This is a genomic window from Prosthecobacter sp., assembly GCF_044222345.1.
GTDB lineage: Bacteria > Verrucomicrobiota > Verrucomicrobiia > Verrucomicrobiales > Verrucomicrobiaceae > Prosthecobacter.
This window is the reverse complement of record NZ_JBGANL010000022.1, coordinates 1-102,346: the sequence shown is the minus strand read 5'-3', so window position 1 is coordinate 102,346 and position 102,346 is coordinate 1. Positions and strand designations below refer to the sequence as shown.

The following is a 102,346-nucleotide window of genomic DNA, read 5'->3' as shown; positions in this document are numbered from 1 at the left end:
GAAGCCATCTTCCATGACGACGCCGACCGCCGCTTCTTCCTCCACACCCTCTCCCAGGCCTGCGAGATGACCGGCTGGCGCGTCCACGCCTGGGTGCTCATGGGCAATCACTACCACCTCTTCCTCCAGACCCCGGAGCCCAACCTCGTCGCCGGTATGTCGTGGCTGCAAAACACCCTCACCCGCCGCTACAACGTCCGCCACAGCAAATGGGGCCGCCTCTTTGGCGACCGCTACAAAGCCGTCATCGTCGAAGGCACGGATCCCTATCACTATCAGACTCTCCTCGACTACATCCACCTCAACCCCGTCCGCGCCAAACTCATCCGCCCCGCATCCGGCAAAAGCGTGCTCGACTATCGCTGGAGCAGCCTCGCCGGCGGCTACGCCCTCCCGCCCAAAGAACGCCCCAAGTGGCTCGCTGCCGCCAGCGGACTCCGCGCCTTCAATCTCGAAGACAACGCCGCCGGCCGCCGCCAGATGATCAAGCGCCTCGACCGCCGCGCCCTCACCGAAGAACTCGCCACCTGCGGCGTCCCCCCGCTCCCCGAGGAAGCCGACGCCCGCAGCAGCCACCTCCGCCGCGGCTGGTTCTGGGGCACCCAGGCCTTTGGCGACGCCATGCGCAAGCTCGCCGACGCCGCCATCACAAACCGCGCCCCCAAATCCCGCAGCTACCGCAGCAATCCCCACGTCACCTCCCACAGCCAGCAGCAGGCCGAAGCCTGGCTCAGGCAAGGCCTGAAAGCAGCCAGCCTCAAGCCCGCCGAAGTCACCCGCCTCACAGGCTCCGATCCCCGCAAGCTCCTCCTCGCCGACCTCCTCTGGCGCCACCACCGTCACCCAGGAATGGCTCGCCGAAAGCTCGCCATGAAAATCCGCCGCCAACGTCAGCCAGCAGCTCCGCCGCCTCGACCGCAAAAAAGTCCGCGCCCAAGCCCCCAAGGAACTCCTCCACTTCCTCGATCACGCCGAATCCCCCGCCCAATGACAGCCCTGCGGTTTGTCAATTATTTGCAGACTGACCCCATTCATCCGGCAAAAAAAACATCACCTTGATGTCATTGTCGAATGACACAGCATTGTTCCTCCTCAAGCAGTTCCCCCAACCAGTCGCGTGCCATGCCCCGATTCGCTCGCCTGATTCTCCACTGGCTAGGCCTTGCTGACCACCCAGAACCCTGGAGTGGCCCCACGGGCGACTATTTCATTTCGGACAAGGATGCCACCTGCGCTTATTTGAAGACCCGGTTTCCTCCCAAAGCCGTCGAGATTCTGAGCAAGGCTTTGGGCTTCACGATAGTTGCAACCATCAAGAAACGCAGTTTCATGATTTCACAAAACTACGTTGAGGAGTCCCTTGGAAACAGAATTGTGAGGCGGGGAGGGACTTCATCACTTCGGTCGGCCACTCTGCCGTCTGGCAGCGCAAGCAGCGGGCCACCATCATCCGGGAACAACTCAGATCGCGGCTATTGGATAGCCTTGGACGACCCACTCAGAGGCTATCGGGAGTATTTCCGCCGTATCACACCCGATGACTTCGCATCTTTGACGTCTCATTTGCCGCTGGATCATGACGGTTTTCCGGTTGTCACCCTTCCAGATGAGGACACACTCCGCACAGCGCGCAGTGTCCCACGATCGTTATGATCATCTACCACATCGGCTCTTCCAGCTGGCCGCTCATCCCGCGTAAAACGGGGGTCCTCGAACCGGTCACATGGGCTGCCCATGTTCCTGTTCAAACCCGCGCCACCGCCAGGCCCCAAAATGGGGTCAGGATGCAAATTCTTGACAAAAATTCCCCACGGCTTTCACAACCCGCGCACCCCCACCAGCAGCCAGCCACACCCCAGCAAACCACATACCAGCCGCCCCGCATTCCCCTCCCATTTCAAGTTCACATCCGCCTCAGCCCCCCCCTTCACCCAGCATCTCCTCAGCCCTTTTTCCTTTTTTGCGCCTTTTTGCGGCCATCCCTCCGTATCCCCGCTTTTTCATCCCCCTTAAAAAAACCCTTGCATCCTCGCCCCGCATCCCACACACTTCACGCCGTTCCAGATTCTCTCAATCTGGTGAACACTTGGTGTTGTTCCCGGCAGGATTGCCGAAGTTTCCCCGGCCCTCGCGCTGATGAAACGCGACTCCGCACTCGCTGCGTAGCCGTCATTCCTGCAGAGTCTCACCGCGGCAAGGCCGCTCCCCCCCTCCTACATTCCCCCAAACCACACCGCACGGAAGGCCGCCGTCATCGTCATGGCCGCACCCGTTCGCTGCATTCCCACAGACATCGCTCTTCACTATGGCAGGCCACAATAAATGGTCCAAAATCAAGCGCGGCAAAGCCATCACGGACGCCAAGCGCGGCAATGCCTTCAGCAAGCTGTCGAAGGAAATCACCCTCGCCGCCAAGCACGGCGGTGGCAACATTGACATGAATGCACGCCTGCGCAGCGCCGTCCTCGCCGCACGCGCCGCCAACATGCCCAATGACAACATCGACCGCGCCATCAAAAAAGGCACCGGCGAACTCGGCGGCGCGCAGATCGAAGAAATCCTCTACGAAGCCTACGCCCCCGGCGGCGTCGCCATGATGATCGAAATCGTCACCGACAACCGCAACCGCAGCGCCAACGACATCCGCGTCCTCCTCGGCAAAAACCAAGGCACCTTCGCAGACTCCGGCAGCGTCGCCTACATGTTCGCACGCCGCGGCGAGATCCGGCTCGACAAAACCGCCGCCACCGAAGACCAGATCATGGAGATCGCCCTCGATGCCGGCGCCGAAGACATCCAGGAAGACGGCGACGAATGGATCGTCTACACCGCCACAGATCAGCTCTTCCAGGTCAACTCCGCCCTCCGCGAAAAAGGCCTCACCTCCACCTCGCAGAAGCTCATCTATCAGCCGCAGACCACCGTCACCATCAGCGATGTGGACACCGCGAAATCCCTGATCCGTCTCTACGACATCCTCGACGACTACGACGACGCGCAGCACATCCACGCCAATTTTGAAATCGACGACGCCATTGCCGATCAGCTCGATTAATCCCCTCCCCTTTCCTGTTTATGTCTGACGAATCCACCGCCGAGCTCGAAGCTCCTAAAACCAAGCGCAAAGCCCCGGCCAAAAAAGCAGCCGTCAAAAAAGTCGCCGCCAAAGCCAAGGCCGAGCCCGCAGTGGAACTCGCCACCGCCGCAGAAGAAGCCGCGCCACCCGCTGCAAAGAAAGCCTCCAAAGCGAAAGCCAAGGCCAAAGCCGCACCCGCCGCCGAGCCCGTGGTCGAAGCAGCCGCCCCCGTCGTCATCGCAGAACAGGAAGCCCCCGCCGCAGCCAAGCCCAAGGCCAAAGCCCCTGCACGCAAGACCGCCAAGAAAAAGGCCGCCGCCGCCGAAGCTCCCGAGCTCAATCTGGACATCCCCGCAGTCGCAGCCCCAGCGCCCGCCCCCGTCGAAGCCGCACCCGCCGCCATCGTCCAGGAAGCAGCCCCCGCTCCTGCACAGGCCCCGCAAGCCACTGCCCCAGCCCCTGCTGCACCCGCCGCCAATCCCGAAAGCGCCGAAGACTCCGAAGGCGATGACGAAGCCGAAGGCGGCGCCAACTCCGGCACCGAGCCCAATGGCCTCCCCCGCTACACCGTCATCGGCGAAAACGGCCAGCCGCGCCCCATGACCGCCAAAGAGCGCCGCAAAGCCAAGTTCGAACGCTGGAAGCAGCGCCGTGCCGAGCGCGATGCCCAGCGCCGCGCCGGCGTCCCCTACACCCCCAATCCCAACGCCAATCGCGACGGCGGCAACAATCGCGACCGCGACAACGGCGGCAACCGCGACCGCGACAACAATCGTGATCGCGATCGCGACAGCGCCCCCCAGGGCGGCCGCAACTACGAGCCCGAGCCCGAAAAACCCCTCGGCCCCCCGGAGCCCGCCAATGGCATTCTCGAAATGTCCCCCAAAGGCTACGGCTTCCTCCGCCGCCGCGAGCTCTCCTTCGCCCAGAATCCCCAGGACGCCTTCATCGCCCCCGAGTTCGTCCGCAAATACGGCCTCCGCGAAGGCATGCAGATCGTCGGCGTCCAGTGCAAAGGCGCACGCGGCCCCCAGATCACCGAAGTCACCGAGGTCAATGGCCGCAATCCCCTCGCCATGCGGGATCTCCCCCTCTTCGAAGAACTCAAGGCCGTCAATCCCAACAAGCGCTACCAGCTTGAGACCACCAAGGACCGCCTCACCACCCGCGTCATCGACATGATGACCCCCGTCGGCCGTGGCCAGCGCGGCCTCATCGTCGCCGCACCCCGCGCCGGCAAGACCACCATCCTCCAGCACATCGCAGAGGCCGTCGTCACCAATCATCCCGGCACCCACCTCATGATCCTCCTCGTGGACGAGCGCCCCGAAGAAGTCACCGAGTTCAAGCGCATCCTCCCCCAGGCCGAAATCTACGCCAGCAACAACGACCAGGACGTCAAGAGCCACACCCGCATCTGCACCTTCGCCATCGAGCGCGCCAAGCGCCTCGTCGAATGCGGAGAGCACGTCTTCATGCTCATGGACTCCCTCACCCGCATGGCCCGCGCCTTCAACAACACCGCCAAATCCGGTGCCGTCATGAGCGGTGGCGTCGGCGTCGGCGCCCTCGAAATCCCCCGCCGTCTCTTCGCCGCCGCGCGCAATACCCGCACCGCCGGCTCCCTCACCATCCTCGGCACCGCCTTGGTGGAAACCGGCACCCGCATGGACGACCTCATCTTCCAGGAGTTCAAAGGCACCGGCAACATGGAGCTCGTCCTCGATCGCAAGATCGCCGAGCAGTTCACCTATCCTGCCGTCAACATCTTCAAATCCGGCACCCGCCGCGAAGAGCTCCTCCTGCAGACCTTCCAGCTCGACAAAATCCACATGCTCCGCCGCGGCCTCGCCGGCCACAAGCCCGTCGAAGCCATCCAGCGCGTCATCTCGCTGCTGGAGCGGTATCCGAGCAACGCCCAGATGCTCGTCGATCTCCCCAGCAAGAGCTAAGCAGCCCACCCCGGCCACCGCTTCATCAAAGCCATCCCCTTCCACCGCCCGCCGGAGGAAGGGGATTTTTATAGCCATTCGCAAAACTCCTTTCCGTTTAGCAGGCTGTTTCTTGATCGATGATCATGGGCTTCCTTCTTCGCTCTCCTGCGTCGAGCTACGCAGGACACGTCGACGGCGGCTGGATGAGGACAGCCAGCCGCCTACCAGCGCCGAGCATGCGAGCGCCCAGCGCGAGGTAGGGCGGCTTGTCCTCAAGCCGCCGCCGAGCGTCTCCATGCGCCGCTTCCCGGAAATCAGTTTTGGAAAACGCTATATTTCCCGCCACCCAGCATGCAGTCCCTCCGCACAGAGAGCGCCGAAATCCTGTCGGCTCCGGACCGCACGTCCCTGAAGCTTCCGCACTCCCCACTTCCCCACACCACGCCCCCATCTCCCCCAGCCCCCAAGGGGCGGCCTATCGCAGCCTAGGGCAAAGCAGCCTGTCCTCCGAAGCTCGCAGAGCGAAGGAGGAAGCCTCATCGAGCGCCGCCCTAGGTACCCGCCCGCCCATCCGGGAAAGCAAACCCAAGCCCCCGCCACACCGCGCCGGGCACCAGCAGCGTCTGCACCGCATCCCGCCACGCCTCAGCGTCGCAAACCCCAGCCCACTCCATCACTCCATCACTCCATCACTCCATCACTCCATCACTCCATCACTCCATCACTCCATCACTCCCCATTCGTCATTCGTCATTCGTCATTCGTCATTCGTCATTCGTCATTCCTCCGTTGCCCCCACCCCACCCACAGCGTATCCCCTCCCATGCCAGCGCCCGCCCGTGACCTCAAAGTCGACGCCGTGCTCCCGCCCACCCCGCCGGAGATCAATCCCATCGCCGCAAAGCTCGCCGCCAGCAAAGACCCCGCCGGCAACGCCGCCGCCCGCATCCTCTCCAAATACCTCGACGAGCTCCTCCGCGTCCCCGGCACCAACATCCGCTTCGGACTCGATCCCATCCTCGCCCTCATCCCCGGCGTCGGCGATACCGTCGCCTCCGGCGCAGGCGTCATCATCCTGCTCGATGCCCTCCGCTCCGGCATCACCATCCCCGTCTTCCTCCGCATGGCCCTCAACATGGGCATCAATTTCCTCATCGGCCTCATCCCCGGCGCCGGAGCCCTCGCCTCCGTCTTCTTCAAATCCAACACCCGCAATTTGAAGCTCCTCCTCGCCTGGCAGGCCGGTCACAAAGACAAAGTCCAGCGCAGCACCCTCCGCTACTACGCCGGCATCCTCATGCTCATCCTCATGGTCCTCGGCTTCATCATCACCGCCTGGGCCGTTTACACCTGGCTCTTCTACTCCCTCATCCAGACCCTCCTCCACACCCTCGGCTTCAACTAATCCCTCCCCCCTTGGGCTTTGTTAGCGAAGGAGGCTCCGCCTCATCTTCCTAGTCCTCCTCCTCAAACTCATCCCGCCCTTCGTAGCATCAGCGAAGAACGGGCCAGATCCTCCCGCTCCGCAAGTGCCTACCGCCTCCGGCAGGAGTGGGATCATCCTGATCCCATCCGCCCCGCCACGCCCACACCTCTTCCAAACCAGCCACCAAGCGTCCCCCAACTCCGCCACGAAAACCACCGCCAACTTCCCCTCCGCCCCATGCCCCGCCCCGCCCTCCACACCCTCGCCCCTGACTTCACCGCCCCCGTCATCGGCGGCACTTACAAGTCTGAAACCACCCTCACCCTCAGCTCACTTCGCGGCCAAAAAATCGTCCTCTACTTCTACCCCAAAGACGACACCCCCGGCTGCACCACCCAGGCCTGCGCCCTCCGCGACTCCTGGTCCCAGATCACAAAAAAAGCCCACCTCTTCGGCATCAGCACCGACCCCATCAAGCGCCACGCCAAGTTCATCGAAAAATACACCCTCCCCTTCCCCCTCATCGCCGACGAAGACCACCACATCGTCAATCTCTACGGCGTCTGGGTCGAAAAATCCCTCTACGGCAAAAAGTACCTCGGCACCGAGCGCACCACCTTCATCATCAGCGTGGATGGGAGCATCACGACCATCTTGGAGAAGGTGAAGCCTGCTGAGCACCTCTCCCAAGTCCTTGCCGCTCTTGCCTTATAGCCTTCAGTTTTTCGCCATCGCCCCCCCGGTGAGGCTGGCTATAATTATGTGGCCGACTGCCTCGCCAATGCGAAGGTTTTGACTTCACCCCCCGGTGAGGCTGGCTATAATCGACAGGAGAAAGGCGGCGGACTCCGCCGCGTTTTGACTTCACCCCCCGGTGAGGCTGGCTATAATGTGAAACCTGCGGACCTGTGGATTTCTTTGGTTTTGACTTCACCCCCCGGTGAGGCTGGCTATAATCACGAAGTTTGCGCGGCTGTTTGAGGGTGTGTTTTGACTTCACCCCCCGGTGAGGCTGGCTATAATTGTGCCGCTGACGATCACCAGCGCTTTCAAGTTTTGACTTCACCCCCCGGTGAGGCTGGCTATAATCCGCCGCGCGGTGGGAATCTCGTGTTTAAGGTTTTGACTTCACCCCCCGGTGAGGCTGGCTATAATACGCCAACCCTTCACCGGAAAGACCCCGCGGTTTTGACTTCACCCCCCGGTGAGGCTGGCTATAATGAGATGGCCCTGCTGGAAGATCTTGCCTATGTTTTGACTTCACCCCCCGGTGAGGCTGGCTATAATGACGCAGCCCTGATGCCCACAAGAAGATGCGGTTTTGACTTCACCCCGGTGAGGCTGGCTATAATGCGCAGGTGTCTGAACCTGCTGCGGTGGTTTTGACTTCACCCCCCGGTGAGGCTGGCTATAATTCAGCGTCTTCCACCGGTGGCGGTTGACTTCACCGTGAGTTGGCTGCAGGTAATGGACGAAGGCCTGGCCAAGCAGTTCATCCGGTTTTGACTTCACCCCTCTGGTGAGGCTGGCTATAATACGAGAGAGGAAATAAATATATTGGGTCTGGCTTCGACTCTCCACCCCTGTGAGGTTGGCTATAATTCAGTCCTCCTCCGGGGCCTCCTGGCCCTCCAAGCTGACCCCCACCCCTGGCAGAGGCTGGCTATAATCATCAGTGCCTGATCCTCGCCACTGCATGTTTTGACTTCACTCCCCTCAAGAGGCTGGCTATAACATCACTCCAGCCTGGCTGAGAAACTGCGGGTTTTGACTTCTACCCCCCGGGTGAGGCTGCTGACACCTTGGCTCCTCTGGGGCTTCCTGCCCTCCAGTTTTGACTTCACCCCCCGGTGAGGCTGGCTATAATCATCGCCGCGCTCGATCCTCGCCACGACATGTTTTGACTTCACCCCCCGGTGAGGCTGGCTATAATATCATCCAGCGTCTGGAGAGAAATCCGTGGCTTTGACTTCACCCCTGGTGAGGGCGACATAATAGGCCAAGGCCAATACTGATCTGCGCGATGTTTTGACTTCACCCCCCGGTGAGGCTGGCTATAATGAGGAATCGTGCACCGATTATTTGCACAGCTTGATCACCCCCTGGGTGAGGCTGGCTATAATTCTGTCCATGAAGGCAGAGGCTGAATGCTTTGACTTCACCCCCGGGTGAGGCTATTATAATCAGTCTGGCGGAAGGCAGAGGCCGAATACAAGTTTTGGACTTCACCCCTGGCAGGCTGGCTATAATGCCGTGCCGGGAGTTGCAATGCCTGAGCTGAAGTGCTTTATCACCCCGGTGAGGTTAGCGAGAATTGGTGCGTAAATTGGAGTCCATCAATGAGCGGTTTTGACTTCACCCCTGGCAGGCTGGCTATGCAATTTGGGGAGAATGAGAACGCATTTCCAAAGGTTTTGACTTCACCCCCCGGTGAGGCTGGCTATACTCCGGCGCCGCCGTGAGCTGGGCGCAGATTGAGTTTTGACTTCACCCCCGGTGAGGCTGGCTATAATGGACAACTCAGGATCAGCAGTAAGGTTTTCGTTTTGACTTCTACCCCGTGAGGCTGGCTATACTCCTCTGTCCGCGCAGATGGACTGAACGACAGTTTTGACTTCACCCCCGGTGAGGCTGGCTATAATACTGGCGCTGCTGAGCAGTCTGAGCGTAAGTTTGACTTCACCCCGGTGAGGCTGGCTATAATGCTGACGCTGTAGAGTATGAGCGCCTCCGGTTTTGACTTCACCCTCTGCAGAGGTTGGCTATATTAGGATCAATGGGTCCCTCTCGGTTCGTTAATAATCCGCCCTGTATTTCATTTAAATTGATCAGAACCGCATTTCTCACCGGGGTAGCGTCTTATCCGGATCACACCCATCGGACCTCTGCCTGGCACGTCCGATGGGTGCTTCTTTTTCCTCCAGCCACGCCACGGCTAAGTAAACTCGGCCCGCCTCATTCCCAGAACTCGATCTGCTTGGGAATATCAGGATCAACCGCCCGCTTTCCCTGCCGGTAGTTCTTGCCCATCACCGTCACGCTCTTCTTCCACTGTTCATCCGTCATGAACATCAGGCGCACGTTCCCCGCCTCCGGCACAAAAGCCTGAACCTTCGCCATGTGCTTTTCCAGATGTTCATGGCTCACACACGGCCGCGCATACACGGAAAACTGAATCATGAGGTAGCCCTCATCCAGCAGGTTGTTGCGAAACCGCGTCGCCTCCTTGCGCTCACGCTCCGTGAGCACCGGCAGGTCAAACATGACAAGAATCCATCCCATTCTGAAAGGGCTTTGTTTCATTCAGTTCTTCCCAAGTGATGCAGGCACTCTTGCCTGCAATTCTGTGGGGCTGCTCCCGCGGACGTGGCAGCGCAAAACGTTTCGTCACGTCAGCTCCGGCACCCAGAACGCCTCCGCGTCCATCGCCGCATAGCTCCGCGTCAGGCTCGATGCACTCGCATCGATCGCGTCCATCAGTTTCAGCGAATAGCGTTCGTGCTGCACGCGGCGCTCTCGCAGTTCCGTCCCCACCTTCTTGCTCCACAGCCGCATCGTCGGCTCCGGCTCCGTCATGAACTCCGCAAGCAGGCAGTCCACCAGCGGCCTGAACGCCTCCATCAGGTCATACACCAGCGGATCACTCTGGTACCGCGTCGTATGGTGCACCCCCAGGCTCGGTGTCAGCCCATGCACGATCAGCGATCTATGGCACAGCGCCGCCAGCACCGTGTAGCCATAGTTCAGCATCTGGTTCGGAGCCGTGTTCTCCTTCCGGTCCCGGCTCGTCGCACTCCAGCCGATGCTCGGAAAATAAAGCTGCCAGTAGCGCTTCGCACAGTTCCCCTCATCGATGTCCCTCTGCTCCATCGCCCGCTCCAGATGCGCGCTGCGGATGTCCCACCGGTCCAGCACCTTCGTCTGGTTCACCGTCTTGCCCCGCAGCATCCGCGTCCACAGCTTCTCATTCAGCCGCCGTGGCCGCGCACACTGGTTCATGAATGCCTTCGCATCAATCACCCGCGCCAGCGGCGCCGTCACCCCGCAGGGCTGGTAGCTCTCATTGCAGTGCAGGATGATCCCGTCCCCCTCCACCACGCTCGAAATAAAATTCGAGCTCATCATCACCCCTCGCGCCGCGATCACCACCGCCCGCAGATCCTCCAGCGGCATCCGCCTCGGCTGCACATCATCCGCCCCCTTGCAGGTGATGAATCCGCGTTCCTTGCCCAGCATGGCTCCATGCTGGAAGACGTGCAGGATGTGATAGCTCATATCTTTTCGTTCTTAATTCACCCGGCACAACCCTGCGGACATCCAAGTATCCACTTTGCCAACAACCCGGGTGTTGTTAGCAAGAGTCAACTCGATCATGGATTTGTTAGTCCTAATGCTTCTTAAAATCATACGGCAAGGCGGCAGATCTTTTTCAGCCGCCACCCTTCGGTTTTGGTCTTTTTCATTTCTGATGACCCTGTTGTAATCTGCAGCAGAAATATTTTTTACGGTTTCAACAAGACAGCCAGATTGGAAAAAGCCACGGATAGAGCAGCCACTTTCTTTTAGTCGATGCATTTCTCGGGTGATGGATGCATGCGCGTATATGGGCTGAACTTTGGCCACCCCCGCAGGATCACGATAAATAATCTGCCCTTGATGATTATCTCCGCCTCTTCGCCAAGCTCCAGAGCCATCTTTGGACATCTCGTGGTATTCAGAAGGCAAGCCGCTCAGCACAGTGACCTGCGCAACACGCGGCCCCGGGCTTCCATCTTTTTTAGCCTTGCGGTATTCCACGCAAAATTGTTTCCACATCCCTTCAGACGGGTTATTCTGAACAAACTTGTTTAAATCGGCGCGAATCACTTTGTCTCGAACGTCTGCTATCTGCTTGCGCAGATAGTCCAAGCTAAATTCCTTCTTATTCTGTGCCACAGGCTGCATAGCTAGACCTTCGAGCGACGTTCGCTGGACAATAACTCGTGCTTCTTTTTCGTCCCCTCTCCATCGGGAAGCATAAGTCGTATCGGCTAGGACGGCTTTCTGATAGGCAATGGTTTTTGGCGTGACCCGTTCGATTTCGCGCAAAAAGAAGCCGCGTGGATCTTTCTCGACAGGTACGGGAAAGCGAAAAAAACTTTGTTTCTTCTCGTCACGCATCCAGTCAGGAAGGAATGAGATGACCATGGCATCCAATGCATGGTGACGGTGGTCGCCTCGATTTTTCTTTTCGGCTTCCTCTTCATTTTCTGCTGTAGGATTGAGAATGCTGTTGAGCTTGAACTTGCGCCGGATGCGTCCGGTAAGGCCGCCGGAAACAACAGTGACCCGCTTGTCTCCATCCCCGTCATTGCTGTTCTTCCAGCCGAAACGCAGATCAACAATCTTTTTGGCCAGCCGAGAAACCCAGGCTGTCTCCACGAGCGCGGTGTAACGCTCCACCAACTGGGGTGCATCCTCGCGCAGGAGTAGTTGAACCTTCTTGTTGCGCAGCTTGGTGGCATGCTCATTCACACGGTTCACATAGGCGTCCCATCTCTCCGTTTTATGCAACCATTCAAAGGGTATCTTGTCGCCTTTGCCGCCGTACATGGAATTGCATTCCCGATGCGCCAGAACGTAGTTCAGCATCGAGTCAGGGCCGTTTCTGCTGCGTGGCACGATGTGATCCACCTCGCACGAGTCAAACTCACCCGTGGAAATCCTCTGCCCGCAGTAGAGGCAGTCAAACCCCTGGGAAGTCCACAGCTCATACATCATGGGAGCCGACTTGGTGTCGATCTCCAGCTCGCGCGTACGCTCCTTGGCCTCCGCACGTACCTTCTCACGGTCCTTCTGAAACTTGGCCAGATCACGCTTCGCCTGCTCTCCCATGAAGTCTGTGCGTACAAACTCCAAAGCTATGGAATCTGGCTCACCATGCTTTTCCCGAAGGTCCACCAAACGAGAGTCAAACACAGAGAGCCGGTGCCTCACGATGGGGTCGGTATTGGCACCGATGAGTTCACGGATGGCTTTGTCGGCATCCACCTGACCGTCTGCATCCGCATGCTTTGCAGTCAGAGAATCCATGCGCTGTTCTGGCAGGTAGATGCCCTCCCAAGTGTCATTGGTGCGAACCAGATCACGCAGAAATTTCAACTGGCTGAGCAGCACGTAGGGCCGCGGGCACGAGAATTTTTGCCTTCTGCCATTCACCATCTGCACAGGATCTACGGCGAAGACTTCCATTCCAATTGCATCCAGCAACGCCGGATCACTCTGCTCCAGGCGGGATAGGAAAACGCTAGGTTGCTGCCCACCCAGAATCAGCGCGCGGATGAGCTTCAACGCAGGGCGGCTGAAACGACTGCGGCCTTCGAGCTTGGGTGGCTTGACCAGTTCATGGCCAGGCAAAGGGCGAAGCCCAAGCCTCTTGATCGTCTTTTCCGAACCCCAATTCTCTGCGGTCACCGCGTAGCATTTCGTCACCTTTTCTGCCCATTTTTTTGCATGCGATTTGACCACCTTCACCTTGGCCCGGGCCCATTCATAAACGATGCGCAATTCGTCCACTGTAAGCGGGCGCTGGCCTCCGCCATCACCAGCAACGCGGATGTTTTTGAGCTTCATCAAAAAAGTCACTTCCGTAGGCAGTAGCGAGTCCGGATACGGAGCACCGGTCTTTGCATCCAAACGCGCCCCAACCTTGCAGACCTGCATGCCGTCCAGCAAGGCGCAGTCATTGACGATGCGGTTGTCAAAGCGGGGCGTCTTCTGCCCTGTGGCCCCCAGCCAGTCGTCATCACTGCCTGGATGAATGTTGGCCTTCTTCCGAAATGACAGGTACTGCTTAAAGTCCTTCAATGCCTCCGCCGATGCTTGGCCAGCCGGCCCGTGGACAAAGAACTCACCGATGTCCGCCGCATGCACCGTGAAATGCTTGTCTGGACGTGGTGACTCGCGCCGCACCACCCAGCCCGCTTTTTTCCAAAGCTTAAAAGCTGCGGCAAGACCAGGCAACTGGGCAGCGGCCTTACGTGCCAGTTCAGCCACTTCCTTTTCTACATCTTCGCGGGCAAAGCGCACATTGCGCGTGCTGTCTGCAGAGCAGTCCACACGATCCCGAAAGACCTCCGGCGGTCCCGGCTCCCAAAGCTTCTGCTTTTGCGCGTCATAGTAGCAGGGATAGTGATACCGCTCGTCTGGAACCTCTTTTTTGAAGCAATCCCAGGCTTCAATGGCCTCGCGGTAATGCGGGTCCTTCTTTGCAAGCTCCCGCTCCTGTTTGGCGAGTTCACTTTCCAGTTCCTCTTCGGTAAGCTCATTCTTGCCAATATCCCGCGCCGCCCATGGCACACGTCCATACCCCCGCTTCTGAATCGCGGAATGCAGCGCCTTGTAGATCTGCCACTGTTCCAGTCTCTCACCGCGCAGCAGCTTGATCCGCAGAAGGCAGGATGTGTAACAGGTCTTATCCCCTTTCTGGGGAAACTCTCGCTCAAGCTTTTCGTCACCACCGTGGCGGAGTTTCCATTTACCCTTGCGTCGTTCCCATTCGTCTTCCGGAATCCAATTTCCGGCCTCATCCACCTTTCCCACACGCCGTCCCACCAGTGGCTCTAGGCCTGCGCCCTTCCACACCTCATCCAGCCACGCCTCCCGCGCCTTGTGCGCCTGCCGTGTCCGCATCATCCGCCGACGGCTCGCCGCCTCTTTCGTCGAGGCAAATTCCGCCGGAATCAGCAGCGAAGCCACATGCTCAAACCGCTTCTCATCCACATTCCAAACCGCCTCCCCAATGCTCCCCTTCCCCAAATCAAATGCCCAGATCGTGCTCATAAGAACCCACAGGCTAACCAAAAAATCCCCAACAACAAGTAAGTAAACGCCCCATCCATGCCATTTCCTCCACACCTCAGCATCTCCCCAGCCTACACATCTGATTGTCTGATCGTCTCCCCCTCTGCTTCTCCAATCTCCGGCCATTCCCTTGCTCCATCATTCCTTTGCCAAAAAACAGCGCCCCATTTTCCCATCCCAGTCCTTCGTAGCTCGCAGAGCGAAGAACGGATTGCGGCCATCCCTCCCTCTGAAAGCAACGAAATCTTCACAATAACCCGCTCCCCCACGCGCCCCACCCCGGCTTCCCTCCCACAAACGCCCGCCACGGTCACAAATCCGTCACCCACCTCATCCCCTCTTTCCCTCTCTTTCCTTTTTTTCGGCTACCCCTCCGCCCTCTCCATTCCCTCCTTTTTTTGCCCCTCTTGTCGTCTTTTTGCGGCCACCTCTCCCCTCCCCATCCGCCCCATGAACTCCATCCTCCATTCAAGCGCCCGCGCCGCCGGAGTCATGGACACCGACATCCAGGCCGCCCTCAGCACCGCCGCTGCAGGCGGCATCTCCCCCGTCCTCGCCCTCGTTGAAAGCGGCGCTGCCGACGAACGCCTCCTCTCACGTCACCTCGCCGACACCCTCGGCTGGCCCTGGCTCGAAACCCCGCGCCCCGAACCCGCCGACGCCCCCGAACTCAAGCGCCTCATCCCCGCACGCTTCGCCGTCCGCCACCAGCTCCTCCCCCTCGGCTTCGGCCACGGTCGCACCACCACCACGTCCCACCATAACGTAGCAGATTCTCCCACACCTCAAAAACGCACCCTCAAACTCGCCTGCCACGACCCCTGCGACCTCCTCGCACGCCAGGCCGTCGCCCGCCAGTCAGAGCTCCCCGTCGAGTGGTGCCTCACCCCCCGCACCGAACTCCTCAGCTCCATCCAGCAGCTCTACGGCGTCGGTGCAGACACCTTTGACGCCCTCATCGCCGCAGGCGGCGGCAGCACCGACGACCACCACCTCCGCGACGAAGCCAACGTCATCGACAGCGACGAAGACCAGGACGCCTCCGTCGTCAAATTCGTCAACCAGATCATCCGCGAAGCCCTCGCCCAAAAAGCCACCGACATCCATGTCGAGCCCCAGCCCGACTCCCTCCGCATCCGCTACCGCATCGACGGCTTCCTCCACGAAATCCCCGTCCCCGAAAACATCAAATCCCTCCAGGCCTCCGTCATCGCCCGCATCAAGGTGATGAGCAAACTCGACATCGCCGAAAAGCGCCTCCCCCAGGACGGCCGCATCAATCTCAAAGCCGACGGCCAGTCCATCGACGTCCGCGTCGCCTGCATCCCCAGCGTCGAAGGCGAATCCATCAGCCTCCGCCTCCTCGGCCAGGAACGCTTCACCCTCGACCGCCTCGGCCTCAGCACCGAGCACCGCGAAAAGATCGAGCTCCTCCTCGCAAAGCCCAACGGCATCGTCCTCGTCACCGGCCCCACCGGCTCCGGCAAATCCACCACCCTCTACACCTTCCTCACCCAGCTCAACAGCGTCCACCGCCGCATCGTCACCATCGAAGACCCCGTCGAAAACAAGCTCCCCGGCATCGTTCAAATACCCGTCAAAAACGAAATCGGCCTCACCTTCGCCTCCGGCCTGCGCAGCATTTTGCGGGGTGACCCCAATGTCGTCATGGTTGGCGAAATCCGCGACCTCGAAACCGCCGAGATCGCCGTCCGCGCCTCCCTCACCGGCCACCTCGTCTTTTCCACCCTCCACACCAACGACGCCGTCGCCGGCATCACCCGTCTCATCGAAATGGGCGTCAAGCCCTTCCTCGTCGGCACCGCCGTCCGCGCCTTCATCGCCCAGCGCCTCGTCCGCTGCTTGTGTGCCTCCTGCAAAGAACCCGCCAACTACACCCGCGACGAACTCACCAAACTCGGCTTCCCCGAAATCAAAAAAAGCAATTCGCTCTACCGCGCCACCCCCGGCGGCTGTCAGCAGTGTCGCAGCACCGGCTATTCAGGTCGAGTCGCCTTGTATGAGATCGCCCTCATGACCCCCGCCATGCAGGCCCTCGTCTCCCAGCGCGCCTCCGAGTCCGACCTTCAAACCCAGGCCCGCAAAGACGGCTTCGTCCCCATGCGCGACTACGGCCTGCAAAAAGCCCTCGAAGGCATCACCACCCTCGAAGAGGTCGCCCGCGTCACCAGCGAAGAACTCGAATGATCTTCGCCTTTCAAGCCCTCGCCGCCGACGGCTCCGTCAAATCCGGCTCCATCGAAGCCATGGATCGCGGCGATGCCCTCCGCCAATTATCCCGGCGCGGATTGCAGGCCCGCTCCATCCAGTCCCAAACCGCCGAAATTGCGAAATCCGACACAACAAAGAGCGATTCCGTCCTCTCCCTTTCCAAGACCGACGTCATCCGTTTCACCGAAGACATGGGCGACCTCCTCGCCTCCGGCCTGCAGGTCGAGCAAGCCCTGCAAGCCATGGAAAACCGCAGCGCCTCCAAACTCGGCACCCTCGCCACGCGCGTCCGTGCCCTCGTACGCGACGGCGTGCCACTCTCTGCCGCATTGCGCCAGGCCTCGCCCGCCTTCGACGAACTCTACTGCAACATGATCGCCGCCGGTGAAAACAGCGGCGCGCTCGATGACATCATGGACCGCCAGGCCCGCCACCTTCGCCTCATGGAGTCCGTCCACGCCAAGGTCGTCGGTGCGCTCATTTACCCAGCCTTTCTCATCAGTGCCGGCGGAGCGCTCGCATTGGTCATGGTCACCTACCTTTTGCCAAAACTCGCCTCATTGCTCACCGGCTCCGGCAAAGAGCCGCCCTTCATGATCAAGGTCAGCCTCAGCCTCTCCGACGTGCTGCGCAATTACTGGTGGCTGCTCGCCCTTGCACTGGGTTGCATCATCATGCTGCTCTTTGCCCTGCGCAAAACGCCCGGCTTCCAGTCCGGCTGGCATCGCTTCATGATCCGCATGCCCGGCATCCGCGACATCACCCGCGCGCGCTTTGAGCTGCAGTTTTTTGAAACCCTCGGCAGCTTATTGCGCGGCGGTGTGCCCTTGCTGCATGCCCTGGAACTCGTGCGCCGTGCCGTCACCAACCTGCACCTCAAGCATTCCCTCACTCAAGCGGAAGCATTGGTGCAAGAAGGCGCATCTTTGAGTCATGCGATGAAAAAAACGCAGGCCCTCGACTCCCAGGCCATCGACGTCATTCGCATCGGCGAAGACACCGGCCACCTCGCCGAAGTGCTGGGCAAGGCAGCCACGCGCATGGACACGCAGCTCACACGCACCATCGAGCGCGTCACCGCCCTCATCCAGCCCTGCCTCCTCCTCATCATGGCCGCCCTCGTCGGGACCCTTGTTTACACCATGGTGAACATCGTCTTCTCCACCCTCGGCCAGCTTCGTCATTAACTCATAGGTACGACAGACACTCCTGTCTGTCGGTCAGCGCCCCCCATTCCCCCAGACCTGCCCCAACCCACTCCCCATTCTCCACCCCAACCCGCCTCATGAAACACCTCCGCACCTCTTCCAAAAATGGCTTCACCCTGCTCGAAATGATGGTCGTTTTGCTCATCATTGCACTCATTCTCGGCACCGTGGCCTTCATGGTGCAGGGCGTCCAGGGCGATGCCGAGCACGTCACCGCGGGAGCCAAGGTCAAGTCCCTGGAAACCGTCCTGACCTCCTACAAGATGAGCAATCTCACCTACCCCACTCAAGAGCAAGGACTCGACGCCCTCGTCACCCGCCCCACCGCCGAGCCCAAGCCCAAGCGCTGGACCCAACTCCTCAAGCCCGACGGCATCACCGACCCCTGGGGGCGCAAGATGGTGTATCGCAACCCCGGCAAGCACAACGATCGCGGTTATGACGTGCTCTCCCTTGGTGCGGACGGCTTGGAGAACACTGAGGACGATGTGGGCAACTGGTAGCACCATGAAGCACCGCACTGCAGCCGCCTTCACCCTGCTGGAGATGATCGTGGTGCTCGCCATCGCGTCTCTGGTCATCGGCTTGGGTGCAGGCGCGGTGCAGAATCTCACGCAGGAGCATGAACTGTTGAAGGTGGCTCATGACGCCGAACGCACCTTGATGCAGGCCATGACACGCACGCTCACCACCGTGCAACCTCAGCGGGTGGACTTGAGCACCCTGAGCCAGAAGGCGAAGCTCACCGTGCGGCATGCGGGCAGCGGGGTGTTTGTTTCCACCAGAGATCAGCATTTGATGCTGCGTCCAGGCGGTCTTTGTGAACCGTTGACACTGCGCTGGCAAAACGGTGCAAACTGGGTCAGTGCGACACTGGACCCGCTGACCGCCGGGTTTCAGGAACTGGAGGAAAGCCTGTGAAGACACGGCGTGGGTTCACCCTGCTGGAAACGCTGCTGGCGCTGATGGTGTTCAGCATGGCCGTGGTGGCGCTGGTGGAGGCGGTGCATCAACTGGGCGAGCACACCCTGCTGCGCCGCCATGAGGCGGCGGTGCAGGAACGCATGCGGTCGCTGCTGGTGGAACACACGCGCATGCCAGATCTTATTGAAGAAGTGAAGCTGCAGGAGGGTGATGTGACCTACACCGTGACGCACGCGCCGCTGGAGCTGAAGAATCGCGATGGTCAGCTGGTAGAGGGATTGTTTGAAGTGCGCGTGACCGCGGCGTGGAAGGAAGGAAAAACACCGCAGCAGGCCAGCGCTGAAACCTGGGCGTATCCGCCGCTTTTCCGCTGATGAAAGTTCTGCGCCAGACATCCCGAGCCAAGGCATTCACCCTGCTGGAGGTGATCATCGTGCTGGCGATCACCGCGCTGGTGCTGGGCGCGGTTTACTCGCTGGCGCAGGGCACGCTGCTGCTGGCGGATGATGTACGCCGGGCGGAGCGGCGTGACGCGCGCATGCAGGCTTTTACCACGTTTTGCGAGCATCTGCTGGCCGAACTGCCCGCCACGGCGCTGCTGAATGTGAGCACCACGGAGGAGCATGGGCAATACCTGACGCGGCTGGAGCTGGAGCATGTGCGCTCCCCCTTTGATGAGACACCGGACTGCAAAGTAGCTTTGTTCACGCAGGGGAAACCCGGGGGTGGGGTGCGGCTGATGCTGAGCAGCCAGTCTGCGGAACGGGAGATCAGCGTGGTGCTGTTTGATGAACTGACGCAGTGTGAATGGAGCGTGCTGCAGCCTGCGACGCAGCAGTGGGCACCGTTTTGGACGGAGAAGAGTCCCGGCGTGAAGCCGAAGCTGATGAAGCTCGTGATGGCGCAGGCGGGTGGCGAAGCCGCTGAGCAGGTGTTTTGGATCGTGCCGGTGGAGGCGGTGACGCAGACGCCGCGCTGAGGGTGCCACGTGGCGACAAGCCCAAGGAAGACTACACGCTGGAGGAGTACCGCATGGCGAGTGAAAAGAGCCTCGTCGCCATACGCATGAAGCAGAAGATCCGTGGGATGGCGCCCGCGCCGACGGAGGAGGAGATCTCCCGGCAGATGGAGAAGAACAACGTGACACCGGAACGGCAGGTGAAGCTGCATACGCTCTTCATTTTGAAAAAAGCCGGGGCCCCGGAGGAGGCGCAGCAGCACAGGCTGGCCGATGAGCTGCATGCCAAACTCAAGGAGCGGCTGCTGAGCAAGCCGGCCGCGGAGAAGTGGAAGCAGTCGGCGGATTTTTACGATGCGTGGCTGAACAATGTGCGGGAGAAGATCAAGGTGCAGATCCTGCGGGCGGCCTGCGGTCGGGCATTAGAGGGGATGCTGTGGCGGGACGTGGGCGCAGGGGGGTCTTTTGGAAAGGGGGAGCGCGCTGAGGTGGCAGACTGCGATGGGAAGAATGATTTCAGGGACGTGCACAGCGCGTCCCCACCTTCCAGAGCAGCGAGCTGCAAACATGCTTTGGCAGAAAGGGCTTGCGGGGCACCTACTATTTGGTTATTTAGCCAAATAACCAACTTAACCATGCCTGCAAGCAAGACAGTCTCCAGCAAACGAGCGGCCGTGATCAAGGCGCTGGCGCACCCTTCCCGGCTGCTGATCGCCGAGGCGCTGATGGATGGGGAGATGTGCGTGTGCGACCTGAAGGACCTGGTGGGCGCGGACATGTCCACGGTCTCCAAGCACCTGAGCATGATGCGCCAGGCCGGGGTGCTGGTGTCTGACAAGCGCGGGCTGAACATTTATTATCGGCTGGCCTGCGACTGCCTGGGAGACTTCCTGCGCTGCCTGGACCAGCTGGCACCGAAGAAGGCCACCACCAAACCCTGCTGCTAACTGCTTTTTCCTACCATGAACATCACCGAATTTATATCTCACCTGAATGCGCATGCGGAGAAGCCGCTGCTGTTTGTACTGCCGGATGGCGGCATGATCCCCGTGCACTATCACGTCACGGAAGTGGGCCATGTGATGAAGAACTTCATCGACTGCGGGGGCATGCGGCGCACGCTGGAAACCTGCCTGCTGCAAACGTGGGTGCATGATGATGTGGAGCACCGCCTGCTCTGCGGGAAGCTGGCGTCAATCTTTGACCGTGCGGACGATGTGCTGCCGCACCACAACCTGCCGGTGGAGATTGAATATGAGGACGGTGTGGTGGCGCAGTTTCCAGTGGAGGGCGCGGAGGTGATCGACGGTGCGCTGGCGTTTCATCTGGGGCTGAAGCACACGGACTGCCTGGCACGTGGCATCTGCCTGCCGGGTGAGTGTGCGCCTGCGCCGAAAGTCGAGGCGGCCGCCTCCTGCTGCACGCCGGGCTCCAAATGCTGCTGAAACCTCCCATGAAGAGACAACGCCTGGCTGAATTCCTGGGGACTTTCACGCTCGTCTTTGCGGGCACGGGGGCCATCGTGATCAATGCCGCAAGCCACGGAGCCATCGGGCATGCGGGCATCGCCCTCACCTTCGGGCTGGTGGTCATGGCGATGATTCATACCTTTGGCGATGTAAGCGGAGCGCATTTCAACCCCGCCGTGACGCTGGCGTTTGCGGTGGCACGGCGCTTTGCGTGGCGGGATGTGCCGGGATACATCGGTGCGCAGACCGGCGGTGCGCTGGCTGCCAGTATTCTGCTGAACGGCCTCTATCCGCACAATGCCACGCTGGGGGCCACTCTGCCCGCGGGTTCGGAGACGCAGAGCTTTGTGCTGGAGCTGGTGCTCACGGCGATTTTGATGCTGACGATTTTGAGCGTGTCCACGGGTGCGAAGGAAAAGGGCATCACTGCGGGCATCACGATCGGCGGAGTCGTGGCTATGGAGGCGATGTTTGCGGGACCTGCCTGCGGCGCCTCAATGAATCCTGCGCGCTCGCTCGCGCCTGCGCTGATCTCCGATCATACGGAGCATCTGTGGCTTTATCTCGTGGCGCCAGTGCTCGGCGCACTGCTTGCCGTGCCGCTGTGCAGTCACCTGCAAGCCAGTGGCTGCTGCGATGGCCAGTGCGGGCCTGATGCCAAATGACTTTGTCCGCTTTTCAAAACTCCTTTTTACTCCCATGAAACAACCCACCATTCTCATTCTCTGCACGGGCAACTCCTGCCGGTCCCACCTTGCTGAAGGCATCCTGCGCCGGGCGCTGGGCGAGGGCTACACGGTGGCGAGCGCGGGGTCGAAGCCCGCGGGCTATGTGCACCCTCTTGGCATCAAGGCGATGGAGGAGATCGGTATCGACATCTCGGGGCATCATTCGAAGCATCTCAATGAATTTCTCAACCAGGACATCGAAACGGTGATCACGGTGTGCGGGAATGCGGACCAGGCCTGTCCGATGTTTCCGGGTCAGGTGAACCGGCACCACTGGGGTTTTGATGATCCGGCGCACGCGACGGGCACCGAAGAGGAGCAGATGGAGGTCTTCCGCCGGGTGCGCGATGAGATCCGTGCGGTGTTTGAATCCTATGCTTCGGGCCGGCAGAATCAGGCGGCGCTGGCGAAGACGGTGCCTGCACTGGCCGCGCAGGCGTACAGCGACGGGCATCAGGATGAGAACAAGAAGAAGTGATACGAGGCGGGTGAGAAGGGATGCGCGCCATGGATGGCTTTCGACTTTGCGGATGATGCAGCGATGACGAGCAGGAGGCCTGCGGAAGGCCTGATGTGTTTTGCGCTTGGCCTCCAGTGTATTCTGGCATGGTTTGTATGCACTGACCCGATGCGCGTCGCGCGGGAGAATGTCGTGCGCCTTGTGGTGAGGATAGGATGAATGTCCTGCGTGCAGAGATGCGACACTTTTTGTCAATTATTTGCACCCTGCTCCCCCCCTTTTAAGGGCTGGGTGGGGTTTGCGGAAGGATGGCCGCAAAGAGGCGCAACAGATGACAAACAGGTGGAGAAGAAGGCGGTGGCCAGGCCTCGGTCTGGCTTGAATTTTTTGTCTATTATTTGCACCCTGACCCCATTTTGGGGAGCGCGGCGGGTGGCGGGTTTGAACAGGAACATGGGTTACACTCTGACCGGGAACATGGGTTACACGCCCACACACTATTTTGAGGGATAAGCACTGACAGGAGGCGAGCGGAGCGACGAGTTGCGTGGCTGTGAACACCCGAAAAACCGGTCAGCTGCGGCCCTTGAGTCAGGATGGAGAATGGCCGCAAAGAGGCGCAACAGATGACAAACAGGTGGAAAAGGAGTCGGTGGACTGGCCTCGGTCTGGCTTAATTATTTTTGTCAAGTATTTGCACCTGACCCCATTTTGGGACTGGGCGGTGGCGCGGGTTTGAACTGGAACATGGGTTACACTCTGACCGGGAACATGGGTTACACTGCCTGCTCCGCATTTTGAGGTTGTTTCCATGCAGATAGCGAGCGCAGCGAGATGGCTGGCTGGGAACAACCTCAAAATGCGGTCGCCCCCTCCTCTCTTTATTCGTGCTGAGATGCGCTTTTCACCTCTTTGGCCACGATCTTCCGGCTCCCGCGCCTCTTCTTGAACGCGGTCGGCCGTATACGGCCATGGGGACATTCTCCGCCGATCTCGCCGAGCACCAGATTGGCGAAGCGCACTCCCACCACTTTTTCATCGTCGCGCGGCTCAAAGACCACGCCTTGTCCGGCGAAGGCGTCCCCCACATGCCAGGCGCGCCCCTGCCACGACACGCTCCCGGTCTCGCTCACCGGATGGGTTTCCACCAGCGGCCCATACAGATCCACCGCGATGCGGTCATCGAGCCTCACCGCGCTTGTGCGATACACATCAGCCGGTGTCCGCTGCCCGATGGCCTCATGCGGTCGCTCTTGGTTGAACTCATGCCGCCAGCGTCCAAAGCGCCGCTGCTGCGCCTCCCGGTTCGTGCTCGAGGGTTCGCAGCACTCGGCTTTGAGCGTGCAGTGCATGCGCTCATGGCTGCCGTTTTGCTGCGGGCTCGCCGGCTTGATGAACTCCACATCGATGCCCAGGCTGATCCACCACACGCTGAGCTTGCTGAGCCCTCCCGGGCCGATGCTGCCGAAGGGAGAGCCGTTGTCCATGCGGATGATCTCCGGCAGCCCGTGGGTGCGAAAGAAGTGGGTGCAGGCCATGCGTGTCCACCTCTGCGTGGCCTGCGGCAATGCCTGCAGTCCGATGAGGTAGCGGCTGTGCAGGTCGGTCACTGTCAGCGGGTCGCAGCGCTCTTGGTCCTGCGTGCAGAACCAGCCTTTGAAGTCGGTGGCCCAGACATGATTGGGACGCTCTGCCTGGGTGAGTTCGCCGCGTTTGACCTCAAAGGCTCCGGGCCGCCTGCGCCGTGACTCGATGAGGCCGTTGCGCTTCAAAATCTCTCCCAGCGTGCTCACTGCGGGTGGCAGCTCGATGGCGTGCTTGCGCTCCAGCACCGCACGCAGCTTCTTCGGCCCCCAGGTCGGATGCAGCCGCCGCTCAGAGACCACCAGTCGCTCCAGGGACTCCTCGGTGCGCTGCGGCAGGGTGTGTGGCGCACGGCTCGCGTCCACCAGCGCCCTGGCTCCGCCCTGCGCAAAGCGCACCAGCCACTTGTGCCCGCATTTGCGGCTGACACCGAACTGCTCGCACAGCTCGCTGGTGGTGAACCTGCCGCTGTTGGCGAGGGTGACAAACTTCAACCGCTGTTCCGGTGTGGGGGTGGTGTTCCATGGCATAGACCACCCGCAAAGTGTAACCTATGTCCCCGGTCAATCTGTCACCCATGTTCCCGGTTCATACCGGGTGACAAACTTCAACCGCTGTTCCGGTGTGGGGGTGGTGTTCCATGGCATAGACCACCCGCAAAGTGTAACCTATGTCCCCGGTCAATCTGTTACCCATGTTCCCGGTTCATACCGCGGGATGCAGGTTACTGGGGCTTCGGAGGGGCGAAGCGGGGGCGGGCGGGCGCGGGCTCTGTCCGGGGTGGGGGCGAAAACTGGCGGGAGGTGAGGACGGCGGAGGCCGGGGGTGCGGCGGGTCTGGCGCCGGGCAGCGGGATCGAGGGGATGACGAGGGGTGGCCTGGCGGTCGCGGCGGTGGGTTTTGCGGCGGCGAGGCGGGTGGTTTCGGTGGCGGCTAGCTGGCCGAGGTATTTGGAATCGTAGGTGAGGACGGCGGCTTCGGCTCCGAGGACGACTTCGGCCAGGCATTCATTGCGTGCGCTGGAGAGGTGGACGGACTTGAGACGCATGCCGCCGGGCGCGGGCTGGTCTTTGCGCAGGGGGGTGCGCTCGTTGGTTTTGGTGTTGACGATGACGACGGTGGGATTGTCCGCGGCACCGTAGTGGGCACCGATGGCGAGGTCCCGTGCGAAGGAGTCCTGGGCGGCGATGGGGGCGACCGTTTTCAGGGTGAAGGGATTTTTTCCCCAGCCGGCTTCATAACGTGATGCGGGGTATGCCTGCGGCGGCGTGAACACGGCGGGCTCTTCTGCGTGACTCACTCCGAGGAGTGTCAGCAGAAAGAGGAGGTGGAGTCCGTGTCTGGGCGGCATTGTGGCAAAAGTGGCAGATAAAGCTGCATGAGAGCCTTCCAGGATACGACTGGAATGTGACATGTTTGTTCCAGAGCGGATTTTGACAGGTCCCGGCGGGTCTGTGATGGAGGCACGACGCTCTTATGAACCGCCCCGCCCTTCTGCTGATTGTTGCCTTGATGCTGACCGTGTGCCCGATCTTTGCGGTGGAGGATGTGAATCAGGAGGTGAAAAAGAACACCCTGGTGGAGGTGGGGCAGATGGCTCCGGATTTCACCTGCAAAACAACTGACAGCCGGACGATCACACTTTCCGCCCTCAAGGGCAAAGCAGTGGTGCTTTATTTTTTCTCCACCAGCGTGGGAGCCTGCATCACAGAGATGCAATATTTGGAAAAGGAAATTTTTCAGAAGCTGCTCAACCGGCATGATTTCCAATTGATCGCCATTGGACGCGGACACAGCCGTGAGGAACTCGTGAGGATCGGAGGTGAAAACAAGATCACGTTTTCCCTGGTGCCGGATCCAAAGCAGGAGGTTTACCAGCGTTACTTCAGCAAGTTTGTGCCGCAGACCGTTGTGGTTCGCAAGGATGGAGGCATCGCCTATCTTGCCAGCGGGAGTCGTGAATCCGCAGGCATCGCAGATCTGCAGGCCGCGTTGCAAGTTGTACTGCGGTAAAGCCGCGCGGAGTGAGCCGGCGAGGATGGGAGAGTCACCAAAGTGACAATATCTTAACATCAAAGTTCTGACCTGGCTCGGCGTGCTTGATAAAAACAAGCAGAGTACAGCCTCATTCCGAGAGTGGTACCACGCCTCAACACTTTGTTCACATCTCCCCAACTGAACGACAGCCATACTTGCCGCCTCGCGGGCGTGCATGTGCCTGTGCCAGCTTCCGCCAGGGCGTGTCCAAATCGTAACCCTCAACCGTTGGAAACAGTCTGCCAGGATGGCTACTGCTCGACCGCCGGTGACAGGAAATGAGGCCTCTACTCACGGAGAAATCATTCACTCAAACCGACACCCCAAACACACCATGCAGATCAAAAACAAACACATCCTCACCATGCTTGTCGTGGCCGGGATTTCAGTGGCAGCCTTCCCAGCGAAAGCCGCCACCATCACAGCCGGGGACGTCCTCCTCGGTTTCCGTGCCACCGGTGGCACGGGGGCAAGCTCGAACCTGATCGTCAATCTCGGTCAGGCCGACACGATTTATCGTGATGCCACCTCCAACATCACCTCCATTGCTGATCTCGGCTCTTTGCTGACGAGCACTTATGGCAGTGGCTGGGAAACTCGCTCCGATTTGTTCTGGGGTGCGGTCGCAAACGCGAATTCCGCCTCTGGAGACCCGGCGATTGATGGTGATCCAGGTGCCACCGACTATTTCACGAAGAAGCAGACGACGTTGAATCCCGGGGTGCAAAGCTCCACGGCATCGAACATCAACTCGTCCACCTCTCGTGTGGCCATCGCCAACAACATCCAGGGGCTGAACACCACCTTCGCTGCTGCCACCGGCACAGACAGCATCGTGATCCCCTCCACTGGCGGCACCACATGGTCCTCCAGCATCGCCGCCTCCAACTTCGGTGTGGGCAGCAGCATTGAAGCCAGCAGCGTCGACGGCATTGATGCCACCGGCCTGGACCTTTACCGCATTCTGGACAGCAATGCGGACGCAAACCCGAGCCAGACCGTGGGCGTCCCCCACTGGGAAGGCACCTTCACGATCAGCAGCGCTGGTGTCGTGAGTTTCGCCACCACATCGGCAGTGCCTGAGCCAAGCCGTGCGGTGCTCGCCGCCTTCGGACTGGGTGGTCTGCTCCTCCGCCGCCGTCGTCGCAGCCAGAAGGCTTAAGACTTCATCCAGTTTTTAAAATACTCCTTGTTCAGATTTTTCATCTCAAATTGCCAATGAAACCATTCTTCAAAATCGCCATGGGCGTCATCGCCCTCTCATTCGTCCAGCAGGCATCTGCGGATGCCACCATCCGACTCACCGGCTCCACAGCGTTCCGCGCGGGTGTTCACAAAGGCATCATTGCCCTTTTTGGCGGTGCGGCCAATGTCAAGATCGCCACAGGCATGACTTCGTCCAACGGCTTCAACACCGCAGCCACTCAGTCGGGCTACGAAGGTGCTGACTACACCACCATTCAGGGGACAACCTTCAGCGGCATCAGCGGCACCGTCACCATTCAGTGCTCCTGGTCAGGCTCCGCCACGGGTATTGCGGATCTGGATGCCAACACCAACATTGCCTTCATCCCGGCCGCGACTGCTGCCGGCGCCAGTGGCACGGGTTACACCTCCGCCGCCAACACCACCGGCAGCGTGAACAGCGCCACAGAGAACGCCACGGCCACGATCGCGTTTTCGGACGTGTTTGTTGACTCGACCCCCACTCCTTTGGCGGACCTCACGGACCATGTCGTTGCCGTGATTCCGTTCTGCTGGGTTGCCAACAAAGGCACTACAGGCATCACCAGCATCACGCAGCAGCAGGCACGTGCGATCCTCACGAAAAACCAGCCCAAGAGCTTGTTCACGGGTGTCTCCACAGACACCGATCTCGTGCTTGCGGTGGGTCGTGACAACGGTTCCGGCACCCGCATTACCTGCCTGGCGGAAACGAAGTATGGTGCAAGCACCCCCGTGCAGCAGTACAAAATCACCACGGCTACCGGCGTGAACACCATCGCCCAGCTCTGGCCGGTCGGTGATGGCATCGGTTCCACCTCGGGTGGCAACGGTGGCTATGCTTCCGGCAGCAGCATCAGAACGATCATGGCGGCGACCTCCAACACCAGCTCGCTGCAGCTCAAAAATGCTGCTGGCACCAATGTCGGAGCCGCCACCCGCAACGTGACCCTGATGTCCTCCCTGGGCATCTCGGATGCCAATACCTCCGTCACCAACGGCGCAACCCGCCTCGCTTACGAAGGTGTCCTCTATGATGGCACCAACCCTGATCTCATCTACCGTGGTGCCTATACTCTGTGGGGTTACCTGCACCTCTACACCAAACCCACAGTCACTGCAGATGAGCAGGCCCTCGTTGACGGCCTGACCACTCAGTTGGACGACCCAGCAGTTCTCGGCAGCGCCGGCCTGCGTTACTCCCAGATGTTTGTCTCCCGCACGAGCGACGGTGCTCTTGTCGGCCCCTGATGTCATTGTCAGCGTTCATGCAATGCTGATCCAAGCCAAGACTTCGCTGGTGCTGACGAATGCCGTCAGCACCAGTTTTTGTTTAATCCCATCCCACCTTCTTTTCCATGAGCTTCATGCAACACCTGCGTCAGCAGCCTCTCCTTGCCGGATCCCTGGCGCTGAATCTCGCATTCGGCCTGACGGCGGTCCTTGGCTGGCTGAGTCCGGCCCCCAATCCGCCAAAGCTGTCCGCCAGTCTGGCAGCTGCCCCAGCTTCAAAAGAAAAGAAAACTCCAACGAAGACTGCCACCACTGCCAAATCTCCGGCATTTCAGTGGAGCCAGCTTGAGGCTCCTGATTTCGCGACCTTTGTGAAGAATCTTCGAACCATCGGCTGCCCGGAGGTGACGATCAGGGATATTCTGGCTGGTGAAGTGAATGAGATCTACGAACTCAAACTCCAGGCATTGATGCAGCAGTCCAGCACGGCTGGCGGTCATTCTTCCAGGAGCCATGCAGGAACGGCGGAGCAGGCCGCACGAAATCAATTGAATGAAGAAAAGACCCGGCTTTTGACAAGTCTGCTGAGCCCAGTGCCGGCGGGTGATGCAGCCGCAACGCACACCGGGCCGCAGGCAGCGCCGATCAGTGCCAGCACCAGTGCCAGCAATTCTATGCCGCCCTCCAATCGTGCGACGATGACTCCCGCCGCCTTTCTGGTGGGCAACAATCCACAACCGTCCGGCAACAGCGATGAGCTATCCACCACGGCAACAGACCCTCAGCTTGATTCCGGCACGCGCCAGATAGTGGAACAAATGAGAACCCGCTTCGCCAGCTCTCTGCAGAGTGCGGAGCCGCTGGATCCAACCAGCGCCGAGTATTACGAGCTCTGGGACAAAAGAAGGAGAGAGAGTGACGATCGTTTTTCATCCATGTTTGGAGGTGATGCATTCATCAAGGCCCAGTTCGATGCGAACCGGGCTGCCGCAACTTCCGCCGCCAAATAATTCGTCTCATGCCTGAGACAAGGGACAGAGGCATATTTGATGACGAAATTGTCACCTAATATCATCGTTTGCGCCGTCTTGACCTCATTTGGAGCAAACGATGTGACGCATTCGTAACAGCGGCAAGCTTGAGCGAGGGCTTGGTCTAACGAAAAGGGAGGCGTCTTGAATACTGCGTCAATGCCGCCTCCAATCTTTCAATTGAGCTTCAAACTTAGCACCGCATGCCGGAAGGTTCGCGGGGTCTCGCGCGGGATTTGTGCGCTGGTTTGCGGAGCGGGTTTGAGCTGCCTTGAGGGCCCCAGCGAAGCGGCGACAACGACGGAAGCGGCTGCGGCGCAGGTGCCGCCGACGGCGCTGTCACAGATCGGAAACCTGTATGTGCGGGAGTATCGCGTGCGGGGGAATCATCTGCTGAAGGCGATCGAGATCGAGGAGGCGGTGTATCCGTTCATGGGTCCGGGCCGCGGGGAGCAGGACATCGAGGGGGCGCGTGTGGCGCTGGAGAAAATCTACAAGGCGAAGGGCTACCAGAGCGTGGCGGTGCAGGTGCCGCAGCAGACGGGTGCGCGTGGTGTGATCTACCTGGAAGTGGTAGAAACTCCTGTGGGCCGCCTGCGGGTGAAAGGCGCGCGGTATTTCCTGCCGAGCAAGATCAAGGAGATGGCCCCCTCCATGAAGGAGGGCACGGTGCCGAACTTCAACGAGATCAGCAAGGACATCGTGGCGCTGAACCGCTGGCGTGACCGCAAGATCACGCCGGAGCTGCGCGCAGGCGTGGTGCCGGGGACGGTGGACATCGACCTGAATGTGGAGGACAAGCTGCCTGCGCACGGGAGCTGGGAGATCAACAACCAGCACAATGCGAACACGGTGCCGCTGCGGCTGAGCGGATCGCTGAGCTACAGCAACCTGTGGCAGATGGGCCACACGCTGGGGGCGAGCTTTCAAATCGCGCCGGAACGGATGACGGACAGCGCGGTGTATTCGGCGTTTTACCAAGCACCAATCCACAGCGTGGAAGGGCTGAGCACGATGCTGACGGGGACGATCCAGGACAGCAACATCGCGGCACTGGGCGGGACGACGGTGATCGGGAAAGGGCAGATCGTGGGCTTCCGACTGATGAAGACGCTGCCGGCGAAGACGGGCTATTTTCACTCCATCAGCTTTGGGATCGACTACAAAAACTTTGTGCAGGATGTGAACGCGGGCGGTGCGCTGGTTTCCTCCCCCATCGCGTATTACCCCTTCAACCTGGCCTACAGCGGGAGCCGGGTGACGGACAACACGTTCACGGAATTTAACGCGGCGCTGACGTGGCATGTCATGGGCATGGGGGGATCGCAGGCGCAGTTTGCGGCGCGGCGCTTTGCGGCGACGGACAGCTTTTTCTACCTCCGGGGAGATCTTTCCCACACGCATGACATTGCGCAGGGCTTCCAGATTTACACACGGGTGCAGGGGCAGGCGACGCCGGATGCGCTGATCAACACGGAGCAGACTTCGGGCGGTGGGTACAACACGGCGCGTGGTTACCTGATCGCGACGCGGCTGGGGGACTCGGGGATCTTTGGCTCGCTGGAGTTTCGCAGTCCGAACTTCATCGGCTCCGCGAAGGAGCGTGAGAACCAGTGGCGGGTGTACGCCTTCCTGGAAGGCGGCAAGCTGTACACCAACAAGACGCTGCCTGCGGAGAAGCGCAGCTATGACCTGGCCAGCGCGGGCTTTGGCACGCGTGTCCGCTATTTGAACCACATCACCGGATCGGTGGATCTGGCGATGCCGCTGGTCTCGCAGCCGAACGCTCTGGCGCATGACCTGTTCCTGCTCTTCCGCCTGGGAATGGATTTCTAGGCCGACCCCATTTTTTCACTCTCTCAATGCACAGCCCCTCCACACGCTTCATGTCCCGCACACCACGCTTCCTGAACTCCCTGCTGCTTGCCCTGGCGCTTTCGACTTCCTTTGCCTCCGCCGCTGAAAACTGGTGGGATGCGAAGTGGCCCACGCGCAAAAAGATCGCCATCGACACGACGGGCAAGGGCGTGGCGATCGCAGAACCCATCGGCACGACAGCGGTGCTGGTGCGGCTGCACGAGGGTGTGTTCAGCTTCATGTCCGCGAAGGAGGACGGGAGCGATCTGCGCTTTGTGTCCGAGGATGGCAAGACGGTGCTGAAGCACCATGTGGAAAAGTGGGACTCGCTGCTGAACGAAGCGTACGTGTGGGTGCAGTTGCCGGACCTGAAGCCTGCGAGCGCGACGAGCATCTGGCTCTACTACGGCAACACGGAGGCGGGTGCGCCAGAGTCGGCGAAGGAAACGTATGATGCGAACACGACGCTGGTGTACCACTTTGCGGATGCTTCGAAGGCGGGCACGGATTCTTCGGCCACGGGTGCGAATGCGGAAGGTGCGCCAGCACCGGCAGCGGGATCGCTTGTGGGCAGCGGGCTGCGGGTGTTTGGGCAGACGGCGATCAAGGCCCCTGCCCCGCCGCTGGGCGAATGGGCTCCGGGCGCGGCGCTGACGGTGTCTGCGTGGGTCAAGCCGAGCGCGCTGCAGCCGAATGCGGTGATCCTGAGCCGCCGTGATGGAGCGAACGCTTTCATCCTGGGTCTGGACAATGGCATTCCGTTTGTGGAGCTGAACAAGCAGCGCAGCAGCGTGGGGGCACCCATTGCCGCAGGTGCATGGCACCACGTGGCAGCGGTGGCGGATGCGGGAAGCATCACGGTGTATGTGGATGGGAAATCGTACGGTGCGCTGACGGCGGCGATGCCGCTGATCAAGGGCCCGGTGGAGATCGACAAGGACACATCTCCTGCGGCGACCAGCTTTGCGGGCTACGCGGGTGAGATTGATGAGCTGCAGATTTCGAAGACGGCGCGGCCTGCGGGCTTCATCCGCTTTGCGGCGGTGAACCAGGGACCGACGGCGGATGCGGCGAAGCTGGTCACGGTGGGTGAGGACGAGGCCTCCGACCATGAGGAGGAGGGCGAGATCATGAAGCATCTTTCGCTGATCACGGACATCTCGAAGGATCTGACGTTTGACGGCTGGGTGGTGATCTTTCTCTGCACGGTGCTGGCGATCATGGGCTGGATCATCGCAGCGGGAAAAGTGATGTACCTGAACACGATCGAGAAGGCTTCGGCGGAGTTCATGAAGCGCTGGGAGAAGATCTCGAATGACCTGACCGCGATCGACACGGAGGATGATGAGAGCATTCAAAACATCGGCGGGAGCGTGAGCGGCAAGATGCAGAAGCTGATGAAGAAGTCGCCGCTGTATCAGCTCTACCACCTGGGATCGCAGGAGATCAGCCACCGCATGAAGTCCTTCCGCCAGGTGACCTTCAACACCCAGGAGAAGAAGGAGGCGAAGGGCATCGCAATGGGCCTGAGCGGGCGCTCGATCCAGGCGATCAAGGCGACACTGCACGGCGGCATGGTGCGCGAGGTGCAGAAGCTCAATGGCAAGCTGGTGTTTCTGACGATCGGCATCGCGGGCGGTCCTTACCTGGGGCTGCTGGGAACGGTGATCGGGGTGATGATCACGTTCGCGGTGATCGCGAAATCCGGCGAGGTGGAGGTGAACTCCATTGCACCGGGTATCGCGGGCGCGCTGCTGGCGACGGTGGCGGGCCTGGCGGTGGCGATTCCGGCGCTGTTTATCTACAGCTACCTGAGCAGCCGGATCAAGGATGTGGTCTCGAACATGGAGACCTTCATCGACGAGTTCGTCACGAAGATGGCGGAACACTACAAGGAGTAACTGCACACTCTCATGGACGCCGACAACAAATCTTACGACGACATCAACGTCACGCCCATGGTGGACCTCTACCTGGTGCTGCTGCTGATCTTCATCATCATGACAACCGCCGGGGTGCAGGGGGTGAAGGTGAACCTGCCGCGCGGCGGGCCTTCCACATCCAAGCCGATCGAAGGGCCGAAGATGCAGGCGGTGACGGTGGACAACCAGGGGAACATCAAGCTGAACGCGCAGGCGGTGACGATTGACGAGCTTTCCAGCAAGCTGGAGACGATCAAGGCGGCGATGCCCGAGGCGCCCATCGTGATACGCGGGGACAGCGGCACGCAGTACCAGACGATCATGGATGTGCTGACGGCGGTGGGCCGGGCTGGATTCACGAACATCGGACTGGCGACGCAGGCGAAGAAGTAAGCAGATTTTTTCTACCACACCATGGCATCCAATCACATCGACGACGACGAGCCCGGATTTTTCCGGCGGCATCTCGTGCTGCTGATTCTCGGCGGGCTGGGGCTCGCAGGCGGCGGCTACCTGTACATGAACCACACGCCTTCGAAGGCATCGCCGAAGAAGAAGATGGAGATGATTTCGATCTCCATGCCGCCTCCTCCGCCACCACCGCCGCCGCCTCCTCCCAAGAAGGAAGAGCCGCCGCCGGAGGAGAAGGAAGAGAAGATGATCGAGCAGGCGCCGGAAGAGGTCGTGGACAAGCCGGTGGACAAACCGATGGACAAGCCCGCGGATGAGCCGCTGGGCACAGCCATCGGCGGGGGCAACGGCAGCGGGCTGGGCCTTGGCGGTGGTGGCGGCGGCGGCGGTGGAATGATCGGCGGCGGCGGCCGGGGCGGCAGCAAGTGGGGCTCCTATGCCGGGCAGGTGCAGAACCGCCTGGCGGATGCGCTGCGCAACAACGCTGCGACGAAGCGCGCGGGATTTACCAACGTGATCAAAATCTGGGCTGACAACACCGGGCGCATCGTGCGGGTGAAGCTCACGGGCAGCACCGGCGACAGCAAGGTGGACGCCGCGATCGAGAACGAAGTTTTCAACGGACTGGTGCTCAACGAGCCACCGCCGGACGACATGCCGATGCCCATCAACCTGCGACTCACCGCACGCAAAGCGAACTGAAGCCCCCTTCCCTATTTTCTCCCTGCTCCATGCTCACTCCAAAACAAGTCTGGCGAAGAACGTACGCCTGTTTCACCGCCTCCCTCCTCGCAGCCCTGCAGCCGTCTTTGATGTTTGCGGCGGAACCCGCACTGCCAGAGCCTCTGCCGCTGCTGGCTGAGAATGCCGCGCCTGCGCCCGCTGCTGCAACGGCGACTTCCACAAGCACTCCAGCGCCGATCCCGACCGACCCCGCCAATGCGGCGCCGGTGCTGCCGGACCCGAATGCTGCGGCACCGCAGCCGATCCTGAACACGCCGTCGCAGAATGTGACGCTGAACCTGATCAACCGGCTGGTGCAAAAGGGCATCCTCACGCATGGTGAGGCGACTGACCTGATCAAGGGTGCGGAAGAGGATGCGGCCTTTGCGAAGGCGCAGGCACAAGCCCTGGCCGAAACGCAGGCGGCGGTGGCGGCGCAAACGGCAATGCCGCCGGTGCAGCCTGACGCCGAGGAGGTGAGGGTGACGTACATCCCTGAAACGGTGAAGGCGCAGATCCGTGAGCAATTGCGCACGGAGGTGTTTGAGCAGGCGCGTGCGCAGCACTGGGCGGCGCCGGGCTCGGTGCCGGAGTGGACGCAGCGGATCAAGCTGTTTGGCGATGTGCGAATGCTGTACCAAGGATTCAACTTTCCCAACGGCAACGACAACACCACGGGGGCGTTTCCGAACTTCAACGCGATCAACAGCGGACAGCCGTTTAATTTCGGAGTTGATAACCTGGGCCTGATCCCGCCGCAGCTCAATGTGGACAAGAGCCGCGACACGTACCTGATGCGGATGCGTCTGGGCTTTGACATTGATCTGCAGGACGGCTTCACGGCGGGCATCCGGTTTGCGACGGGCAGCACGAACACGCCGGTGTCCACGAACCAGGCGCTGGCAGCGGCGGGGCCAGGCGGACAGGGCGGGAACTTTTCGAAGTATCAGCTGTGGCTGGACCGCGCCTTCATCAAGTATGAATCCTCACTGACGGAGAACACGGATGTGGCGCTGTTTCTGGGGCGGTTTGACAACCTGTTCATGACCTCGAGTGAAATCATGTGGGATGAAGACGTGGCGCTGGATGGCGCGGCCTTCAAACTCAAGAGCACGTGGAGCCCCGACTTCAAGACGTGGCTGAGCGGCGGTGCGTTTGCCGTGTTCAACAGCGCGCTGAACTTCCCCGACAACAGCACGACGAAGGGACAGAGCTATGACAAGTATCTCTTCGCCGCGCAGTTCGGCGTGGAGTTCAAAGTCACAGATGACATCGAGGGGAAAATGAGCCTGGCGTATTACGACTGGGAAAACATCGAAGGACGTTTCTCCAGCCCGTTTGTGCCGGCGTCTGTGAACGACGCGGGCGACACGGACAACAGCCGCCCGCTGTTTGCGCAGAAAGGAAACACGTACCGGAAGATCCGCAACATCACTCCGACGGCAGGAGCCTCCCCGGGAGGAAACCTGAATGGCACGGTGGCGCAGTTTCAATACTTTGGACTGGCGACGAAGTTCCGGCAGATCGCCTGGGCGGGACGCCTGGACTTCAACCACCTGAGGCCGCTGCAAGTGTCCCTGCTGGGAGAGTTTGTGAAAAACGTGGGCCTGGACACTGCCGCGATGCGGAATCTGAACCGCCCCGACCCTGTGGTGAACAACCGCAGCGGCGGCACCGGCAACTGGGAGGGTGGAGACACCGCATGGTACATGGGGGTGAACTTCGGCAAGCCGACCACGCTGTTCAACGAACGCGGCGACTGGGCATTCGGGGTGGGCTACCGCTACGTGGAATCTGACGCGGTGGTGGACGGGTTCACGGATTCGAACTTCGGCGGCGGCGGCACCAACATGAAGGGGTACACGCTGAGCGCGGCGCTGGCGCTGTCCAAGCAGACCGCACTGCACCTTTCCTACATGGCCGCCGCGCAGATCGCGGGGCCGACGCTCCGCTCAGACGTGATCATGTTTGACCTTACCGCCCGATTCTAAACTTATGAAGCAACGCATTGCATCCCTGATCTTTTTTGCCGGCCTCATGACCGGCGCGACTCATGCCGCCGAGGAGGCGGACCCTGCCGTGGCCGTGCTGAAGCGCATGCGCGACCAGCTGCGCAACGTGATGATCCAGCAGCAGAAAACGGAGGCTGAGCGCGCGACGCTGCAGGCTGCGAACCTGGAGCTGGAGGAGAAGGTGAAGAAGCAGGAGGCGGAGTTCAAGAAGCTGGCCAAGGACAGCAACGCGCAGAAGGACGCGGATGCCAAAGCCATCGCGGAACTGAAGGCGAAGGTGATGGAGGAAGAGCGCGAAAAGGCGCGGCTGCAGGAGGCGCTGGCGAGCTGGAAAGCGGGGCACGAGAAGCTGAAGCAGGCGGCGATGAAAGTGGATGCGCAGCGTGCAGAGCTGGCGGCGCGGGTGATCCTCCAGGACCGCAAGGTGGCGGACTACCAGCGCAAGAACGACGAGCTGTTCAAGGTGGGCAGCGAGATCCTTTCGAAGTATGAGGGCTTTGGACTGGGCACGGCGATCGCGGCGCGGGAGCCTTTCACAGGCAACATGCGGGTGAAGCTGGAGACGCTGGTGCAGGACTACGGCGACAAGCTGGCGGACAGCAAGATCAAGCCGGATGAGGCACCGAAGGGCGCGGGAAAAAGCGACCCCGCGAAGGCATCAACTCCTGCGGGACGCTAGGCCATGAGCGAAAAACTGCCCAGAGGACTCGCGAACACGGACGCCGGAGCGCGGAATTTATTCCGCAGCTCGCCGCCGCACCACGAACTCCACTCATCAACGACTGCCCTCTCACTTTCCGAAACCCGACTGTCTGCGAAGCCTCATGCGCCGTTTCAGCCGGGGGATGCCCGCGACCTGCTGCGGAATGAATTCCGCGCTCCAAAAGCATCGCTGCGTGCAAGCTTGTGGTCCTGCGTGCTGCTTTGCTGCGGCTGGTGCAGTCTTGTGATGGCGGAGAGCGACCCGGTGGTGGGGAGCATCGGAGAGATCGAGGTGCATCAGAGCGAGGTGCTGGCCTCCTTTGGCACACTGGGCAGTGTGGAAAAAGAAGCGCTGGCGCGTGACCCGGCGACGCTGAACAAGCTGGTGCACTCCCTGCTGGTGCAGCGGGTGATCCTGCAGGAGGCCCTGGCCAAAAAGTGGGACGAGGAGGCGGCGACGCAGGCGCTGATCAAGAGCACGCGTGAGGCGGCGATCACAGACAGTTATTTGAAAGCGGTGAACCGGCCGCCGGAAAGCTACCCCAGCGAGACCGAGCTGAAGGCGGCGTATGAAAACGGACGTGCGGCGCTGACGGTGCCGCGCTCGTTCCGGCTGGCGCAGATTTTCGTGGCGGAAGAAGCGGGTGCGGAGAAGAAGCTGAAGGCGGTGCAGCAGCGGCTGAAGGAAAGCCCGGCGAGCTTTGCGCAGGTGGCGCGGGAGGTGAGCGAGGAGAAAGAGAGCGCCGCACGCGATGGAGAGATCGGCTGGCTCAGGGAGCAGCAGATCCAGCCGGAGATCCTGGCGCAGCTGCCGAAGCTCAAGGTGAACGCGATTTCCGCCCCGGTGCGGCTGAAGGACGGCTGGCATATTCTCAAGGTGCTGGACGTGCGGGAGCCGTTCACGCCGATCTTTGACCAGGTGCGCGCGCAACTGGCGCAGCGGATGCGGGCCGAGAAGAGCAGCGCCAACATCCAGGCTTATGTGTCGGAAGTGTTGCAGAAACACCCTGTGGCCATCAACGGGGTCGCGCTGTCAAAGCTGATGCAAAACACGCCTGCCACTGATGCGGGCGTGAAACCTTGAATGCCTCCCCTATGAAGCTTTTTTCCTTTCGTTTTTCGAAGCCTCACCGCTTCTCCCACGCGCATGTGCTGCTGGTGCATGTGCTGGTGGTCCTGACAGGTCTGGCCCCTTCACCGCTGATCGCGGACATGCTGAGCACGAACATCGGGGTCGCCACGGGCGGCGGCAGCGGCGGGACACCGGCTGCGACAGTGCCGGGAGCGGCGAATGCGATCGACACGGCGGCAGCCACGGCGCAGGCCCACGCGCATGCGCAGGACATGCTGACGCGCAACTCGATGGCGCTGGAAGCGGTGAACGCGATGCAGGAGGCCGCGCGTGCCGCCGCAGCGGGAGCGACGAATGCAGGAGCGAACCCCAACTTCCCCGGTCAGACTCTGCCGGATGTGCCGAACGGCCTGGGCGTGGGCGGACTGGACATCAACGGTGCGCCGACCGGAGCGAATGCGCCGACGCAATCGCTGCAAAACGCGCACACGATTGTGACGATCCAGCAGACGCAGCAGCAGGCGCTGCTAAACTGGAACACGTTCAACGTGGGCAGCGACACGACGGTGAAGTTTGACCAAAGCGCCGGCGGGGCGGATGCGGGGACGTGGATCGCCTTCAACAAGGTGACGGATCCGTCCGGCAATCCGACGCAGATCCTGGGCTCCATCGAGGCGCAGGGGCAGGTGTACATCATCAATCAAAACGGGATCATCTTCGGCGGAGCGAGCGAGGTGAACACGCATGCGCTGGTGGCTTCGGCCCTGCCGCTGAATGACAACCTGGTGACGCGCGGGCTGCTGAACAATCCGGATTCGCAGTTCCTCTTTTCCGCCAATGCACAGCCTTCAGGCAGCAAGGGCCCGACCCCGGCCTACACACCCCCTGCACTGCCCAACACCCCCGGGAACCGCATTGGCAACGTCACCGTGCAGGCGGGAGCGCAAATCACCGCGCCCACCTCGTCTGCGAATGTGGGCGGGCGTGTGGCATTGATCGGGCCGAATGTGACGAACAATGGGACCATCAGCACGCCAGACGGCCAGACGATTCTGGCGGCCGGCATGCAGGTGGGATTTGACGCGCACAGTTCAGATGATCCGTCACTGCGCGGGCTGGATGTGTACGTGGGAGATGTCGGCAGCTATGGAGGCACGGCGACAAACGAGGGGCTGATCGAAGCGCCGCGCGGGAGTGTGGTGGTGACGGGGAAAAGTGTGAACCAGAACGGCTTCATCGACAGCAGCACGTCGGTGGCATTGAACGGACGCATTGATCTGCTGGCGAACTACAACGCGGTGGCCAACACGAACTACAATCCGACGAACAAAACCTTCGGGCCGGTTTTTGTGTATCCCTCAGGCACATCCACCGGGATTGTGAAGGCGGGTGCAGGCTCCGTCATGCAGATCCTGCCAGAATGGTCCAGCAGCACCAAGGTGGTCGGCACGGAGCTGGCGCTGAAATCCCAGATCAACATGCAGGGCCTAGGGGTATACCTGGGTCAGAATTCCGTCCTGCTGGCCCCCAACGCGAACGTGGCAATCAGCGCGGGGATCTGGGATCTGGACATGCGGACCGGGACCACCAATCTGGATTTTGTTCATGCGGGCGGCCAGGTTTATCTGGATGAGGGAGCGGTGATTGACGTGGCAGGCTCCACGGCAGTCTCCTCGTCGCTCTCTCAATACATCGTGTCGATCGTGCTGCGAGGCAGTGAACTGGCGGATGCTGCGTTGCAGCGCAACAGCAACCTGCGCGGCGCCACGATCACAGTGGACTTGCGCAAGCAGGGTGTGCGCAGTGACGGCACGACCTGGGTGGGAACCCCGCTGGCAAACCTCACCGGGTATCTGGCAGTCATCGAACGCACAGCGGGACAGCTCACCACCGCAGGCGGCAATGTCACCCTGACCGCAGGTGACTCGGTGGTCATGCAAAGTGGTTCTGTGGTGAATGTCTCCAGCGGCTATGAGGACTTTGGCGGCGGCACTGTGGCAACCACACAACTGGCGGTTGATGGCAACCTGGTCGACATCGCCAACGCTGATCCAAACATCGCCTATGACGGCATCTACACGGGAAGCACCTCCGTCATTGACACGCGCTGGGGCACTTCCGAAACCACGACTGGCATCTTCGCAACCAACAGCCACTACGAGTCAGCTTACAGCAATGGTGGCAAAGGGGGCAGCCTGGAGCTTGCGGCAGGGTCCATGGCTCTGGATGGAAGGCTGACAGGGCACACCATCATTGGTCCCCAACAGCTGGAAATAGCGCCACAGCAAAGCAGTCTGGCGATCAAAATTCAGGCCCAGCAACTGAGCCGAAACCCGCAGAAACTGCCGCTGTATTCTCCGACCCCACCGGACGTGGAGTTCAGTTACGCGAGTGGAACGCAGGCCGCCGTGGGCGCTTTTCCAAGCAGTGGCGGCATCGCAGCGCTGCCTCAGGCGCGTCGTGACCATGTGCTGCTCTCACCCGAGCTGCTAACCACGCAGGGATTTGGCTCACTGCTGGTGAACAACAGCGACGGTGACATCCTGGTGCCAGCCGGAGTGTCTCTTGAGGCCCCGGCAACGGGCGCCATCATTTTTTATGGCGCCAACATCAACATCCAAGGCCGCCTGTCAGCGCCTGGCGGCCAGATCAATCTCACCGCTTACAACATTTCCCCCTATGAAACAGCCCGGCTGACGGCCTTGGGTTCAAGTGCTGTGCATCCAACAGCGAATGCGTCACGCGGCAAGGTCACCGTGGGGGCGTCGGCGGTGCTGAGCACCGCGGGTTTGGTGATCAATGACCGCCGGGATGCACTGGCACCACTTTCAGTTCCTCATTGGATTTCCAGCAAGCAAGGTTATGTCAGCACAAGCCGGGGCGGCAGCATCCGCATTCAAAGCTACACGGCGGATCTCGCAGCCGGCGGCGTGCTGGATGTCTCTGGCGGCCTGATCGCCAGCAACAGCATCGCTTACGGGAATGCTGGTTCGATTTCGATTCAGGCAGGCAATGATCCCTTGATAGGCTCGCTGCTCGGCGGTCAACTCATGCTGGGAGCCACGTTGAAAGGTTTCTCAGGAGCCAACGGAGGCTCGCTTGCCCTGCAGGCAGCGCTCATTCAAGTGGGAGGAACAGCAGGGTATGCGAACACCCTGGTGCTCCAGCCGGAATTCTTCAGCTCAGGCGGTTTTAGCCAGTTTAAAATCACGGGACTGGGAGCAGACATCAGCACAGCGCCTGCGGTCGGGCAGTCGTTTGCACCTGCCGTGCTCATTGCCCCTGGCACAATCATCCGTCCGGTGGTGAGCAGCCTTCAGGCCGCGATTCATCAGTCCGGAGGGTCGAGCGCCATCACCACGTCCATCGTGGTGAATCCCGAGGGCTACCGACAAACAGCCACGCTCGATTTCGAAGCCCCCGGCCTGAAGGACTTCGTCACCGCCTTGCTCAATATCCGTGGCGACATCGTGATGGGAGCTGGAGCGCTGATTGAAACCGATGCGCTCGGCAGTGTCACGCTGCATGGACAAACCGTGGAAATGAACGGAAGCATCGTTACCCCAGGAGGCCTGGTCACAATCAAGGGAGCCAGTCGTTTCCCAGAAAACAACAATCCAACGGTCGCCTTTACCACGGTACATCTGGGTGCAACGAGCCGGGTGAGCACCGCCGGAAAAACCGTGCTGCTGGAGGACCCCTTTGGCCGGCGCGTGGGCTCGGTCTATGCTGGTGGCACCATCAAAGTCGAAGGCAACATCATTGCTGATGCCGGAGCCGTGCTGGATGTCTCCGGCACGAGCAGCGTGCTGGATCTGCTGCCGCAGGAGGCGGGGAAAGACCTGGCACCGCTGAGCGCCGTCTCGCAGATGGTGCTGGGAGCCGTGCCTGTCGCAGTGCGCGTCGACAGCAACGGCGGTCTCATTCAACTCACAGGCAATGATTTTCTTTATACGCAGGCCACGCTGACCGGCCAGGCGGGTGGTGCCAAGGCGCAGGGCGGGACCCTCGTAGTGGCGTCTGACCGGTTTGTGGAGCCAGACGCCAGCAATGATGACAAGGACATCAACCTTCTGGTGGCCCAGGACATGGCGTCATTCACCCAGCCGGTGTTTACACCTGGTCAGAGTGTGGTGGGCCAGCCGCTGGGAGCAGGCCTCCGAGGCATGGGCTACTTCGGGGCCAATGCATTCCAGCAAGGCGGCTTCGATTCGTTAACGCTGGCTGGAAATGTGGAGTTCCGTGGAGCGGTGGATGTGACGGCAAGAGGCCAGCTGAAGGTGGCGGACGGGGGTGTGCTGGCCGCAGACGCCCTGGTGCGCCTCACCGCACCTTATATTGCCCTGGGCAAAGCCTTGCAGCAGCCGACGCGTGATGAAGAACTGATCAATCCGTTCAACGTTATCAATCCAGGCTCCGGTTTCATTCCCAGCGTGTTCAGCCCGACCTTTGGCACTGGCAAACTCGAGGTGACGGCTGATTTGATCGAAACCGGATTCCTTTCATTGAGCAAGATCGGCGAGGCCAGTCTGACGGCACGGCAGGAACTGCGTGGCAGCGGCTACCTGGACATTGCGGGCCATCTGACCATCACTGCGGGGCAGATCTATCCGGTGACCGCCTCCACCTTCACCATTACAGCCTACGATTATGCGGGTGGAAGTGGTTCCATTACTATTGCGGCCTCTGGTGAGACGCCGGATTTCCCGCTGTCTGGCGGCGGCAGATTGAACATCTACGCATCCACCATTACGCAGGGCGGCACCCTGCGTGCTCCGTTTGGCAGCATTCAGCTGGGCTGGGATGGCACAGGCACGGCCCCCAAGGGGCTGGTGACGAATTTGAACGTGCCCGTGACGCAGCAGCTCACCTTGAAGACTGGCAGCACGACCTCCGTGTCAGCGATCGACCCGGCAACGGGTGCTGGAGTCATCATTCCCTATGGCATCGTCAAAGACGGCACGAACTGGATTGATCCCACCGGCCAGGACATCACCAGCATAGGCGTGCCAGACAAAACCATCCGGATTTCTGCGACCCGCGTGACGACAGAAGCGGGATCTGAAGTGGACATCCGCGGTGGGGGGATGTTGTATGGCTACCGCTGGGTGCAGGGCAATGGGGGCACGACGGACATTCTCGATTCAGAGGGCAAGTTTGCGATCATGCCCGGCTATCGTTCCTCCTTTGCGCCGTACGCCCCTTTTGCCACGACGGGATTAAACGCGGCCAACCTAGGCGGCGACAGCGGCTATACAAACAGCAGCCTGAATGTGGGAGATCAGATCTATCTCAAAGGCAGTTCCATGATCGCTGCAGGGACTTACACCCTGCTGCCAGCACGCTATGCGCTGCTGCCCGGAGCTTTCCTGATCACGCCGAGCTCAGGAACACCGGCCGATTCCCTGGTGAAACCAGACGGCGCGGTGCTGGCGAACGGATACCGTTTCAACAGTTTGAATCCGGCGGTGACAGGGGACATTTACCAACCGTTTGAGGTCACTCCGCAGAGCGTGGTCAGGCTGCGTTCCGAGTACACGGATTACTCGGCGCAGAGTTTCATCTCCGCCTCCCAGGCGGGCTTGAGCCTGCCTGTTTCACGCGGCCCCTTGGACGCAGGCAATGTGCTGATCGGCGCGACGCAGAACATGCAACTGACAGGCAATCTGACCGCCGCCGGAATGCTAACGGGACGTGGCGGCCGCGTGGACATCAGCAGCCCGTTGGAGATTGTGATTGCGGCACCAGGAGCACCTGCGCAGCCCAGCAAGCTGGTGCTGAACTCCGAACTCCTGAGCGGCTGGAATGCGGAGAGCCTGCTCATCGGTGGTGAACGGACTTATGGCTCGGGCAGCACCACAGTCGCCGTGCGCACGAATTTGCTGACGCTGGATGCCGGGGTGTCATTGAGCGGCACGGAAATTATCCTGGTGGCAAACCAGACGGTGACACTGGCTGCGGGCGCCATGATCACGCAGACAGGCACCCAGACTGCTGCTGACACACTGCTGATCGCCGGCAACGGCGCCTTGGTACGCGTCAGCGGCGTGGTCTCCGCGCAGACATCACGCACGGGGGTGACCACCTCAGCCCTGCCGCAGCTGAACGTGGCCGCCGGGGTGCTGATCAATGGCGCCAGCATCACCCTGGACTCCAGCAACACCATTTCCCTGGACAGCATCACCAGCCTGACCGGCACGGCCATCAATCTGAACAGCGGCCGGATCTCGATGCTGCTGAACGATCCCGGCACTTTGCAGACCAGCGGCAGTCTGGTGCTCGGCGGCGCCACCCTTGCCGGACTGCAAAACACCACCGCGCTGTCACTTCTTAGCTACACCTCCATCGACCTCTACGGAACAGGCACGTTCACCAACACGGGAACACTGGCGCTGCATGCCGGTGAAATTCGCGGTTTTAACAATGGCGGCGGCACGGTCAACTTAACGGCGCAGTCGATCCTGCTCGATAACAGCTCCAACGTTGCGGCGGGAACACCGGGAACGTCGTCCGGCACTCTGAACATCACAGCGGCCAGGATCACCATCGGACAAAACGCCTTGGTGGTGAATCAATTTTCCGACGTGGTGCTGAATGCCTCCAATGGCATTTTGATGCAGGGGGCAGGCTCGTTCCGGGTCCAGGGAAACCTGACTGCCATCACGCCCTTCTTCACCGCCGCCAGCAATGCCACGCAGGTGTTTGCCTCGACGGGAGTGCTGACTTTGACGCGCCCAGCAGGTGTGCAACCGCTTCCTGGCACCCCAGGCCTGGGATCCAAGATTTCCTTTGAAGGCAGCACACTCACAGCAGACACCGACATCCTGCTCCCCAGCGGTGTGATTTCAATGCGTGCGCTCACGGGTGATTTGCTGATTGGCGGAAGGCTGGATGCGGGCGGTGTGGCGAGGACCTTTTTTGATGTGGTGCGCTACACGGATGCCGGGCAGGTCATACTGACCGCGGATCTGGGCAACATCACCCTTTCTGCGAGCAGCGTCGTCACCGTGGCCGCCAACGCAGGTGGTGGCAACGCCGGCACGTTCAGCGTCAGCGCCCCCACCGTGGGTGCGTCTTCAGGTCTTCTGACCATGAACGGAACACTGCTGGGTCAGGCGGGTGCAGGCGGGACAACGGCCTCGGCCGAGATTGATGTAGGCCGTCTTGCCTCGTTCGACACGCTCAATCAAAAACTCAACGGGGGGATGTTCACGAACGAACGAAACCTGCGCATCCGCAGCGGCGATGTGGTGATTGATGCGGTGTCTGTTGCTGAGGCGGTCAACGCGCATCATTTCCTGCTGAGCGTGGACCAGGGTTCCATCACGGTCAACGGCACCATCAACGCCTCCGGGAAGACCGGTGGGCGCATTGATTTGATCGCGAATGGCAACGTGACTTTGAATTCGGGAGCCGTGCTGAGCGTGCAGGGGACGGATTTTGACAGTGCCGGCAAGGGCGGAGAGATCAATCTTGAGTCCGGCACACAGCGCAATGGGGTCGTGGGCACAGGCATCGTGAGCATTCTCGCGGGATCCACGCTCAATCTCAGCGTCACCAACAAGGACAAGATGGTGGTGGGCGGCGTAACCAGCACGGTGGCGGGTTCGAGTGCGGCTCAGGGCAAATTCAGCGGCACTCTGCATCTGCGGGCACCGCAGACGACAGCCATTAACAACTACATTCAAATCAATCCGATCAACGGCACGATCATTGATCCTTCGAGCATTTTGATCGAGGGATACAAGCTCTATGATTTCAACCAGGCCAATGTGGTCATTCAGGGCGGAGCGGCAGGGCTGACGAATCTAGCGGGAGTAACGATCAAGACGGACGCCTCAAGCGGCACAAGCATGAAGGGGGATGCAACGGCCTTCATGAACAACTACACCGCCATGTTTAACAATCTGGTGGGCGGCAACGCAGGAATCATGGCCCTGGAGTCCCTGGGCGCGGGAGTGGTGGTGATCGCGCCCGGCATCGAGATAAGCAATCGTGGCGGCAATATCACGCTCGGCGTGGCAAACGTGGGCAGCGGCCAAGGCTCGGCGGCGGTCTATGACTGGAATCTTGCCGGCTTCCGTTTTGGGCCCAAACAGGCGCCGGGGGTTTTGACCATGCGCGCGAGCGGCAATCTGGAATTCTACAACGCCCTGAGTGATGGCTTCACTGTCGCCACCAGTGGCACGCGCATCGTTGAGCGCATGTGGCTGGCCACATTGACAGACCTCAACACTGCGCTTCCGGTGAATGTCCAGTCCTGGTCCTACCGTCTGGCAGCGGGTGCGGACTTCACCGCTGTGAACTTCCGTGATGTGGCCCCGCTGGCCGCTTTGGGCGCCAGCACGGGTTCATTGCTGCTGGGTAAAAACGCCGGCCAGGCCATTCCTACGAGTTCGGGGGCCAACAGTTCGCCCGGCGCCAATGCACTGACGCGGCTGGCCATCAATCCGAGCAACAACACCGCCACCACGGGCAACCCGACTGCCTCCAACCGCTTTCAAGTCATCCGCACGGGCACTGGAAACATCGAAATCGCTGCTGGCAGGGATGTGCAGTTGCTCAATCAGTTTGCCACCATTTATTCTGCCGGCGTGACGGTGCCCAGCGTCACCACCGTTTTCAGCCCGAATGATTTTGTCGCGCCGACTGTGTATTTTTCAGATGTCAGCGAGGCTCCGACTCAGAACGCGCTGGGAGCATTCCAGCAGTTTTATCCGGCACAGTACAGCATGGCAGGCGGCAATGTCAGCGTGATGGCAGGCGCAGACATTGTGCACCTCACCAAAGACTCAGGCGGCAACCTCATCCAGGACTCGCAACGCGAGCTGCCCAACAACTGGCTTATGCGGCGGGGCTATGTGGATGCGTCCGGCAAATACGGCGTGACGGAGGTCGCCGATGTGGGTTATGTGCAGTTCATCTACGACGAGGCTTCGTCCACCACGTGGTGGGTTGACTTCAGCAATTTCTTTGACGGCATCGCGGCCCTGGGCGGCGGCAATGTGACGCTGAATGCGGGTCGTGACGTGCAGAATGTCAGTGCACATGCGCCGACCAATGCGCGGGCAGCCAGAGGCACGCCGAGTGCGGCGAACCTTCAGGAGCTCGGCGGTGGTGATGTGACCGTCACAGCGGGGCGCAACATCGACGGCGGCATTTATTATGTGGAGCGCGGCTCGGGCACGCTTGAGGCGGGCGGGGCGATCACCACGAACGCGACGCGCTCGCCGTCGCTCGGCAGGCTGACGTCGGCCAATACCGTGCTGCCAGAATCCACCTGGCTCCCCACCACTTTGTTTGTTGGCAAGAGCAGTTTTGAGGCAAGCGCGCGCGGGGATGTGCTGCTGGGCCCAGTGGCCAACACCTTTTTGCTGCCGCAAGGGGTCAACAACAAGCACTGGTACAAGACTTACTTCTCCACGTATGCGGCTGACAGCGGTGTTTCGGCAACCTCCCTGGGGGGTAACGTCACGATCAGGGAGGCAACCACGCTGCCGACTCAAACCTCCCCCAGCAGCATTCTGAGCTTGTGGATGCGCAACGAGCTGCTGCTCTCTTCGAGCTCAGCAGCGAATTATCAGCCCTGGCTGCGGCTGGCGGAGACCAATGTGGATCCGTTTAGCACGCTCACCACTCTGATGCCCGGCACTCTGCGTGCCACGGCTTACTCGGGAGACATCAATCTGACCGGCCGCATGAACTTGTCCCCCTCCGCAACCGGCACGGTTGAAATCCTTGCCGCAGGGTCCATCAATGGGCTGACGCCGACGGGTGTCTCCTCTTCGATCATCGTTGGCAAGCAGACCACCGTCTGGGGCTCCGCCTCAATCAATGTTTCAGACGCGAATCCGGCCTCGATTCCTGGTGTGCTGACCCCATACGCCTACTACCAGACCTACTACAATCCGCTCAATCCCGAAACCAATGCGGCGGCCCGTGTGACCAGCTCCACATTCTTGAGATCGCTAGATGCGGTGTTTGCAGAATCGGGTTCAACCAGCGGCAACTACGCATCGTCCCAGGTCAAGCAAACGCTCCACGCCCCGAACCTGCTGCATGCGAATGATGCCAGTCCGGTGCGCTTTTACGCGGCCAAGGGTGACGTCTCGGGTCTGACTTTGTACTCGCCCAAATTTGCGACCATTCTGGCTCAAACAGACATCACAGACATTGCCTTCTATATTCAAAATTCGCGAGCAGGTGACGTCACAACCGTTTCAAGCGGAAGGGATGTGATTGCCTACAACGCCAACTCCGCCTTGCGTTCACAGGCTGTCAAAACGGGCAACCTCACGGCCAACAACGAAGTTCCTCTGTCGGGTGACATCCAGATCAGCGGGCCGGGGACGCTGCAGGTGCTGGCGGGGCGGAATCTGAATCTGGGGACAGGGTCCAACAATTCAGACGGCACGGGCGTGGGGATCACGAGCATCGGCAACGGGCGCAATCCGTATCTGCCGTTTGCGGGGGCGGATGTGATCGTGGGCGCAGGCATGGGCGGGGCTGCGGTGGGCATCGGCGGAGGGATGCCGGACTTTGGCGCGTTCATCACGTATATTTCCACGACGGCGGCAGGGTCGCGGTATCTCGCGGAGCTGGCGGAGATCCTGGGGCTGCCCACGGTGAATCTGAATGACCCGCTGCTGACGGCGGACGAGCAGAAGCAGCTGGCGATGGCGGTCTTCTACCTGGCGCTGCGTGATGCGGGGCGTGACCACAATGACCCGAACAGTCCGAATGCGGGGACTTACAGCGAAGGGTATGCGGCGATCGCGAAGCTGTTCCCGACGACGAACAGCGGCAGCATCCAGACACAGGCGCGTGACATCCGGACGAAGAGCGGCGGGGACATCAGCATTCTGGCACCGCAAGGCGGCCTGCAACTGGCCGCCACGACGATCGGCAGCACGCTGGCGCCGCCGGGGATCATCACGGAAGGGGGCGGGAGCATCAACATCTTTGCTGACAAGAGCGTGGACATCGGGATCTCGCGTATTTTCACGCTGAAGGGCGGGGACATCACGATCTGGTCTTCCACGGGGGACATCGCGGCGGGGACGTCGTCGAAGACGGTGCAGTCTGCGCCGCCGACGCGGGTGCTGATTGACCCGCAGAGCGCGAATGTGGCGACGGACCTGGCGGGCCTGGCGACGGGTGGTGGCATCGGGGTGCTGGCGACGGTGGTGGGGGTGCGTCCGGGGAACGTGGACCTGATCGCGCCGATCGGTGCGGTGGACGCGGGTGATGCGGGGATCCGTGCGACGGGGAATCTGAACATCGCGGCGACGGTGGTGCTGAACTCGGCGAACATTTCAGTGGGCGGGACGAGCGCGGGCACGCCTGCGGCGCCTTCGGTGGCGGCACCGAGCCTGGGCGGGCTGGCGGCGGCGTCTTCGAGCGCGGCGGCGGCGACTTCGGCGACGAACAGCCAGGCACCGGCGCAGGACAAGAAGGAGCAGGCGCTGGGACAGGAGCAGCCTTCGTTCATCACGGTGCAGGTGATCGGCTATGGCGGCGGTGATGGCGATGATGAACGCAAACGCAGCAGTGACCAGCCCGGTGAGTGATGCCCCTGCCCCGCCCCGCCGCGGAGCCCCTGGGGCTCCCATTTGACTCTGATTCGTAATGACCCCGCATAATCCTCAAGACCATGGCTTTCCAATTTGACTCCCATTCGCAGAAGCAGATCCCTGACCAGATGCCGCCGCAGGAGCGGATCGGGAAGTTTTCGCTGCTGGTGATCGGGGCGTTTGTGCTGCTGATCGTGTGCTTGTTTGCGTGGCACCCGATGGCGACGGCGGTGCGCGGAGTGCTGGCGCGGCGGAATGCGAAGGAGGCGCAGGAGGCGACGGCGGCAAAGGACTGGGTGAAGGCGCACCAGGCGGTGACGCTGGCACGCCAGCGCGCGCCGGAGGATGAGGAGGTGATGCTGGCGATGGTGGCGTTTCTGAAGGCGACGGGCTCCGACCCCGGCCGACTGGCGCAGCAGCTGCAAAGGCTGAAGCTGAAGCGGCCGCTGACGGCGGAAGAGGAGCTGACGCTGGGGCGCGCGCTGATCAGCAGCGGGAAGACGAAGGATGCGCGTGAGGTTTATGAAAAACTGCCGCTGAAGCAGAGCACGGAGCACACGGGGCTGGAGCTGCTTTCGAGCATTCTGAGCGCGGAGGGGCACACGAAGGAGGCGGCGGAGATCGAGCAACGTGCGGTGGTGATGAGCAAGGCTGAGGCGACGCCTGAGATGCAGATGAAGGCGGCGGTGTCTGACCTGGGCAGCCACTATGTGGAGGTGCAAAACCAGGCGGTGAAGAGGCTGTGGCAGATGGCGGAGCTGAGCACGCAGACAGGCATGGACGCGATCCTGCAACTGGCGGGGAGCCGGGGGCTGACGCTGCCGCAGGCGAACCGCCTGCTGGAAATGGAGGAGAAGCACCCGCTGCAGGCGATGGGGGCACGGCTGATGGTGGTGTCTGCGCTGATGCGGCTGCAGCCGGAAAAACGTGCAGCGCTGGCGGAGACGGAGGTGCGGCGCTTCACGAAGACCAAGAACGGCAGGCTGGAAGACATGGCGTACTGGCTGATGCGGGAGAAGTTTAATGAGCAGGTGCTGAAGCTGGTGCCGAGGGAGCTGGCGGCGCAGTCGCGTGAGCTGTACCCGATCCTGGTGCAGACGCTGTCCCAGGCGGAGCGCTGGGAGGAGCTGCAGGACGTGCTGAAGATGCCGAGGCCGCCGGTGCCAGCGACGCTGGTGGATCTGGCGATGGCGGAGGTGCTGAGCCATGTGCAGCCTGACATGCGTGAGTCCCGCCGCATTTTGCAGGGTACGGTGGTCAATGCGGCGCAGGCGGGGGATGTGACGACGCTGCAGGTGGCGGCGGCGCTGGCGGAGAAGCTGAATTTTGCGGATGTGTCCTGCCAGGCCTACCGCGCGGCCGGGATGAAGTCTGCGGAGAACAATGCGAGCGAGGCGGCGCTGCAAAACCTGCAAAAGAGCGTGGAGCTGGCGCTGCGGGCGAAGGATGAGGAGACACTGCTGGATGTGTCCCGCCGACTGCATGTCATGAGCCCGAGCAGCGCGGTGTTTGCAGACCGGTTTGTGTATCTGCGGCTGGTGCTGGGGGTGGAGATGGAGATGGTGGATGTGAAGGCGCTGATGACGGCGAATGAGGGGAAGACGGCGGGGAGTGGGACGCTGGACCGGATCCCGCCGGAGCTGCTGCTGGCGCTGTCTGCGTACCGCATGGGAGATCGTGAGGAGATGGCGAAGCACCTGGCCTCCCTGCCCCGCAGCGAGAGCCTGCCCCCTGGCCCGCGTGCGGTGGCTGCGGGGCTGCTGTCTCTGGTGGGGAGGGCGGACCGTGCGTTTGTGATGGCGGAGAAGATCCCGGGGGCGCTGCTGCTGGAGGAGGAGAAGGTGTTTCTGATGCGGGCGCTGTGAGTTTGGCTGAGGCCTGTCCCAGATGCGGCAGATGAAGCCGCAGCCCCGGGCTTCGCCGCGTCAGCAAACGGTGAACGTTGTCCGGGAGGGGCGGAGAACGTTTTGAAATGGTGCGTTCAAACGGGTGAAAAAATTGGGGGCGGATGTATTTTCCCGATCCCGGATGATGACTTTTTTCCACCCTGATTTTTCCACCCAGTCCATGGCGTGCGCGGAACCGGGAACTTTGAACACTCAACTTCCAACTCCCGCCCCCTGACCATGCCGCGAGTGATCATGCACATGGACATGGATGCGTTTTTCGCGTCGGTGGAGCAGCGGGACAACCCGGAGTACCGGGGGAAGCCGGTGATCGTGGGATCGCCGCCGGATCAGCGCGGGGTGGTGTGCGCGGCGAGCTATGAGGCGCGGAAGTTCAAGGTGCGCTCGGCCATGCCCTCCCGGACGGCGGGGCGGCTGTGCCCACAGGGGATCTTTGTGCGGCCGCGCATGGAGGCGTATCGGGCGGAGTCGACGCGGATCATGCGGATTTTGCAGGAGTTCACACCGCTGATCGAGCAGGTGTCTGTGGATGAGGCGTACCTGGATGTGAGCGCGCATGCGAACCCGGATTTGGAGGTGGATGCGGCCATTGAAGCGGCGCGGCCGATGGGGGCGGAGATCAAGCGGCGCATCCGCGAAGAGTGCGGGCTGACGGCGAGTGTGGGGATCAGCGCGAACAAGTTTCTGGCGAAGCTGGCGAGTGATTTCCAAAAGCCGGACGGGCTGACGGTGATCTTGGACCGGGACAAGATCGCGTTTTTACGACCGCTGCCGGTGAGCGCGATCCATGGGGTGGGGCCGGTGACGGCGCAGGGGCTGGAGGCGCTGGGGCTGCGGACGATCGGGGATCTGCAGGATTCGGCGCAGTCGCTGGAGGGCGTGGCGGGATCGTTTGCGGCGAAGCTGCGGCAGCGGGCGCTGGGGAATGATGAGCGTGAGCTGGACCTGAGCGAGGAACGCAAGAGCATCAGCGCGGAGAACACGTTTCTCAATGACACGGACGCGCGGCCGGTGCTGCGTGCGGCGCTGAAGGAGATGGCGCTGGATGTGGCGGGGACTCTGGGCCGCCACGGGGTGGGCGCGATGACGGTGCAGGTGAAGGTGCGCTACAGCGACTTCACGACGCTGACGCGGCAGATCCGGCTGGAGGAGCCGGTGACGACGGAGCGTGAGATCTACCGCATGGCGTGCTACCTGCTGGCCCGGGACCGGCTGGTGACGGGGCCGCTGCGGCTGATCGGGATCGGCGTTTCGACGCTGGTGGCGCCGGAGCAGAGGCGGCAGTTGAGGCTGGGGATTTGAGGTGGGGGCGAGTGGCGAAGCTTTCGGAGAGCCTGTTGTTTGGAGGTCCTGGGCATGTTCGGTTTTGCCGCAGTGGGGCGGAGAGGCAGAGGGGGCAGAGTTTTATTTTTATCTCCGCCACCTCTGCTCCTTTGCTTCTCTGCGGCTCAATCGAACGTCTCCGTGCTTCCATTTGGGGAATGATGGAGGGGTGACGCAGTGGGGAACTGCTCCAGAGACTATTCGTTCGAACAGCATTCTACACCGAACTGGTTCTTGCATCTTGGACCGCACTGGCTATCAGCATCAGTCCCTGACTCAAACAGGGCTTCGGGAATCTCCCGAAGACACCTCATGTCAGAACACAAGAACTCAAACAGTTGGACCCTGGCCCTTGTCGCCTTGGGTGTGGTATTCGGGGACATCGGTACGAGTCCGCTCTATGCGCTGCGGGAGTGCCTGACCCATGCGGGTTACCAGCCAGGCCGTGATGGGGTGGACATGATCTACGGTCCGATCTCGCTGATGTTTTGGTCGCTCACGCTGATGGTTTCGGTCAAATACCTCGGGCTGCTCAGCCAGGCGACGGCGCAGGGAGAGGGCGGGATGTTTGCGCTGCTGTCCCTGCTGCGCTCGAAAAAGGAGGCCCTGAGCCCGAAGGCCAGTGCCTTTGTGGTGCTGGTGGTGCTGTTTGGCGCGGCGCTGCTGTATGGAGATGGCATGATCACGCCGGCCATCTCGGTGCTCTCCGCGGTGGAAGGCATGAAGCAGATCAGCGCCACCCTGCCCCAGCACGTCATTGTTTACATCTCCGTGGCGATCATCTTTGGCCTGTTCATGGTGCAGAAGCACGGCACGGCACGCATTGGTGTGGCGTTTGGGCCGATCATGATCCTGTGGTTCGCGGCACTGGCCTCGCTGGGATTCTACCGTTACATCGAGCATCCGGAGGTGATCGTGGCGCTGTCTCCGCACTGGGGCATTTATTACCTCATGCATCATGGGTACCATGGCATCGTCATCATGGGCATGGTGCTGCTGGCGGTGACGGGGTGTGAGGCGCTGTATGCGGACATCGGCCACTTCGGCTCAAAGCCGCTGAAGCGGGCGTGGTTCATTCTGGTCTATCCTGCGCTCATTTTGAACTACCTCGGCCAGGGTGCGCTGGTGATCAGTAATCCGACGGCGCTGGAGCATCCCTTCTTCAAACTGGTACCGCAGCCCCTGCTGGTGCCCATGATCGTGCTCGCCACGGCGGCCACCATCATCGCCTCGCAGGCCATGATCACGGGCGTTTACTCGCTCACGCAGCAGGCGGTGCAGCTCGGCTATTTGCCGCGGTTGAAGATCATCCACACCAATCCGGATGTGCGCGGGCAGATCTACATGCCGCAGGTGAACTTCCTCCTGATGGTGGCGTGCATCGCGCTGGTGATCGGCTTTGAGACCTCCAGCAACCTGGCGTCCGCGTACGGTCTGTCGGTGTCGATGGAGATGTTTCTCACCAGCATCCTGTTCTTCTTTGTGGCCCGCCTCATCTGGGGCTGGGCGTTCTGGAAGGCCTTTCTCCCCGTGCTGGTGTTCACCATCATCGAGCTGGGCTACGTCTCCGGCAGCCTGATCAAATTCATGCAGGGCGCATGGTTCCCGCTGGCCGTGGCGGCCTGCATCTGGGTCATCATGAAAACGTGGACGGACGGCCGCGCCATCCTGTATCAGGCCATGCAGCGTGGGCGCCTGCCGGTGGTGCATCTGGTGGATGAACTCAAAAAAGACCGCGTCATCCGGGTGCCGGGCACGGCGGTCTTCATGTCCGCCAGCGCGGACGGCCTGCCGCTGGCGCTGCTGCACCATCTGAAGCACAACAAGGCGCTGCACAAGCAGGTGGTGCTGCTGAGTGTGAAGTTTGCGGACGCCCCCTATGTCAGCAAAGAGTCGCGCCACGAGATCAGCGAGTACTATGAGGAGTTTTACCGCGTGGTCCTGCGCTACGGCTTCTCCGAGCCGCCGGATGTGTTCAATGACCTCTGCGCGGCGATGAGCGAGAAGACCAAGGTGAAGCGCAACGGCATCACCTTCTACCAGAGCCGCGAAGTGCTGCTGACGAACGGACCCGGCAAGATGGCGGCGTGGCGGAAAAAGCTCTTCGTGACGCTGTCGCGCATGTCGCGCCCCGCCACCGGCTACTTTGATCTGCCGCCACGGCAGGTCATTGAGCTGGGGATTCAGCTGGAAGTGTAGAGCGGAGGAGGTTCCCCTTTTTCGACAATCATCCGTCGCGCATGCCCGTGGAATGATGGTTGAGGTTCCAAAAGCTCAGACACGCGAGGGCAGGCATTGAGTCTCATCCGTTGGAGTGATACACGTTTCTCCATGCCTCTACCCCGCCCCTTCATCGCCGCGCTCTGCCTGCTGGCAGGCGCCACCGCCTTTGCCCAGACGCCGGTTCCCACTCAAGCGAATGTGCCCTACGGGAAGCACGAGAAGCAGGTGCTCGATTTCTACCAGGCGAAAGCGGAGCAACCTGCGCCGGTGCTTTTCTTCGTCCATGGCGGCGGCTGGATGACCGGCGACAAGGCGAATCCGGATTTCCTCGGCAAATGCCTGGAGAACGGCATCTCGGTGGTTTCGATCAACTATCGCTTCATTGCCGATGCGCAGGCGGAGCAGATCTCGCCGCCGGTGAAGGCCAGCCTGGATGATTCGGCGCGGGCGCTGCAGTTTGTGCGGAGCAAGGCCGCCGAGTGGCACATCGACAAAGAACGCATCGGCGGCTGTGGTGGTTCAGCGGGCGGGTTCACGGTGCTGTGGCTGGCCTTCAGCCCGGACATGGCGGATGCCAAGAGCGTTGATCCCATCGAGCATGAATCCACGCGACTGCGCTGCGTGCTGGCCTTCGTGCCGCAGACCTCGCTGGATCCCAGGCAGATGAAGGAGTGGATTCCGAACAACGAATATGGCAACCACGCCTTTGGGCTCGGCAGCATGCAGGAGTTTCTCGACAAACGGGACAGCCTCATGCCGTGGATCGAGCGCTTCTCGCCCTATGCTCTGGCGAGCGCGGACGATCCGCCGGTGCTGCTGTTTTATGACAGCGCGCCGGATCTCGGCAAGCCGCCCGCCAAGGACCCGGTGCATTCAGGAAACTTCGGGGCGGGCATCGCCGGGAAGCTGAAGGCGGTCGGCATCGAGCATGAGATCAATTACAACAACGACTACGGGCACATGAAGTACCCGGATCTGTTCGGTTTCTTGAAGGAGAAGCTGACCCAGGCCACGCCGTCAGCCAAGTAGCACACTCCTTTTACGGGCGGTACGAATGTCCGCGTCCGGTGACGGGATCAATCTGCACGGTGTAGTAGTCCGAAGGCGGCGTGGAGAGATCTGCCTTGTAGTGCTTGGTGGAAATCAGAGTGAGATAAGCGGTGCGCAGCGGCACCCGCAGGCTGGTGGAGCCGTTCGGATAAAAAATGACGCGATAATACGTGGCACCGAGGGATTGAAAGGGATTCACTTTGGCCTGCCCGGTGCTGACGGGGGTCTGATTGATGCTGAACATGGGAGAGAGAGCCCCCTCCACAAGCACGACACTCAGCTTGTTCCAATAAACGGGCGGCTCGAGGGGTGAGGCCTGATTGGTGGCAGGATTGTAGGATACCATCTGGATGGCGTGGCAGCCTTTGATGTCGTCATCGGTGTAGTAGTAGAAATCCAGGCCGACAGGGCGGTTCTCCGTCAAAGCCCGCTGCTGGGCCATGGCGAGCTTTTGCATGAGGGTGTCGCCAGCGGAGGTGATGTTGGCGGACTGCAAGGCCCCGAGGGTGTAGGGGGTGGCGACGGCAATCAGCATGACCATGATGGCGATCACGATGACCAATTCCACCAGGCTGAAGCCGGCAGGATGAGAACGCCTGCGCAGGCAGGAGGATGGAGATTGAACTGGAAGGAATGTTTTCATCGGAGGAGGCCCCATTTCGAATTACGCATGCTGATGGTGGTGGAAAAAACCTGGTAGTTGAGCTGTTCCGCGCGGAGCTTGACCGCCAGGTCTTTGAGATCCTGCTGCTTGTTGTCCGCCAGAGTGAAGGCACCGGGGGGAATGAGCTGAGGCATGGTGTCTGGATATTTCTGCGCCAGCTTGCGAGCGGAGGCTTCATCAATGGCCACGAGGGTGACCGCCACTCTCGGGGGCAGCATGTGCTGGGTCCCCTGAGGGCTGTCTGTGGTCGTATTGAGAAGCTGGGTGGAGTCATAGGCGTAGTTCGGCGCGATCCACCATGGGGTGGTCTTTTTTAAGGCCGCGTCATCGGCGGTGACCTGCGGGGAAATGATCAGGGCGATGATGTTTTCAGCGATGGGCCGGGTGTCTGCAGGTGTGGTGAGGGTCTCAGCGGAGGTGATGACGCTGGCCGGGGCCTTGAGGAACCACTGGCCCGGCTTGACGGAATAAACGGTGTTCTCCTCCGCCGTGGGGCGGTACTCCCAGAGTCTGAAGCGCATGCTTTGGGCGGTCACATGCTGGGGACGGAAAGCATCATTGCCCGTGTACATGATGAAGTAGCCACGGCCGCACAGCAGACGGTTGAGCCCTTCGTATCCCTGCCGGTCGCTCAGACCCAGACGCGCCTGAAAAAACATCGCCTGGGTGACGAGCTGCGAGGTCTGCGCTCCGGGCAGCAAGGTCTGAGCCTGGCCGGTGACGAACTGGAGCTCCGACTGGCGGATGTATTTGGTGGGAGACTGATTCTGCGATGTGGGAATCGTGGGCTTGTCCCCGGTGTTGTATTGATAGGCCTGGTAGGTGTTCAAGATGGCCTGCCGGAGGTTTTCGGTGATGCTGTCAAAAGCCATGCGGGCCTCACGAAACTGCTCGACGCGGGCCACGCCGCGCTTCCACGCACGCTGAGTGAGGCCAAGCACCTGAACCGAGACCAGCAGGATGATCGAGAGGATCACCATGGAGAGAGACACTTCGATGAGGCTGAAGCCATGCCGCCGTAGTTTGGGATGGAGGGGTTTCATAGGTCAGAATGTGGAGTGCGTCTGGATGCGTGCTCAGTCCCCCATCCTGGCGATGAGGGCATAGGAGGAAGTGATGCGCAGCGGGGAGGCTGTATTGAAATCGAAGGAAGGATCCGCCGATGTGGCGATGCAGATTTTCACCCGCCGCAGGTAGGTCTCCGCCGTGCCTTTTCCGGCGCCGGTGGTGCCAGCGGGCAGGTAAACGTCCAGCGGCTTTTGCGGCACATAAATCGAGGCCACGAAAGCGAGCGAAGATGCGAGTTCTTCCTGACTGGTGCTGCCCTCAGTTATTTCCCTGCCTTCATTGGTGAAGTACCGCAAGGGCCCGTAGCCCGTCCAGGTGATCCTGTTCCAGGCCATGGACTGCATCTCGCCGCTGAGCTTCAGCATGATTTTGGAGCCCACGGACATTTCCGCCGAATTGCGGGCCATGTTGATTCCCTGCGGCAGCAACCCGAGCAAGGTGAGGAAACCCAGGGCGGCGATAGCGACCGCGATGGTCACCTCCACCAGCGAGAAGGCGGCAGAGAGGCGGCTCAGGCGAACGATGCGGGGCTTGCTTTTAGCCTTTGTTTTCATGATTTTGATGAGGCTGATGGTTCAAGGATCGAAGCGTTTTTGTGAGAGGACGCGGAAACGGTGCAGATCATCCAGGGACGGTTTGGAAAGCGGATTGCCCGTGGCGTAATCAAGGTTTTTGGACTTGTCCAAAGCCGGGTCATTGAAGTCGAGATAGCGCTCAATGACCGCCGAGCCCCGGTACTCGGAGCCGATGGTGTCCACGCCGGTGACGAACTGCGAAGGATCCGCCGAGCGCGCTTTTCTGATGGTCTGAATGCGCATGTGGATCTGGTAGGTGTTGGAGCGGGTGGTGAGACGCGGATACATGTTGGTGTAGGGGCGCTCCTTGAGATTGTCGGCGGTCAGGGCGTGGTTCTCCCAGAACGCGAGGATGCTGTTGCCCGAGGGTTTGAGCAGAGCGCTGAGAGTCGTGGGCCAGCTGGTGGGCACGAGGTTGTCCGAGCTGCTCACGGGTTTGGGCAGGAGATACATCTCGCAGATCTGCGCGGGAGAGATGAAGGCGAAGCCGGAGTTGAAGCGCTCGTCGAACAATTTCAACGTGGCATCGATGTCGATCTGCCGGTGCCAGTATTTGTTGCCCTGGGCACTGGTGTCCTCCCTCCAGAACCAGGACTCCGTCTGTGTGGCGGGTGCACCTGCAGGACGCCGCAGGTAGTCGAAGGCATCTTTGACTGAGACGGCCGTAAGGACTTCGCTTTTCATGACGGCCGCCAGTCCCGTGGCACGGCGGATGTGGCGGAAGGGCGCCATCTGGTAGTTGAGATTGATCTTGCCTGCCGAGGAGCCGGGCTGGCTGATGACATAGGGCTCGACCATGGGCATCCAGAAGAAGTCCATGAAGAGATAGTCTGGCGGATCGATGCCATGGTTGAGAAGACCGTTTCTGCCATAGCCTTTGAGCATGTTCGACGCGCCGATGTGAAACTGCTGCCCCTGCTTGCTGCTCCACGTTTGTGGACGGAACAGCAGGGTGCGCCATGGCTCACGGCGCAAACCACCCGAGCCGCCCGAGTCCTGCACGCCGGTGGGCAAAGAACCAAACATGCCGGGCGAGGACACCTGCCGGTTGGGCGAAAAGTACGTCGAGCCGCCGAGCCAGGACACCCAGGAATTCGAGAAGTAGGGCACGAGCTGCTGGCCGTTGGTGGCGGTGACGCTGTAGGTGTTGCCCTCATCGGGTTTGTTGATGTAGGCGCCGTCGGTCTGATTGGCGATGCCACGGTCGAAGTCGCCATACTTCTGCAATCCCGCCCCGGTGGATGCCGTGTAAGGATGATCGGGAAGGAAGGCGGGGTGGTAATTGGCGTCTTTGACGAGACGCCAGCCTTTTTTGTCGTCACCGCGGTCAAGGCCGGGGCCTTCGCTCCAGTTGGCGAGGACGATGTTATGAGCGAGACGCTGCTTGCCGTACAGCCGGTGCTGTTCGAACTCGGTGGCGGGCACCACGTACTGGCCCATGGTCAGGCGGGGGTCACCGTGGCGCAGCACCATGGATTGCAGGGTGTCATCCGGGATCACCAGATTACCGCGGTAGTAGGTGCCGCCGAAGGGGACATCGCCATAGTTTCCGATCTCATTGCCAATGTAGCGGAACCTGCCGCCCATGCGTGTGGAGGGAACGGCGGCGATCTTGGTGATGTGACCCGTTTTGTCGCGCCCGAGGGCACCGTCGGAATGAAATGCCCACCAGTAAGGAGCAGGCACAGGCTGACGCACCCAGATGGAGCCATCTGAATTGGTGCCATAAGTCGTGTCCTCACTTTTGGTGGCCAGAATGGGGGAGGGAAACTGCGCCCCGGGGAAGGAGAAGTTGAAGGTCTGCAGCACCTGGGGGTTGGCATCGTTGCTGAGGATTTTCACGATCACGGTGCCGCCGGAAAATGGAATCCTGCCGTTATCGCCGCCGGGAACATCGATGAAGTCGCTGACCAGATTGTACTGGTTGCAGTTCTGCAACGCGCCGGAGCGGTTGGAATAATAGGAGTAATGCACGCCGCCGCTGTAGGGGGACTGGCTGTCATTGCCGGGTATGTTGGTGTCGTCAAAGAGAATGCTGCCGGCGGTGTAGCCGTTCACCCCTCTGCCCACGGCGGGCAGCTTGCGCTCCTGCAGGAAGGCACGGTAAGAAATGGTGCCGCCGCGCTGATAAACGCCCCAGGCGTTGCTCATGTGCTTGAAGGGGCGGACCACCGTGATGCCATTATTGACGGGGAACATGCGTTTGCCCCCGGCCATCAGCGAACTGGCGTCAATCTCGATGGCGATGTCCGGATTGATCAGCGCCCATCCGGCCGAAGGAGAGAACCATTCCAGCAGGAAGGTGGCCTGGACGCGCTTCACGCCGCTGGCGAGCGGGGTGTCGGCGTCCAGCGTCCAGTTCCAGTTCATGGGGTTGTAACCAGGGTGCCCGGTCTGGTCTCCATTGCGGCCTTCGAGCTGATGAGCGGTGGGATATCTGGTTTTGTAGAATCCATTGGAAGGCTTCTGGTTGTTGGCGCTCAGGGGCGGGAAGTTGGAATACCAGTTGGCCGAGTTGTCCCAGCCGAGCACCGTGTCGCTGCCACTTCCGCGCCAGTTTGGCGGCGTGTAGTTGGGCGCGGATTTGGGTGTGATCTTCGGAGCGCTGACTCCACCAGCCTGGTTGGTGCCCTGGGCGCAGGCAATGAAGTGCAGGCCCGCTTCGCTGATGGTGAGGAAACGGCCCATGCCGCGGTACACCTGGTCTTTGCCCTTCGGCATCACCGTCGGCATCACCTGACCATGACCTGGGAAGCTGTTGCCGTTTGAGTCACGCATCGGCGTGAAGGTCCCTGCGGCCATGCCGGCGGAACTGGATGTGATCCGCGCATCGGGCAGGCCGGAGATGGAAGGATTGGCGCCGACGTTCCGCTCCGCGATGTTGTCATCGTACAAATTGGTGCAGCGGATGTAGTCGAAGATTTCCACCAGGATCTGCTGGCGGTTGTCGCCGTATTTGGTGAGGAAGGAAGCATTGGAAGCGCCAAAGCCTGGAATGGGCTGGCCCGTCAGAGTCATCAAATAGTTGAAGAGCTGGGTGTTGCGGGGAATCGTCGCGAGTTCCGACTGGCTGCGAGGGTCCTGCCGGGTGAAGAAATAATCTTTCCCGGCGATCTGGGCGCAGTTGACGATGGAGTTGTCAAACACCGTGCGGGTGCGGGTGGAATTGGTGCGGTGCACGGGCCACATGCTGATCTTGGGATAGCCAAAGGGATTGGCCTCGGACGCACGGCTGCGCGTGGTCAAAAACGGGCGCAGGCGCTCCACGACCTCATAGTTTTGCAGTCCCGCCCAGATCTGGTTTGTGCCGAGATTGATCTCGTTGCGCTGGCCGTTGCCCTGCGGGGTGGAGCGCAGCAGGAATTCATCCACGCTGGGGAACAAGCGCTCGCCGAGGGCGTCCTGCACGGCCTGAAAGTTGGTAGGGGAGAAAGTGTGATTGACCGGGACGAGCACGGAACCCGCCTTGGAGCCGCCGGGGAGGATTTTGGGCATGAGGTCATAGATGGCCTCCTTGTAGGTGAGCGCCTTGGCGAAGGCGGAGGTGTCTGAGACGAGTGGATTCATGTTCTGGCCGGGGAACAACACGGTGCTCATGCAAACCGTGGCGGGGTGGCCGGGGTAGCGCTGATACTCATAGGCCATGGGCTGATACTTCGCCCAGTCACCATCGCGCACATGAAACAGCCGGGGTGTTTCCCAGGGGGTGCCTTCCCCGGCGGTGTTGATGTTGATCTTGGTGGATTCATCATCCGTCCAGAAGGCCACGCGTGCGATCATGGGATTGTCACGGGTGGCGGTCTGCGTGCCGCCGTTGCTGCTCACAAATTTGCCACTGACATCGAGATACCCCAATGTGCCATCTTTGAGCATGTAAAGCCATTCGACCGGCATGGGCAGACGCTGCTGGGATTCGTCGCCACCGCTGGTCGGGGCCACCACGCCGTCCAGAGTCTGGCCCGAGACACCATTGGCAAAGGTGGAGTAGCTGAAGCCTTCGACGGAACGGCTCGGCGTCTGTGAGTAGGCGCGGGGGTCGATGATCGGGAAAAACATCCGGGGCGGGCCGGTGGGGTTGCTCGTGTCCAGGCGGGCGACAGGCTCGTTGAGATCCACGTATTGCGCGGGCTTTTTGTCCCAGTCCGTCGGCGGTGTGTCTGCGGCGATCTCCGCATCGGTCGTGGCGACCATTTTGCTGTCCGAATAGAGCTTGAGTCCGCGCAGGAGAGTACCGTCCTGCTTGTACTGGCGGATCATGCCAGGCTGGGAAGCCCAGATTTCGACCCCGGAAGAGGCGGAGTCCTGATGCACCCCCTGCTGGATCTGGCTGATGGCCAGATTGATGACGGAGTCGGCATGCAACTGCCCCTTGGCGATCTCCACCTGCGCCACGGTGGAGTTGTAGTCAACGCGAGTGGCGCTGAGCAGGGCGGTGAGCAGAACCATGGCCAGTGCCAGCACGCTGAGCACCGTGATGAGAGCCACCGCACGACGGCGGCGCAGCTTGCGGCCAGAGGCCGCAATAGCTCCTTGCGATGACATACTTTGTATGGATGATGTATTCATGATCTGGACGGATTGAGCTGCGGGTGAGCCCACAGCGGTTCTTTTATTTGAATGAATTTTGTCCGATTGGATCATTTTTGCCTATGAGGCCGTGGTTGAGGCATGAATGCGTCGCGAGTGTGCAGCCGCGCCAAGCTTCATTTTATTTTTAGATACAGCTTTTGCTTAGCTGCGTGATTTTGCCCGCGCGGGGCGGTGTTTTTTCCTTCGTGCGGGCTTGTGGTGAGGCACCTGCCGGGAGCTCAGCGACCTCCTTTTTCAGAACTCACTGAGCAGGATGCTCACGCGGAAAATCAAACAACCGCCGCCCATGGCGGGATCATGCATGATTTACCATGTATCATCATCGCGTGTGATTTTATACCACGCGCCATTGACAGTGATCTTGTTTCCGTGGCGCTGATGCAGGAACGCTCGCCAGAGCCGATGTGGACATCGGCGCTCCCAGCAATGATGCCCGCCCGACAGCAAGGGGGGGGTGCAGTGCGTCCTTCGAAGCCGCGGAACTCGTGTGCCATGCTGTTTAACACACGCTGATGGACGGGCGGGCTGTCGCCACACCCATCCTACGTAGGGCGGGCATGCAAGCATTGGCTGCCCGATCTGCCTTGAAGCCTCCCACTGAACACGAAGTCTCTTCTTCAGCAGCCATGCGCCTGGAAGCACATGAAAAAAGCCTGCGGGCGCATTCCTTATGCGCCCGCAGGCTTGTCCAACGCCACAGCAACCAGCCTCCAACCAAAGATCAACGACGGCGGCGACGACCGCAGAACAAAGTGGTCAGACCGATGAGCAGCAGGAGCATACGCCCAGGCTCAGGGACGACGACCACAATGCCGTAGCTGTTGAACAAGGTGGTGTCATAAATCAGCCCGGAGAGACTGAGATCCGGCAGGGCCAGATCCCCCAGCAGGCCGCCACCACGGTGGTTGAAACCATCGGCCCCCAAATTAAAGCCGTTGTTCGTCAGAGTGGCCCAGTCGATCAGGTTGAACACGTCTCCCATGACCGGCTGGTAGTCGGTGGGGCTGCTGGTGAAGGTGACATGACCACCTGCGTTCAGGGTGAGGGAGCCGGTGACCACGAGGCGGTCATGATTGCCGCCGGTGTGCGTGTCGTAGAAGCTGCCCTGCGAATTGAGGTAGGCGGTCAAATCTCCCGCTCCCATATGGAGGGCGACATTGGCGGCGTCATTGTAGTCCGCGCCATTGGTGGCCCCCATCTGCAGAGTCAGGCGATCCACACCGCTGGCGCTGCCTGCAAGCACAACGCTGCCATCCACGGTCAGCACGCCGATGCCATTCCCCGCAGTGCCGATGCTGGAAGGATCCGAAGACATGCCGGGCCGCAGGACTCCGGCACCGCCATTGGTGCCGACGATGAGGCTGCCAGCCCCCGTGACCACGGTGCCGGAACCACTGACGGGGCCGTCGAAAGTCATATCCACCGCATTGGAGCTGGAGAAGTCAAAGAAGGCCCCATTGTTGACCTCGATCCAGCTGGTGCCGGAGACGGCCCCGTCACCCGCCAGGGCCAGAGTGCCTTCGGTGACGGTGGTCTTGCCGGTGTAGGTGTTGTCACTGGTGAAGGTCACGGTGCCGGAGCCCTGCTTGTTCACGCTCAGCACATCCCCCGGCGAGGCTTCAGAAATGACGCCGGAGATCACCACGCCTTTTTCACCGCCCCCTGCATCATCATTCGAGGAGGAGACGAGGGTCAGTTCGCGAATGTTGTCCACGCCCGGGAGGGTGGAATGCTGCAGCGTCACATTGCCGCTGAAGTAAGAGGTGCCGCTGGTGAAGGTGCCGCCAAGGGTCGTGCTGCCGCTGCCGTTGGTGTCGTTGATGTCGATGTTATTGAGAATGGTCATGCCACCGTTGCCGGCAAGCAGGGCGATGCTGGCGTCTGCAATGTCCTGCAGCCAGTGCACCGGATCCGTCGAGGCGGTGTTCACGCTGGCCACATCCGAAGAGGCCTGGAAGAACTGCAGGCCGGCCTGCGTCAGACCGCCGGTGATGGCGATGCTGGAGCCGTAGCGCATTTCACTTGATGCATCAAAGTCAGCGACGCGCACGAGGTTCATCTGGCCGCAGGTGGCATCCACGCTGACGACCTGATAGACGCCGTTGTACTCGGGGTGATCGCTCTCATTCTTCACCAGAATGCGCCTGCCCACGTCCGCTGCCGTGATCGTCACGCCATCCACCACGGCATTGACATTGAGGAAGGCTCCGGTCCCGGCGCCGCTGGCACCATTGCCGACGGGATCAAAACTGCCGGTGGTCTTGGTGATGAGCGAGCTCGTGGTGGCCAGATAGGCGCTGTTCAGGTCATACCGCGTGTCTCCCAGCTCCACCACCGTCACCGCGAGCGCCTGGTTGTCGAACAGGCTGAGGGTGCCATGACGGATCACGGTGCCACCGTCGATCGCTTCGCCGCCGATCAGAGGGGTGTAGGGGTCGAGTGTGTCGTAGCGACCGTAGTTGTTTGCCGCACGAAGCTCCACCGTGCCCGCACCGATCTTCACCACGTTGGTCATGGCAAAGAATCCCGCATCCGCCACGCTGTCGCCAAATTTGAAGGTGGAGGCGCCATCCGCCTCAAAGAACACATTGGTGGAAATATCTTGATAAAGAGAGACCATGCCGCCAAGGCCAAAGCCATAGGTGCCGCTGGTCTCGCGGGTACCGATCACCGTGATGCCTTCGTCATTGCCATCCGTGGAATTCATGATCACGGAGTTCGTCACTTCAGAGGCGGTGCCTGCAAGCAGCAGCTCCACTTTGCCCCCCAGCAAACCATTGGCCAGGCCGGGCAGTCCCCCGAGATAGATGGAATTGGTGGAGTCGCCAAAGGCGCTGTTATTGCCGCCAATGAGCCCGCCCTGAACCACCACCACGGTGCCGCCGAAAGTATTCAGCCCCGAGAGCGTCTGCACGCCGCCGCCGACCTTGTAGAAGAAGCTGTTAAAACCGCTGATGATGCCGGAGAAATCCGCATCCCGGGTGTTGTCGCCACCGACTTTGAACGTGGCTTGATCAATGTACACCGAAGCGCCAGCCGAACCTACGAGCGAGCCGATGGTGACATCGAAGCCCGTGCCTGCCTCCGTCCAAGAAGGGCTGAGAGTCGCGCCGTCACTGACGATGAAACGGGAATTCGGCGAGAAGGCGTTGTTTGAGCCGGCATACAAGGTGCCCTCCTGCACGAGCGTGTTGCCGGTGTAGTTGCTGAAAGAGTCAGCGACAGCGCCGCCGCCTGTGGCGGCACCAAACACGGTGTCTCCCGTGCCGATTTTCACGACGGAGAGCTCGGCTGTGCCGCCGCCGAAGATCGCGCCCGCCACACCATTGCGCAGTCCGACACCGACGTCCTGATAAGACGGCCCGGTCTGCGTGCCCGAGTCAAAGGTGATGGTCGCGGCAGTCGCAGAGGCGTTTTCGATGCCGGCCGATGTTGCCATCCCCACCCCGCCAGTGAAGAGGAAATTTTTGGTGAAGGTCATGCTGTTTCCAGCGAGCTGCAGGGTGCCGTAATTGCGGAACCCCACGTTTTGACTGGTGCCCAGCGCATTCGCATTGCCGATGCGCAAGGTGGCATTGCGCCCCAGGTTGGCCACAATTCCGTTGTCGTTGCCGATGGTGATGACACCATTGTAGCCCGAATTGTCACCGCGCATCCAGACGGTGAAGGTCGCGCCATTGGCGAGGGTGCCGGCATTGTTACCGTCGAGGTAGATGGCGTTGGATCCGACGATGCTGCCGGTAATGTCAAAGACCGTCTGCTGCACATTACCGGTGAGATTGACATCCAGGTTGCTGGTATCCTCATAGTAGAAGCGGACATAGCTTGATGAACCGCTGCCCACGTTGATTTGATTGGTGAAATGAATCGTGCCGCCGGTGGGCAGATAGCCTGCGGCAATGCTGACCAGCTGCTTGATGCCATCCCTGACGATGATGTCACGGTTGACGGTCAGGTCCATGTTCGGCGCGTCGAGGCCGATGGTGTTGTTGCCGTAGAAGCGGTTTTCGATGCGCATCTGGATCGCGGAGGTTTGAACCTTCGCCGCATCACCAAAGTAAATCTTGCCGGTCGGGTTGAACATCGCGCCGGAATTCATCTGCAGGCTGAGGAAGCCGTCCTGGATGTCGAGATCGCCCGTCCACTCATGCATGGGGGTGTAGAAACGGAGGTTGCCGTCGCCGAGCTTGATGATGTTGCCGGTGCCCATGATGCCGCCTTCATTGGGATTGATGAGGTATTCGGAGTTGCCGGTGCTGCCGGCATCGCCATAGCGGTTTCCCTGGGTCTGGAAGGTCAGATCACCGATGATGTTGAGGATGCCGTCGAAGGTGGGCTGGCGCTGGGTGCTGCCGTCGAAGAGGATTTGATCACCCGCTTTCTCACCGATCTGGAACCACTCGCGGAAGCGCAGCTGCCCGGTGCGGTTGGCATCGCGGACCATGGAGAACTCGACGGTGACGTTGTTCTTGATGATGGTGCCATCCGCCCAGGACTGGGTGGTGCCGAATGGAGCGTACTGGGAGTTGCTGTTGCCCTTGCCCTGGATGTCCACCCGCAGGGCGTTGACACCGTCCCCGAGGATCGTGAGACCTGTGTAGTTGTTGACCACGCCGAGAAGATCTTCGGTAGTGCTGTTGAAGAATCCGCTGCGGTCACCGAACTGCACCGTGCCTGAGCCGACGATCTGCAGACCACCGGCGTTGGGATTGTTGGAGCCGTAGGCGGCGATGATGTTGCTGGTCTCGGAGGAGATCTGGTTGGTCGTGGAGCCGCGGATGACGAGGGTGCTGCCCGCATCAGAGACACTCAAAATGCCGTTGTTGCCGCCGAGCGTGATGTGCTGCGTGAGCGCGGCGCTGGAGGCACCGATCCCGGAGTAGTTCAGCGTGCCGCCATTGAGGAAGAATCCGGAGGTGGAGCCAAACGCGCCGACATCGTTGAATGAAACGGAAGCCGCCCCGGTGACGTGGGTGGCACCGGTGTAGGTGTTTGCGGGGGTGTAGGATGTGGTGGAATAGGTGAGGTTGTTGGTGCCGGGGGCGGTCACCAGCTTGGTGAGCACGAGGGTGGTGCCATTGGTGATGCTGAGGATCTTTGTGCCTGCGGCGATCCCCACCCCGCTCACATCCATGCCCGCCGTCAGTCCAGCCGTGCTGCCCACGGTGACGGTGTAGGAATTGCTGACCGTGGTGCTGCTGACCACGGAACTGCTGACGCTGCTGGGTGAAGTGAAGGCGAGCCCGCCGGTGCCGGTGAAAACAACGTTCTGTGCGCCGGTGATGCTGCCATCGAAATTGACGAGGCCGGAGGCGTAGTTGTGGATCAGCAGGTCGATCCCGCTGCCAGCGGTGGTCAGTCCCACGCCTGCGGCGATGGGGGTGCCGCCGGTGTAGTTGCTGGTGATGAGAAGGCCGCCTTCATTCAGGGTGAGCGTGCCGCTGGTGATGGTGCCCGCCGCCGTGTCGAAGCGGATCGAATTCGTGGTGGCCGCGGCGAGCCCGGCGCTCTGGACGTCCGTCTGCAAGCCGGTGCCGAAGCTGTTGGCGGAGTAGCCGGTGTAGGCGACGACATTGCCTGCGGCATCCGTCGCGGCCCAGTCGGTGGCGAAGGCGGTATTGGCAGCATTGGCGCCATAGGTCGCGTAGGAACCGATGCGCGCCTTGCTCTTCATGGCGGCGTTGGAAAAATTCATGATGCCACCAGCGATGGACTGGAAGTGGATGGTGCCGGCTGCTGCGCGGGTGATGGAGGAGCCCGCGATGCTGAGGGTGCCGAAGCTGCTGACGCCATTGCCGATGACGGCGATCGCGTTGCCGCCCTGGTTGAGCTTGAGGCTGCCGAAGTTTTCCGTGAACGAGGCACCGCTGCCATCCATGGCGAGGGTGCCGCCCGCGAGGGTGAGGTAGGCGCCATTGCCGACACGGCGGTTCAGATTCGTGTCATAACCGGCGAGGGCGAGAATGCCCCCCATGACGTTCACGCCTTCCACGGTGCTGTCACCAGCGGTGGAGCCGAGCAGATTGACCTGTCCCCCGCCCTGCTTGGTGATGGAGGAGTTCACCAGAGCGCCGCCATCCAGCAGATTCACATTGAGGTTCACGGTGCCGCCCTTGGCCGCGAACAGGCTGAGGTCGCGTGTGTAGGTCGTGGTCCCGTTGGTGAAAATGATGCTGCCGTCTCCCATGCCAAAGCTCACCGCACCCAAGGTGTTCACACCGCCCAGAGTCGTGTTGCCGGTGGTGTTGCCTTCACCATACACGTAGTTCCCCGCGAGGTTGTCCGGGTCGCTGGTGTCCACACCCACCTGCCAGGTGCTGAGGTTGAACTTGGAGCCGGCATTGAGCAGGAAGAAAGCCAGATTCGCGGCACCGCGGCCGCTGTCTGATGTGAGCGACCGGCCGCCCATCTGCAGGCCGATCATCGAATTCAAAGGAGCGGAGTTGACCGTGGCGGCGGCGGCAGCGGTGTAGAAATCTCCGTTCCCGGAGTAGTAGAGCGCACCACGGTTGATGTTGATGCGGCCGGCGGCATTGTACTGCTGGCCGATCTGCACGGCTGATTCATCGTTGTTGGCGGTGACTTCCATGCGCAGCACCTGCGACTGAGTGTGGATGTCGATCGGGCCGGTGAGAGCACCTGCGGCATTGTCCTGCACCACACCATTGAGATAAAGCAGGCCCCATGCACCGGTGTAGGTGCTGAAGATGCGTGAGTCCGTGCGGGCGCCGGAGCCAATGGCGGTGGAACCGCCGTAGATGTTTCCTTCGATGGTGGCGAGGCCGGTGGTGTTGCTGAAAATACGCGGGAGGAAACTGCGTGCGTAAGCCGTGGCGCCGCCGGAGTCCACATTGTCGATGATGATGTTGCCGGCCCAGACGGAGTTGTTCTCGATCTGGAGCGCGTTGTTCACGCCGCTGATCGCGCCCACGTAGAGATCAACACCGGAGATGCGCGAGCCGAGCCCGAGCACGAAATTGCCGTACCCGTTGATCTGGACCTGCGGGCTGGCTCCAAGTGACTTGTCATGCCGGGCATAGATAGTGCCATAACTCACGGTGGTGAGTCCCGTGTAGTAGTTGACGGAGTTCAGGTACAGCGAAGAACCGCCGGACTTCGTCAGGCCGGTGGCGTTGACGATGCTGGAGTTCATGTAGAAGAAGTTGTTGTCGAAGTCGGTGGCCCTGTAGGCGTTGATGGCGTCCGAGGTGTTGTAATGAGCCCAGATGCTGCCGATGTTGAACTGAGCCTCCATGCCGTTGAAATCCGTGGAGCCGCCGTTAAGGGAGCTGCGGATGTCCAGGTTCCAGTTGGGATTGTAAACATTGCCGCCCACATTCTGCACACCGGTGTTGTACATCTGAATCATCCCAGAGTTGATCTTGAGCGTGCCACCATCCGCGATGATCAATGAGGTCCAGTTCCCATAGCCGCCGCCAAAATTGGATGTATTGGGGGAGCGGTTGTCCAACACGAAGGATTCCGAGGCAAACGTCAGCGAGTTGACGACCATGCTGGCACCCCCGGGCACCGTGCAATCCGCCGCATCGGCACCCAGTGTGAGGAGGGAATTTCGACGGCTGGTAAATTCATTGGCTCCGAGGCTGTCGCTGGTGACACCGACGATCTTGAGGTTTTGATCAGCGCTGATGCCCTGGTCCTCCAAGCGGATGGAGGTGGTCTGCGCGGTGTCCGGGCTGCCGACGACCTTGTATTCGGAATCCAGGAGCGGACGCAGGAAGTGGTCGCCCGCGCTGTTGGTGTCCACGGTCACCAACCGGTTGGCAATGTAGTCTTCATTGAAGAGGTTGCCGGTCCCCGCCAAATTGGACCAGTTCGGGCGGACACCGCCATAGAAGCCGACGGCGACGGCGGCGTTGCCATTGGTGCCGTCACCGGTGCCGATGAGGGTGGGCAGCACGTCGACCTGGACGACGAAGATGTTACCGTTCGAGTTGGAGGGCACGGCGGCGTTGAAGTCCTTGCCGGCAAACGAGGTGCCGGAATCAAGAAGGCGCAGCTGCACGCTGGCGCCGGGATTGCGCACGATTTCCGTGAAGTGGAAGCCGACATATTCGCCTTTCAGCACGGGTGCGCCGCCAGAGAGAGTCGCGCCCATGTCAGCCTCGATGCCAAACTGGCCGACCAGCACATTGGCAGCGCCGAGTTTTTCGATGCCTGAGAAGACCCCGGCGGGGCCTTCCATGCGCATGCGCACGTAGCCATTCGCGTAAATGGGCATGTCATCCCCCAAACGGCTGCGTGTTTCATCCGCGCCGGTGCTGTCGTTGTTCAGGCCGAGGAAGCTGTTGCGCTCCAGGGTCATGCTGGCCATGCCCATGATGCGTCCGGCGTCATACACACGAACGGTTCCTGAGGCATTGATGTAGCTGCCGGTGAAATTTGATTCGTTCGAATAGAAGCGGAATTCCCCCTGGCCAATCTTGATGATGCTGGCGGAGCCGTAGGTCTCGCCGCCGCCGTTGTTGAGGTAGATGTTGCTGCCGTTGCGGAGGTTGAACAGGGCATCGCTGAGCACATTGATCTGGCCGCGCAGATAGTAGGCGCGTGTGGTGCCGGTGTTGCCGGTGACAGTCTGGAAGGTGCCGCCGCCCTGATAGCCCTGGCCGTCCAGCGTGAGCCATTCGTAGAGGCCGATGTCTGCATTCGTCACATTCAGAAGCAGGCTGCCGTTTGGCCCGATGTAGGTGCTGTCCACCCAGCCGTTGTAGGTGCCCAGTGCATTGGACGCGGAAGAGGCAAGACCGGAGATCTTGATGGTGCCGTTGTTGATCATGGTCAGGGCATTGTAGCCATTGTACATGTTCTCACGGAGCGTGTTGTCGGGCGCGCCGGTGAGCACCAGGGTGCCGCCACCTTCGACGGCCAGACCACCGATCAGAGGACGGGTCAGATCGATGGGATCATCTCCCGGGGGCAGGTTGGTGACATCGCTGGTGATGTAGCCGTTGATGGTGAGCGACTTGCCGGCGGCCACATTGAAGGTGGCGGCGCTGGCACCGAGGAAGATGGTGCGCGCGCCATTCAGGGTGATGTCATCCGTGACGGCCAGCGTGCCGCCATCGATGTGGAGATTGCCGCTGTCGAGGATGGCCCAGATGCCAACATTGCCAGTCCCGCCCGAATTGGTGTTCACGTAGACGCCGCTGGTGTAGCCAGAGCCGCCATTGGTCAGCGTCGTCGCTGTCACATTCTGGCTGCTGTTCGTCGTGAAGAGGCCCGCCGCACCGGAACCGCCGCCACCGCCGATGAAAAAGAGCGGCCCGTTGGTCACGCTCACACCGGCGTTGGTGCCGTTGTACTCACGCACCAGCCGGGTGATGCTGCCACTGATGCCGCCGAGCTGCGACTCGCTGGAGATCTGCAATGTGCCGCCATTGATGTAGGTGTCCCCCGTGTAGCTGTTGCTGCCGGTGAGGACGGTCGTGCCGACGCCGCCAGTCACAAGGTTCACCACTCCGGCCCCGCTGTTGGTGATGTTTGCCCCGATGGTGGTGATGCCGGAGCCGTAATTGTGCAGGAGGATGTCCCCTGCCCCGCTGCGGGTGAGAGTGCCGTTGGTGATGTTCACCGCGCCACCGGCGGCGTAGCTGACGAGCATGCCGCCGTTTTCCACCGTGAGGGTGCTGCCCCCGAGATTCAAATCTGCGGCGGCCGCAAACTTGATGGAATTTGTGGCCGTGGGGCCGCCGAGTGTGGCCGAGGTGGTGACCGCCGTGTTGTTGCCGCTGGCGAAGGTGTTCACGTCATAGGCGGTGAAGGCTTTGACTCCCGTGGTGCCTTCGCGCGCGGCCCAGTCGGTCACCTGACCGAGGGCATTGCCATAAACCGCCCAGTAACCGAAGCGGGCGCCGTCCGTGGTGGTGAGGCCGGGAGCGGAGATGTTGATGACGCCGCCGTTGTTTTCCACGAACGCCATGGTGACACCCGAGGCAGGATTCAGCGCGAGGGTGGAGCTGATGTTCACCGTGGCATTGCCGCGCACGGCAAGGCGTGAGCCGCCGGAATTCAGGGTGAGGTCGCCGAAGTTTTCCAGCGCCGTTCCTGCGGTGGCATCCACGATGAGATAGCCGCCGCTGAGCGTGAGAGCGGCACCATTGCCGACGCGGCGGCTGGCATTCACATCGTAGCCGGTCAGCATCAGAGTGCCGCCGAGCATCTTGAGAGATTCCACCGTGCTGTCTCCTGCGCTGGAGCCGAGCAGCCGCACGGTGCCCGCGCCCACCTTGGTGATGGAGGAGTTCACGAAGTCGCCGCCGTCGAGGAAATTCACCTTCATGTCCACGGCGCCGCCGCGTGCGGCGTAGAGGTTCAAATTGCGGTCATAGAGCGTGGAGGCCTGGGTGAAGCGGATGCTGCCGGCGCCGGTGCCAAAGGTGATGGTGCCGCTGATGTTTTCACCGCCGAGGCTGGTGTCCCCCGTGGTATTGCCAAAGCCGTAATTGCTGTTGCCGAGGCTGTTGTTCGGATCCGTGGTGTCCACTCCGACATTCCAGCTGGAGAGATTGAAACTGGTGCCATCATTGTGCAGGAAGAAGGAGACGTCCGACGCACCAATGCCCACGCCGCTGTCGATGAGCGAGCGTCCGCCCATCTGGAAGCCTGAGAGATCGCTGTCCGGGTCCATCGCCAGAGCGGCCGCGTCGCTGTAGAAATTTCCGGCGCCCATGTAGCGCAGCACCCCGCGCACGATGCTGATGCGCCCGGCAGCGTCATACTGCTGGTAGAGATGCACATTGGCGGTGTCGGTGGTGGCGGCCACTTCCATGCGCAGCGCATCATTGAGGGTGTGTCCGCCGCTGAGGTCCACCGCGCCGGTGGACTTGTCACGGATCTGCCCCATGAAATCCAGCGTGGTGAGGGAGGCACCGGTATAGGTGGTGAACACGCGGGAGGTGGCCTGGGCGCCGGGAGACACCACAGTGTCCCCGCCATAGATGTTGCCATTGATGTGCATGACGGTGTTGGAGCTGGCCGCCTGAATACGCGGCACAAAATTCCGCGTGATGCCGCCGGCACTGCCGGTGGAGTCCACGTTGTCGATGATCACATTGCCGCCCCATTCGGTGCCGTCACCCTCTGCGTAGAGGGCCAGATTGTTGCCGGAGATCTGGCCGACGTAGAGATCCACGCCCATGATGCGCGCATTGTAGCCCAGGATGAAATTGCCGCCGCCGGTGACATTGAGCCGGGTGCTCTGGCCCAGGGCCTGATCATGGCGTGCATAGAGGTTGCCATAGTTCACGGTGGTGTCACCGGTGTAGTAGTTGGCGGCTTCCAGAGTCACGCTGGAGCCGCCTGTTTTGGTCAGGCCATGGCCGCCTGTGTTGTAGATGCTGGTGCGGATGATGGCGGTGGTGTTGTCGCCATCCGCGTTGTTGTAGGCGGTGTTGCCGGAGACGTTGTACTGCGCCCATTCGCTGCCGGCGTAAATGATCGCCTCCCTGCCGTTGAAGTCGAGGTTCCCGCCGATGATGTAGTTGTTGATGTCGAGATTGACGCCGGTGTTTGAGGCGGCGCCCAGCCGGTCCATGGTGCCGATGTTCGCGAACATCAGCACGCCGGAGTTGATCTTCAAAGTCCCGCCCTGCGTCATCATGAGATTCACCTGATTGCCCGCGCCATTGACATTGCTGGCGGTTGCATCGGTGGCGAAGGTCACGGAGTTGGTCTCCAGCACCGAGTCCAGGGTGAGGATGGAATTGATGCGGGAGGTGAAACCGTGGCCGATGGCGTCATCGGTGATGCCGACGAACCGCACGTTTTGATCCGCATTGATGCCTGCCGTGGTGAGATCCAGCGGTCCGGCGGTGGCGGCGGTGGTGCCGGCGTCGTTGACGATCTTGTAGTCGGTGGAACCCGGGGCGTCCGAAAGCGGGCGGAGGTAATACACCGGCGCACCTGTGATGGGATTTGTGCTGAGCACCGAAGTCATCAGGAAGCGCGAGGTGCGATCCTCATCCCAGGCGATGCCGGTGGTCGTGTTCAGCAGCGTAGGCCGGGTGCCGCCGAAGAAGCCCGCGATGATGGCGGTGTTTCCATTGGTGCCGTCTCCTGTGCCGCTGAGCGTGGGTGCGTTGTCCACCAGCACGAGAGCACGGTTGGCAAGATCCGTGACACCGGAGGAGATGTCCATGCCGGGGTCGAAATTACGCACCATGACGACGGTGCCCTGATTGCGCACGATGTCGGTGAAGTGCCAGCCGGCATAGTCCCCCTGCAGACGCACGGCCCCATTGAAGACGTCACCGCCGAGGGCGAATTCAATGCCAAAGACACCGCCGGTGACATTGACGACGCCGGATTTTTCAATGCCGGAAAACACGCCTGCACCGTTTTCGATGCGCATGCGGGTGTAGCCATTGCTGGTGATCACCAGATTGTCATTCAAACGATCACGGAATTCGTCGATGCTGGTGCTGCCGCCGCTGTACAAGAAGAAGGAATTGCGATCCAGCTCCATGCCCAGCATGCCCTGGAGATTGCCCACCCCGGAGATACGGCTGGTGCCGCTGCCACTGAGGAAGCGGCCGGTCCAGTCCGGGGCATTGAGGTAAAAGCCGAATTCATTGGACCCGGTGCGGAGGATGTCGCCGCTGCCATAGAGCGCGCCGCCAAACTCACCCAGCCGGATGTAGCCATAGCTGGTGCTGGCGAGGTTGAAAAGGGTGGGGCTTTTCACCTCCATCTGGCCATTCAGACGCACCACCCGCCCGGTGCCGGTGGTCAGGACAGCGCCGCGGCCCTGATAGCCGGTGCCGCCGAGGGTGAGCCACTCATAGACGGAGGGATCTGATGTGGCGGCAAATTCCAGCGTGCCGTTTGCACCGATGATCGTGCCGTCGATCCAGGAACGGTTCGTGCCCAGCGCGCCCGTGGCGGAGGTGCCTGCGCCCGCAATTTTCAGCGTGCCTTCATTGATCCGGGTGAGACCGCCGTAGGTGTTCATCATGTTGGAGCGGATGGTGTTGTCCGGCGCCCCTGTGAGCACCACGGTGCCGCCGCCCTGGATGGTGAGATCTCCAATGTCGGGATTGCCGTTGCTGGCCGGGTCATCCACGCCGCCCAGATGACTGGCCGTGTAGCCATTCGCCGCGCTGATCTGGCTGATCTCGCTGGTGATGTAGCCGTTGATGGTGAGGGTCTTGCCAGAGGCCACGTCGAGGGAGGCGCCATTGGCCCCCAGGAACAAGGTGCGCGCGCCGTCCAGCGTGACATCCTGCGTCACCGCCAGCGTGCCGCCGTTAAAGTGAAGATTGCCGCTGTTGAGGATGGCCCAGACACCGGCCGGATTTTCCGTTGTTCTGTTCGGGTCATCCAAGTTTGCCCAGACGCCGGTGGTGTAGCCGGAACCGCCGCTGGTCAAGGACGTGGCGGTGACGACGGTGGTGTTGGAATTGAAGGTGCCGACGGCGGCGGTGGTGGGCGCATTGGCCGTGGTGAAAAGGATGGGGGCATTGGTGTTGGCGGAATAGGCGGAGGTGAGGCCTGAATTGCCGTTGCCACCGTTGTTCACGCGAACGAGATCAACGATGCTGCCATTGATGGTGCCGAGATTGCTCTCGCTCGAAATGCTGAGCACGCCGTTGTTGAGGTAGATCTCCCCGGTGTTGGCATTGGCCGCCGTGAGGATGGTGGTGCCCGTGCCGCCCAGGACAAGGTTTACCTTGCCTGCACCACTGTCGGTGAGGGTGGCGCCGATGGTGAGGGAGCCCGTGCCGTAATTGTGAATCATCAGGTCGCTGAGAGTGCCTGCACCGCCAAGATTGCCATCGAAGGTGCTGGTGAGAGCACCGCCGCTGATGCTGCTGGCGCCGCTGTTGCTGGAGGTGATCAAGACCGCCCCGCCGCCGAGGGTCATCGTCTGGCCGTCGAGCGTCAGATTCACCGGTGCGTTGAAGCGCAGGTTGTCCGGCGCGGCTGCGGCGCTGAAGCTGACATCCGAGGTGACGTCCACGGTGTTGCCGCTGGCGAAATCGCTTTCGGCAGCACCCGTCACATAGCCGCTGAATGCAGCGATGGCCCCCGAGGCGCCGTTGCTGGCGAAATCATTCACCACACCAGGAGTGGTGCCATACGTGGCATAAGACATGATGCCGGTGCTGGTGAGCCCCGTGGCCTGGAGGGTGATGGATGCGGTGCCCGCACCGCCCTCGGTGAAGCGCAGCGTCGCGCCTTGGTTTTTGGTGAAGACAGCGGCCGCAGCGCCGAAGTTGAGCGTGTTGGTGCGGCCCGCACCGGCGATGATGCTGATGCCGGATTCGCCATTGAGCAGGCGGAAATTGCCGGTGAGGTTCTCCGTGCGATTGGCCAACGTATCTCCGATGTAGGTGAGCGAGCCGCCGCCAAAGAGGGCCTGGGCGGTGGTGACGCCGAAGCGGTTGTCCCCCAGCAGGCTGCCGCTGGTGGGATTGGCCTGCCAGACGGCCTCACCGCCCATGAAGTTCCAGCGCTCCACGGTGGAGGCACCGACGGCGTTTGCATTGAAGATGACGGTGCCAGGGCCGACGACGGTGGCGATGGAGTTCACCCCCGTGCCATTGTCATAAAGACGGGCATTGACCACCGTGCTGCCGCCGCGTGCCTGCAGGAAGCGCAGGTCGCGGTCCCCGCCCTGGTTTTCAAAATAGATGCTGTAGCTGGCCGCCCCGTCCTGGGAGCCGATGTAAACGTTGCCGCTGGTGTTTTCACCACCGATGCTGATCGTGCCGTCGCGGTTGTTGTTGTACACATAGATCTGGTTTGACCAGTTCATGACCTGACCGTCACGGGTGAGCATCATGTGCGAGTGGTAGGTGCCGGAGTTGTTGGTGCTGTCAACACCGAGCGCCAGACGTGTCCAGTAGTCGTTGCCCTGAATGAGTGCGTCCGCCCCATCCGTGAGGAAGCCCGTGCCGTCATTGCCGGCGGCATTGGGATCGTACATGATGCGGAAGTAGCCGCGATTGAGGTCCAGACGACCCGTGGCATCCCACTGCTGGAAGACATTCACATTGCCCTCATCATGGCCGGAAATCTGAAAGCGCAGGGAATGATTTGTATCCAGGCGGGTGGCGGAGTCTCCGGTGCGGTAGATGGAGGTGATGGCGGCATTCGCCGGATCTGTGCCGAGATTGCCGGTGGCGACGTCACGGAACTGGCCACGCAGATTGACAGTGTAGGACTCGCCGAAGCTGGTGGTGACAACGGGGGGATCCGCGTAGGCGTCACTGTCCGTCAGGCTGGCATTGTTGTCGGTGTAGATATTGCCATAAACGGAGAGCGTGCCGTTGTTGCGGGAGGTGATGGTGTAGGACTGAAATTCTGAACTGCCCGCAGCATCCGCGACATCCAAAATCACATCCCCGCCCCAGGTGCTGTGCGTGGCCCCATCAGCCCGCAGAACGGTGGGAGATCCTTGGAAGGTGTTGGTCGCACGCAGATTGATGCCGGTGATGTTGGTGCCGTATTCGAGCAGCAATGCCGAATTCCCACCGAGCTGCACTTCGCGGCCGGGGCCACCAGCACCCAGCGCCCCCGCATGACGCACATTCAGCGCCCCCTGGTCACTGCTGTAGATGTTGCCGGTGAAGGAGTTCCAGGTGTCCAGATAGAGGGTGTTACGGCCGGTCCGGACAAAATCAGTCACGTTCACGATGTGAGAGCGGATGTAGGAGCTGTTGCCCGTCATGAATTCATACCAGTTCACCGTATCACGGTCGAGGTCGTGCCAGAGGGCATTGGAATTGATCAACGCCACGCCGCCGTTCATGTCGAGGAAGCCGCCCCGGATCACGGCCTCCATGTTGGCACTGGTGGACTCGACGAAGCTGGTGAGATTGATAACCCCGGAGTTGATCTTGAGCGTTTTGCCCTGCTCGATGATGATGAAGTCCTTGGTGGATGTGCCCACGACCTGTCCTGAAGCGACGGCATCAAAACTCACGGTGAGGGAGTTGACGGCTGTGTCCGTGGTGACATTGCGGCCCGAGTAATTGTTCACGTCGCCGTAGTTTTCCACCCCTGTCACGGGAGCGATGTACCGGTTCACGAGCCAGTTGGTGCCGGCGGTTGGATTCAAGGCGGTGTCATACTCCGCAGCGGTCAGCGGACGCAGAAATCCACCGTCAAGGGTCATCAGGCCGGTGCCACCACCGCTGTACATGTAGCTGCCCTGCACGGACTCCAGCGGCCGGGTGTAGCTGCCGATGGTGGGCGTCTGCAGGGTGGGGACCACGCCGCCAAACAGGCCGAGCACGATCTTCTGGGAGGTGGTGCCCGGGGCATTGGCACCGACAGTGACGATCCCGGTGGTGTCATTGATGGCAATACGATCGTCGCCACTTCCGGTGCCCCAGGTGTGGGACGGGTTGGTGCCGTAAATTTTCAGCACGCCCCCGTTGTTGCGCGTGAAGGTCTGGAACGAACCATCAAAGCGGCCACCGGCACGGGTGTCGAGGTAGAGCACGCTGGTGCCGTAATCCGCGACCACATGGCCGAAGTTTTCCTGATTGGTGACGGTGGTGTCCGTTTCCAGCAGCAGGTAGCCGTTGCGGAGATTGGTGAAGCCTGCGTCGTTGAGGCGGTCGTCGTTGTTCGCGCTGGCATAGACTGCATTGGCGGAGTTGTTCAGCAGGGCCAGCGATCCCCAGCGCGTGAGGGTGATGGAGCTGGCCTGGTTGAAGCTGCCATTGGCACCGGTCAGCGACATGTTGAAATACACCGATCCCGCCTGCCCCCCGTTGCCGCGGTCAAAGGAGTTGCTGATCCAGCGGCCGGTCGGCTGCTTGATGAGGATGTCCCCGTTAAAATTCGTGCTGTTGCCCGTGATGCGCAGCTCACGGGAGCCACGGACGGTGAAACCCGTGCCGGCGTTGGTGCCGGTCATGTTGTCAAACACGCCGTCAAACTGCGTCACCCCCGGATGGTCAAAGGTGCCGGTGGTGCTGTTGTAACCGCTGGAGCCGCCACTGAGGTCAAAGAGATTGCCATTGCCCCTCGCATCTGGGGCGATGCCGCCGCCGACGAGATTGATCGTGACGTTCGTGAAGATGTGGTCAAACGTGCGGCCCACCTCGCCGTTCCCCTCACGCTGAAACACGCCGTTGTTGAAGTTGAAGATCATGCTGTCAAAGGTCAGCGTTTCCTTGGACTGCTCCGCCAGGGTGCCCGTATTGGCGACACTGGCGCCCCAGTAGGAACCGACGGAAAAACGCGCATCAATCACCGTGTTGCCCTGAAGGGCTGTCTGGAAAAGATTGACGCCAAAGAGATCCGAGGTGGTGCGGCTGCCATTGGCCAGATCAACATTGTCGTAAGGATTCCGGTTGTAGGCGAGGTTCACCGTCAGGCCGTCCAGATTGATGCCGGTGGATGCGCCGGTGCCGCTGAGCAGCCCGCGGGATTCGAAGCGCACCTCCCCTTCATTCACCGTCAGTGAGGCACCGTTTGCATTCAACACATCCACCCCGCGAATGATGAAGTCACCGGCACCGATCTTCGTCATATTCTTGACGCCGAAATCCAGGATGGGCGCGATGCCTGCATCGCCCGCCGTATTGAGCCGGCGCTCCAGCACCATCGTTCCCTGCGAATCCACCACCGCGTCATCCGTGAGCACAAGGTGGGAGAGGAAGGCGGTGCCTGCGGTGTTGCGCAAAGCGCCAAGGCCGTTGGGCCCGCGTCCGGCGATTTTGAAAATTTCCGTGTCGTCGGACTGATAGTTGAAATCCTGGTCGCGCAAATCGATGCCGCCTTCACCCATGGCGATGGTCTCATTGCCCACGCCGCGGGCACCGGCTGAGCGCGGGTTGGCCTCATAACGCAGCAGGCCTGAATCGACCACGACCTGGCCCAGGAAGGAATTGCTGCCATTGCTGAGGTACAAGAAGTTCAAGGAACCATCCGCACCGGGCGCTGAGACATCGCTGAATTTGATCGTCACCTGGCCTGCGGTGCCGCCGGAGATGACACCGGTGAGGAGCAGGCCCTGGCTGTTCGAGACGTCGAAGTTCGTGATGTCGAGCTCGTTATTGAGCACGATGGCGGAGGAGATGGTGTCATTGCCACCGCCGTCGGTTTTGGTGATGGAGGAGATGCCGCCCGAAGAATCAAACGTCAGGGTGCCGCCTTGAATGGTGTAGCTCTGACCTCCTGAACTGTCGCCGATGCTCAGGTCTCCCAGAGTCACCGGCACATCCAGCGTGATGGTGCGATTGGCCGAGATGTTGATGGTGCTGAAGTTTGCAAAAGCGTCCTGGCCGCTGGGGTAGTCGGAGCCGCCATCGAGGTTGCCCCAGTTGGTGGTCAGGCTCCAGCTGCCATTGTTGTTCAAGGTCCAGTTGCCAATGGAACTATGCGTCTGTGCATTGAGGCTGCCGAGCAGGGACAGCACCAGAATCCCGATCAGCAATGCCAGGAGCGAGCGCCCGACCCGGGGGGGCTGCACTGCAACGCCGGAGCGGAAATTAATGCCGTGGAAACGGTTATCATGTGGTATCATTGCTTTCATGAATGGGGATGGGGTTGGGGTGGCTGCCGGGCACAGCTCCGTTATTACCCGCTCATTCTGACTGAATGATTCTTTCTGCCTATTGGGGGCGTGGCTTGCGCATCAATGCAGTTTGTCCGTGCGCTGAATTACACTTTTTGCAGACCCGCATCTGAAGCATTTGCTTATGCGTCTAAAACCGAAAGTTTCCGGCCTTTAAACCCAGTTAAATTGAACCTTTTTGAACGTTGGTTTCACCAGAGTTTCCGTTGGTCAGCCAATGACCATGAGGCATCTATCCGCCAACCCACTGCTCACCACCTGCGCCCCCGCATGCATTCCTTCTCATCGTCTCCGTCCGCCGTTCCTGCCGGCCGAAATCATCAGCTCCCGCATCTTGCTCATGCCATTGCCGGAATTTCAGCCGCCCTGCTGCTGCTGGTGCTTTCTACCAGTTCCGTCTCTGCCGAGGAAGACCTCCCTGCCCTGCCTCAGAATGAGCTTTACTCCTGTGCCAGCGGGCCGTGGGGGCGGGTCAGCTACTACTACTTCTATCTGGAAGCTCCCGACTATGTGGTGGACAAATTTCCACTTCCCAACACGACGACGAAGTGGGTTTTTAACATCGCTGAGCTCGATCAGATCGAGCCCCTGCTCAAAAGCGCCGGCATGCCGCAGGAAAGGCTTGATCAGATCCTGGCCCCAAGGCGCATGGTCAAAGACGCCCAGCATGCCTATGTTTTCCCTTCCGCCACCGACCTGGAAAATCTGACGCCGGAAAACAGAGCGATCATCTACACGCACCTGGCACGCAATCCGGCCAATGCATTCCAGTATTCACCGGTGTTCTTTCTGACGGACTCGGTGGAGGAATGGGCGCGGGAATCCGGACTGCCCGCCTCCATCGTGAGCAAGATTTCAAGCCTGTCCTACAAGGCGGGAAACGCGCTGGTGTTCGCGGACATACCGCTGCTGCTCAGCCAGGCGGAAAACGTGGCCGAAGCACGCTTCATCATGCGCAAGCTCACACGCGTGCGAACGCTGATGGCGCAGCTGGAGCTCTCCAGAGAGGACTCCATCCCCGATCTCCTGAACTACTGGTCCACCGGCCTGGGCCTGCGTAAGAAGGAGGTGGAGCCGCTGATGCGCGCCATTGTTCAAACGAAGGGGCTCTCGCACCTCGACATCCTTCATCTGCTGCTGCCGCTGCCACGGAAACTGCTGTACACCTATCCGGACATCAGCTACACGTCCGAAGGACGCCTGCCCGACTGTCATTGGACCAGCTTGAATTTTTTCAATCTCCATCCCGAGCCCTTCCTGCTGGACTCACGCCTGGCCACCAGCGTGGTGAAGCAGGATTTCGACAAGGTGGAGCCCCCCTACCGCTACGGTGACGTTCTGATGTTCATCACCCCGGATGGCCGCGCCGTGCATTCGGCCACCTATCTGGCGGACGACATCCTGTTCACCAAAAACGGCTCCAACCTTCTCACCCCGTGGCTGCTGATGCGGCTGCAGGATCTCTCCAAGCTCTATGACGTGGCGCCCGGCAGTGCGCGCATCGTGGGTTTCCGGCACAAAAAATAGCCGCTGCTCAGCCCTGGCCGAGCTTGCGTGACTCCACCCAGCGGATGGCAAAGCGCGTCACTGCGGCACCATCCTCCAGCTTCATTTTGGTACGGATGTTCATGCGGTGCACGTCCACCGTCTTGGGGCTGATGCGCAGGGATTCGGCGATTTCATGCGTGCCGCGGCCATCCCCCATCATCTGGAAAATTTCGAACTCGCGGTCGGTCAGCGCATCCAGCCCGCCCTCCATGCGGGGCTTGGTGCCGCTGGTGTAGGCCTTGAGAATCTGCTCCGAGACGACATCACTCAGCCAGCTGCCACCGGAGGCCACTTTGCGCAGGGCGGCCTCATAGAGGTCGTAGCCCATGTTTTTCATCATGTAGCCTTTGGCGCCGGCCTTGAGGGCACGGTGCGCATAGTAGGCCTCGTCATGCATGGAGATGACCAGCATGATCAAGTCTGGATGGACTGAGTGCACGTCCTTGATGAACTCCAGCCCGTTGCGGTCCGGCAGGGTGATGTCCACCAGAAGGATGTCCGGCATGTCCGACTCCACCTTTTCGAGCGCCGTCTTGCAGTCTGCCGCCTCCCAGCAGCATTCGAAATCCGGCAGGCTGTCGATGAAAACCTTCATACCATTTCGCATCATGGTGTGGTCGTCCAGAAGCGCCACACGTTTGCGCGCTGAGCGCGGGGATTCAGAGGACTGGGGCTGGGATGTAGTCATGGTGGTTTGAAACTTGATAAGTCACCGGCTTGCAAGTGGCATTTCGCAGATTGCCAGCGTCCCGCCCTCCGCTACTTCGCGCTTTTGAAACGTCAGGACGGCACCCAGGGCATCCACCCGCTGGCGCAGCATGTACAATCCCATGCCCTTGGTTCTCGCGCCTTCCACCGGATTGAAGCTCACGCCGTCGTTGGACACCTCGAGGCGCAGGCAGTCATGGGCAATGGCCAGCCGGATGTCCACCCAGGTGGAGCGCCCATGCTTGGCCGCATTGGTGGCCAGTTCCTGCGCGATGCGATAGATGAGCGCCGCCTCCTCAGTCTTCAAAACATGCGAAACCTCCTCGCACGCGATGCGGCAGCGGATGCCAAAAGCACGCTCCAGGAATTTGCGCAGATCGTCCAGCGCGTCCGGGAGCTCCTGCGGTCTGACCGCCACGGGAGCCAGCCCCCGTGCATAGCCGCGCGTGAGTTCAGAGGCCTCGGCCAGCTCACGCGCGACGTCTGCCGCCAGAGTGGACTGCGCATGGCCCTCACGTTTCAAAATGCCGCCCAGCACTCCGCTTTTCAACTGGGCGGCGGCCAGACGCTGGCAGACATCATCATGCAAATCCTGGCCGATGCGCCGGCGCTCATTTTCCGCTGCTTCGATGAGATACTTTTCCATCTCCTTCTGCTCGGTGATGATGCTGACAATGCCGGCCACCTGGAGCTTTCCGGATTTTGCGCCATGCCTCATGGCGGAAAAACCACGGCAGCGCAGCCACTCAGTCCGGCCCCTGACATTCACCCGTATTTCGATTTCAGCCTCGCCGGGGGCGGTGCGCAAGCGGTGCAGCATTCTCAGGGCCACGCTGCGGTCTCTGCGCCCCATCGTCCTCAGCCAGTCCCAGCGATGGGTCAGCAAGGCAGACACCGGCCGGGCGAAAAGCTCCGCATAAGCCTTGTTCACATAGACCGGCGTGGAGGGATCTGGAGGCGCGACCCAAAACACATCCTGCATGTTGGAGGCGATCTGCCTGAAGCGCCATTCCGAGTCCTGCAGCTTGATCGCGGCATCTGCGATGCTCCTCGAGATCGCCTCCAGTTCATCACCTCCACCGATGGGTTTGAGAATTCTCTCATCGGGACCGATGTGCTTCGTCTGTTCGACGATCAGTCTGACACGCTCTGTGACCAGCAGCCGCAGCAGGGACCACAGCAGCAGACATCCCCCTGCCAGGAGGCAGGCCTGGACCAGTGACTCATGCATGGCGTGATTCACCGCCGCCGCAAAGACAGCGCTCAAGTCATACTCCAGAATCACGAGGCCCTGGCTCATATCCCCCATGACATCCCGAAAGGGGAAAATAGCTGTCAGCCTTCCGTTCTTTAAATCTTCATCGAGCAAGCCTTCCGGCCTCTCCTTGGACTGCCTGACCACATCCGGTGAGACGCCCAGCGGGCAGTCCTCCAGGCGGACTCCGCGCCACTGCTTGCGCGTTGCGTTGCGAATGATGTCTTTCCCGTCCACCACCACTCCGAGCTTCAGATCCGGCTGGACGGAGGCATAGCTGATGGCGAGATCCGCCGATTGAGGAAGCCGCCGTCTGAAAAAGTGCTGTGACAATCCGGCCAGCCGCGTCCCCTCCTGATAGGCGTCCAGACGCACCTGCTGCACATGCGACTTCACATCCCGGTCGTACTGCCTGAGAATGGACATGCCGATCAGCAGCAGGCCGAAGGCAAAGACCAGCGCCGAGAGACGGAACTGCAGGGAATGGAAGATCATGGCCTGCTCCTTTCGACGAAGGTGGAGTTGAGCAGCGGTTCGATGTTAAAACGATGCTTTAACAAGTTCTGCCGCTGCATGTCTGCCGCCATTTTTTTCAAGCACTTCACCAGCTCTCCGCCGGCGGGATTCATCAGCCGCAGGTTCTCCTCCGCATCCGGCGCATGAATCAGCTCCACCGCCCTGTGCCACTGCTCCGGCGTCAGGTTCTCACGACGCAGGATGACCTCCAGCCCGTCTGCGCCGGCATCTATTTCCCCGGATTTCATGACATGCTTCAGATGAGACGACACGAGGGTCTGCACCTCTTTGGAGTATGTTTTGAGAGCGTCTTCACTGACAATGAGCACGCGGCTGAGCTCCAGTCCCACCGCCTGTGAGTCATACAGCACCGCGGCCCCCTTGTCTCTCAGCCGGATGCTCCATGGGTCCGCCGTCACCACCACATCCAGATCCGTGTCATCATAGGCTGTTTCCGTTTCCGCCAGATTCAAGGGCACCACCTGAATGTCCTTCATCGACATGTTGTTCTTCGACAAGGCATGCATAAGCAGGTGCTCGCCTGATGATTTCAGCTCCACGCCCACTCTTTTTCCCCGAAGGTCTGAAATGCTTTTGAGGCCGGGACGCCCCAGAATGGTGTCCGAGCCGGCGGAGATCCCCAGCACTAAAACCGCACGCGGCCTGGCACCGTCATCCTCCAGCCGCAGCAGTTCATCCAAAGTGACGATCGCGGCATCCGCCACGCGCAGGCGAAAGGCCCCGGTGGCGGCGGACGACCAGGACATCTCCACAAAATTAATCCGCTCATTCTGCAGTTTTCTCGAATGAGTGGACATCAACATCGCCTCCATGCCCGGCCAGATGTTGACCGCCACCGTGAAGGATTTTTTGTCTTCAAAAGATGACCAGAACATGCCGGCAGCGCACATCAGCAGCCCCACAATGAAAGTCGGAAGAAGTTGATAGATCGCTGATTTTTTCATTATCCCAATGGTCTTACGAATTTGGAAGGCAGACAAGAACCGGTTTCGCAGCATTGTCTCTGGGCTGCCGGCCCTGACACGACGACTGGGCATCAAGTCTACAGTCCATGTGGCGCTCATTGCTACGGCGGGGCGTTTTTCAGAGGCCGATCAACTATCGGCGCTCCGCCACGGCGGCGAGTGGGAGGGTTAGCGCGAGGAGGATGGCTAGAGTCGCTTTCGTGGCGATCAAGCCGCGATCAACTGCGGCCCGGTTTGCGGGCGTGCTTCCATGTGGACGTAGCGCTTGAAGAGTTCCTTCGTGAGGCTCTCTGTGTCTGTGGTGAGCAAGGTCCTCACCTCGCCGAAGCGCAGGGTGGATTCACGAGGGCGCACAGCTTCGAGAAAAGCGAACTGGCAGGTCTTAGGATCGCGAATCATGCCTTTCACCCGCTGCATCTCCTGCTCCATGGCAGCGCCTGCGGCGGCGAAAGCTTGTTCGTTTTGAGCAGGGAAAAGCGCCTTCATGCGGGTGGTCATTTCTTTTTCCATGAGGAAATCAAAGAAGCATGGCTGCAGGCAGTTCACCACGACGCCCACGTTCACAAACTCCCCTGTCTCCGGGTAGGGCAGGAAGCGGAGCACAGCATAGTTGCAGGCGGCTTGGGCTGGGTTCATGGCATTTTCCAAAAGGTGTCCGGCTCTGTGAAGGGGATTCACACACTGGTAACGGTTATCTGAGGCGCGGCTCCAAAGCGAAAAGCATGGGTTGGTCGATTGGACGGATCACCGGCGCAGTTTCAGCCATGGGAAAATTGGAAATTAGGGCTTCAATCATCGGATGCCTCAAGTCTTCTGAAGAGCCCACATGGTAAAAGTGCTCACGCTTCTGCATGTGGAAATCGTCACGGCTCCAGACTAAGTCAATCGCGGTGTTCTTTCGGAATTCGTTGCTATGCCAGGTGGAGAGCAGAAAGTCGCAGGGTAATGAGCCGAGAGCAGCGGCCAGCGCAGTTTCATCGGCGTCTGACCACGAGTTGAAGTAGTCCACATGACGTCCGGCGTAAGGCGGGTCGGCATACACAAAGTCTCCTGTTTTCGCCTGCGCCAGGGTCTCGCGGAAATCACGCACTTCAAAAGTCCAGTCAACGGTGCTCAGCACCTGCGCGATCTGGCGGACTTGGTTGGTGATTTTCGTGACGTATGCCTGGGCAAAACGCTCCGGCTTGTGACAGTAAGGAACATTAAATTTTCCTTTCCGATTAAAGCGGATGACACCATTGAAACATGAGCGATTGAGGAAAAGGAAATCCAGAGGTGTGGGCGCTTCGTTGAACCTTGTGCGCACCTCATAAAAGTAGGGCTCGCCCTGTGCTTTGAGTTTCTCACCTTCGCTGGTCAGAAATTCCTTAACGCTGGCTGCCGTGATTTTTCCACTCTGGATGTCTTGATACAGGCTGATGATGTGAAGGTTCGTATCACAAAGCAGCGCCTTCTTTGGCTGCACATTGAGAGCAACGACGCCGGAGCCGCAGAATGGCTCAATCCAGCGCGAATATTCTCGCGTATCGGCGACTTTTTGAATCGCGGATACGAGTTTTGTTTTTATTCCCTGGCACTTGAGAGGTGGAACCAAAGGCGGGCTGCTCATGATGCTGCCTCCTCATTCCCGGGTTCGTCTTCAGCGAGACTCGCAATCTCTTTCGCGTGTGCCTTCAGCGTATCGATGCCACGCTGCTTGTATTCCATGTAAGTTTTCAGATTCATGTATGGGCGTTTTTGGCCAACGGCCTTGGCCATGTCCTCAGTGAGGTAAAACATCCAGTAGTCGTCGTAAACTTCCTCCCCCAACGAAGCGAAAGGCCCAGTACCATTGATCAACGTGTCGATTTTATCCGCCGACCCGATGTTCTTTGTGTTTCCACTGCCAGGGCGCGCGGTTGCAATCTTGAACTTCGGCTGGGCAAAGAATTCGAAGTTTTTAATGACGGATGGAATCTTGGCTAGGTCAGCGAGCGAAAATTGCTGTCGTTCGTCAGCCACGTCGTCACATTTGGTGTAGATGACTCCAAGGACGAAGTGAGAGGCATACTGGTTGTAAGGATAAAGAGTGTTCTTGTTGCTGTCCCGGTTTCTGAAATAACCTGTGAACGCACCCAGCGTCATGCCATTGACCTTGGTCTGGCTTTCGCGGTAGGTGCTTTTGATGTCCACCGCAAAACGATTGCCGGAGGCAGCGTGAGTGAAGGTGAGGTCAGGATAGAAGTTTTGATGCTGGCAGAGCTCTATTTGCAATTCGTGTTTCGCAGCGAATTCGACAAACATCGGAAACAAGAGAAGCTCCAAAACTTTCGAGACAATCTTCGTATCCACCGAGATGGAGTAAATGCGCTGTTGGACGTCGATGAAGCCTTTGATAATCCATTCTCCTTCGTCTGTGGCAACGGCCTTGGCAAAGGAGGCCGCGTGTTCTTGCAGATGTTTGAGAAATTGTTCAGAGGTCATCGTGGCAGGTGGAAGTTGTATTCGAGAATGTGCTGTTTCAAAAGCGCGATTATTAATTAGGGATCGTGTCCGCGCCTCCGTTTGGCGCCCAACCCTTCTGGCGGGTTGTTCGCGCCAACACATTGGAGGCAAGACTGGAATCAGCGCTTTTGCTGCATACCTAGCGCACCCGTGGAATTTTCCTGAAAAAAAGCTTGGAGGATTCCCGTGGCAAGGAAATTGGCTGCGTGGAGACGCTTTGACGGACTTGTTGCACAGCAACACCCAGTTGCGGCGCAACTGGGCTACTTTGCTGGCGCTCACGGATTCGCGGAGCCTTGGAGCGGCGCGCTGCCGGGCGGAGTCGCGGTGCTCGGCGGCGGGGTGTTTCCAGCGGCTTTGTAGGCGGCGAGTTTTTTGCGGTATTCCAGGGCGGCTTCGGGGCTGGTGGCGCAGATGGGTTCGGGGCCGACTTCGGTGGTGATGACGTAGACGGAGATGATTTTGCCGGCAGTGAGGGGGACGCTGGAAGGGAGGATGCGGAGGGTGGGACCGAGGACGAAGGCTTTGCCGGGCACGGCTTGCTCGGCGTATTCGGGCCTGCCCTGGGGGGTGAGTTTGACGCGGTCGCTCCGGCCGGTGCGGGAGGGGACCATGACGGGGAGCTTGTCGGTGGCGGAGACGTCGATGAGGAGGGCGTCTTCGGTGTGCTGGACGCGGCTGATGTAGCAGCGGAGAGGGCTGCTGCGGATGCGCTGGAGCTCCTGGGCATCGGCCTCTTCCTGCTGGCGGATGGCGGCGGCTTTGGCTTTTTGATCGGCCTCGGTGATGATGGCCTGGGCGCGCTGGCTCTGCTTGTCCTTGAGGACGTGGATTTCGTTTTTGGGGTCGTAGCCGAAGAGGGTCTGGAGAGCGGGCGGGAGCTCGGCGAGGGGGACGGTGGCGATGCCGTTGGTGTGGCTGAAGCGGACTTCGAGGGCGTCAAACCGGGAGACTTTGACGTCGGTGTAGGTGACGCCTTTGGTGGTGGTGAGCGTGGGAAAGGCGAGCGGCTCGGCGCGGAGGCCGAGGGCGAAGCTGAGGCCAAAGGTGAGCACGAGCAGGAGGCTGAGGACGCGGCGGGGCTGCTGCGTGGTGGCGTGCGGGGCGGCTGGCAACATGGTGAAAAGTGCGGGAGGACTGCGCCGCGCACTTAAGCTTCACGACCAGGCGGGGTGGTGCAAGGGGGAGTTTGGGACGGGGGGACGCAAAGGACCCAAAGGACCTAGAGGGAGTGGGACCCAGTTCCGCAGGAACTGGGCTACTTGGGGGCGCGGCGCTGCGAATGCGCGCGCGCCTTCATTCCTCGATGCCGGGGGTGCGGCATCGAGGATGAGGATGATCTGGGAGGCGCTTTTAGACGGCGACGCAATGCACCTTGCTGATGCCCTGGATTTTTTCCAGCTCGGCGATGACTTCAGCGCTGGGGGCGGAGTCGAGGGTGAGCAGGGTGAGGGCCTTGCCGGATTCTTTGTCACGGCTGAGGCTCATGTCGGCGATGTTGACGTTGTTTTTGCCGAGGGTGGTGCTGTAGGCGGCGATCATGCCGGGGCGGTCGATGTTCTCGATGAAGAGGAGGGTGCCTTCAGGGCGGGCTTCGATGCGGTGGGTGTTCACCTTGACGATGCGGGGCTCGTTGCCGAAGAAGGTGCCGGCGATGCTGGCGGTCTCGGTGTCGTTTTTGGCGATGACTTCGATGAGGTCGGTGAATTCGCTGGCTTCGGGCAGGCGGCTTTCAGTGAAGCGGAGGCCGAGGTTGTCGGCGACGCCGTTGGCGTTGATGTAGTTCACCTGCTCGGCACCGACGGCGCGCTCAAGGAAGCCTTTGAGCACGGCGCGGGAGATGAGGGTGGTGTCTCCGCCGCCGACTTTGCCGCTGTAGTTGATGCGGACGACGTTGGCGCGGGCGGGAGCAAACTGGGAGACGAGGCGGCCGAGGAGCTCGCCGAACTTGAGGAAGGGGCCGATTTCGGCGAGCACCTTGGGATCCACGTTGGGCATGTTCACCGCGTTGACGACGGTGCCATGGAGAAGGTGGGCCTTGATGACTTCGGCGATTTCGATGCCGACGTTTTCCTGGGCTTCTTCGGTGGAGGCGCCGAGGTGGGGGGTGAAGACGGTGTTCGGGGCCTTGAGCAGCGGGTAGTCGGCGGGTGGCGGCTCGACTTCAAAGACGTCGAGGGCGGCGCCGGCGATGGTGCCGTCGGTGAGGGCCTGGGCGAGTGCGGTGTCGTCGATGAGGCCGCCGCGTGCGCAGTTGATGATGCGGCAGGTTTTCTTGAGGGTGCCGAGACGCTTGGCGTTGATCATGTGCTTCGTGTCAGGCGTCAGCGGCATGTGCATGGTGATGTAATCAGCCTGCACGATGGCGGCATCGAGATCTTCGCACAGGGTGACGCCGAGGCTTTCAGCGCGGTTCTTGGAAAGATAAGGATCGTAGGCGATGACGGTCATGCCGAAGGCCTTGGCGCGCTTGGCGAACTCCGCGCCGATGCGGCCCATGCCGAGGACGACGAGGGTCTTTTCAAACACTTCGGTGCCCTTGAACTTGGCGCGGTCCCACTTGCCTTCCACGATGGTGGCGTGGGCCTGGGGGGTCTTGCGGGAGAGGGCCATCATGAGGGTGAAGGCCTGCTCGGCGGTGGAAATGGTGTTGCCGCCGGGGGTGTTCATGACGACGACGCCACGCTTCGAGGCGACGGGGACGTCGATGTTGTCCACGCCGACGCCGGCTCGGCCCACGACTTTGAGGTTGGGGGCGGCTTCGAGGACCTTGGCGGTGACCTTGGCGCCGCTGCGGACGATGATGGCGTGGGCGTTGCGGGAGGCCTCGATCATGGCGTCCTCGGCCTTGAGATTCATGTTCACCTCAACAGAGAAGGACGGCTCCGCTTTGAGCAGGTCGATGCCTTTGCTCGAAATGGGGTCGTTGTTGCCGGCGATGAGGATGTTAAACTTGGACATGTTGGGGTTTGGGGGAAAGGGGGCGCAAACTAGCCACCTTTATCCGCCGCTCAAGGAGCAATGCGTGCTGGACAGAACCGAGGCGGGGGGAAAGTGCATTTTAATGCCATTGCCGGCGGCAGAAGTTCCGATGGTTGACGCCCGGCATGCTTGAGGCCGGGCGTGTGAGCCTGTTGCGCAAGCCTCAACAATTCGCTATTCTCAGCGCCTGTCAGGAGACTTTGGGCAATTTTTTCCCACCAGCCACGTTCTATCCGCTCGCATGAAATTCACTCTCGCATTCATCACCCTGTTTTCTGTCACTGCCCTTTCCGCTGCGGACTGGTCACGCTTTCGCGGCCCGAACGGCACGGGAGTGGCCAACACGACCGGCCTGCCAGCGGTGGTGGATGACAGCACGACGGTGTGGAAGGTGCCGGTGGGCAAAGGGTGGTCCTCCCCGGTGCTGTGGCAGGACATGGTGATCGTGACGGCGGAAACCAGCGGGACGAAGCGCGCGGTGATCGCCATTTCCGCGAAGGACGGCAAGGAGCTGTGGAAGCATGAGGAGGAGTTTGTGCCGCACCCGATCCACAAGACCTACAACACCTATGCGAGCAGCTCCGCCTACGTGGATGCGGAGCGCATCTACATCAACTGGAGCAGCGGCACGAACATCCAGGCGCTGGCGCTGGATCACACGGGCAAGCTGCTGTGGCGGAATGACCATGTGGCGGATTACATCCATGAGCATGGCACGGGGATCTCCCCGGTGGTGGTGGACGGGCTGATGATTGTGCGCAGCGAATTCGACTGGCAGCGCGATGGCAAGAAGTACACCGAAGATCCTGAGCAGCAGAAGTGGCAGAGCTGCATCGTGGCGCTGGACACGAAGACGGGCAAGCAGGTGTGGAAGCTGGACATCCCGAACTGCCTGAACACTTTCTCCACGCCGGTGGTGCATGAGCTGAAGGGCGGCGAGAAGGAGCTGATCTGCGCGGACACGGCCAGCGGGGTGATGGGCATCGCGCTGAAGACGGGCAAGATCAACTGGCAGCACAATCCGGGCTACAAGCAGCGCAGCCTGGGCTCCGGGGTGCTGAGCGATGACTTTTATTTCTGCACCTTCGGCACCGGCGGCGGTGTGAAGGAGATCGCGGCGCTGGACCTCAAGAGCGGCAAGCCGGTGTCCGTGCCTTTCGACATTCCGAAGGGGCTGCCCTATGTCCCCTCCCCTCTGGTCATTGGCGAGCACATGTACCTGCTGGGAGACGGCGGCATCATGCGCTGCGTGGAGTTCAAGACGGGCAAGGTGATCTATGAGGAACGCCTCGAAGGCACCGCAGGCAGCGCCAAGTTCTTCAGCAGCCCGGTGGCGGGTGACGGGAAGATTTTCTGCGCCAGCCAGCAGGGCGATCTCATTGTGATCAAGGCGGGGCCGAAGTTTGAGAAGCTTGCGGCGAGCAAGCTGGACGGCCCGGTGAATTCCGTGCCGGCGATCGGTGACAAGCGGATCTACGTGCGCACGGCGAACTCGCTGTACAGCATCGGGGCCAAGGGTCAGCCGGTGCCTTGAGGCAACGCCCTCATACGCTTGAGCAGCACAAGCATCTATGATTCCAGCCATCGGCCTCGTTCTCAGCGTCGAGATGATTCGTGATGGCGGTTCTCTGGCTGCTACCTTCCAAGGGACTGATAACTGTGAGTATTGGTTATTTTTGCCACTGCGCCGGAACAAAACGGGACCGGATGCTCTACTCGGTCCCGGTTACGAAGAGCCGCTTATACTTGATCGATTGATCCCGAGAGAAATTCCGATCACCTGGCAGCAGGCAGAAATTCTTTTGTCTCAAATGAAGCCGCTACTGGAGCATGAGCGTGACTTGAAGTGGTTTGCATTCATGTCTGAAGTCGTACGCCTCCGCGGCGCATACCCGAGAGATAAGGCCTGATGCAATCTCACATCAGCGAGTCAGCGCTGGCACGACAGGACGCACTTCAGCAGGGGCTGCGGCGTCTGCCTTCAGCACGGCACCCTGTTTGGGCAGGATGGCGAGGATGTTGTCGTGGGCGATGCGCTTTGCCGTTTCGGGTTTCATGGCATCCAGCAGGAGGTAGTAGCGCTGCATGACGGGGGCGTAGTCGTGGAAGCGGCCGACTTTGTCGGAGCCGATGAGGAAGCGCGTGGGGTATTTTTCGAAGAGGGCGAGCCATTCGGCGACGGGTTTGCCGTCTTTGACGAGGCAGGTGTCGAAGAGGACCCAGGAGATGTCGATGCTGAGGTTTGAGCAGGTGGCCAGCATGCGGTCGATTTCCTGCACGAGGGTGGGGACGTCCACGCGGCGGCTGATGCCGGCGTGGCACCAGACGAATTGGGTTTTGGGGTGCTGGGTGACGGCTTCCTCGAATTCGTGCAGGTAGATGGGTTCGCGCTTCCAGACGGAGGAGGCATTGGAGTGGACGAAGACGGGGAGGTCCAGCTCTGCGGCGAGGTCGTAGATGCGGTGGAGGGAATCGTTGTTGGCCCGGGGTGTTTCGCCGTAGGTGAGGGCGGAGAGGTCGTCATGGCGGGTCATGACTTCGCCGATGCCCTGCCAGAAGCCGGGGTTCCATTCGATCATGCGGCGGACGTGGTCCACGGCGTTGCGGTCCGCGCCATTGAAGCCGCAGATGATGGGGTGGAAGTGCTGGCGGTCGGCTTCGGGGAGGGCCTGGATCTCGCGCGCGACGAGCATGTCGGTGGCGGAGTACCAGTAGCAGCGGGCATCGTCCTCCAGGTAGTACTGGGGCTGCTGGGGCTCGGATTCGGACCACTGTTTGACCAAGGGCATGCCGCTGACGATGGCGTCTGTGACGCCGGATTTTGTCATGGCCTTGAGGGCGGCGGCGGCGCCGTCGGTGCGCTGGAGGAAATCGACCAGGTGGAGGTGGCAGTCTGCCATGGGGTAGCGCACCGGCTCAGGCTCCACGGGAACTGCGGCGGGCGGCGGCACAGGGGCGGGACTGGCAGGCTTTTTTTGCAGATCACGGGCCAGAAGGGCGGTGACGGCCAGACTGAGCGAGATGGGGAGAATGAGGGAGAGTTTCATGAGAGAGGTCGAAGAAAAAGCCAAGCTGTGCAGCGTCACTCGCGGGCGCCTTCGACGGCCACTGAGCCGTCATTGCGGGCGACGATCTTCTTTTTAGCGGCATCCGGTTTCTTGGTGATCAGGAGAATGGCATCGCCCGGGCTGGTATCTGTCAGCTCTGCGCCGTGGTATTCCCACTCCTGGCCGCGGACATTGAGGGGTTCGGGAAACTCCAGCAGCCTGGGGTCCGTGAGGATCTTTTCGTCAAACAGGACGTCCAAGGTGGCGGGGTACCGGCCCGAGTGGTCTGCGGCGTACTGTTTCAAACCGAAGACAAGCTGCCTGGCGTTTCTCGTCGTTTTAACCCTGGCGGTGGATTGCTGGATGACGGATAAAGCCGGCACGCTGAGGGAAGCGAAAACCGCGGTCATGGAGACCACGATCAGCGCCAAGCCAAGATAGCCGAGGATCAAGCCTGCGATGGCCATGCCACGGCCTTTAAGAGTGCCAGCAGACTTTTTGATGTGCGAAAGAGCCAGATGGCCGAGGACAACGGCGGGCAGGCCAGCGAGGCCCAAAGTGAAAAACACCAGAATGCCACAGACCAGACTGACGATGGCCAGACCTGAGGAGAACTGCGGAAGAGGCGCCATGGCCTGCGGCGCAGGAGCAGCCCCGAAAATCCCCGGGGGCGCAAAGGCTGGAGCTGCCTGCGGCGGGGGAAGCAGCTTCACCAAGGGCTCCCACCCGGCGAGGCCTTCATGCCAGCCGAGATCGGTGGGCTTGAGCTCGCCCGCCACGAGGTGGCGGTAGACCTCCGCCCTGTCAAAGGGGCCGAATGTTGTGCCGTTTTGGGCTACGTGGTATTGCATGTCTGGGGAGGGGAGGAGGAAAGGCTGGCGGCAGGGATAAGCCAAGGCGGGAATGCGGCACAACCGCTAAATCGTGGCGTTTTCCATCAATCCGGCTCATGCCAGACATGAGGAAAATCCCCTTTGCCAAGCGGGAGGGGGCGGGTATGTCTGCGACCCCTAAATATGAGCAAAAAAAGTGACTTCGGATTGATCGGCCTCGCTGTGATGGGCCAAAACCTCGTTCTCAACGTGGAGAGCCGCGGCTTTCAGGTGAGCGTCTTTAACCGCACCACCAGCGTGACGGATGAATTCGTGGCCAAACACCCCGGCAAGGCGCTGGTGGGCTGCCACACGCTGGAAGACTTCGTGCAGAGCCTCGCGACGCCGCGCAAGATTCACATCATGGTGAAATCCACCGCCGTGAAGGACACGGACCGTGACGCCGTGGACGCGGTGATCGAGCAGCTGATCCCGCTTTTGGACAAGGACGACATCGTGATCGACGGCGGCAACAGCTTCTACCAGACGACGGAGCGCCGTGACGCCTACCTGGCCGGCAAGGGCCTGCGCTTCATCGGCGCGGGTGTCTCCGGTGGTGAAGAAGGGGCGCGCAAAGGCCCCTCCATCATGCCCGGCGGCCCTGCCTCCACATGGGAGGTGATGAAGCCGATCTTTGAGAGCATCGCCGCGAAGGTGGACGGCGAGCCCTGCGTGATCCACATCGGCCCCGGCGGCGCGGGTCACTATGTGAAGATGATTCACAACGGCATCGAGTACGGCGACATGCAGCTGATCTGCGAAGCCTACAACATCTTCAAGCACGCGGGATTCACCACGGACGAGATGGCCGCCATCTTCAACGAGTGGAACGAAGGCGACATGCAGAGCTACCTGATCCAGATCTCCGGCAAAGCGCTGGAGCAGAAGGATCCTGAGACGGGCAAGCCGATCGTGGAACTCATCGTGGACAAGGCCGGCCAGAAAGGCACGGGCCAGTGGACGCTGCTCAACGCCGCTGAAAACGCGGTGGTCATCAGCACCATCAACGCCGCTGTGGAAGCCCGCATTCTTTCCAGCCAGAAGAAGCAGCGCGTGGCCGCCAGCACGCAGCTCACCGGCCCGACGGCCAACATCACGACCGACAAGGCCGAACTGGTGAAGAAGGTGCATGACGCGCTCTACGCCTCCAAGATCATCAGCTACGCTCAGGGTCTGGACCTCATCAAGACCATGGGTGAGAAGAAGGACTGGAAGCTGGATCTGGGCCGCATCGCCGCCATCTGGCGCGGGGGCTGCATCATCCGTGCCCGTTTCCTCAACCGCATCACAGATGCGTACCGCACGAACGCCAGCCTGGCGAACCTGATGCTGGATCCGTTCTTCAAGGACGTGCTCAGCAGCACGCAGCAGAACTGGCGTGAAGTGGTCAGCATCGCGACGCTGAACGGTATCCCTGTTCCCGCGTTCTCGGCGTCTCTCGGCTACTACGACAGCTACCGCGCGGCACGTCTGCCAGCGAACCTGCTGCAGGCGCAGCGCGACTTCTTCGGTGCTCATACGTATGAGCGCACGGACAAGCCTGAGGGCCAGATGTTCCATACGGAATGGCCTGAGGTGATTGGCTGAGGTGCTTGATGACTCCAGTTGCGGTGCAACTGGGCTGCTTTGAAAGCGGCTGGGGAAACCCGGCCGCTTTTTTGTGCCGGTGTCACTGCAGGCGGGCTTGTCGTACCTGTACTGGGAGCGCCGATATTCTATCGGTTCTGGACACGGCTCCGCCGCACGCGCAAGCACTGAGTGGTCAGGGAGCTTGTTTCCGTGGCGATGGTGAAGGGACGCTCGCCGGAGCCGATGTGGACATCGGCGCTCCCAGCAATGAGCCGCCATGGCAAGCCGGACTTTCTGGGACGTAGGTCGGGTGTGTTTGGCGTCGATGGCACTGCCACATCTCGCCACGCTCTCCGCCAAACCACCCGACTGCGAGGACGTTCGTACGCCATGGCGTTTGCGGCACGCTGATGGACGGGCGGGCTGTCGCCACACCCATCGTACGTAAGGCAGGCATTCTGTACTGGGAGCGCCGATATTTTATCGGCTCTGGGGACGGCTCCGCCGCACGGGCAGGCGGCGTGTGGCTAGTGAGCTTGTTTCCGTGGCGATGGTGAAGGGACGCTCGCCCGGAGCCGATGTGGACATCGGCGCTCCCAGCAATGAGGGCGCGCGCTGTCGCCACAGCCATCCTAGGTCATCGACTCCGAAACAGACCGGTTTCCTATGAACTGGGGTCTTAGTCTTCGGCGATCAGGGGCACGTCTTTGCTGTCGCGGGCGGACTTGGCTTCGTCGAGTTTTCCTTCTTTGATGAGGCGGGCGATGAGGAGCTCGGCTTTCTGATTGTAATCCTGCATGAGCGGGAGGGAGGCTTTGGCACGGGCGGACTTCAGGGTGGTGAGGGCGGTGGCGTAGGTGGCGCGCAGGGAGGCCAGGGCGGGGGCTGCGGCGGGCGCGGGTGAGGCGGGGACACGGCTGGTTTTGGCGACGGTGTCTTTCTCGTTGCGCAGGGCGAGTGCTTCATCGAGCTGGCCTTCGGTCTGGGCGGTTTTGAGGGCTTTGTCGATGGCGTTCACATACTGGGCGTTGAGTGAGGCGAGGCCTTGCTCATAGGTTTTCCAGATCTGGGCGCGGAGGGTGCGCTCTGTGGCAAGGCGGAGGGCTTTGAGCTCTCCGGTGGAGGTGTCGGTGGTTCTGGCGGGTTCGGCGGTGGCGGGTTCGGCGATCCCCTGCCCTTTCAGCGGGCCTGTATGCAGCCACCAGTCAGGGGGCAGGCGGCTGGCTTTGGAGGGCTCGCTTTCGAAGATTTTCACGCCGTCGTAGCGAATGATGGTGATGGAGTCTTCGACCCTGGCTTTCTTGTCGCCGGTGATTTTTTCGATCTGTGAGTTGGTCTCGCCAAAGCTGATGTAGAGCTCGGTGGAGCCTTTGCTGTTGAGGACGATGTCCTGGCGGCATCTGAGGACGGACCATTCTTTGTCGGGGGTGCGGAAGAGCATGCGGGCCTCGGCACTGAGCTTTCCGATGATGGTGGGCCGGGAGCTGGAGTTGACGATGGGCAGCCTGCCTTTGATGAAGGTGGCGGTGCGGGTGTCTGCGGGGGCGGCATCCATGGCTCTGAAGCGGAGTCCTTTGATGATGGCCTGATCTTCAGCGGGGAGGCTGCTGATGTCCGGCTCCGGCTGCTGGGCAAGAGCTGAGAAAAAAACCAGACCGAGGCACAGGAAAAGCCGGAAGATGCTGGTGATGAAATTGCTGAGGAGCGGCATGAGAGGAGCATTGAAACTTGGGGGTGATTTGATTGCAAGTCTTACTTATGGGGCTGGCAGGGGAACGGAGCGGGTGGAATGCACGGGGGCGGATGGATGGACAGGATTTATAGCGGTTCGCAAAACTCATTTCCGTTTAGCAGGCTGTTTCTTGATCGATGATCATGGGCTTCGACGGCGGCTGGCTGAGGACAGCCAGCCCTACCAGCACCGGGCATGCGAGCACCCAGCGCGAGGTAGGGAGGCTTGTCCTCAAGCCGCCGCCGAGCGTCTCCATGCTCGCTTTCCGGAAATCAGTTTTGGAAAACGCTATACGAGATTGCGGGTGTGGGCTGACATGACGTGGTGCGCGGCACAGCGGGCGGCGGTGGTGAAAAATGGAAGGCGGATTGAGGGGATGGAAGGCATGGTTTTAGGGGGCTACTCATGTTAATGAACTTACCTACTCTTGATTTTTCGAACTTTGGCCTACCCTGACTTCTCAAAGGCAATCGTGAAGGCGGATTGAAGACCCGTTTACTGGGGAGAGCTGTTTAATGAGATAGGATTCAAGCCTATCTTTTGGGGTGGGTTATCCTACTTACAATCGGACTTGTCTTTGCTGAATATGACGGATGTATTGTTTTCATTTCCATGCATTGCGATGCTTTACTTTGGAGCCTCCGCACCTAGTATCTTCCTACCGCTTATGAGTTACACAGACCGCCATTCCGCGTTCAGTTCGCTTCACTCTTCTGAGATCAGCAAGGCACGAGTGACTCGGCCGATGAGATGGACGGCATTGATGTGTGCGGGGCTGGCTGCGGTGACGCTGAGCAGCTGCGATCATACAGAGGAGGTGCACCATCAGGAGCGCCATGAAGGTGAGGAGGCCGAGGAGTCCCAGCTGGTGCTGACGAAGCCGATCATCCGGGACACGGTGATCGCACGTGATTATGTGTGCCAGATCCGGTCCTGCCGGAACATTGAGATCCGTGCGCTGGAGCGCGGCTACCTGGAGGTGGTGAGTGTGAAGGAGGGGCAGATGGTGAAGGAGGGCGACCTGATGTTTTCGATCCTGCCGCGGGTGTACAGTGCAGCGGTGAAACGCACGGAGGCGGAGGCGAAGGTGGCGCGGGTGGAGTATGAGAACACGAAGCGCCTGCTGGAATCGAATGTGGTGTCTGACAAGGAGCTGACGATGGCGAAGGCGAAGCTGGACCAGAAGATGGCGGAGGTGAACCTTTCAAAGACGCATCTGGGGTTCACGACGATCAAGGCGCCGTTTACGGGACTGATGGACCGCCTGAAGCTGCGAAACGGCAGCCTGGTGGAGGTGGGGGATCTGCTGACGACGCTGTCTGACAACAGTGAGATGTGGATCTATTTCAATGTGCCGGAGGCGGACTACCTGGAGTATGCGTCCAGGGTACAGCCGGAGGAGAGCAAGACGGTGAGCCTGGTGATGGCAAACGGAAAGATCTTCGACCAGAAGGGGCGGGTGAATGTGATCGAGGCTGAATTTGACAACAAGACGGGCACGATCCCCTTCCGCGCGGACTTCCCGAATCCGAAGGGGCTGCTGCGCCACGGGGAGACGGGGAGCATCCGCATGCAGCGGACGGTGAAGCAGGCGCTGCTGGTGCCGCAGAAGTCCACGTTTGAACTGGGGGAGGAGCGCTTCATCTTCGTGGTGGGCAAGGATGATGTGATCAAGCAGTCGAAGATCGTCGTGGAGGAGGAGCTGGAGGATTTGTACGTGGTGACCTCTGGCGTGACTGCGCAGGACCGGATCATTTTTGAAGGTCAGCGGCAGGCGCATGACGGGGACAAGGCGCATGACTACAAATTTGAGGAGACGAAGGATGCGTATGCCAACCTCAAGCTCCACGCGCAGTAAGAACCAGCTTCCGTGTTCTCGAAGATTTTACAGAGGCCTGCCCTGGCCATTGGAATCTCGCTGCTGATGGTGTTTTTGGGCGGGCTTTCAATCGTGAGGCTGCCGATCTCGCAGTTTCCCAACGTGGCTCCGGTGGCGGTGATGGTGAACAAGCAGAGCTACAACTGCAACGCGAACGTGGTGATCAAGCAGATGAAGGCGCGGCTGGGGCTGATGCGGAGGTAGAGCTTCCCGGCGGGGATGGACTCTGCGGTTCATTGGGTGTGGGTCACCGAGACCGAGTCTGGAGAGGCTGCGTGCGATGCAGGCCCGTTTCTAATTGTTCACGGCATGATCATTCGGGTGAAATCCGGAGGCAGCGGTGAAGGCGTGTGCTATCTTTTTGGCAGGGCGGACGACATCCCCTGCCCCGCTGAAAGATCATGAAATCATTTCCTCTCATGCTGTGTTTGTGGGTTCTCGCGGCGGTTGCTGCGCCCCTGGCTTGGGGTGCGGAGAAGGCGGAGAAGAAAAGGCCGACGGCGGATGAGCAGACCGAGGCGGGCTTCAAGCTGATGAAGACGGAGCTGCTGGGGAAGCTGCGCTTTGAGATGAAGGCGGGCGAGGTGGTGGCGCTTTATGGGAAGGCCACGGCCCGGGGCAAGATGGAAAACTGGGAGGGGGTGGGCCTCTATGTGCAGCAGTGGGACTATCCGGAGCTGGGACTGGAGCTGCAAATGGCGGCTGAGAAGAAGGACGGCGTGCAGACGGTTTATATGATCAAGGCCACGAAGCGCTGCCAGTTGAGCACCAGCCATGGCATCCGCATCGGGAGTACTGAAAAGGAGGTGGTGAAGGCGTACGGGGAGCTCAGGGGCGATGAGTCCGAGGCGGGGAAAACGTTTATCGCGGGGTCGACGGTGGGCGGGGTGATCTTCAGTTTTAAAGAGGGCAAGGTGACGGAGATTTTTATCGGCGCGGCGTCTGAGTGAGGCTTTGAATTTCCGCAGAAGGGCAAAGAGGCCGAGGGCGCAGTGAACGGATTCTGTACTGGGAGCGCCGATATTTTATCGGCTCAGGGGACGGCTCCGCCGCACGGACAAGCGGTGTGTACCCCGTGAGCTTGTTTCTGGAATGCACCCCGGAACTTGAACCGGGCGCTATGAGAGTCTGAAGTGCGCGCAGCGCACCATCAGACACCATGAAACGCAAGAGACAC

The 102,346-nt window shown here is 60.7% G+C and carries 59 protein-coding genes and 1 CRISPR repeat array; of the genes, 38 read left to right on the top strand and 21 right to left on the bottom strand.

Features of this window, described 5'->3' with window-relative positions; translation table 11 throughout:
- From ACILSL_RS13670 to bcp, 5 genes are all read left to right on the top strand, one after another.
- The coding region (locus tag ACILSL_RS13670) for a transposase (RefSeq protein ID WP_395732600.1) at positions 1-1,059 on the top strand (1,059 nt) is incomplete at its 5' end.
- Positions 1,060-2,305: 1,246 nt separating this feature from the next.
- Complete coding sequence (locus ACILSL_RS13665) at positions 2,306-3,055, top strand: YebC/PmpR family DNA-binding transcriptional regulator (protein ID WP_395732599.1); 750 nt, start codon at positions 2,306-2,308, stop codon at positions 3,053-3,055.
- 20 nt (positions 3,056-3,075) lie between these two features.
- Positions 3,076-5,028, top strand: a complete 1,953-nt coding sequence (gene rho / locus ACILSL_RS13660; RefSeq protein WP_395732598.1) for a transcription termination factor Rho — start codon at positions 3,076-3,078, stop codon at positions 5,026-5,028.
- A gap of 805 nt (positions 5,029-5,833) precedes the next feature.
- On the top strand, positions 5,834-6,415 hold the full coding sequence (locus ACILSL_RS13655; RefSeq protein ID WP_395732597.1) for a DUF4112 domain-containing protein: 582 nt from the start codon (positions 5,834-5,836) through the stop codon (positions 6,413-6,415).
- Between the two features lie 258 nt (positions 6,416-6,673).
- Positions 6,674-7,150, top strand: a complete 477-nt coding sequence (gene bcp / locus ACILSL_RS13650; protein ID WP_395732596.1) for a thioredoxin-dependent thiol peroxidase — start codon at positions 6,674-6,676, stop codon at positions 7,148-7,150.
- A 75-nt stretch (positions 7,151-7,225) separates the two neighbouring features.
- Positions 7,226-7,723: a CRISPR direct-repeat array (repeat unit 36 nt; unit sequence GTTTTGACTTCACCCCCCGGTGAGGCTGGCTATAAT).
- Positions 7,724-9,391: 1,668 nt separating this feature from the next.
- On the opposite strand, the gene cas2 is transcribed toward bcp, so the two are convergent.
- From cas2 to cas9, 3 genes are all read right to left on the bottom strand, one after another.
- Positions 9,392-9,718: a CRISPR-associated endonuclease Cas2 gene (gene cas2 / locus ACILSL_RS13645; RefSeq protein WP_395732595.1), complete on the bottom strand. Its 327-nt coding sequence runs from the start codon at positions 9,716-9,718 to the stop codon at positions 9,392-9,394.
- 105 nt (positions 9,719-9,823) lie between these two features.
- Entirely contained in the window at positions 9,824-10,711 is an 888-nt protein-coding gene (cas1, locus tag ACILSL_RS13640) for a type II CRISPR-associated endonuclease Cas1 (protein ID WP_395732594.1), read from the bottom strand.
- Positions 10,712-10,723: 12 nt separating this feature from the next.
- Complete coding sequence (cas9, locus tag ACILSL_RS13635) at positions 10,724-14,257, bottom strand: type II CRISPR RNA-guided endonuclease Cas9 (RefSeq protein ID WP_395732593.1); 3,534 nt, start codon at positions 14,255-14,257, stop codon at positions 10,724-10,726.
- A 471-nt stretch (positions 14,258-14,728) separates the two neighbouring features.
- Between cas9 and ACILSL_RS13630 the strand changes: the two genes are divergently transcribed.
- The 10 genes from ACILSL_RS13630 (at position 14,729) to ACILSL_RS13585 (ending at position 22,275) form a co-directional block, all read left to right on the top strand.
- On the top strand, positions 14,729-16,486 hold the full coding sequence (locus ACILSL_RS13630) for a GspE/PulE family protein (RefSeq protein ID WP_395732592.1): 1,758 nt from the start codon (positions 14,729-14,731) through the stop codon (positions 16,484-16,486).
- Positions 16,483-17,697: a type II secretion system F family protein gene (locus ACILSL_RS13625; protein WP_395732591.1), complete on the top strand. Its 1,215-nt coding sequence runs from the start codon at positions 16,483-16,485 to the stop codon at positions 17,695-17,697. Before ACILSL_RS13630 ends, ACILSL_RS13625 begins: the two co-directional genes overlap by 4 nt.
- Positions 17,698-17,795: 98 nt before the next feature.
- Positions 17,796-18,221: a type II secretion system major pseudopilin GspG gene (gspG, locus tag ACILSL_RS13620; RefSeq protein WP_395732590.1), complete on the top strand. Its 426-nt coding sequence runs from the start codon at positions 17,796-17,798 to the stop codon at positions 18,219-18,221.
- A gap of 4 nt (positions 18,222-18,225) precedes the next feature.
- On the top strand, positions 18,226-18,639 hold the full coding sequence (locus ACILSL_RS13615; protein WP_395732589.1) for a type II secretion system protein: 414 nt from the start codon (positions 18,226-18,228) through the stop codon (positions 18,637-18,639).
- Positions 18,636-19,016 (top strand): type II secretion system protein, encoded by a 381-nt coding sequence (locus ACILSL_RS13610; protein ID WP_395732588.1) that lies wholly within the window; start codon positions 18,636-18,638, stop codon positions 19,014-19,016. Before ACILSL_RS13615 ends, ACILSL_RS13610 begins: the two co-directional genes overlap by 4 nt.
- Entirely contained in the window at positions 19,016-19,621 is a 606-nt protein-coding gene (locus tag ACILSL_RS13605) for a type II secretion system protein (RefSeq protein ID WP_395732587.1), read from the top strand. The genes ACILSL_RS13610 and ACILSL_RS13605 overlap by 1 nt, the downstream gene beginning before the upstream one ends.
- Complete coding sequence (locus ACILSL_RS13600) at positions 19,579-20,547, top strand: ArsR/SmtB family transcription factor (RefSeq protein ID WP_395732586.1); 969 nt, start codon at positions 19,579-19,581, stop codon at positions 20,545-20,547. The genes ACILSL_RS13605 and ACILSL_RS13600 overlap by 43 nt, the downstream gene beginning before the upstream one ends.
- Positions 20,548-20,562: 15 nt before the next feature.
- Positions 20,563-21,045 (top strand): DUF6428 family protein, encoded by a 483-nt coding sequence (locus tag ACILSL_RS13595; RefSeq protein WP_395732585.1) that lies wholly within the window; start codon positions 20,563-20,565, stop codon positions 21,043-21,045.
- Between the two features lie 8 nt (positions 21,046-21,053).
- Entirely contained in the window at positions 21,054-21,734 is a 681-nt protein-coding gene (locus tag ACILSL_RS13590; RefSeq protein ID WP_395732584.1) for an MIP/aquaporin family protein, read from the top strand.
- Between the two features lie 34 nt (positions 21,735-21,768).
- The gene (locus ACILSL_RS13585) at positions 21,769-22,275 is read left to right on the top strand and encodes an arsenate reductase ArsC (RefSeq protein WP_395732583.1); all 507 of its coding nucleotides are present in this window, start codon (positions 21,769-21,771) and stop codon (positions 22,273-22,275) included.
- A gap of 863 nt (positions 22,276-23,138) precedes the next feature.
- Here the strand turns inward: ACILSL_RS13585 and ACILSL_RS13580 are convergent.
- On the bottom strand, positions 23,139-24,371 hold the full coding sequence (locus ACILSL_RS13580) for an integrase core domain-containing protein (protein ID WP_395732582.1): 1,233 nt from the start codon (positions 24,369-24,371) through the stop codon (positions 23,139-23,141).
- A 194-nt stretch (positions 24,372-24,565) separates the two neighbouring features.
- A complete protein-coding gene (locus ACILSL_RS13575) occupies positions 24,566-25,192 on the bottom strand; it encodes a hypothetical protein (protein WP_395732581.1) in 627 nt (208 codons plus the stop codon).
- 125 nt (positions 25,193-25,317) lie between these two features.
- On the opposite strand from ACILSL_RS13575, the gene ACILSL_RS13570 reads away from it, so the two are divergent.
- The 16 genes from ACILSL_RS13570 (at position 25,318) to ACILSL_RS13495 (ending at position 56,120) form a co-directional block, all read left to right on the top strand.
- Positions 25,318-25,854 (top strand): peroxiredoxin family protein, encoded by a 537-nt coding sequence (locus ACILSL_RS13570; protein ID WP_395732580.1) that lies wholly within the window; start codon positions 25,318-25,320, stop codon positions 25,852-25,854.
- 358 nt (positions 25,855-26,212) lie between these two features.
- On the top strand, positions 26,213-27,040 hold the full coding sequence (locus tag ACILSL_RS13565) for a PEP-CTERM sorting domain-containing protein (RefSeq protein WP_395732579.1): 828 nt from the start codon (positions 26,213-26,215) through the stop codon (positions 27,038-27,040).
- Positions 27,041-27,096: 56 nt separating this feature from the next.
- Positions 27,097-28,353, top strand: coding sequence for a hypothetical protein (locus ACILSL_RS13560; protein WP_395732578.1), 1,257 nt, complete (start codon positions 27,097-27,099; stop codon positions 28,351-28,353).
- Positions 28,354-28,469: 116 nt separating this feature from the next.
- On the top strand, positions 28,470-29,345 hold the full coding sequence (locus ACILSL_RS13555; protein WP_395732577.1) for a hypothetical protein: 876 nt from the start codon (positions 28,470-28,472) through the stop codon (positions 29,343-29,345).
- A gap of 282 nt (positions 29,346-29,627) precedes the next feature.
- Positions 29,628-31,202, top strand: coding sequence for a ShlB/FhaC/HecB family hemolysin secretion/activation protein (locus ACILSL_RS13550; protein WP_395732576.1), 1,575 nt, complete (start codon positions 29,628-29,630; stop codon positions 31,200-31,202).
- 50 nt (positions 31,203-31,252) lie between these two features.
- Positions 31,253-33,124 (top strand): DUF2341 domain-containing protein, encoded by a 1,872-nt coding sequence (locus ACILSL_RS13545; protein ID WP_395732575.1) that lies wholly within the window; start codon positions 31,253-31,255, stop codon positions 33,122-33,124.
- A gap of 12 nt (positions 33,125-33,136) precedes the next feature.
- Positions 33,137-33,538 (top strand): ExbD/TolR family protein, encoded by a 402-nt coding sequence (locus tag ACILSL_RS13540; RefSeq protein ID WP_395732574.1) that lies wholly within the window; start codon positions 33,137-33,139, stop codon positions 33,536-33,538.
- Between the two features lie 21 nt (positions 33,539-33,559).
- A complete protein-coding gene (locus tag ACILSL_RS13535) occupies positions 33,560-34,258 on the top strand; it encodes a TonB C-terminal domain-containing protein (protein WP_395732573.1) in 699 nt (232 codons plus the stop codon).
- 29 nt (positions 34,259-34,287) lie between these two features.
- Positions 34,288-36,270, top strand: coding sequence for a putative porin (locus ACILSL_RS13530; RefSeq protein ID WP_395732572.1), 1,983 nt, complete (start codon positions 34,288-34,290; stop codon positions 36,268-36,270).
- A 4-nt stretch (positions 36,271-36,274) separates the two neighbouring features.
- Positions 36,275-36,970 (top strand): hypothetical protein, encoded by a 696-nt coding sequence (locus tag ACILSL_RS13525; RefSeq protein ID WP_395732571.1) that lies wholly within the window; start codon positions 36,275-36,277, stop codon positions 36,968-36,970.
- A 3-nt stretch (positions 36,971-36,973) separates the two neighbouring features.
- Positions 36,974-38,077, top strand: a complete 1,104-nt coding sequence (locus ACILSL_RS13520; protein WP_395732570.1) for a peptidylprolyl isomerase — start codon at positions 36,974-36,976, stop codon at positions 38,075-38,077.
- A gap of 11 nt (positions 38,078-38,088) precedes the next feature.
- Entirely contained in the window at positions 38,089-49,635 is an 11,547-nt protein-coding gene (locus ACILSL_RS13515; RefSeq protein WP_395732569.1) for a filamentous haemagglutinin family protein, read from the top strand.
- A gap of 83 nt (positions 49,636-49,718) precedes the next feature.
- The gene (locus ACILSL_RS13510; protein WP_395732568.1) at positions 49,719-51,503 is read left to right on the top strand and encodes a hypothetical protein; all 1,785 of its coding nucleotides are present in this window, start codon (positions 49,719-49,721) and stop codon (positions 51,501-51,503) included.
- A 261-nt stretch (positions 51,504-51,764) separates the two neighbouring features.
- Positions 51,765-52,847: a DNA polymerase IV gene (gene dinB, locus ACILSL_RS13505; protein ID WP_395732567.1), complete on the top strand. Its 1,083-nt coding sequence runs from the start codon at positions 51,765-51,767 to the stop codon at positions 52,845-52,847.
- Between the two features lie 333 nt (positions 52,848-53,180).
- Positions 53,181-55,067, top strand: coding sequence for a potassium transporter Kup (locus ACILSL_RS13500; RefSeq protein ID WP_395732566.1), 1,887 nt, complete (start codon positions 53,181-53,183; stop codon positions 55,065-55,067).
- Positions 55,068-55,199: 132 nt separating this feature from the next.
- On the top strand, positions 55,200-56,120 hold the full coding sequence (locus tag ACILSL_RS13495; protein ID WP_395732565.1) for an alpha/beta hydrolase fold domain-containing protein: 921 nt from the start codon (positions 55,200-55,202) through the stop codon (positions 56,118-56,120).
- Positions 56,121-56,130: 10 nt separating this feature from the next.
- On the opposite strand, the gene vccD is transcribed toward ACILSL_RS13495, so the two are convergent.
- The 5 genes from vccD to ACILSL_RS13470 all read right to left on the bottom strand — a co-directional run bounded on the left by vccD (position 56,131) and on the right by ACILSL_RS13470 (position 81,540).
- Positions 56,131-56,784 carry a Verru_Chthon cassette protein D gene (vccD, locus tag ACILSL_RS13490; protein ID WP_395732564.1) on the bottom strand — a complete coding sequence of 218 codons (654 nt, stop codon included), beginning with the start codon at positions 56,782-56,784 and terminating at the stop codon, positions 56,131-56,133.
- A complete protein-coding gene (gene vccC / locus ACILSL_RS13485; RefSeq protein ID WP_395732563.1) occupies positions 56,781-57,848 on the bottom strand; it encodes a Verru_Chthon cassette protein C in 1,068 nt (355 codons plus the stop codon). Before vccC ends, vccD begins: the two co-directional genes overlap by 4 nt.
- 33 nt (positions 57,849-57,881) lie before the next feature.
- A complete protein-coding gene (vccB, locus tag ACILSL_RS13480; protein ID WP_395732562.1) occupies positions 57,882-58,427 on the bottom strand; it encodes a Verru_Chthon cassette protein B in 546 nt (181 codons plus the stop codon).
- Between the two features lie 21 nt (positions 58,428-58,448).
- Positions 58,449-62,990: a Verru_Chthon cassette protein A gene (gene vccA / locus ACILSL_RS13475; protein ID WP_395732561.1), complete on the bottom strand. Its 4,542-nt coding sequence runs from the start codon at positions 62,988-62,990 to the stop codon at positions 58,449-58,451.
- 769 nt (positions 62,991-63,759) lie between these two features.
- The gene (locus tag ACILSL_RS13470; RefSeq protein WP_395732560.1) at positions 63,760-81,540 is read right to left on the bottom strand and encodes a beta strand repeat-containing protein; all 17,781 of its coding nucleotides are present in this window, start codon (positions 81,538-81,540) and stop codon (positions 63,760-63,762) included.
- Positions 81,541-81,861: 321 nt separating this feature from the next.
- On the opposite strand from ACILSL_RS13470, the gene ACILSL_RS13465 reads away from it, so the two are divergent.
- Positions 81,862-83,118, top strand: coding sequence for a hypothetical protein (locus tag ACILSL_RS13465; protein ID WP_395732559.1), 1,257 nt, complete (start codon positions 81,862-81,864; stop codon positions 83,116-83,118).
- A 7-nt stretch (positions 83,119-83,125) separates the two neighbouring features.
- Here the strand turns inward: ACILSL_RS13465 and ACILSL_RS13460 are convergent, their stop codons facing one another.
- The 8 genes from ACILSL_RS13460 to serA form a co-directional block, all read right to left on the bottom strand.
- Positions 83,126-83,827, bottom strand: a complete 702-nt coding sequence (locus ACILSL_RS13460; RefSeq protein WP_395732558.1) for a response regulator — start codon at positions 83,825-83,827, stop codon at positions 83,126-83,128.
- Positions 83,828-83,848: 21 nt separating this feature from the next.
- On the bottom strand, positions 83,849-85,597 hold the full coding sequence (locus tag ACILSL_RS13455) for a histidine kinase (RefSeq protein WP_395732557.1): 1,749 nt from the start codon (positions 85,595-85,597) through the stop codon (positions 83,849-83,851).
- On the bottom strand, positions 85,594-86,514 hold the full coding sequence (locus ACILSL_RS13450) for an ABC transporter substrate-binding protein (RefSeq protein ID WP_395732556.1): 921 nt from the start codon (positions 86,512-86,514) through the stop codon (positions 85,594-85,596). Before ACILSL_RS13450 ends, ACILSL_RS13455 begins: the two co-directional genes overlap by 4 nt.
- Before the next feature lie 297 nt (positions 86,515-86,811).
- A complete protein-coding gene (locus ACILSL_RS13445; protein ID WP_395732555.1) occupies positions 86,812-87,240 on the bottom strand; it encodes a DUF3037 domain-containing protein in 429 nt (142 codons plus the stop codon).
- Positions 87,241-87,295: 55 nt separating this feature from the next.
- The gene (locus ACILSL_RS13440) at positions 87,296-88,213 is read right to left on the bottom strand and encodes a Dam family site-specific DNA-(adenine-N6)-methyltransferase (RefSeq protein WP_395732554.1); all 918 of its coding nucleotides are present in this window, start codon (positions 88,211-88,213) and stop codon (positions 87,296-87,298) included.
- Complete coding sequence (locus ACILSL_RS13435) at positions 88,210-89,067, bottom strand: type II restriction endonuclease (protein ID WP_395732553.1); 858 nt, start codon at positions 89,065-89,067, stop codon at positions 88,210-88,212. The genes ACILSL_RS13440 and ACILSL_RS13435 overlap by 4 nt, the downstream gene beginning before the upstream one ends.
- A gap of 299 nt (positions 89,068-89,366) precedes the next feature.
- Positions 89,367-90,206 (bottom strand): hypothetical protein, encoded by an 840-nt coding sequence (locus ACILSL_RS13430; RefSeq protein ID WP_395732552.1) that lies wholly within the window; start codon positions 90,204-90,206, stop codon positions 89,367-89,369.
- A gap of 235 nt (positions 90,207-90,441) precedes the next feature.
- Positions 90,442-92,049: a phosphoglycerate dehydrogenase gene (gene serA, locus ACILSL_RS13425; RefSeq protein WP_395732551.1), complete on the bottom strand. Its 1,608-nt coding sequence runs from the start codon at positions 92,047-92,049 to the stop codon at positions 90,442-90,444.
- A 262-nt stretch (positions 92,050-92,311) separates the two neighbouring features.
- Here serA and ACILSL_RS13420 point away from each other — a divergent pair, with 262 nt between their 5' ends.
- Together ACILSL_RS13420 and ACILSL_RS13415 are read left to right on the top strand one after the other, a co-directional pair.
- Positions 92,312-93,604: a PQQ-binding-like beta-propeller repeat protein gene (locus ACILSL_RS13420; protein ID WP_395732550.1), complete on the top strand. Its 1,293-nt coding sequence runs from the start codon at positions 92,312-92,314 to the stop codon at positions 93,602-93,604.
- Positions 93,605-93,641: 37 nt separating this feature from the next.
- Entirely contained in the window at positions 93,642-93,980 is a 339-nt protein-coding gene (locus tag ACILSL_RS13415; RefSeq protein WP_395732549.1) for a hypothetical protein, read from the top strand.
- Positions 93,981-93,992: 12 nt separating this feature from the next.
- Here the strand turns inward: ACILSL_RS13415 and ACILSL_RS13410 are convergent, their stop codons facing one another.
- Together ACILSL_RS13410 and ACILSL_RS13405 are read right to left on the bottom strand one after the other, a co-directional pair.
- Positions 93,993-95,117 carry an amidohydrolase family protein gene (locus ACILSL_RS13410; protein WP_395732548.1) on the bottom strand — a complete coding sequence of 375 codons (1,125 nt, stop codon included), beginning with the start codon at positions 95,115-95,117 and terminating at the stop codon, positions 93,993-93,995.
- Positions 95,118-95,152: 35 nt separating this feature from the next.
- On the bottom strand, positions 95,153-95,968 hold the full coding sequence (locus ACILSL_RS13405; protein ID WP_395732547.1) for a DUF4190 domain-containing protein: 816 nt from the start codon (positions 95,966-95,968) through the stop codon (positions 95,153-95,155).
- Between the two features lie 165 nt (positions 95,969-96,133).
- Between ACILSL_RS13405 and gnd the strand changes: the two genes are divergently transcribed.
- Positions 96,134-97,576 (top strand): decarboxylating NADP(+)-dependent phosphogluconate dehydrogenase, encoded by a 1,443-nt coding sequence (gene gnd / locus ACILSL_RS13400; RefSeq protein ID WP_395732546.1) that lies wholly within the window; start codon positions 96,134-96,136, stop codon positions 97,574-97,576.
- Positions 97,577-98,237: 661 nt separating this feature from the next.
- Here the strand turns inward: gnd and ACILSL_RS13395 are convergent.
- The gene (locus ACILSL_RS13395; RefSeq protein WP_395732545.1) at positions 98,238-99,269 is read right to left on the bottom strand and encodes a hypothetical protein; all 1,032 of its coding nucleotides are present in this window, start codon (positions 99,267-99,269) and stop codon (positions 98,238-98,240) included.
- Positions 99,270-100,035: 766 nt separating this feature from the next.
- Between ACILSL_RS13395 and ACILSL_RS13390 the strand changes: the two genes are divergently transcribed.
- From ACILSL_RS13390 to ACILSL_RS13380, 3 genes are all read left to right on the top strand, one after another.
- Positions 100,036-101,148: an efflux RND transporter periplasmic adaptor subunit gene (locus ACILSL_RS13390; protein WP_395732544.1), complete on the top strand. Its 1,113-nt coding sequence runs from the start codon at positions 100,036-100,038 to the stop codon at positions 101,146-101,148.
- Positions 101,149-101,160: 12 nt separating this feature from the next.
- Positions 101,161-101,373, top strand: coding sequence for an efflux RND transporter permease subunit (locus ACILSL_RS13385; protein ID WP_395732543.1), 213 nt, complete (start codon positions 101,161-101,163; stop codon positions 101,371-101,373).
- Between the two features lie 197 nt (positions 101,374-101,570).
- The gene (locus tag ACILSL_RS13380; RefSeq protein ID WP_395732542.1) at positions 101,571-102,119 is read left to right on the top strand and encodes a hypothetical protein; all 549 of its coding nucleotides are present in this window, start codon (positions 101,571-101,573) and stop codon (positions 102,117-102,119) included.
- Positions 102,120-102,346: the final 227 nt, after the last annotated feature.

What these genes read in the sequence shown, in the direction of transcription:
- cas1 (WP_395732594.1), bottom strand. Translation starts at nt 10,711, where the DNA reads ATGAGCTATCACATCCTGCACGTCTTCCAGCATGGAGCCATGCTGGGC.
- ACILSL_RS13415 (WP_395732549.1), top strand. Translation starts at nt 93,642, where the DNA reads ATGATTCCAGCCATCGGCCTCGTTCTCAGCGTCGAGATGATTCGTGAT.
- gspG (WP_395732590.1), top strand. Translation starts at nt 17,796, where the DNA reads ATGAAACACCTCCGCACCTCTTCCAAAAATGGCTTCACCCTGCTCGAA.
- ACILSL_RS13410 (WP_395732548.1), bottom strand. Translation starts at nt 95,117, where the DNA reads ATGAAACTCTCCCTCATTCTCCCCATCTCGCTCAGTCTGGCCGTCACC.
- ACILSL_RS13525 (WP_395732571.1), top strand. Translation starts at nt 36,275, where the DNA reads ATGAAGCAACGCATTGCATCCCTGATCTTTTTTGCCGGCCTCATGACC.
- ACILSL_RS13540 (WP_395732574.1), top strand. Translation starts at nt 33,137, where the DNA reads ATGGACGCCGACAACAAATCTTACGACGACATCAACGTCACGCCCATG.
- ACILSL_RS13615 (WP_395732589.1), top strand. Translation starts at nt 18,226, where the DNA reads ATGAAGCACCGCACTGCAGCCGCCTTCACCCTGCTGGAGATGATCGTG.
- ACILSL_RS13570 (WP_395732580.1), top strand. Translation starts at nt 25,318, where the DNA reads ATGAACCGCCCCGCCCTTCTGCTGATTGTTGCCTTGATGCTGACCGTG.
- ACILSL_RS13590 (WP_395732584.1), top strand. Translation starts at nt 21,054, where the DNA reads ATGAAGAGACAACGCCTGGCTGAATTCCTGGGGACTTTCACGCTCGTC.
- ACILSL_RS13560 (WP_395732578.1), top strand. Translation starts at nt 27,097, where the DNA reads ATGAAACCATTCTTCAAAATCGCCATGGGCGTCATCGCCCTCTCATTC.
- ACILSL_RS13395 (WP_395732545.1), bottom strand. Translation starts at nt 99,269, where the DNA reads ATGCCGCTCCTCAGCAATTTCATCACCAGCATCTTCCGGCTTTTCCTG.
- ACILSL_RS13460 (WP_395732558.1), bottom strand. Translation starts at nt 83,827, where the DNA reads ATGACTACATCCCAGCCCCAGTCCTCTGAATCCCCGCGCTCAGCGCGC.
- dinB (WP_395732567.1), top strand. Translation starts at nt 51,765, where the DNA reads ATGCCGCGAGTGATCATGCACATGGACATGGATGCGTTTTTCGCGTCG.
- ACILSL_RS13595 (WP_395732585.1), top strand. Translation starts at nt 20,563, where the DNA reads ATGAACATCACCGAATTTATATCTCACCTGAATGCGCATGCGGAGAAG.
- ACILSL_RS13530 (WP_395732572.1), top strand. Translation starts at nt 34,288, where the DNA reads ATGCTCACTCCAAAACAAGTCTGGCGAAGAACGTACGCCTGTTTCACC.
- ACILSL_RS13580 (WP_395732582.1), bottom strand. Translation starts at nt 24,371, where the DNA reads ATGCCATGGAACACCACCCCCACACCGGAACAGCGGTTGAAGTTTGTC.
- ACILSL_RS13445 (WP_395732555.1), bottom strand. Translation starts at nt 87,240, where the DNA reads ATGAACCCAGCCCAAGCCGCCTGCAACTATGCTGTGCTCCGCTTCCTG.
- ACILSL_RS13495 (WP_395732565.1), top strand. Translation starts at nt 55,200, where the DNA reads ATGCCTCTACCCCGCCCCTTCATCGCCGCGCTCTGCCTGCTGGCAGGC.
- ACILSL_RS13625 (WP_395732591.1), top strand. Translation starts at nt 16,483, where the DNA reads ATGATCTTCGCCTTTCAAGCCCTCGCCGCCGACGGCTCCGTCAAATCC.
- ACILSL_RS13605 (WP_395732587.1), top strand. Translation starts at nt 19,016, where the DNA reads ATGAAAGTTCTGCGCCAGACATCCCGAGCCAAGGCATTCACCCTGCTG.
- vccD (WP_395732564.1), bottom strand. Translation starts at nt 56,784, where the DNA reads ATGAAAACATTCCTTCCAGTTCAATCTCCATCCTCCTGCCTGCGCAGG.
- ACILSL_RS13380 (WP_395732542.1), top strand. Translation starts at nt 101,571, where the DNA reads ATGAAATCATTTCCTCTCATGCTGTGTTTGTGGGTTCTCGCGGCGGTT.
- bcp (WP_395732596.1), top strand. Translation starts at nt 6,674, where the DNA reads ATGCCCCGCCCCGCCCTCCACACCCTCGCCCCTGACTTCACCGCCCCC.
- ACILSL_RS13655 (WP_395732597.1), top strand. Translation starts at nt 5,834, where the DNA reads ATGCCAGCGCCCGCCCGTGACCTCAAAGTCGACGCCGTGCTCCCGCCC.
- vccB (WP_395732562.1), bottom strand. Translation starts at nt 58,427, where the DNA reads ATGAAAACAAAGGCTAAAAGCAAGCCCCGCATCGTTCGCCTGAGCCGC.
- serA (WP_395732551.1), bottom strand. Translation starts at nt 92,049, where the DNA reads ATGTCCAAGTTTAACATCCTCATCGCCGGCAACAACGACCCCATTTCG.
- ACILSL_RS13435 (WP_395732553.1), bottom strand. Translation starts at nt 89,067, where the DNA reads ATGACCTCTGAACAATTTCTCAAACATCTGCAAGAACACGCGGCCTCC.
- ACILSL_RS13500 (WP_395732566.1), top strand. Translation starts at nt 53,181, where the DNA reads ATGTCAGAACACAAGAACTCAAACAGTTGGACCCTGGCCCTTGTCGCC.
- ACILSL_RS13405 (WP_395732547.1), bottom strand. Translation starts at nt 95,968, where the DNA reads ATGCAATACCACGTAGCCCAAAACGGCACAACATTCGGCCCCTTTGAC.
- ACILSL_RS13510 (WP_395732568.1), top strand. Translation starts at nt 49,719, where the DNA reads ATGGCTTTCCAATTTGACTCCCATTCGCAGAAGCAGATCCCTGACCAG.
- ACILSL_RS13535 (WP_395732573.1), top strand. Translation starts at nt 33,560, where the DNA reads ATGGCATCCAATCACATCGACGACGACGAGCCCGGATTTTTCCGGCGG.
- ACILSL_RS13575 (WP_395732581.1), bottom strand. Translation starts at nt 25,192, where the DNA reads ATGCCGCCCAGACACGGACTCCACCTCCTCTTTCTGCTGACACTCCTC.
- ACILSL_RS13465 (WP_395732559.1), top strand. Translation starts at nt 81,862, where the DNA reads ATGCATTCCTTCTCATCGTCTCCGTCCGCCGTTCCTGCCGGCCGAAAT.
- ACILSL_RS13450 (WP_395732556.1), bottom strand. Translation starts at nt 86,514, where the DNA reads ATGTTCTGGTCATCTTTTGAAGACAAAAAATCCTTCACGGTGGCGGTC.
- cas9 (WP_395732593.1), bottom strand. Translation starts at nt 14,257, where the DNA reads ATGAGCACGATCTGGGCATTTGATTTGGGGAAGGGGAGCATTGGGGAG.
- ACILSL_RS13665 (WP_395732599.1), top strand. Translation starts at nt 2,306, where the DNA reads ATGGCAGGCCACAATAAATGGTCCAAAATCAAGCGCGGCAAAGCCATC.
- rho (WP_395732598.1), top strand. Translation starts at nt 3,076, where the DNA reads ATGTCTGACGAATCCACCGCCGAGCTCGAAGCTCCTAAAACCAAGCGC.
- ACILSL_RS13470 (WP_395732560.1), bottom strand. Translation starts at nt 81,540, where the DNA reads ATGATACCACATGATAACCGTTTCCACGGCATTAATTTCCGCTCCGGC.
- cas2 (WP_395732595.1), bottom strand. Translation starts at nt 9,718, where the DNA reads ATGGGATGGATTCTTGTCATGTTTGACCTGCCGGTGCTCACGGAGCGT.
- ACILSL_RS13630 (WP_395732592.1), top strand. Translation starts at nt 14,729, where the DNA reads ATGAACTCCATCCTCCATTCAAGCGCCCGCGCCGCCGGAGTCATGGAC.
- ACILSL_RS13440 (WP_395732554.1), bottom strand. Translation starts at nt 88,213, where the DNA reads ATGAGCAGCCCGCCTTTGGTTCCACCTCTCAAGTGCCAGGGAATAAAA.
- gnd (WP_395732546.1), top strand. Translation starts at nt 96,134, where the DNA reads ATGAGCAAAAAAAGTGACTTCGGATTGATCGGCCTCGCTGTGATGGGC.
- ACILSL_RS13455 (WP_395732557.1), bottom strand. Translation starts at nt 85,597, where the DNA reads ATGATCTTCCATTCCCTGCAGTTCCGTCTCTCGGCGCTGGTCTTTGCC.
- ACILSL_RS13520 (WP_395732570.1), top strand. Translation starts at nt 36,974, where the DNA reads ATGAGCGAAAAACTGCCCAGAGGACTCGCGAACACGGACGCCGGAGCG.
- ACILSL_RS13390 (WP_395732544.1), top strand. Translation starts at nt 100,036, where the DNA reads ATGAGATGGACGGCATTGATGTGTGCGGGGCTGGCTGCGGTGACGCTG.
- vccC (WP_395732563.1), bottom strand. Translation starts at nt 57,848, where the DNA reads ATGAAACCCCTCCATCCCAAACTACGGCGGCATGGCTTCAGCCTCATC.
- ACILSL_RS13565 (WP_395732579.1), top strand. Translation starts at nt 26,213, where the DNA reads ATGCAGATCAAAAACAAACACATCCTCACCATGCTTGTCGTGGCCGGG.
- ACILSL_RS13555 (WP_395732577.1), top strand. Translation starts at nt 28,470, where the DNA reads ATGCAACACCTGCGTCAGCAGCCTCTCCTTGCCGGATCCCTGGCGCTG.
- ACILSL_RS13420 (WP_395732550.1), top strand. Translation starts at nt 92,312, where the DNA reads ATGAAATTCACTCTCGCATTCATCACCCTGTTTTCTGTCACTGCCCTT.
- ACILSL_RS13430 (WP_395732552.1), bottom strand. Translation starts at nt 90,206, where the DNA reads ATGTTGCCAGCCGCCCCGCACGCCACCACGCAGCAGCCCCGCCGCGTC.
- ACILSL_RS13585 (WP_395732583.1), top strand. Translation starts at nt 21,769, where the DNA reads ATGAAACAACCCACCATTCTCATTCTCTGCACGGGCAACTCCTGCCGG.
- vccA (WP_395732561.1), bottom strand. Translation starts at nt 62,990, where the DNA reads ATGTCATCGCAAGGAGCTATTGCGGCCTCTGGCCGCAAGCTGCGCCGC.
- ACILSL_RS13545 (WP_395732575.1), top strand. Translation starts at nt 31,253, where the DNA reads ATGTCCCGCACACCACGCTTCCTGAACTCCCTGCTGCTTGCCCTGGCG.
- ACILSL_RS13515 (WP_395732569.1), top strand. Translation starts at nt 38,089, where the DNA reads ATGAAGCTTTTTTCCTTTCGTTTTTCGAAGCCTCACCGCTTCTCCCAC.